The following is a 115,343-nucleotide window of genomic DNA, read 5'->3' as shown; positions in this document are numbered from 1 at the left end:
AAAGCCAGCAAATTTCGCCAAGGTCTCGAAGGTCTGGTCGCCGCGCACCCCGATATCTTTGAAAGCGTGCGCGGCACCGGCCTGATGCTGGGTCTTAAGTGTAAAGCCGTAAACGCGGATGTCCTTAATGCCGGCTATGACCAAAATCTGCTCACGGTCCCGGCTGCCGACAATGCCCTGCGACTGCTTCCGGCCCTCACCATCACCGACGATGAACTTACAGAAGCCGTCGCCCGACTGGATCGCGCTGCCACCGCACTGGAATCCGCCGCCAATAGCTGATCTTCTTTTTGACCGAAATACTCCGGGGGTCCGGGGGCTGGCCCCCGGCACTGCCAAGGAAAGCAAAACAACATGACGCATTTTCTCGACATCCACAAAACCGATCCAAATGAATTGCGCGCCATCATCGACAGTGCCGCCCGGATGAAATCCGCCCGGGCCGGGCGCCCCAAAGGCGCGCTGGATGATGATCGCCCGCTGGACGGTCGCATGGTCGCACTCATCTTTGAAAAACCTTCGACCCGAACCCGAGTGTCGTTTGATGTCGGCGTGCGGCAGATGGGCGGGCAAACGCTGGTTCTCTCAGGCAAGGAAATGCAGCTAGGCCACGGCGAAACCATCGCCGACACCGCCCGCGTGCTCAGCCGCTATGTCGATTTGATCATGATCCGGACGTTCGAAGAAGAAGCCCTGCTCGAGCTTGCCGAACACGCCACCGTGCCGGTGATCAACGGGCTGACCAATCGCACCCACCCCTGCCAGATCATGGCCGATATCCAGACGTTCGAAGAACACCGCGGACCGATCAAGGGCAAGAACGTAGTCTGGTCAGGTGACGGCAACAACGTGTGCGCGTCATTTCTGCACGCAGCCGGACAGTTCGGCTTCAACCTGACGTTCACCGGCCCGCCGACGCTGGACCCGGAAAAAGAATTCGTCGACCTTGCCCGCACAAAAGGCGTTGCCGTCACCATTGAACGCGACCCGGCAAAAGCTGTTCAGGATGCGGATCTGGTCGTCACCGATACCTGGGTATCCATGCACGACAGCCAGACCACGAAAGAGCGGCGTCACAACCAGCTGCGCGGCTATCAGGTGAATGACGCGCTGATGGCGCATGCCAAAGACGACAGCCTGTTCATGCATTGCCTGCCAGCCCACCGAGAAGAAGAGGCCACCAGCGCCGTCATGGACGGCCCGCACTCGGTCATCTTCGATGAAGCTGAAAACCGGCTGCATGCGCAAAAGGCCATCATGCGTTGGTGCCTCGGGGTGTGAGGGGCACGAAAATCCTGAACGATTTTCGATCCGAAGTCCGTCGCGGACTTCGCCGGCACATCAATGCAACCTAGCGTGCACCAGATAGGCTTCGATTGTCTCTTCACCCAAGGCCCTCAGGGCTTCCAGACGATGATAGCCCTCGATCAAAACAAAACGCTCGCCGTCTGCGCGCACCCTAATCGGCACCTGTTGACCGTTCTCCAGAATGTCATGGGCAAGTGCCTCAACTTTGTCCGGTTCAAGCGTTTTAGCACGCTTTACCGGCACGTGAATTGCGTCGATTGGAATGGCTTTTTTCTGCAACATGGGCAGAGCCTAGCACAGCTGTGCGGCTACCGCACCGCCTGACTGCGCCGGTGTCGAAACCTTGCATCGGCTTCCGGGCTGCCATCGTGAAAACTGCCGAACCACTTGTCCAGCGGCACTGCCGACTCCCCAAAATTTACCGTGTGATAGCGATGATGCAGATAATGCATCAGCTTTTCTTTCCGTACTGAAATCCTGCTCCCGAAGACCAGTTCATCAAAGCCAGAGTGACTGACGCCGGGTCCCAACGCTGTAGCAATACCGTTGAACATCATGTGCAGAGGATGCGAAGGCACCACCAGATGGATCAGCATGCAACTGAAATAAAGGACCTGTTCAACCGGATGCATTGCCATCCCCGACCAGGGTCCGACATTGACGTTCTTATGATGCAGATAATGCACCGTGCGATAGAGCGGCGGCCAATGGATCAACCGATGGATCCAATAGAAATGAAAGTTTCGCCAGAACGGCATCAGCAACATCCAGACGACGAACCAAACCGGGTTGTCACTGTATGGCAGAACCCCATTTGCATAGCCCCACCATAGCCCAATCTCGAACGTCGACCAAACGACAACACCAATTAAGCTCCAGAAAACATTATCATAAACCTGATCATTGAATAGAAAGCGCCGGTCATTCTTCGCCATCCAATGGCCGCTGTACTTTGTCTTTCGCCCCTGGCCACGCAGGCGATACAGCCAAATGTGTAAGGCGCCGGTGAACAGAAAAACCAGAGCCAGATTGCGTGCGAAAATCTCGAATGCCCATCCCGGTGCCAGCCGCTCCATCCGCGCCAGTTCGGGCGTGAAATAGAAAAACGCAATCAGCGTCAAACCCAGATACACCCCATACCACGGCACCAGAAATCCCGGCACTCCGAAGAACCATTTGACAATCGTCGACGGCTTCACCGGCCAGTCCAATAGCGGCATGAATCGCACCGGTTCAGCTGGTCGCCATTCGCCACGTCGGTCGCGGACTTGACCGTGTTCATCTGTCGTGTCGTCGGTTTGGCTCATCCCGTGGCATCTCCCTGAGGGGTGCCTCATACAGCCAAATCCAGCGACAAGAGGCAAGGCGCAGCTATTTGCGCCCGGTCTTGTCGCCGGGTCTGGTCGATCCTGCTTCAAATGACTATATTAACAGCGAAAATTCTGACAGCAGCGAGGACCGTCATGGCAGGGCCGGACGAAGAGAAATTTGAAGGCCGCATGCACGGCGAACAGGTCGAACCCGATTCCGGCGAGAATATTTTCATGCGGCTGATCTATATGATCCTGATCGCCATCATGATTTCAATTGCGCAGACTGTCCTGGGCGCAATTACTGTGGTTCAGTTCATCGTCATGTTGATCAACAACAAACAGCCGAACGAACGGATCGCTGAATTTGGCACTGACCTTGGGATATGGATCGCCAAGGCTGCCCGGTTCCAGACCGCAGCTAGCGAAGTCAAACCCTGGCCGTGGTCGGATCTGGATTGATAGCTTTGATCCCAAAGCTGACCAAAGCCTTACTGGCTTTTGCCGTTCTGGTCTTGCCGACCCAAATCCTGGCCGAACCAAGCGCGGATCTGATATTCTTTACCGAAGACGGGACAGAAACAGGCGCACCTCTGGTTCCGGGATTTCCCCTAAATTCGATTTGGTCAGGCATGGGCCAATCCAGCGACGGAACCACCTTCATTGCCGTCTCCAACCACGACGAAGTCAATGGAAACGTCGCCATATTCGCACTTGACCCAGGCGCGGATCGAATGCGGTTTGTCAACGACCTGAAATCGGTCTCGACTGCCGCTGGAAATTGGCACGATGGTGAGACTCAGTTCAAAGTCCACACCTTCCTGCAGCAGCATGCTGATGGCCTGATCTACTTCGCCACCATGACATCCAACGACCCCAAAGTTGACCGCGGGGCGCATGTCTACACGCTTGATCCCCAGACCGAAGTCATTACCGATCTCAGCGCTCAGGCAAGATATACGGTCGCGCGCGACGGCAAAATCCTGAATGGAACGGGCGTTGCTCTCGAGAAACTCGGGATCAAGGGGATGGGCCTCAACCCAAAAGTGCCGGGCCTCGTCTATTTCATGGCCTACGACAATGGGGCGCTTGTACAGTATAATCTGACGACCCAAACCTTTGCCGTTGTCGGACTGTCAGCACGTATATCTTACGTTTTCCACGTCGATGACGAAGGAGATGTGTATTATCTCGGCGGCGCACCTGGTCAAACCCAGTCGCTTTTGCGCTTCTCGCCCGCAACCGGGGAAACGACTCCGCTGGTCACTGGCTTCGATCCCAAAGACGAGATCGGAATGATCGCGCCAACAGCCAACCCTGATATTGTGCTTGTTCTGATGGCCCGTTCCAAAGAGGTTTTTCCGCTGCATACCAAAAACGAAAAACGTCTGCGCGGCGGCACCTCTTGCGGCAAGAATTGGTGGCACCTCTATAACATGACAGTCTCGCCCGACGGAAAACACGTCTACTTCGTGTCCAACAACAACAAACACAGCATGATCTGGCGTGCACCCGTAGGGGGCGGCAACTGTCAGCAGGTTCTGGACGTCAACATCCTGCTTGGCTCACGTGATCTGGGCTTTGGCGGGCAGAACATCTGGGACGGTAACAGCTTCCTGACGCCTGTCTGGACGCACAATGGCGACAATGACTTGGCGATACTCAGGGTGACCATAGAATAGGGCGCGCCGTTCGGCGCGATCGCCCTACGTCAAGTGAAAGGAAGATAAGGTGAGCACCGAACAGGCTCTCAAGATCATTCGCGAAAAATTATGCAATCCGACGCCTCAGATCGGGTTCATTCTGGGCTCTGGTCTGGGCCATCTCGCGGAACTGGTTGATGGCGCCGCCATTGATTACAGCGATCTGCCGGGGTTCCCGCATGCAGGCGTGTCAGGCCACAACCCCAAACTGGTGATTGGCAGGCTGGAAGGGGTCGATGTCGCGATCCTTGGCGGTCGCGAGCACTATTACGAAAACGGTCGCGCCGACGCGATGCGCATACCGCTCGAGGTGCTGTGCGAACTCGGGGTCAGCACCCTTTTCGCAACCAATGCCTGCGGGTCTTTCCGCCCGGATATCCCCCCCGGCAACCTGATGCTGATCAACGACCATATCAACTATTCCGGAAAAAGCCCCCTTATCGGAGAACCTACAGACAGGCGCTTCGTCAACCTGACCGATGCCTACGACGCAGATATCCGAAGCCAGTTATTGGCCATCGCCAAAACGGCTGACATCCCGCTGATCGAAGGCGTCTATTCCTGGTATTCCGGCCCCAATTTCGAAACCCCTGCCGAAATCAGGATGCTGAAAATCCTGGGCGCAGATGCGGTTGGCATGTCGACGGTTCCCGAAGTCATTCTGGGCCGGTTTCTGGGCATGAAATGCGCAGCGGTTTCCGTGGTTACAAACATGGCCGCCGGACTCGGCAACGAGCACATCAGCCATGAACACACCAAATCCAGTGCGCCTGTAGGTGCTGCGAAATTAGAGGTCATTATCCGGGCGTTTCTGGCAAAGATGTCGGGTTAGGTTGACCATCCATGAATTGAGTTGTTTCGATCATTCGTCCCAACTGAGCTTCGCTCACCGACTGGTCAGCGAGTTTATTTCATCGTGAGACGTGGGCGTGCGCAGATGGCCGTGCCGGGAACACACAATCTCGCCGTCGGTGGGCAGAGCAACACAATTCCCATGAATTTATTGGCCAAGAACACGGCGAATGTCCGCTTTGAGCCGATTTTGTTGAAAAACTCTTTCTTGATCGAAGTTGCAATCGTTGATTCAATCTCTGTATTGAACGGGAGATTTGGCGATGATGGGACCGAGGCAAGAAGCAGAGGCGGCCCTGTTTTATGAGTTCTCGCTGGATGACCATGTTCCACAAGACCATCTGCTGCGGTCAATAGATCGGCATCTCGATCTGAGCAGTATCCGGGGATATCTGGCTGATTTCTACAGTCACACGGGCCGACCATCGGTTGATCCCGAACTGATGATCCGCATGCTTTTGGTCGGCTACTGTTTCGGCATCCGATCAGAGCGACGGCTTTGTGAAGAGGTGCATCTGAACCTGGCATACCGCTGGTTTTGCCGCCTTGATCTGACGGACCGTATCCCGGATCACTCGACCTTTTCCAAGAACCGTCATGGTCGGTTCCGAGAAAGCGATCTGCTGCGCCACGTGTTCGAGATGACGGTCGAGCGCGGCATGGAAGAGGGTCTGGTTGGTGGCCAGGGCTTCGCAGTCGACGCCAGTTTAATCAGCGCCGATGTTCAGAAGCAGAACTCGAGCAATCCCGAGGACTGAGCGGCCCGCGAGATTGATCCGAATGATGCACCCCGCGCAGTGCGAGAGTATCTCGACACGCTGGACGACGAAGCTTTCGGTGCGGCAACCACGGCAAAGCCCAAGTTCACCGCACATGCTGATCCAGCCAGCCAATGGACTGCGGCGCGCAAAGGCCCTGCGTTCTTTGCTTATTCTGACAACTACCTGATCGACACGGACCACGGGATTATTGTCGATGTGGACGCCAGCCGGTCGAACAAGACCGCCGAGGTTGGTGCGATGCGAAAGATGCTCGACCGCACCGAAGACCGGTTTGGCGTGAAGCCTGATTGGATTGCTGCGGATACGGCATATGGATCGTCCGACAATCTGGTCTGGCTTGCCCTAAAGCGCCAAATCCTTCCCTTCATCCCAGTCTTCGACAAAGGTGAACGGACCGACGGAACGTTCTCGCGATCCGACTTCACATGGGATGATGAGAACGACGGCTACATCTGTCCGGGCGGCAAGGAAATGCGGCACACCTGGTGAACCTATTCCGACCCCGCCCGGAATGCACCGAGCTGGAAGGCTCGCAAGTATCGGGCGCTGAAGTCTGATTGCACAGGCTGCGAGCTGAAGGAAAAGTGCTGTCCCAACTCCGAGGCCCGCGCGGTCCATCGCGAGAAATACGAGATCGTCAGAGACTTCGCCCGGCAATGCACGGCCTCAGAGTTCAATCCCAAGGCTCAGGCGCGAAGGAAGAAAGTTGAGATGCTCTTCGCCCACCTCAAACGCATTCTCGGCCTTGGACGACTCCGATTACGCGGCCCATGCGGCGTTCAAGACGAGTTCACCCTCGCAGCAACCGCCCAAAACCTCCGGAAGCTGGCCAAGCTCAGGCCGCTAACGCCAGCCGCAGGGTGAAAGACGGCACCGCATCAAATCGCCCAACAAAGTAAGGGACACATTTGACATCAAAGCATGAAACCGAACGGCTTTTTCAACAAAATCAGCCCAAAGTGACATATTTCCGCAATGTAGCGAAGGTCAGCTATGAACAACTTGAATGACGTCCGATCCCGCAGCGATGGCTGCCGACACACTTTCAGCAGAATCTTCAAAGACCAAGGTTTTGGCCGGAGGAACCCCTAATCTTTGTGTCGCATAAGCAAAGATGTTGGGCGCGGGTTTTGCCGGAAGACCATGTGAGATTGAGGCGATTGTGGCGAAGTAATCTAACAAATTCACAGCCTGTAGTGAGGCAGTTGTGACTTCGATTTCAGCGTTGGTTCCGACTGCTAGTGGATAGGTGCCTGCCAAGGTGCGAACAAGACTAACTGTTTCGGCGATGGGCGATACTGCAGTCGTCCCTCGGATAAACACGTCAATGCTCCGTCTCGATGCCAAAGCGACGTCAAACGCGCCGGTACAGCTTGATGCGAAGTTAGCCAGTAGAGATTGACGATCAAGGCCTGTCCGCTGGGCATACCAATCGCGATCCAAATCATACCCTTGCTCGCGTACCGCTGCCCTAAAGGACTGGAAATGCGCCTCACTGCTATCGACCAGCGTGCCATCGCAGTCGAAAATCGCCGCACCGTATTCGCCTGCGATGATTTCGAAATACCAGTCTTGAGATGCGAGATGTCGCTTTGTGCCAGCCGAAAACAAGATGCTATCCATAGCGATGATCTGCCCCGGTCTATGCTGCTACGAGACGCGCAAGACCCGTGTCAAATTGAATTGCCACAGTATCGCCTTGGACAAAGGGCTTGTCCGTGACGCCACTGATCACAAAAAGCGACCCGATCGCGCTTTCTACCGTGTATTGGATTTCTTTACCCAAGTAGGCCGCATAGCTGACCTCGCCCTTAATCCCCGGCTGGTCGGGCGTTGCAAGGTGCAGGTTATGCGGGCGAAGCACCATTTTGGCATGACCTTTTTGCAACCCACCGTCGCGGACTACGTATTCTAGATCATCTAAAACCACTATGGCTTCGCCGTTCGTCACACTGACGATATCGCAGTCTGCAAGATTGGCGTCCCCGATGAAATCCGCGATGAATGCCGATTTTGGGGCCTCGTAAAGATCGCTGGGCGATCCCTTTTGCGCAATCTCTGCGTTTTTCATCACGATGATGCGGTCCGAGACGGCCATCGCCTCTTCTTGGTCGTGGGTCACGTAAACCGCCGTAAGGCCAAGGCGCTGTTGGATCTGGCGAATTTCCTCGCGCACATGTCGGCGCAGTTTCGCATCTAGGTTTGATAGCGGCTCATCTAACAGCAGTACTTCGGGTTCCAGCACGATAGCCCGTGCCACCGCGACGCGCTGTTGCTGGCCCCCTGACAGCTCACTCGGCAATCGATCTCCAAAGCTCGCGAGACCGACCAGTTCCAACCCATGATCTGCTTTTTCGGCGGCTTCCGCTTTGGGCATGGATTTGACCGTAAGGCCGTATGCAACATTCTGACGGACGGTCATATGTGGGAATAAGGCGTAGGATTGGAACACCATCGACACTTTGCGGTAGGTTGCTGTCAGGTGTGTGACGTCGATCCCGCCGATGTGGATTTTGCCGGCGCTGGCCATCTCAAGGCCCGCGATCAGACGCAGTGTTGTGGTCTTGCCGCATCCCGATGGACCAAGCAGAGTTACCAGCTTGCCGGGATCAATTGTCAGATCAAGGCATTTGAGGGCGGTGACGTCGCCGAATTTCTTGACGACGCTCTCAAAGCGGACGGAGCCAGGGGTGGATTGTGTCATAAGTTTCTCCGGGGTTTGGCCTGGTTTCAAGCCGCTGTTTGGACGCGTTCGGTGCGGCGCAGACGGCGCGAACCAACAAGAAGTTGAAGCAGTAGGATCACCGCCAGCATGGTGACAATCAGGACTGCGGAATAAGCAATCGCGAGACCAAATTCACCGTTCTCGACCCGTCCTACGATGAAGGATGTCGCCATGTTGTGCTTGGCGCTGACCAAGAAGATTACAGCGCTGACTGACGTGATCGCGCGCACAAAACTGTAGGTGAGTGCGGCAAGAATAGCAGGCCCCATCAAAGGCAGGATCACGCGCCGCACGGTTGTAAAGCTGTTTGCGCCCAGCGTGATCGAGGCTTCATCAAGGCTTTTGTCCAATTGCGACATGGCCGCAATACCGCCGCGCACGCCAACGGGCATATTGCGGAATACAAACACGATAATCAGGATGATGCCTGTGCCTGTCAGCTCAATTGGCGGGAAGTTAAACGCCATGATGTAGCTGACGCCAATAACTGTGCCGGGAATGGCAAAACTTAGCATGGTCGAGAACTCAAACACATCTTTGCCGGCAAATTTTTGACGTACCAGAAGATAGGCTGTCGATAGTCCAACAAGAGCCGTCAAAGGGGCCGCGATCGACGAGATTGTCAGCGTCGTGAAATAGCTGTCCCACGCCACTCCGGACAAGCGCCCGGTTGTGAAGTCGATCCCAAACGCACGGATGTAATGATCGAAGGTAAAGCTATGATCGTAGCCCCACAGTTTCACAAAGCTGCCAAATACAATCATCGAGTAGACAATGGCCGTGAGGGCCGCCCACGGCAAAGCGGTGGCATAGCAAAGACGTTTCACCATTGGGCTAAGCGAGGCATTCTGGCCAGAATCTGCCTTACCCGTAATCGTCGCATAGGATTTTTGCCCCAACCACATGCGTTGCAACAAGAACGCAGACAGTGTCAGCGTGAGCAAAGCAATCGCAAGGACTGCCGCCTTGGCGGGATCAGCCACAGAGCCGACGATGGCAAAGAAGATGTCAGTCGACAGCACCGAATAGCCGCTGCCCAAGACAAGAGGATTTCCAAAGTCGGCAAGGCTTTCAATGAACCCAAGCAAGAACGCATTTGCCAGACCAGGGCGCATCAGCGGCAGCGACACATAGCGGAATGTTTGCCAGCGGTCTGCATCAAGCGTCTGGGACGCTTCCTCCATTGACGGGCTGACGCCTTGCACGACGCCGATCAAAACCAGGAATGCAATCGGCGTGAAGGACAAAAGCTGCGCAATGTAGACGCCCCAAAATCCATAAAGCCAGCGTGTTTTCTCGATACCGAACAGGTCGGCTGCAAAAGCCGTGACCGAGCCGTTCCTCCCGAACAGAAGGATCAGAGCTAGGCCAATGACGAAGGGCGGCGTGATGATGGGAATGACCGTGAGGACGCGAAGCAACGTCTTGGCGCGAAAATCCGTGCGCGTGAAGATCAGTGCGAAAAACAGGCCAAGCAACGTCGTGCCAAGGCCCGTAAGGGTCGCAAGAAACACCGAATTCATTGCAACACCGCACGAGCGATCAGAGATAAAGCACTGCAACCCCCAGATATCACTGCTGAAAAAGCGCGGGAAAAAACTGGTCAGGCTGTAACCCCCATCCACTTCAAACGCGCGGACCAGAATGTGCATGACAGGGAAGAACACAAAGACCCCGACAAGCGCGATGATCAGACCGATCATGCTGACCACAAAGGCGTCGCCGCGTCCTTTGCCGGTTTGCGACATGGAGACCGTCAGCGCGAACAAAAGGCTCGCGATGCAAACTACCGCGCCAACCCCCATTCCGGGTTGGCCTGTGGTGATGGTTTCACCGGTCAGAAGGCCCTCGAACAGACGCGGACCTGCGCGCACAATAGTGAGACCCTGTAGGGCCGTCCAAAGGAGACCAAACGCAGCCAGCCCTACCGTCGTTTTGGCGCGTTGTACCGGACTTTTGATCGCGAAAACGACGGCAATAGCGGCAATAAACACCATCACGATCGGTGCCAGCCACCAATTGCCCGACATCACAAGCCAAAGCCCGCTTAAAGACGCCCCACTTGTCATCCAGTCATAGGAGAAAAAGCCAGCGTCCGTCATATGCCAAGGCAGCACAGCAAAGCCGACGAGCCCGATGACGAGCCAGAACAAAACCGTTCGTTTCATATCCAAATCCAGTGAAGTGAGAGAGAGGGTGCCCCTTAACTTGGGGCACCCAATGGCCGACGTTACGTATGATTAGTACGCCGACCGAGAGGCTTATTGCTGCGGGTTGGGATCACCCACATCAGAATCCCAGCGTGCCAGCAACCGCGCCCGTGTCTCGCTCGATCCATACGTCGCGAAGTCGTAATCGATCAGTTTGATCGACGCGAGATCAGGCGATTCTGGTGCAACTTCTGCATTGGAGTTTGATGGGACTTGGAACGATCCAGTTTCTGGAGCGCGCGACTGAATGTCTGCGCGAAGCGCAAATTCCACCCATGCCTTGGCACCGTCAAAGTTGCGCGCACCCTCGATGACGCTGACCGCGCCAACCTCATAGCCTGTGCCTTCACAGGGCGCGACAGCAACGAGTGGGAAGCCCTGAGCAGCGAGATTGACCATGTCATGCATAAATCCAATTGAGACCCCTGTTTCACCGCGCGCTGCTGCTTTGGAAGGGGCTGACCCTGACTTGGTATACGAATTCACGTTCTTGCCGATCGCGGCAAGCTTTGTGTATGCCTCGTCTTCGCCAAACAACTGCACAAATGTCGCAAGCTCTGTATAGGCCGTGCCGGAACTGTTTGGGTTCGCGACCTGAATTTCACCCGCAAATCGTGGGTCTTCTAGATCGGCCCAACACGCTGGCGGTGCGATGTCTTTTTCAGCCAAAATCTCGGAATTGTAAGCCATGGCCAAAGCACCGGCATAAATACCAATTGCCTTTCCTTGCGAAATTGTCGCCATGTTCTGCGCCCAACCAAGCAACTCTGACGTATCGACACCCGACGCTTGAGTCAGCCCCTCTTCGGCGGCAATCAAGTGTGGATCGCCCGTGCCACCCCACCAAACGTCAATCTTTGGATTGCCCGCTTCGGCGCGGATCTGCGCCAATGTCTCGCCTGTGGACTTGCGCACCATCAGGACGTCGGTGTCGGGGTTTTCTGCCTCAAAAGCGGCGACCATCAAGTCACACCAGTCTTGTTCCGCGCTACAGACAACGCTAATTTCGTCCGCTGATGCGGCCGTTGCACCTGCAATCATCAAGACGGCTGATGAGACCAAACCAAATTTTCTCATGTCTTCCTCCCAGAAGTGTTTCTTGCCGTCACGGATGTGTCTCCGTTCGGCTTGGACAGCTTATGAGGCAATCGCAACAACGCAGACCTAGCGTGCATTAACAATGCTACAGGGCCGCGGGTTTCTGGTTAACAGAATTACAGAACGCCGCAGTTTTGTAATATTTGAAACCAATAAATCTGAGACGGACGAATAGATTGCCAGTAGGTTTAAAATCAGACCGAAAGAAAGCAGGCGAATGCATCGTGCGAAAATTGGGATAGTGGACGACGAAGCCGGGATGCGCGACGCGCTCGTCGCTTTGCTGACCGAAAACCAATTTGATCCGATCCCCATGGAAAGCAGCGCGGATTTTTTGGTGCTCCGCGAGACTGTCGACTTTGATCTGGTCTTGATCGATTTGCAGCTCAAAGGCGAAAGCGGTCTCGCCTTGGCGATGGATATTCGACACAAGGGCGATCTGCCCATCGTGATGCTCACTGGCCGAGGCGATGAGACTGACAAGATTGTTGGACTGGAGGTCGGCGCGGATGACTATTTGCTGAAACCCTTCAATCCGCGCGAATTGATTGCGCGCATTCGTGCTGTGCTGCGCAGGTATGGAAAAGGGGTTGGTGCTTCGATGGCGCCAGAAAGAGACGACAAGAACATCGCCCTAGGCAATCTGGCCGTTGATCGCACCAACAAGATTGTCACTGCGCAGGATGGTAGCGAAGTGCCTTTGACCAATGCCGAATATCGGTTGCTTGATTTCTTTCTTGACCGGCCCAACAAAATCATTCCGCGTGTTGATCTGCTTGCTGAAATTGGCAGCGATCTAAACCGCTATATGGACCGCACGATTGACGTTTTGATTCTGCGGCTGCGTCGCAAGATCGAAGAAAACCCCTCCAAACCGGTTCACCTTCAGACGCGCCGAGGTCAGGGTTATATCTTTGTCACTGAGCATTCGGGGCAAAATCAATGAGTTTTTTCAGACTGCGGACCGTGCGCGGCAGGCTGTGGGCGGCGCTTGCGCTTTTGTCGGTCGCGGTGCTGTCCGCAAGTGCTGTGACGTGGGTTGCATTGCAGCGGGTTGATGCGCGCTTGCAGGATTTGCACCAGGAAACGCTTAGTCAGGTGGCCCAAGCGATCGATCTGTCAAAGCGATCCTCTGATCTTGCGACGTCCGCCCCGTATCTCTTGAACCAACGTTCAAATTTCCTGATCGAACAAGAGGGCGCGAAACTTCTGACCGTCCTGGATCGTGTCCGCACCGACTGGCCAGAGACCCGTTTTGACAACGCTCCAGAGCCTCAACAGCCGGTTTCGGATATTCTGGATAGTATGACGGCAGGCGTGTCCGACCTTGTGGCCGCGTCACGCAATCTTGACGCGCTACAGGCACAATTGCGCGAGCAGACAGCAGTCCTTGGCGTTCTGCGGAACATCGCAACAACGGCAACCGCATCGCCGGCAGGCGATGATGCTACACGCCTGATCTGGTGGTCGCTTCAAAGCATGAACGCGGATGCATTGAATGCAGCCTACGCTGGAAACCTGATCGGCGTTGGTGAAGAACAACGTCATTATCTGCGACAGCGTGAGACGCTCGATGGGGTCATACTTAACGCGCGTCACGAAGTCTTTCTTCAGCGTCTCGAAGGCACGGTCTGGGGTGTGACGGGCATTTTCGAACTGAGACGCTTTGAGCTTTCGAGCAACCTAGCCGCTCAAAATGCGCTGTTCCGCATTCGCCACGATGCGAACCGCATTAACGAACTTGCAGGCGAATACGCAGATCAGGCCGAAGCCTTTCTGGCAGGTGAGCGGGCCGCCTCGTCACGTACAATCTGGGGCGCACGCATGTCCGTTGCCGTCATTAGCGCGGTCAGTCTTGCCCTGGCCATGACCGCGGCCATCTATGTATCGCAATATGTCACGTTCAACATCACGCGGGTCTCGGCCGCGATGGTTCGGCTTGCAAAAGGAGATCGCGCCAGCGCTTTACCGCGCCGTCTTGATGGTAAGGACGAGATCGGAGATCTCTTTCGGTCCTTTCGCAGTTTTCGGGCAAACGCCTTGCGATTGGATCGATCTAACCGGCAATTGGATCAGCGCAACGCGCTTTTTGAAAAAGTATTCACGAATATCTCGGACGGCATCGCCATTGCGGATGCGGGAGGGCGTGTGACAGCGCGCAACCCTGCGTTCCTCAAAATCCTGCGGCTGCCAGATGAATCACCCGAGGCCGTTTCGCTCGTCGACTGGCTGCACCAAGGGCGTTTTGCCACAGCTGCACAGGAGGTTGGCCTTAAGCACGATCATCGCGGCCATTGTGAATTGGTATCGTCAGATGGGCAGGTGTTGGACATTCGTGCCAGCAAGTTGCCCGACGATGGTCGTGTCTGGCTTTTGGCCGACGTGACAGAACGGCGTAAGATGTCTGATCGGCTGCAACAAATCGACCGTATCGAAACGCTTGGCAAAGTCGCAGGCGACACCGCCCATGATTTCGCCAACATCCTGTCAACCATCCGAACCCAAGCGCACCTGGCTGAAACCCGCGGCCACGACGCAAGCGAGAGCCTTGATGCCATTGGAAATGCCGTTGATTTTGGAGCGTCTCTCACGGATCGCCTTTTGGCATTTGCTCGCAAACAAAGCCTTACGCCTGAGGTTGTAGATCTTAATGCCTTGGTAGAAGGAATGGCTGATCTGGTCGAGATTAGTCTCAAGCCAAATGTACAATTGGACATCGCGTTACATACGACGCCACTGCATGTACGCGTTGATCCGGGCCAACTGGAATCGGCGCTGTTGAACCTGCTGCTAAACGCCAACAACGCCGTCGCAGATGTTGGGAAGATCAAGGTCACCCTCGATCAAAATAGGACCGACCAAGCCCGCATTTTTATCGAAGATGACGGACATGGCATGCCCGTAGAGGTTCTTGATCGCGCGATTGAGCCCTTCTTCACAACACGAGAAGGCGAAGGCGGAACCGGCCTTGGCCTCTCCATTGTCTACGGCTTCATTCGGCAAACTGGCGGGCAGCTACATATCGAAAGCGAAGCCGGACATGGGACGCAAATTGAAGTGCTATTGCCACTTGCGACGGTTGATCAGACGGAAGAACAGCTTCCTTCTGCAAATGCATGCTTGCTTGTAGAGGACGATCCAAAAACGCGCGCGTCTGTCAGGACGCTTCTTGTTGAATTTGGATATGATGTGACAACAAGCGACACGGGCCCCGAGGCGATGAGCCTGCTTCAACAAAACCGATTTGATCTGCTGATTAGCGACCTTGATCTTGGCGGGGCTGTTGATGGTCTTGATTTTGTCAAAACAGCTTGGCATGGGCCGCACGAAGTGAAGACGATTATCATGTCGGGCAATTCGTCCGCGCAAAAGGTCGTGCCTGATCATACAGCGTTCATGGAAAAGCCAGTTACAGGCGACAAGCTTGCAGAAGTTCTTTGACGGAAAGTGAATGCCTGAACTTGCCAAATAGCAGACTTTGGTCCAACCGCAGAGTGTCTGAAGTCAGCGCCTATGGGTCCAATTAGGTTAATTTGATAAGAGAGTTTTGTTGGCTCATCGTAACCACTGAGGAGTGGGACATGAGACAGACAACTGGAACTCGCAGGAGCCCCGGCGAGAAGATCGTCAAAGAGATCAAGCGCGCGACGCGCAAACAGTATTCGTCAGAAGAGAAGATCCGGATCGTGCTGGATGGCTTGCGTGGCGAAGACAGCATTGCTGAGTTGTGCCGTCGTGAGGGAATATCTCAAGGTATCTACTACAAATGGTCCAAGGACTTCATGGAAGCTGGCAAACGGCGGCTTGCTGGAGATACGGCGCGTGCGGCTACGACCGACGAAGTCAAGGACCTGCGCCGCGAAGCCCGAGACCTGAAGGAGGTCGTTGCCGAGCAAACACTGGAACTGCGTCTTCTCAAAAAAAGCATGACCGGCGGTGGGGGCGACCAAGAATGAGGTATGCTGCATCTGAGAAGTTGGAGATCATCCGGCTTGTTGAGGGGTCGCATTTGTCTGCTCGTCGAACATTGGCAAAGCTGGGCATCCCCCGCACCACATTTTACCGTTGGTATGATCGGTATCGGCAGCGCGGCGACGCTGGCCTTGTGGATCAAGCGCCTAAGCCCAGACATGTCTGGAACCGCATCCCCGACGAAGTCCGGCGCAAGGTCGTCAAGCTGGCGCTGCAGGAGACGGAGCTGTCGCCGCGCGAACTGGCAGTGACGTTCACGGATCGGGAGCGCTACTTCGTCTCGGAATCTTCAGTCTATCGGGCCCTGAAGGCCCACGATCTGATCACCAGCCCGGCCTTTATCGTGCTCAAGGCGGCAAACGAGTTCAAAGACAAGACCACTGCGATCAACCAGCTTTGGCAAACCGACTTCACCTATCTCAAAGTGCTTGGCTGGGGCTGGTTCTATCTCAGCACAATCCTGGACGACTACAGCCGCTACATCATCTCGTGGAAACTCTGCACGAACATGCGGGCAGAGGACGTGACGGACACCCTGGATTTGGCGCTACAAGCATCAGGGTGCGATCAGGTTCACGTCATCCACAAACCCCGCCTCCTCAGCGACAACGGGTCCAGTTACGTCTCTGGCGATCTGGCTGAATGGCTGCAGGACAAAGGCATGAAGCATTCTCGGGGCGCACCATATCATCCCCAGACACAGGGCAAGATCGAGAGGTGGCATCAAACCCTGAAGAACCGCATCCTATTGGAGAACTACTTCCTTCCGGGAGACCTCGAAACCCAGATCGAAGCCTTCGTCGATCACTACAATCACAAGCGCTACCACGAGAGCCTGAACAACGTCACACCCGCCGACGTCTACTTCGGGCGTGACAAAGCCATTCTAAGACAACGGGAAAGGATCAAACGAAAGACGCTCGAAGCGCGGCGCTTGCATCACAGACAGCGCGCCGCATAATAACATCAACCAGACGAGCCAAACTCTTTACTTGTTTAAGCAACTCTTGGTTCCCAAAACCCTGACGACGGACAGACTTTCTAGCCCTCTATGCAAAGAAGTCCAATAATCTGCATTTAACTAATCAGTTCCGGGTTGCTTTCAACTTCGCAATACCTCCAAAATAATTCCAGAGTAGGATCGGAATCGTACAGATGATTATGGTTGGCCATAACAAGCCCCCAATCTCAACTATTTGCGAAGATCATTCACGATGGCGAACGGCAGGATAATTGCTGCCAAGACACCTGGGAAAAACATACGGTTGTCGGAAACCTCTTTGAACTGAAAAATCAGAGCGAGCAAAGTCATGATCCATACAACGAATGCTATGACTAGGTACGACTTAACCTTGATCTTCGAAATTATTTTTCCAACTGATCTTCTCCAAAAAGATCTTCATCCCATTTTTACCCCACTAACAGTTCCGTCACTCACTCGTCCGGAAACGCTCGTTCGACGCACGGTGTCAATGGCTGTGTCCGAGCACCCTATCTAGCCTCTAAGTTCTGGGCCATTTCTGGTCGGAGTATTAGGTGCCGGTGGCCGGATATTAAGCGCGCAGCGTCAGTCAATTTGGGCGCTAAGTGGATCTTTATCTGACAATAGATATCTCATGCCCTACCGGCCAAGCATTCGTAGAACCAGCCTACGGACGATCCGGCAACCCCACACCCATTCAACGCTCCGCCGAACCACCAAACCCGCAACATACCCCCGCATAAATCGCCGGTACCCGGCTTCAGTCACCGCCAGATGCTCCGCGGTCAATTCATGCAGTTCCGGCAGCTTGTAAAACGGCACCTGCGGATAGGCGTGATGCTCGGCGTGATAGGGCATATTCCATGCCAGAAACCACGCCGCACCAATATTCGACGCAGGGACAAGTGTATAACGCCAACCGTCCATTCGGTTACCGACCTTTGGATTAAGAGTCAGCCGATACGTCACGTATTCCTCAAGCGCTTCGCGCAGCGTCGGCAGTTCCTCCGTTTCTGGCTCTGGCTTTGGTGGCTGTTCGATCTCATGCGCCTTTGTCAGCGCTGCATCCCAAGCCATCGGAAGCGTGAAGTTGGGGGCGTGACGGCCTAGTTTGTGTTGTTCTGTAGTCTCTGTATTTGGGTTCCATTTCACGACGTAGAACGTCTTCGCCGTCTTCGATATGCAAAGGCGCAGACCGGGGTACCGGTTGTGCCCCGTCTTCGGTGCTCCGTCTGTGAACCAAGTCTGACGGTCACCGAGCTTTGCGCGAGCAATCTCAGAGTTAGTAATGTTCATCTTTGGCATCGTCGTCGCTCCAGCATGCAAGAATTATGCAAGGTCACATTACGGCGAACACCATATGGACACCAACCGGATATTTAGGTAAGTATCTGTTTTCATTGATAATTATGGATCTTCGTATGATCCTGATCTAACTAAAACATTGTTCGTATTGATGGGGTCGGAGGTTCGAGTCCTTTCAGCGGCACCACTTTCCAATAGATATTTGACCAGTCAGAACCGCCGCGGAACCAGTCCGCTTTGGAACCAACTTATAAAACTTAGCATTGAATAGACTGGAAGCCCGGTGGCAGTACGTATGTCGGCGGCGTAGGGAATCATGTTTGTGCATTCCAGCACGATCGCACCGACCTCGGGGTTATTGCGCACCAGTTTCAACGCTGCGTCGACGTTATCTTGGCGAGCTAGTTCGATATCTAGTTCGGCCTCGTCATTCAGGATCACACGGGTGAATTCGTCGCCGCCTTCGGTTGATGTGATGGGGGTAGATGAGGGTACGTTTGCGGCTTTCAAATGATCTGAAGTCAATGTGCTTCCCGAGATGGTGAGGATACCGACTTGGCGATTTTCGGGTAGCATTGCGTTGACGAGGGGAATTTGCATCAGCGATGACGTGGCGACAGGGACATCGACGCTTTCGGCGATTTCGGCCTGAAACAGAGACAGAAATCCGCAGTTTGTGGTGATACCATCGACGCCGTCTTTGACCAGTTCGCTTGCGGCATCGAGAAAGGGTTGTAGCAAGCCTTTGGCGGAATGCCGAACGACCTTGTCCGGAGATGCGCCGCGCACAACTTTGTAGTGAACAGGGAAATCCCAGGTTGTTGCATTGCCCATGTCGCCGGGAATGCGGGGGAACTGTGCTTCCAGCATGAGAATCCCAACGGACGCACCATAGATCGATTTTCCACCCGTGACTTTCAATTCGAGGACTCCCTTGCAATTAGGTGCATTATTGACGTTGCTGGGCGAGATTTCCAAGATGCCTTGCACCGGGGGTGATAAAATGGCTGGCCGAAACTATCTGACAGGCGCGGAAGCGATGGTGCAGATGCTGGAGCGAAATGGCGTGCGCCATATGTTCGGGCTTTGTGGAGACACAACGCTGCCGTTCTACGATGCACTTTCGCGAATGGATCATGGGATCACCCATTTTCTGACGCGGGATGAGCGGCACGCCGGTTACATGGCGGATGCCTACGCGCGTGTGACCGGAAAGCCGGGCGTTTGCGAAGGTCCATCCGGTGGCGGTGCGACGTATATTTTACCGGGCGTCGTTGAGGCGAACGAAAGTTCAGTGCCGATATTGGCGATTACTTCGGACGTTGCGACAACGTCCGCCGGGAAGTATCCGCTCACTGAGCTGGATCAGGAGGCGTTGTTCCGTCCGCTGACCAAGTGGAATGCGTCGCTGGATAACGCCAGTCGGTTACCCGCTATGATGCGACGGGCATTTCGTGAAATGACAACCGGGCGACCTGGTTCAGTCCATCTGGCATTGCCGTTTGACACGCAGAAAAACGAAGTCGACGAGGCCGAGATCTGGATTGATCCGAACCATCAGAGATTTCCGGCAACACCTTCAGGACCTGACATGGCGGAGATCAGGGCGGCAGCGGAAGCGTTGCGAAATGCGTCAGCGGCCGTTGTCGTTTGCGGTGGGGGTCCGGTAATTGCCGGAGCTTTTGATGCGCTGCAAGAACTTGCCGAACTTCTGGATTTACCGATTGCGACGACGGTTTCGGGGCAGGGTGCTATTGCCGAAACGCATCCACAGGCCATTGGAGTTGTGGGATCAAATGGCGGTGTGGCTTCGACACGTTCAGTCGTCGATAGCGCCGATCTGGTTATGTATGTCGGATGCCGAGCAGGGTCCGTTACGACCGAGCGGTGGCGCAGCCCACCGACGGGAACAACGATTGTTCATATCGATAGCGATCCCGGCGTGATTGGCGCGAATTATCCAACTGATGTTTCTGTCGTGGCCGATGCGCGGCTTGCGTTAGAGGCGCTGGTTACGGAATTGAAATCTGATCCCGGCACCGGTCATGACGGAGCTGCGAAAGCTGCAAGTGCCTGGGAAGGCAAGTTGCGGGATTTTGCCCCCCTGGCCGACAGTGCAGAACGACCCATTCGGCCTGAAGCAGTGATGGCAGCGATGATGGACACGTTAGGTGATGATGCCACGATTGTTGCAGACCCCGGAACGCCTTGCCCGTATTTTTCAGCTCATTACCGGTGGCGAAAACCCGGCCGGCATTTCATTACAAACCGGGCGCATGGGGCGCTGGGCTTTTCATTGGCGGCTTCGATGGGCGCGCATATTGGACGTCCGGAAGCGAAAACCGTCGCCGTGATGGGCGATGGATCGTTTGGGTTCAGCTGCGGCGAGTTCGAGACGTTTGCGCGCTACAATATCCCTGTCACTGCGATTGTGTTTTCGAATGCAACGTATGGATGGATAAAAGCCGGGCAGGATTCCGGCTTTGGCAAGCGATATTACAATGTTGATTTCAATCGAACAGATCATGCCGCGGTTGCGCGGGCGTTTGGCGTGAAGTCGTGGACGGTAGAGGACCCGGCGCAACTGCGTTCCGTGATGCGTGAGGCTTTTGCGCACGATGGGCCGACGCTGATTGATATCATATCGCAACCACTGCACGAAGCGGCAGCACCAGTTTCAGAGTGGGTTGCCTGACGTGCGGGACAGAGGCGCTGCCATCGACTGCATGCGCGGAACAATCTGATCAAGAAATTGTTGGCCGATCGTTGAGATCGGGCGGTCTTTGGCGGTTACCACGGACATATCGATGAGTATCGCCGGCGCAAAGCGGCGCACGATGTAGCCTTTTCCATCGTCAGCGGCGAGAGTGAATGGATCGATCAGCGCTGCGCCAAGTCCCTGTTTCACAAGACTTAGGGCGTTTCTGAACAAATCTGTGTGGCTGCGCACCCTAAAGTTGGTGCCGGTGGAATGGAACGCCTCGCGGGTGCGGCGGCTGACCATATGGTCGGGGCCCATCACGATAAAAGGCGTGTCGTCCAGAAGTTCTGGTGTGATTACGTCATGTTCAGAAAGGGGACTGTCATTTGGCAGCGTTAGCAAGGTTTCGAAATAGAGCTCTTTGCGGTTCAGACCGTCGTTGCGAATCGGGCGTTCGCAGATGCCGATTTCGAACAAGCCGGCAGTGACCCATTCCTGGATTTTCGCGGAGTACTGTGAAGTGAACGCGATGGTGAGGTTGGGACGGTCTTTTACGAAAGTCGCGATTTCCTGAGGCATAAAGCCGAACGCGAGTGCGTGGGTTGAAGCGACCTGAAGCTGGCCCGCCTTTTGGTTTTGTAAATCCACCACCGCCTGATTGACGTGGTCGAGGCCCCGTACGACGGTATCAATTTCGTCAAACAGAACACTGGCTTCGGGTGTGGGGACCAGGCGACCACGGGTGCGTTCGAAGAGGTGCAGTTTGGTTTTGCGCTCGAGCTGGGACAGAAGATTTGAGATCGCGGGCTGCGAAATTCCAAGATGCTCAGCGGCGGCGGTAACCGTGCCTTTTTCGATGATGGCGTGGAAGGCCTGGAACTGGCGGAAGGGTGTGGACATGCATAGAACATATCACAAAATCTTATCGCTTGGCAAAATCATTGTATTGGAAATGATGAGGCAGGACGGGCAATCTGTCGGAAGGTTGGGCCGAGGGGGATATGGGCGCGCTGGATCAGAATATTGTTGGATACGACCTTTGGCATCTCTCGGTGCCAGTGGTCTCTGTTCGCGATCACGGCATCGGCAAAGTTGGTGGTGCCTGTGAGATAGTCGTGCTGCGGCTGACTTCTGAGGGTGGCGAAGAGGGGTTTGGCGAAGCGTCTCCATGGTCGGTTTTCACCGGGTCTCCGGAAGCGGCATATGCGGCGCTGGATCGCTATATTCGTCCATTTGTTGTTGGTCGGTCAGTTGCGGACAGCGCGGCAATTATGGCTGATGCGGCTCGCGCGGTTGCGTTTTGCACAGATGCGAAAGCAGCGTTGGAGTCGGCGCTGTTAGATTTGGCTGGTCGGATATCTGGCGTTCCGGTTCACGCCCTTTTGGGAGGACGTTGCCGGCGCGAGATACCTTTGTCAGTGTCGTTGGCAAATCCGGACTGGGCGGCGGATCGAGAATTGTTGGCGCGTCTGGTTGATGACGGTGTGGGCATTGTGAAGCTGAAAACCGGTTTCAAAGACCACGCTTTTGATTTGCTGAGGTTGGAGGAACTCGCTCAGGATTTTCCGACGATGCGGGTTCGGGTCGATTTTAATCAGGGTTTGGAACCGGACGGTGCGACACGCCGGGTTCAGGATATTGCTGCGTTCGAGCCTGAGTTCATCGAACAACCTGTGCTGCATCATCATTATGATTTGATGGCGGAAATCCGGGCCTCGATTGATGTGCCGCTTTTGGCGGATGAAAGCGTTTTTGGTCCAGAAGACATGACCCGTGCGGTTCGCGAAGGGATTTGTGATGGCGTGTCGGTCAAGACCATGAAAGCCGGTGGGTTGGTTCGGGCGCAGACCGTAGCGAGGATGGCGGCGACGGCAGGAATGACTGCGTACGGCGGAGACATGTTCGAGACTGGATTGGCGCATTTGGCGGGTGTGCACATGATCGCGGCGACACCTGAGATTGGGTTGGGCTGCGAGTTTTACCAAGCGAAATACTATTTGGAGACGGATATTCTGGAGGAATCATTCCCGTGTGAGGGTGGTTCTGTGCAGGTGCCAAGTGGGCCGGGTTTGGGGATCAGGCCAGATATCGAAAAACTAGGGCATTTCCGAGTATGAGCGGGCGTAAGACCATAGCGATTATTGGCGCGGGGATCGTCGGTGTGTCGACAGCAATATGGCTGCAACGCGATGGTCATGATGTGATCCTGATCGACAAGGAGGGCCCGGCTGCTGGCACTAGCTATGGAAACGGTGGTGTTCTTGCGTCGTGTTCAATGGTGCCGGTTACAGGTCCGGGGCTGATCAGCAAAGCACCTCGGATGCTTTTTGATCCGAACCAACCGTTGTTCCTGAAATGGGGTTATCTACCCAAACTTGCACCTTGGTTGATGCGGTATCTGGGTAATGCGAACGCCGCAGACACTCGGCGGATTGCTTCGGCTGTGGCGGGAATTGTCGGGGATAGCGTGGCGGAGCACCAAGCATTGGCGGCTGGCACAGGTGCCGAGAAGTGGATCGTGCCATCGGATTATCTGTATATCTACAATGATCGCGCTCATTTCGAGGGCGATGCATTTGCCTGGGGTTTGCGGCGCGAAAACGGTGTTGTGTGGGACGAGTTGGAAGGAGCCGATTTCAAGGCATATGACCCGGTGTTTTCGGATGAGCTGGGCTTTGCAGTTCGTTTAGAAAATCACGGCCGGATTTCGGATCCGGGACAATATGTCAAAGACCTTGCTGCTGCGGTGGAGCGTAGTCGCGGACGGATCGTAATTGGAACCGTGAGCGAGGTGGTTCGAGAAAACGGCACTGTTAAAGGCATTCGTGTCGATGGTGAGGCGATTTCGTGTGATGCTGTAGTTCTGGCTACGGGCGCCTGGTCCGGTCCGTTGGCCAAGAATCTGGGTCTGAAAGTGCCCTTGGAAAGCGAACGGGGCTACCATCTGGAGCTTTGGGAGCCGTCGAGTATGCCGAAGTCGCCTGTCATGGTGGCCAGTGGGAAATTTGTTGCGACGCCGATGGGTGGGCGGCTCAGGCTGGCAGGTGTTGTCGAATTTGGTGGGCTGGATGCGCCACCATCGAAAGGGCCAATTGGACTGCTGAGAAAGAATGCAAAGGCTGCTTTCCCGGGGATCACTTGGAAGCACGAGACGGAATGGATGGGGCACCGACCTGCGCCAGCAGATTCCATTCCCATTATCGGAGAAGTTCCCGGTGTGGCAGGAGCCTATACCGGATTTGGGCATCACCACATTGGATTAACCGGCGGACCGGTAACGGGCCGTCTTTTGGCGCAACTGATTTCGGGCAAGACACCAAACCTTGACCTGAGCGCCTATTCGCCCGCACGCTTCGCAGCGTGAGGATAACAAAAAGAGAAATAACCTTACTTAACTTGGGAGAACTAAAATGAAGAAACTGACAAGCCTTATGACAGCGACTGCGTTGACCGCAGCTGTGGCGATGCCTGCAGCGGCAGAAGTTTGGGATATGCCGATGGCCTATTCCGGTTCGAACTTTCATTCGGTAACGGGTGCAGAGTTTGGCGATTGTGTAACAACCGGCACCGGCGGTGAAATCGAGATCGTGACCCACCCTTCCGGTTCGCTTTTTAAAGGCGGCGATATCAAACGCGCGATTCAGACCGGTCAGGTGAACATTGGTGAGCGCCTGTTGTCCGGCCACCAAAACGAAAGCGCGCTTTTTGGCTTTGATTCGATACCGTTCCTTGCAACGTCGTTTGACGATGCTGACAATCTTTGGAAAGCCGCCAAACCATCACTTGAGAAGCTGTTGGCAGAACAAAATCTAACTTTGCTTTATGCAGTTCCGTGGCCACCACAGGGGCTTTACTTCCGCGACGAGGTTAATTCGGTTGCCGATATGGCTGGGATCAAGTTCCGCAGCTACAACAATGCAACGAGCCGCCTCGCGGAGTTGACAGGTATGTTGCCGGTTACAATCGAAGCCGCAGAGATCAGTCAAGCTTTTGCAACGGGCGTTGCTGACTCAATGGTCTCATCCGGCGCGACTGGATACGATCGAAAGGTTTGGGAAAGTTTGAACTACTTCTACGAGGTAGATGCTTGGTTGCCGCGCAACTACGTTATGGTGAACTCAGATTCCTGGAATGGGGTTTCTGAAGCAAACCAAAATGTCATGCGTGGATGTGCGACTTTGGCTGAGTACGCCGGAACTTGGCGTGCCAAGGAATACACCGGTTTCACGCTGCAAGGTCTTCGTGATGGTGGGATGACTGTTGCGCCCGCAAATGATGGGCTTCAGGGTGAGTTAAAGGCGATTGGTGAAACTATGACGTCTGAGTGGCTGGAAGCGGCTGGTGCAGACGGTCAGGCGATCGTCGATGCATTTAAGGGGATGCAGTAAGTAACAATCGGGGCGGCCTTCGGGTCGCCCCTTTTTTACCAACGAACGGAGGGACCCATGCGTGCGGTAAGAACCGGATTGGATTTCCTATATAACTTAACTGGCGTGGCGGCAGCGCTGTGCCTGATCGCGATCCTAGCGTTAATTGTTATCCAAATGCTTGCCCGCTGGACGGGTGAAGTGTTTCCCGGAGCGCCTGACTATGCAGGCTATGCCATGGCCGCGGCCAGCTTTCTTGCCTTCGCGAATGCTTTGAACAAAGGCGCGCATATCAGGGTTTCAATTGTTGTAAATGCGGTTGGTCCCACGCTGCGGCGGTTCATTAATATCTGGTGCTTTGGCATCGGTGCATTGGTCGCTTGGTATTTCGTCTATTACGCGTATCGGTTTGTTTATTTTTCTTGGAAATTCAATGATATCAGCCAAGGTCAGGACCGAACTGCCCTTTGGATTCCGCAGTCTGTCATGCTGTTCGGGGCCGCCGTCCTGGCAATTGCCTTAACCGACCATTTGCTGAGTCTGATCTTCAAAGGAGATCATCGGATCCAGCGCGAAGGCGTCGAAGAAAGCCACGGGGAATAGATCATGGAAGACCTGAATATCATCATTCTGTTCCTGTTTGTTTTGTTCCTGCTGTTGGGCTCGGGTGTCTGGGTAGGATTGGCCCTGATGGGTGTTGCCTGGGTGGGCATGGAGCTGTTCACGACCCGACCCGTTGGCGACGTCATGCTGACGACGATCTGGTCGGCCTCTTCTTCGTGGACGTTGACGGCCTTGCCGCTGTTCATTTGGATGGGCGAGATCCTTTATCGAACGCGATTATCAGAGGACATGTTTCGTGGCCTCGCGCCTTGGATGTCTGGATTGCCGGGGTCGTTGGTGCATACCAACATTGTCGGGTGCACGGTGTTTGCCGCCGTTTCGGGCTCGTCTGCGGCGACATTGACGACAGTTGGCAAGATGTCGATCCCGGAGCTTCGCAAGCGCGAGTATCCTGAGAATATGATCATCGGAACATTGGCCGGTGCGGCGACGCTGGGGTTGATGATCCCGCCGTCGCTTACGCTGATCGTCTATGGCGTGACCATTAACGAGTCGATCTCGAAACTGTTCTTTGCCGGCATTCTTCCGGGTTTGTTTTTGGCATCAATGTTTATGGCCTACGTGGCTGTCATGTCGAAGGTGTCTTCAAAGTGGAATCCTAAACCCGAGGCGGACATGACATTCGGGCAGCGGATTGCGAATTCTCGATTCCTGATCCCTGTAATTTGTCTGATCATGGTCGTGATCGGGTCGATGTATCTTGGCTATGCGACGGCAACTGAGGCGGCTGCGTTTGGTGTCATTGGGTCGTTGCTGCTGGCTGCAAGTCAGGGGTCGCTGACGTGGAAGAGCTTTACGGCAAGTTTGATGGGAGCGACGCGAACAAGCGCGATGATTGCGCTGATCCTAGCAGGAGCTGCGTTTTTATCTCTGTCGATGGGTTTTACAGGACTGCCGCGCGGATTGGCCGACCTGATTGCGACTTGGGAATTGAGCCGCTTTGAGCTTCTGATGGTGCTTTTGGTCTTTTACATCATTTTGGGGATGTTCCTGGATGGCATCTCGTCTGTTGTGCTGACAATGGCAGTGGTTGAACCGATGGTTCGGCAGGCCGGGATTGATCTGATCTGGTTTGGCATATTCATCGTCGTCGTCGTTGAGATGGCGCAGATCACGCCGCCGATTGGGTTCAATCTGTTTGTGCTGCAAGGCATGACTGATCACGAGATGGGGTTCATAGCGAAGGCTGCATTCCCAATGTTCCTGATCATGGTGGTGATGGTTTTCGTTCTGATCCTTTTCCCAGAATTGGCGACATGGCTGCCGGATAACATTCGAAAAGGGCCGGGAGGCTGACGTGACGTGATCTTATCCGCGCTGGAATTTGCTGCGCGGCACGGGCGTTGGTGTCTGATGTTGGGGCTGTTGGCCGGGCTGACTTTGCCCGGTTTGACGCTTGTGCTGCGCCCTTGGCTTCCGCCATTGATCGCTGGTTTGCTGTTTATTGCCGCGCTTCGAATTGGGCCAAGGGCGGCCGTTGGCGGATTGAGCGATGTCGGACGCACCTTGAGGATGGCCCTGATCTACCAATTGGCTGCCCCGATCTTGGCGTTGCTTGTCTTATTGGCTTTGGGGTTAAGTGCAGCGCCCTGGGCGGTGGCGCTTGTATTGGTGCTTTCTGCGCCACCGGTAACTGGCAGTCCGAATTTTACGATCCTGATGAACCGAGACCCGGCTATTGCCATGCGTCTCTTGCTGGTTGGTACAGCCATTTTCCCGATAGCAGCAATGCCGATACTTTGGCTTTCTCCAGTAGTTGAGACGCTTAACGGAGTGTTGATAGGTGCTTTCTGGTTGATGAGCGTCATATTTGGAGCCGTCGGTTTGGCTTTTTCTGTGCGACGCTGGGTTTGGCCGGAGGTCAGCGATCGTCACAAGTCAGCATTGGACGGCGCTTCGGCGATACTGCTGGGAGTTGTTGTTGTCGGACTCATGTCGGCCATTGGACCGGCATTGAAGAACAGCCCGACGGACTTCGCACTTTGGTTGGCATTTGCCTTTGCGTTGAACTTTAGCGCGCAAGCCATTGCGGCGCGATTTATGCCATTAGCCGACAGGTCAAAGGAGCAGACTGGCGCAGCCTTGGTTGCTGGCAATCGCAATATTGCGCTTTTCCTTGTAGCCCTACCCGAAGCCACGATGGAACCGGTGCTTCTGTTCATTGGTTGCTATCAGCTACCAATGTATTTGACGCCGATATTGATGCGCCGAGTTTTGACGAAAGGCACCTGAGACTGTCCTCAGGTGCTGTAATCAATGATTGTCCCTTGGTGTGCCCTTTTTGAGCGCGATATCCTGGTATTCAGTCGCGCCGCGAAGCACCATTCCTTCAGAGAACGGTTGAACACGCTCGCGGAACATTTCCTGCCATGGTGACTGGCTGTCGGGAGCGAATGGGCGTTCAGCCAACTTGGCGCGACGTGCATCAAGTTCGCTGTCTTCGATCAGCATGTCAGCGGTGCAATTGCTTAAATCGATGCGCACCATGTCACCGGTCTGCACCAATGCAAGGCCACCGCCGGCGGCGGCTTCGGGAGATGCGTTCAGTATCGAAGGAGATCCAGAAGTGCCGGATTGCCGACCATCGCCGACGCATGGCAACGACTGAATGCCCTTTTTTAAGAGGTATGACGGTGCGCGCATGTTCACGACTTCTGCGCCGCCGGGATATCCGATTGGTCCAGCGCCGCGCATGATAAGGACGCAATGCTCGTCAATCGCTTCGCTCTCATCGTCGATCCGCTTGTGATAATCTTCGGGGCCGTCGAACACGACCGCGCGACCTTCAAAGGCGTTGGGGGACTCCGGGTTGCTCAGATAGCGATTGCGGAATTCTTCCGATATTACGCTGGTCTTCATGATGGCGCTGTCGAACAGATTGCCTTTCAGGTTAATGAACCCAGCATCTTGCAGCATCGGATCTGCGACGGATTTGATAACGTCGTTGTTTGCGCTCCGCTTGTCAGTGCAGTTGTCACTCATCGATTTGCCGTTGGCCGTAAGCGCATTTGGATGTGGTAGCAAACCTGCTTCCAGTAACTCGGCGACAACGGCGGGTACTCCGCCTGCGTGGTGGTAGTCTTCGCCCAAATACTCACCGGCGGGCTGCAAATTGACCAGTAGTGGAACTTTGTGTCCCAGTTGCTGCCAATCGTCGTTGTCAAGCTGAATGCCCAGGTGGCGTGCGACCGCATTCAGATGGATCGGTGCATTGGTGGATCCACCGATAGCAGAGTTGATGACGATGGCATTCTCAAACGCTTCGCGGGTCATGATGTCTGAGGGCCGACGATCATTGTTTACCATCTCAACGATTTGCTGACCGGTGTGATAGCTGATTTGACCGCGTTCACGGTAAGGGGCTGGAATGGCTGCGGATCCCGGAAGCTGCATACCCAGCGCTTCAGCTAGCGAATTCATCGTGGTCGCTGTTCCCATGGTATTGCAGTAGCCAACCGATGGCGTGGAAGAAGCGACAAGCTCCATAAAGCCGTCGTCGTCGATCTCGCCGGCAGCGTGAAGCTCACGGGCTTTCCAGACAATGGTGCCGGAACCTGTGCGTTTGCCTTTGAACCATCCATTCAGCATAGGCCCGACAGAAAGCGCGATCGCGGGAATGTTCACCGTAGCAGCCGCCATCAGAAGGGCGGGAGTTGTTTTATCGCAGCCGATGTTCAGGACGACACCGTCGAGCGGATATCCGTAGAGCGTTTCGACCAACGAAAGGTAGGCCAGGTTGCGATCAAGCATTGCCGTTGGCCGCTTGCCGGTTTCCTGAATTGGATGAACCGGAACTTCTATGACAGTGCCGCCGGCCGCGATGACACCGTCGCGCACTCGTTTCGAAAGTTCGATGTGGTGCCGATTGCAGGGTGAAAGGTCGCTTCCGGTCTGGGCAATTCCGATGATGGGCTTTCCAGACTGAAGTTCTTCGCGTGTCAGGCCGTAGTTCAGATAACGCTCGAGGTACAGCGCCGTCATTTCTTGGTTATCGGGATTGTTGAACCATTCTTGTGAGCGAAGTTTAGGTTTTGTCACGGTACGATCCTGAAATTGGAATAATTGAGCTTTGGATTGCCCTATTCCAATCTAGAAGAGTTTTCCAGACCATCCAAATTCAGTTGTTTCTCGAAAAAGCACTGTATGGACCCGTTTGGCTGTTTTAACCGCATATTCAGACCTGAATACTAGCACGCTCCTGGGGCAGGAAGGTGTCGAGGGATGAGCGCTGGTGCAAATGCGCCCATTATCATCAAGCGAAAGAAGGTAATTGAAGGTGGCCATCATGGCGGCGCCTGGAAAGTTGCCTATGCGGATTTCGTGACGGCGATGATGGCATTCTTCCTGTTGATGTGGTTGCTCGGAGCAACAAACGAGAAGCAGCGAAAAGGTATCGCAGATTACTTTAACCCGACCATCCCGGTTAACAAAGTTTCGGGTGGCGGGGACGGAGCATTCGGCGGCGACAGTATCTTTTCAGAGTCGTCGTTGGCCAATCAGGGAACCGGCGCCTCCATGCTGCGCGCAACCGATCGGGATTCCGCAAGCGGCAGTTCGCGCGTCGACGAAGGCGAAGACGTGGATGCCGAGGCTGAGGAAGCGGCAAAACTGGATGAAGTTGCAGCAGCGCTTATGGGAGTCGGCGGCGAAAGCCTTGTCAGTGAATTGTTGGCTCGGCACATAATCACGCGCCTAAGTGATGAAGGCTTAATCGTTGAAATCTTTGATCTTCCCGAGGACCCGTTGTTTACCAGTGATGCAGATGCAACGGATACGTTGGAAACGCTGATCCGATCCGTCAACGAAGTTTTCAGACGGGCGAAAAATAGCGTCGCTATTCACGCGCATACAGCATCGGTTCCGGTTGTCAGCCTTGAGAACACAGTTTGGGAACGTTCGGCGGGGCGCACAAATACAGTGCGCAAGTTGCTACTTGAGACTGGACTAGAGTTGTCGCGGATTGCCCGGATTACCGGATATGGGGACAGCCAACCTGTTACCCGAGATCCGCTTGCGGTTCGTAACAACAGGATCGAGATCATCCTGTTGCGCAGTAAACTTTAAAGCACATCCAATTTTATACGTTAGGTCGCCGTTAAGTCGTGTGCGTTAGATCGGCTGTTGACCGGGGGTCGATGCAGCAGAAAGGCGCAACTCTATGACCATATCCTCCTCGCTAAATGCCGGTGTTGCCGGACTTGCGGCAAACGCAAGCCGCTTGGCAACCATCGCAGACAACATCGCAAACTCCGCCACATATGGCTACAAGCGCGCGGAAGCCGATTTTTCTTCTCTCGTCATCGAAAGCGGCCAAGGTAGTTACTCTGCTGGCGGTGTTCGTGTCACCACACAAAGGTTAATTGACCAGCCAGGCGCGTTGGCGACGACGAATAATCCGACTGACCTTGCTGTGCGAGGTCGGGGATTTTTGCCAGTTACGACAGAAAGCTCGCTTTTGAACACAACTGGTGATTTTCCGTTGTTTTTAGCAACCACGGGGTCTTTTCGTACTGACGAAGATGGCTTTCTTCGCACGAGTTCTGGCGTAACGTTGATGGGTTGGCCGGCCGATCCGGATGGAACAATTCCAACGTTTCCTCGTGATACTGGCGATGGACTTGTTCCTGTGCAGATTAATGTGAACCAATTTACATCTGAGCCGACCACTCGGATCGCCTTAGGTGTGAACTTGCCGGCAACCGAGACCGAATTTGGTGCCTCGGGTGACCAATTGGAATTGTCTGTTGAGTACTTTGACAATCTCGGCACATCGCAGAGCATCAATGTTGAGTTCACGCCAACAATCCCTGGCATTCCCGGCGCATCGAACACTTGGACCATGGTACTGAGCGATTCCGCGACCGCCGGGGCAGTCGTCGGGGAGTACACGGTTGTCTTTGATGACACCCGCGGATCAGGGGGAACGATCGCGTCTGTCACGACAGTGTCGGGCGGTGCCTATGATCCTGCAACAGGTGAATTTGCCGTGACCGTGGCTGGTGGCCCGATTGATCTTAACATTGGCGCTGTGGAGGTGGAACAGGGCTTACTCAGCTTTCCGATAGTTTTGCGCCAACATCTATTTCCAAGGATGGCTCGCCAGTTGGTAACTTGATTTCGGTTGAAGTTGACGCAAATGGATTTGTTCGCGCCAACTTTGACATTGGGATTACGCGCACGATCTACCAAATACCGCTGATCGATCTACCGAACCCGAATGGACTGATCGCTGAAGACAACCAAATCTACAGAACCTCTAACGAGAGCGGGACATTTTTCCTTTGGGATGCCGCCGATGGCCCGACTGGCGATATCGTTGGCTATGCCCTTGAAGAAAGTGCAACCGACGTAGCGGGCGAGTTGACCCAGTTGATTCAGACACAAAGGGCATACTCGTCGAACGCAAAAGTCATCCAAACTGTTGAGTTGTCTTTTGCCGTGCTGATTTTTTTACCGGTCGAGATTTGGTTTTGTGTATCAACAAGGTTTTGGTTGATGGTGCGCAAGTTCTGTAATGCAACCATTGCACTGGTGTTTGTTAGAATACTGGCCATTTGGCAGCCTCCTTTTCATGGCGATTTCGCCGAGGTTTCGGACCGTCTTTCAGACGTTTTCAAAGCCATTCTGACCTATGCGCTGGGCGCCCCCGGCATTCGCGCGCCATCAATGAAGATGCCGAGACAGCCTCGGGGGATTGTATTAAGAGTGTCTCAACATCCACACGGGGACATGCTGAGAGCGCATCTGTTTCTGTTTAAATGTTTACAGGTTTTGCTTAAGAGTCGCTGTTCTACGCGCAAGGGCTTGTCTCTGACCGTCGTGGGCGTAGGTCGTGTGGTCTCTCAGCGACTTCGCATCTTCGACTTGTCGAATCGCAGACTTCAACCCGCGCCCGGCGGCTTCCAGTAATGCAGTGTTCCTTTGACCTACAGCGGCTAAATTTTCCAGCTGGCTGACGGAAACAGACTTAGACGACATAATGTGACCGATGAGCTTGTTCTTCGTATCCAGGATGCGCTCAAGATCAAGTAGTTCGCCCGACAGAATTATATTCCTCTCAACTTCCAATAAGTCGAGCATTTCGTTGATCACGCTCACTTCATCTCTCCATCTCGTTTCATGAGTGACTGATAGATGGACTCTGCGAGGCCAATCCCACCTTGACCGACGATCAACTTGGCTTGCTCATCTATCAAAAATCCTGCGAATTGGTCTTCCCCAGACCCGCCGCCAAACATGCTGGGAGTCTTCGCCAACCCGGCAGTTTTTAACATTTCTGCTATGAACCCAGCTTCCAAGTCTCTGGCCGCTTGCCACATCGCTTCGTGCCGATCTGTCACAGCTAGTTGGGCTGACTGCCCGGCAATAACGTGCTCAATCATCCACTTTCCAACTATTACAAATTTTCTGTACTATCTCTGAGGGAAGTAAACATCTGGTAACCGGCGTTGTTTAGAGAAAGCGCCAGTGAACTTGGGTCAGAAGGTCCGTTGATGTTTCTTGGTGTTGTTGGCAGCGATGTAACCCCAAAGGGTGATAAAGAAGCAAAGATCACTCTGGCTGGGACTTTGGGGGTGCAAAAATCGCATCCCGCTCATCATTCAGAAACTGGATTTGCCGAATATTTGAATCTGGCGCCTGGGGTCGTCGGTGAAGATATTCAGTCGGCAAGTACGGAACAACTGCAAGAACTGTCGCTCAGTCGAGCAAACCAACCGGAAATCGAAAATGCTTATGCCCCACGAAAACAATCGGTGCCTGACGGTGAGGTCAAAAATGTCCTTGGCGAACAGAATGGTCCACATATCGTAGTGCCGCAGGCACGCCGGCAACGAGTTGATTCCTTTCTGTTGGAAACACCCAGAGTCGCCCACTCTGGTCGTCATTTGGAAACTGCGAGATTCTTTGGTGCACAGAAAAATCCGGTATCGTCGACAGTTGCTGCGGCGGCTCTCAGCCAATCAGTCACAAACGCCAACCATTACAAATCTGGTCAAAGTCCAGCCGCTGTTCGGGACAAATTGACAGCGCCAAGAAGTGGTGGCGGGCAAGAATCAATTGAGATGATCCCGAAGCCCATTTCGAATGCTGGATCAATGGTTGTGGCAATTGATGCAGGAGTTTTATCGGATTCAGCGAGGCACCAGGTCCCGAGCCGCACCATGGCGTTTCAGGAACCGATTAAAAGTATTCCTGTATCTGCGCTTTTGAAGTCATCGGGATCACCTCTGGAAACTGAACGCGCACATAAAACCGCGATTAGCATCACTTCGAACCAGCCGCCGCGCACACTCACCGAGATGCCTGGTCAATCTTCACCTCAGCCCCCCGCGGGCACATCATTGGACGTCGCAGTTCGTCCTGCTGAAGCAAAACCTGATAATTTTGCGCTTCCGATCCGATCTGAAAGCCGACGAGGGCAGCCGCGCGACGCGCCCATCAAATTACTCCGGACCGCAACTATCAAGTGCAGAAAGAGTCGCAGAACCCGGACGCCAGAATGCTTTGGTTCCAGACAGCGACACGCCGCCCGCAAACCAACGTATTCCGCTGGCTGCGGAGCGTCTATCAATGCCAGTCAGCGATGCTCAGCACATTGGCGATAGCTTTAGGCCGGGGAACGACCGATCCAAAGAACATGTTCCAATCTCTCGGTCCACGAAAAACTCCTCAACTTTCCCGGATTTCGCCGTCCGATCGCGACCAATACACGCGCGCGGCCCAGAGGTTGCAAACCTTCCCACCATTGTTGCAACACGGTCGACCCCGTTTGGCCCCGATCCGATTGTTGTTCTAGGTCGCCATCACTTCGAACCGGCAAATTTTGGGAGTACGCAACAATCAAAAAATCACGGGGCATATGTAAATACTATTCCGACCGGCTCTCAAACAGCCGTCAGCCTGTCTTCATTTATTAGTGTTGAGAAAGGCGTTTCCAACGAAACTGCAGCACCACTGGCTGTTGACGCGGAAACAACTGAGTTCGTTCTGCAATCTACAAAAACTGAGTCAACGCATCGTGCCACGGATGTGCCGCGCCAGACCCCTTTTTCAGTATCACCTCGGGAATTGACCGGACAAGTTGCCGAGGCGATAAAAATCGTCGGCGACAAAGTCATTGACGTTCAACTTTCTCCGAAGGAACTCGGCCATATAAGGTTGTTGATGAGTCACGCCGAAGCCGGTTTGATGATTGCTATTCATGCCGAACGACCGGAGACGATGGAGTTGATCCGCCGACATATTGATTTGCTGACGCAGGATTTACGAATTCAGGGCCATCAAAATATTAACTACTCCTTTGCTGATGAAAAGACGGGCGACCAGAACCGTCCGTCACCTCGGGAAAACCAATCGTTAGAGCAGGGCGTCTATAGCGAGAAGATGAACCCCGTGCAAAATTCTCATCGCACAACGCATCAATCGGAAGGGTTGGATCTCCGACTTTAGGAAAAGAGTGTGAAATGGAAATACAAAATCAAGTAACGCAATCAACGCCAATTGGGGCGCCTCAGCGGCCTGAAACTGCAAGCAATGCGCTCAGTTCAGATTTCGAAACCTTTCTGAAGATGCTGACCACCCAAATGGAAAATCAGGACCCCCTCAACCCAATGGAATCCTCTGACTTTGCCGTTCAATTGGCAACATTCTCGGGCGTAGAACAACAGATCCAAACCAACGGTCTGCTGCGGGACATGGTCGCTGGCGCGGGGGCATCCGGATTGGCGCAACTGGCGGGTTGGGTTGGAATGGAAGCGAAAGTTGCCGGACCAGTGCAATTCGACGGGACACCATTGTCGCTGACACCTGAAACCGATCCGGCGTCCGATGCAGCCTACCTGATCGTCACCGACGAGTCGGGTCGCGTTGTTTCTCGCGAAGGTCTGCCGGTAAATTCCGGAGAAGTGCTTTGGGCAGGCGTAGGCGACGATGGGTCGCCGCTCCCGCCGGGCCAATATAATTTTGAAGTTGAAAGTGTGAACCAAAACACCATCACATCGACTCGCCCGGTCGAGCATTACGCTTTGGTTCGTGAGGCACGGCTGGGTGAGGCGGGCGTTGATATTATCCTAACGGGCGGTCACCGGGTTCCATCTGCGGACATCACAGCGCTGCGTGCACCTTCAGGTAATTTCGAGATCTAGAACAGAATAGAGCCTGCAAAATACACCAAAGCCGAAAGAACTGCTCCGGCTGAAAGCCAGATAATGCGACTCAGATTGCCGGACTTTTCCGGCTCAGGTTTTGCGCTGCTTTGCGAAATCAAAGCCGCCTCCACTAATTGCGGCAGCCTTGGGCCGAAACGACCGATGACTTGAATGGTGCGGCTCAGGTCCCGGAGCAGCGCCTTTGGCCCCACATTGTCAGATATGTATCCCTCAACGACTGGATGGGCTACCGTCCAGATATTGATGTGCGGATCAAGTGATCTTGCAACGCCTTCAACGACAACCATAGTTCGTTGAAGTAAAATTAGCTCAGTGCGCGTTTCCATTCCGAACCGTTCGGTCACCTCGAAAAGGTAACTGAGCAGGCGGCCCATCGAAATCTGACTGGCTTCCATCCCAAATATTGGTTCGCCCACAGCGCGCAGCGCTCGCGCAAACTCATCGACATCCCGATCCGCAGGCACATAACCAGCTTCAAAGTGAACCTCCGCGACCCGCTTATAATCACGACGAATGAAGCCAAACAAAATCTCTGCATAGACACGACGAGTATACTCGTCGATCCGCCCCATGATGCCAAAATCCAAAGCAATGAGCGTTCCGTCATCAGCGACTTTTAAATTTCCCTGATGCATGTCGGCATGGAAATACCCATCTCGCAGCGCCTGACTTAGGAATACCGTCAAAAGTCGCTTAGCGAGCGCTTCAAGATCATGCCCCGCAGCTTCTAATGCCGGAACATCGCCCAACGGCGTGCCTTCTGCCCAGCCTAATGTCATCACATTCCGGGACGACAGATGCCACATGGAATTGGGAACCCAAAACCCGGCATCTTCCGAGGTGTTGGCGGCGTATTCCGAAGCCGATGCCGTTTCCAGACGCAGATCCAACTCGCCCATGACCACGCCTTCGAAATGGGCGATCACGTCCATAGGGCGCAAGCGGCGAGCAGAAGGGGCGAGTATCTCGATGAAACGCGCCGCAAAATAGAAAGCATCGATATCTCTGCGGAACGCCTTTTCTATATTGGGCCGCAGGACTTTGACTGCCACGTCTTCGCCCGTGGCGATCAATTTGGCTTTGTGTACTTGTGCGATTGAAGCGGCAGCTACGGGTTCAGAAAAACCGGCAAACACATCCTCGATACGGATCGCAAGTTCGTCGGCCACAACCTGCTTTGCGACAGCAGTTGAAAATGGCGGCAACCGATCTTGCAAAACACGCAACTGCAACGCCAGTTCTTCACCAACAAAGTCCGGACGTGTTGAAAGAATTTGTCCGAACTTGATGTAGGCCGGTCCTAGCGCTGTCAGAGCCCTGGTTACTGGCGGCAACTCGGTATCGCCGCTGTAGCCCAACCACTTAAAGGGCCACCCCAACACACGCGCGGCTACGCGCAAAGAGCGCGGCGCATTCATTGCCTCCAACACAACCGACATTGCACCAGTTCGTTCGAATGTGGCGCCTGTGCGAACTAACCGCAGTATGTTGTGAGGACCGCGCATTCAGAGTTTCCAGCCAGAATGCAGTGCCGCTATACCCATCGAAAGGTTGCGATACTTAACGGCTTCAAATCCGGCTGTCTCAATCATCTTCGCAAAAGTTGACTGATCCGGAAAGTTTCGGATGGACTCGACCAGATACTGATAGCTGTCGGGATCGTTCGCAATCAGCTGGCCCATGGGTGGTATCACGTTAAATGAATAGACGTCGTAGAGCTTTTGCAAACCGGCGTCGGGCAATTGTGAGAACTCAAGGACCATAAGCCGTCCACCGGGCTTCAATACCCGAAACGCCTCGGTAAGAGCATCAGGTATTCGCGTCACGTTCCGTATGCCGAACGAGATCGTATACACGTCGAACGAATTGTTCTCGAATGGAAGCTGCATTGCATCGCCGGTTACCCAGTCCAGACGGTCGGCCAGCGCTTCTGCGTCGGCACGCTTACGTCCCTCCACGAGCATCGACTCGGTCATATCAAGGACCACGGCATTGGCATCGGGCGCGCGGCGTAAGAACCGGAATGCGATGTCGCCGGTGCCGCCTGCAACATCCAAAAGGCGTTGACCGGATCTTGGTGCCAGCCAATCCATCATGGCGTCTTTCCACAGACGGTGAATGCCCAATGACATGACGTCATTCATAACGTCGTAGTTCGAAGCGACGTTGGTAAAAACACCGTGGACCAAACCGGCCTTATCCTGTTCGGGAACATCACGTGCCCCGAAATGAGTCATCTTGTCTTTCAATTGGTCGCTCATCGAGTCGCCATTCAGTTTGATCCCATGTCGATATAGCCTGATCTTCGCAGACACAAACGCGTTGAATAGACGCGTGTGTTGAAATTGTTGAGTTTTGTCGATCTGTGGTTTCATCCAATTGGGGTTCGCCCTAAAACTTGCTTGGTCGCCGCAATGTGGATCAATGACCGGACTAGCCAAGGTAGTTGAATGCCAGAACTTCCCGAAGTTGAAACTGTCCGCCAGGGTTTGGTGCCCGTTGTGGAAGGATCAGTTATTTCCGCCGCAGAGATCCGGCGCCCTGATTTAAGATGGCCGTTTCCAATTGACATGAAAGAGCGTCTGGAAGGCCAGACGATCCAAAAACTGCGTCGCCGTGCAAAATATATTCTTGCCGACATGTCCGGCGGTGAGACGATGATTATTCACTTAGGTATGTCGGGACGGATATTGATCTCGGGTGTTATGGAAGGGGATTTTCATTATGAACCCTCGATGCCTCAAAAGCATGATCACTTCATACTGGACTTCGAAAACGGTGCCCGAATTGTTTTCAATGACCCTCGCCGCTTTGGTGCAATTGATCTTGTCGAAACCGAATACGCCGCTCAGCACAAATTACTGATCAATCTTGGACCCGAACCTTTGGGAAACAAATTTGATGACGTCCACCTTCAAGCGAAGTTCAAGAATAGAAAGATGCCGGTGAAATCAGCTTTGCTGGACCAAAAAATCGTTGCCGGATTGGGCAACATTTACGTTTGCGAAGCATTGCACCGATCCGGCATTTCACCACTTCGCAAAGCGGGGTCGATTTCTTCGGAAAGGATCGGAAAACTAGTTCCGGTAATCCGTAATGTATTGACTGATGCCATCGCGGCTGGCGGTTCCAGCCTGAAAGATTATAGGAAAGCGGATGGAGAACTTGGGTATTTCCAACACGCATTCACGGTCTATGACCGCGAAGGAAATGCTTGCCAAACCGCTGGGTGCAAAGGAAAAATTGCCAGAATTGTTCAATCTGGCCGTTCAACTTTCTATTGCCCGCAATGCCAAAGATAGCTTGATTGCCTGCGATTAGGTGCTAAGCATCTTTTCCACTTTGGGTCTAAGGGGCGGTATAGATGGCATACAATACTATCATTGTGAATGTTGAAGACCGCGTGGCGACGATTCGCCTAAATCGGCCGGATGCGCACAACGCCTTAAATTCTGAAATGCTGTCCGAGTTGAGCGGGGCCATTACCGGCTTTGACAGAGACGACAAAGTAAGATGCATCGTCCTTACAGGAAACGAAAAGGCATTCGCGGCAGGTGCTGACATTTCAGAGATGGCGGGCTTCTCTTTTGTCGATGTCTATACAAATGGGTATTTGGCCAAAGATGCGGAAGCGATACAAAGTTGCCGCAAACCGATCATTGCCGCCGTGGCGGGCTATGCATTGGGCGGTGGCTGCGAACTGGCAATGATGTGCGATTTCATCATTGCGGCGGATAATGCGAAATTTGGGCAGCCTGAAATTAATCTTGGTGTCATTGCGGGACTGGGTGGGTCGCAGCGGCTAACGCGTTTTGTAGGCAAGTCAAAGTCTATGGAGATGCATCTCACAGGTAGGTTTATGGATGCTGAAGAGGCCGAGCGCTCGGGTCTGGTCAGCCGGGTTGTTCCTGCAAAAACTCTGATGGACGACGCAACAGCAACGGCTGCCAAGATCGCCGAGAAATCTCTGATGGCGACAATTGCAGTCAAGTCGGCGGTGAATCAAAGCTATGAGACATCGCTGAAAGAGGGTCTGAACGTTGAGCGGCAATTGTTCTATTCCCTGTTTGCGACCGAAGATCAAAGCGAAGGCATGGCTGCGTTTCTGGAAAAACGCGAACCACAGTTTCGCGACAAATAGTGCCCAGTCACTTTTCCCCTTTCATTTACTGAGAGAATCTCGTAATCCCCGCGCTGAAATGCGTGAGAGGCCCGCTTTGGCCAGAATCGACCGGTTCTGAACCCGGTGTCGGGCTGTTGCGCTTTTGAAGATATGTAATGACCTGACCAAGGGAAAAAGATCATGGCGAATTCGCCTCAAGCAAAAAAACGCGCCCGCCAGAACGAAAAACGTTTTGCCATAAACAAGGCACGTCGCTCGCGTATCCGTACACAACTTCGCAAAGTCGAAGAAGCGATTGCATCCGGTGACAAAGATGCCGCTGCTGCTGCACTGCAGGCTGCCCAGCCTGAACTGATGCGTGGTGTTACAAAAGGCGTTTTCCACAAGAATACGGCGTCCAGAAAAATGTCGCGCCTGTCTTCGCGTGTAAAAGCACTCGGCTAATTCCGTCGAAAAAAGACCAAGGACGCGCCTCATTCGGGGCGCGTTTTTTTGTGCTTATGCTTGTGCCGATAATCGAAACAAGAGGGTAGCAATTTGGCGATTTTGCACAGCGTTTGGGATTCGTTTTCAACAAAGCCCGAGTCAAGCGCAAAGGTCTGTTGCGCCAAGCCGATGCAAGGGGCTAGCGTGAGGGTGCGATTCACATCGTCCTTGGGGGGACATGGTCAATGAGCACGGGTTCAGACCCGCGCATCGGGGAAGTAAATCCCGATGAAGCGTGGGAGCTGTTGGGGCGGAAGTCCGTCCGTATTATTGACGTCAGGACGCAAGCCGAATGGGGATATGTCGGTGTTCCTGATTTGATGGAGGTTGGCCACGACCTGTTGTTTGTCGAATGGGCCAGTTTTCCAAACATGTCCAGAAACCCGCGTTTTGTGCAGGAGGTGATGGAAGCGCTTGGGAATGAAGTTCCTGAGACGCTTATGTTCATCTGCCGCTCGGGCGTTCGGTCTCTTTGGGCTGCCAGTGCCTTCGCCGACCACCTCGATGAGATTGGGGTGACGGCTAAGTGTCTGAATGTAGCCGAAGGTTTCGAAGGCGACTTGGATCCACAGGGACACCGGGGAAACCTCAATGGCTGGAAAACCCGGGGGCTGGCATGGCGTCAGTCTTAAATAATAACATCGAGCGAAGCGGGTCGAAGGCACATGGACGAACTCAAATGGGGCACAATTAGAGAAGAGCTTCAAAAGACAGTTGGTAAGAACAACTACGTCAATTGGATCGAACCTTTAGAATTTTCCAGACAGGAATCCGGCGTTGTCACGTTTCTGGTTCCGACCCAGTTTATGGGAAACTGGGTGTCGAGAAACTTTGGTGACGAAATCCTGCATCAGATAAAGAACGCAGGTTCCAGAGTTAGTCGGATCGAATTTTCGGTGCCGAAGATCGGCTCGGGAAGGCCGAAGAAAGTCAAGAAATCGGTCTCTGAAAAGCCATCGAAGGCTGCGAGTTTGGGTGACATGCCTGGCGCGCCTTTGGACAAGAAATTCACCTTCGACACCTTCGTTGTTGGCAAGCCGAACGAATTGGCCCATGCCGCCGCGCGTCGTGTTGCGGAAGGGGGTCCGGTCACTTTCAACCCGTTGTTTTTGTATGGCGGTGTTGGGCTTGGTAAGACACACCTGATGCACGCCATTGCGCTGGAATTGCAAAAGCGCGATCCCGACTTGCGCGTGGTCTATTTGTCGGCCGAACAGTTCATGTATCGCTTCGTTCAGGCGCTGCGGGACAAGGACATGATTGCATTCAAGCAGTTGTTCCGCTCCGTAGACGTGTTGATGATTGACGACGTTCAGTTCATTGCGGGCAAAGACGCCACGCAAGAAGAATTCTTCCACACGTTCAATGCGCTGGTCGATCAAGGCAAACAGATAATCGTGTCATCTGACCGCGCCCCAACCGAAATCTCGGGCATCGAAGACCGCATTGTCAGCCGACTGCAGTCCGGTCTGGTGGTTGATCTGCACCCAACAAACTACGAGCTTCGTCTTGGCATTCTTCAGCAGAAGGTTGACCAATATTCCGAGCAATTTCCGAACCTTGAGATCGTTGATGGGGTGTTGGAATTTCTGGCGCATCGTATCTCGACTAACGTGCGGGTTCTTGAAGGTGCGATGATGCGGTTGTTTGCTTTTGGGGCGCTGGTGGGTCGCGAAGTGACGCTGGAACTGGCGCAAGATTGTCTGGCTGACATCCTTCGGGCGTCGGATCGCAAGATCACCGTCGAAGAGATCCAGCGGAAGGTTTCCGACCATTTCAACATTCGTCTGAGCGACATGATCGGTCCCAAAAGGGTGCGGACCTTTGCCCGGCCAAGACAGATCGCGATGTATCTGTCCAAGCAGCTAACCTCGCGCAGTTTGCCCGAGATTGGACGGCGGTTTGGCGGTCGGGACCACACCACGGTGATGCACGGTGTGCGCAAGATCGAAGAGCTGAAACAGAAGGACAGTCAGATCGCCGACGATCTGGAGCTTTTGCGGCGGTCTTTGGAAGCGTAAACGAAATCTTAAGGACGGGAACGGGCCGGAAAACTGTTTGGGCAGATTTCGGCTCTTTTTGCCAATAAAACAAGGCGAAATGCCTGTCTGTATCGCGTCGGTATTACGTCGGTGCCTCCGAACGGGCGCAAAATCATTGCTTAACCAATTGTCATCGGCTCTTTTGCGCCCTTGACGCCCAATAAAACAAAACCGAAAGTCCGCAAAACTATTGCGTGTCCGGTGGAAAACGATAGATTTCTCCCCCCGGCACCTGCCGCCGTTACAATGGGGAGCGTGGCTATGAAATTCTCGATCGAGCGCAGCGAATTGCTGAAGGCCGTTGGTCAGGCGCAATCGGTTGTCGAGCGTCGTAATACGATCCCGATCCTGGCCAATGTGCTGGTCGAGGCCGAAGGCGATCAGGTCAGTTTTCGGGCGACCGATCTGGACATCGAAGTTGTTGACCAGGCCCCGGCCAAGGTTGAGCGCGCAGGCGCGACGACGGTCAGCGCGGTGACGCTTCATGAGATTGTGCGCAAGCTGCCGGATGGCGCGCTGGTGACGCTGGTCGATGATGGCGCATCAGGCCGATTGTCGGTTGAGGCGGGGCGCTCGAATTTTTCTTTGGCGACTTTACCGCGCGAAGATTTCCCGGTGATGGCGTCTTCGGAATACGAGGCGAACTTTGTCGCCCCGGCCCCAGTGTTGCGCAGGTTGTTCGACAAATCGAAGTTCGCGATCTCGACGGAAGAGACGCGGTATTATCTGAACGGCGTCTATATGCATGTGGCGGATGCCAATGGCGGACAGGTTCTGCGGTGTGTGGCGACCGATGGTCACCGGTTGGCGCGGATCGATGCGGATTTACCCGACGGCGCAGGCGCGTTGCCGGGTGTGATTGTGCCACGCAAGACCGTGGGTGAGTTGCGCAAACTTCTGGATGATGACGAGACAGAGATCGCGGTGTCGGTGAGCGAGACCAAGATACGCTTCGCGGCCCCTGGCATCACGCTGACCTCGAAGGTTATCGACGGGACATTCCCCGACTACACCCGGGTCATTCCAAGCGGGAACACCAAACGGCTAGAAGTGGATGCCGCTGAGTTCGCGCAAGCCGTGGACCGTGTGGCGACGGTGTCATCCGAAAGGTCGCGCGCGGTGAAACTGTCGCTGGATGAAGACCGGCTGGTGCTGAGTGTGAATGCGCCGGATAGTGGCGCGGCGGAAGAAGAACTGGCCGTGGCCTATGGCGATGAGGCGTTGGATATTGGCTTTAATGCCAAATACTTGCTGGAGATCGCCAGCCAGGTGGATCGTGAAAACGCGGTGTTCCTGTTCAACTCGTCCGGAGATCCGACATTGATGCGCGAAGGCAATGACGAAACGGCGGTCTACGTCGTGATGCCGATGCGTGTTTAAAGCCGTCTGCCTCCGGCGGGAGTATTTTTGATCAGAAGAAGGGCAGGGCATGCCCGGCTGTTCCGTTACATCTTTGACGTTATCGCATTTCCGGTCACATCGGGTGACCCGGCTGTCTTTGGATGGCCGGCCGGTGGCGATGTTCGGCGCAAACGGCGCTGGAAAGACTAACGTTTTGGAGGCGGTTTCTTTGCTGTCGCCGGGGCGAGGGCTGCGTCGCGCTGGCATGGACGAGTTGATCCGGCGACCCGAGGCCTTGGGATGGAAGGTTTCCGCTTTGGTGCAAGCGGGCGGGCAGGTGCGCGAGGTTGAGACCAGCGCCGAGCCGGGGCAATCGCGAGGTGTTCGCATCGATGGCAAGGCACAGCCGCAGATTGCCCTGGGGCGGTTGGCGCGGGTGGTCTGGCTAGTGCCAGCGATGGATCGGTTGTGGATCGAAGGGGCCGAAGGACGGCGGCGGTCTCTGGACCGGATCGCGATGAGTTTTGAGCCAAAACACGGTGAGGCAGTTCTGGCTTATGAAAAAGCGATGCGCGAGCGGAACCGGTTGTTGAAAGACATGGTGCGCGATGGGCATTGGTATACCGCGTTGGAACGCCAGATGGCGGAAGCGGGTGCGGATGTGATGCGAAACCGGCGGGCAGCATTGGCGCGGTTGGCCGAGGCGCAGGACGGGGCCGAGACGGCGTTTCCGGCGGCGGATTTGGCGTTGAAGCATCCTGACGGGGATTTGCCGGAGGGGTCTGAGGAACTGGCGACGATGCTGGAAACGAACCGGGGCGGCGATTTGCGGGCTGGGCGGACTTTGGCGGGCGCGCATCGGGTGGATATGAGTGCGATCTATGCGGCCAAGGGTGTCGCGGCGGGGCAATGCTCGACCGGGGAGCAAAAGGCGCTTTTGATTTCGTTGGTGTTGAGCAATGCGCGGGCCTTGGCGGAAGATACCGGGGCGGCGCCTTTGATCCTGTTGGACGAGGTGGCGGCGCATCTGGACGGGGACCGGCGTGCGGCGCTGTATGATGAGATTTGCGCGTTGGGGGCGCAGGCCTGGATGACGGGGACCGGGGCGGAGTTGTTTGAGGATTTGGGCGAGCGGGCGCAGCGGTTCCGTGTCGTCGAAGTCGGCGGAGCTTCGGAGATTGAAGCGTGAGTGATCTGCGGGTTGCGTTATTGCGTGGGATCAACGTGGGCGGTCATGGGCGGTTGCCGATGACGGAGTTGCGGTCGCTGTTAGAAGGATTGGGCGCGCGGGATGTGCGGACCTATATCCAGAGCGGGAATGTGGTGTTCGAGGGCGATTTTGGGGCGGAGGCTTTGGCGCGGGCAATTGAAACGTCTTACGGGTTTCTGCCTAAGATATTGGTTTTGAAGGCTGATCAATTCATGGACGTGAGGGCAGGTAACCCGTTTCCATTAGCTGTGGGCGAACCAAAGACCCTGCATGTGTTCTTTCTGACCGAGGCTTCGGAGGCGTCTGAGGAAGACTTGCAGACGGCTGCAGCAGAAGATGAACGGGTGCATCTGACGGATGCGGCGCTCTATCTTTTTACGCCAAGTGGGTTGTCGAAGTCCAAATTGGCGGAGAGGGCGGAACGTCTGTTGGGTGTATCCGCCACGGCCCGGAATTGGCGGACGGTTGAGGCGATTGCCGGGATGATTGAGGCGGGCAAGTGACGATTACGATAACGCAGATGGCGCTGTATGCGGGCGCGCTGATGATCCTGTTTCTGACGCCGGGGCCGGTTTGGGTGGCGTTGATTGCACGCACTTTGGCGGGCGGGTTCCATGCGGCGTGGCCTCTGGCGGCGGGCGTGGCGATCGGGGATGTGCTTTGGCCACTGTTGGCGATCTTGGGGGTGACTTGGATCGTCTCGGTCTTCGACGGGTTCATGGAGGTTTTGCGCTGGGTCGCCTGCCTGATGTTCCTGACGATGGGGTATCTGCTGATCAAACACGCGGGCAAGACGATCGACAGTGACAGTCGGTTAACGCGGCCCGGCATGTGGGCGGGGTTTATCGCCGGATTGATTGTGATCCTGGGCAACCCGAAAGCGATTTTGTTCTACATGGGCGTGCTGCCGGGGTTCTTCGATGTCTCGGCGTTGACTTGGCCGGACATTGCGATGATCTGCCTGTTATCGCTGATCGTGCCGTTGATCGGGAACCTGATCCTGGCTTTGTTCGTGGGGCGGGTGCGGGCGTTTCTGAAATCGCCCGAGGCGTTGCGGCGCACGAACGTTGTGGCGGGGTGGTTGCTGATCGGGGTTGGGTTGATCATTCCGCTGACCTGACGGACAAATGCGCCATGGATCACAAGGAATTTCTGTCCAGCCTGTCGCAAGAGGCCAAAGCCGAGTTGACCGAGCGGTCGGATGCGCCGGGACTTTGGCATCTGGCTGGGCATGTCGGCGCGATTATTTTGGTTGGCGCGCTGATCGCTGTTGGTGTGCCGGGGTGGCAGGTGTTGTTGCCGGTGCAGGGCGTGTTGCTGGTTTTTTTGTTCACATTGGAGCATGAGGCAACCCATAAGACGCCCTTTGCGTCCGAGGCGTTGAACGAATGGGTGGGACGGCTGTGCGGCGTGGTCATCTTCCTGCCGTTTGAATGGTTCCGATACTTCCATCTGGCGCATCACCGCTGGACCAACATTCCGGGTAAAGACCCCGAATTGCATGACGGCGGTGAACCGGACGGTTGGTGGTCCTACATCAGCTATGTCTCGGGCCTGCCGTATTGGTTCAGCATGATCGCGCAGGTTTTTCGTGGTGCGCTGGGCCGGGCGGCGGCGAGTTACCTGCCATCGAAAGCCTTGCCGCGCATCGTGCGCGAGGGGCGGTCGATGCTGGTGACCTATGCCGTTGCTTTGGCTAGCCTTCTTGTGACGGATGTCTTGCTTTGGGTCTGGTTGGTGCCGCTGTTGCTGGGTCAGCCGTTCCTGCGGCTGTATCTGTTGGCCGAGCATGGCCGGTGCCCGAATGTGGTGAATATGTTTGAGAATACACGGACAACATTCACGACGGCTCTGGTGCGGTTTCTGGCGTGGAATATGCCGTATCACGCTGAACATCATGCATATCCTCAGGTGCCGTTTTATAAGCTGCCAGAATTGCATGAACGGACGGCGGAGCATCTGGCGGTGACGGAAGCCGGGTATGGGCGGTTTACGAGGGGGTATGTTGCGGGTTTGGGTGGTGCGGCGGAGAGTTACCTGTACAGGGGTTGATCGAGTCCATCGCAGGGCTGGGTCTGTGAGCGTTTCGCCGGGGACAACGTGAGATACCTGTCGTCAGATTAATGTCCGCTTCGAGCCCAAAGTGCTCAATACCGCAGCTTGCATGAATGTCAGCTTTCGGCGATCTGCACGCCGAAAGTAGGAGAAGTTTCTACGCTGTGGAGTTATTGGAGTGTAGGACAGAATGCTTCCGCAAAGTCACGATATCCATCTCGATTTCACCGTCTGTTCGTCGTCGGATCAAGCACATCGCGCAGCCAGTCGCCTACTATGCTCATCGAAAGCGTGGTCAGGAAAATCGTCATTCCAGGAATCCCGGCGATCCACCATGCGTTCAGTAAATAATCACGGCCATAGCTCAAGAGGTTACCAAGCGATGTGTTGGGGGGCTGGATACCGACACCGAGGAAGCTCATAGAAGTCTCCAGGATAACCGTCTCCGGGAAATTTATGGACACTTGGACGATTAATGCGGCCAAGATATTGGGCAGGATGTGCAGCAGATAGACGCGCATTGTGCCGCCGCCCAGCAATCGCACTGAGGCTGCGTAGCCATGGTTCACCGCCGACAATGTTAAGCCGCGGCTGATCCTTGCGTAGCGCTCCCAGCCCTGAAAGCCGACCAGCAGGACGAACAACAACAGGTTTCCGGTTCCCGTAACGGCAATGACGGACAGAGCGATGATCACGAAGGGCATCGAGGCCTGAAAATCAACGAGCACCATTATGATGTCGTCGACCCATCCGCGAAAACGTGCCGCGACAAATCCAATCGAGCTGCCGACGACGGCACCAAACAGCGTGCCGAAGACTGCAACGGACATCGTGAGTTGGATTGAGGAAAACAGTCGGCTGAGGACGTCGCGGCCAAGGTGGTCGGTGCCAAACATGTGGAAGTTTCCGTTGGTCGCTGTCGCTCCGGGAGGCAACAAGCGCGACAACAACGACGTAGCCTGAAAGTCATAGGGCATTATCCAACGCGCGAATGTAGCGATGAAAATAATCAGTGCCAGCCAGGACAGGGCGAGTTTGACCAGTCGAGGCGAAGCCGCAATTGTCGCCATTGTAGTTTTCAATTTGGAATGTGGCTCGAACTGTTCAGCAGTTTCAGTTTGCGACATGGTCATTCCCCCGATCCGCTACCAAAGCGTTGGCGCGGGTCTATGATTAGATACAGAATGTCGACTGTTAGATTTGCCACGACCATCGAAGCGGCGGTCATCATGACGATTGTCTGCACCACCGCCAGTTCACGCGACGACACTGAGTCGATCAGCAACCGACCGATGCCGGGCCAAGCAAAAACCGTCTCAGTCACGATTGATCCGCTGATCAAGGCGCCGACCATAAAACCAATAACGGTAATTGCCGGGATGGCTGCGTTCGGCAAGGCAACGCCCCAGATGATTTCTCGCTCTGTCATGCCACGGGCTCGGGCGGCCCTGATGTAGGGCGCGTTCAGCACTTCCAACATCGACGACCGGACATAGCGTGCGATGACCGCTCCGCCTGCAGTGCCCAAAGTGATGACTGGCATGATGAGATTGTACCAATGATCGTTGCCATATGCGGGCAGCCACCTGAGGTTTACTGACAAGAGCAAGATCAGCAGAATACCGAGGAAAAAGTTAGGAAGACTGAAACCAGTTACCGAAATCGTCATAATGGCGCGGTCAATGCTAGTTCCACGATTGACCGCCGCGAGAATTCCCAGTGGGAAGCCCGTCAATAGAATAAACGCAAATCCGGTCAGCGCTAATTTTAGCGTTGCCGGAATACGCTCCATCACGATGTCGATAGCCGGGCGTCCGTCGCGGTAAGCGCTACCAAAATCACCCTGGGCGATGTTGCGCCAATATTCGACGTATTGCACGTGCAGGGGTCTGTTGAGGCCCCATTGCTCGCGCAGTTGTTCCATGATCGCCGGATCGGTGTCATCGGGCATCATAGCGGACACTGGGTCACCGGTGATACGCAGTACAAAGAACACGAATGTAACGACGAGAAACAGAGTGAGCGCCGCGCGTAGAAATTTGCGGATAACTATGCGGGTCATTGGTCTGACAACTTTCGTTCGGGATTGTCCGGGAAGACATCAGGGATCGAGGCCAGAAGTTCCCGGGTGTAGGGATGGTTTGGAGCGGCAAACAGCGAATTTGTCTGGTTCAACTCAACGAGTTCGCCCGATCGCATAACCGCCACACGATTACAGAGAGACCGAACTAGACGCAGGTCATGGGTAATAAAGACCATCGTGAGATTGAGTTGCCGCTGCAAATCGCGCAGCAACTCGATAATCCGCGCCTGCACGGAGACATCCAGGGACGCAGTCGCTTCGTCACAGATCAGCAACTTCGGGTTTAAGCCAAGCGCCCGTGCAATCACCGCACGTTGGCACTGACCGCCGCTAATCTCATGCGGGTATCGGTCAGCATGAAGACGGGTCAGGCCGACCGCCTCCAGCAGTTCATTGCGCTTGACCTGGCGTTCCTGAGCCGTGCCGACCCCGTGGATTACCAGCGGTTCTTCGATCTGTTTGCCAATTTGCGCGCGCGGGTCGAGCGAAAGATACGGGTTTTGGGGAACTAGCTGAACCGAACGGGCAAAAGCTTTGTGAGTGTGTGTTCCCAAGAGAGGCACCGGGCGTCCGTCAAATATCGCCTCGCCTTCGGCGGTCGGTTCGACGCCTAGCATTAACTTGCCGACCGTCGACTTGCCGCTGCCGCTTTCTCCTATCACTGCAAGGCTTTCGCCTTCGTTCAATGCCAACGACACATCGGCCACAGCGCGGAAAACGCCATTTCGTGTCTTGTAATCGCAAGCAGCAGATTTCAGCGCCAGCAATTGATCGCCACTAATTTCATTGCTAGGGGCCGTAACGATGCCAGCCAAATCGGCTTGGGCCTTCGAGCTGAATTGGTCAATCGGATTAAAGCAGCTGACAGAATGGCCGTCGCTGCCAATGGCTTCGCCGGGCCGGTCTTGACTGCAACTTGCAACAGCCCTGGAACATCTGGGCGCAAATGCGCAGCCCATTGGCCGAGTGTCTGGCGAAGGCACCTGTCCGGCGATCCCGTTGGGAATGTGCCCGCCAAGCGTCGGCATCGAATCGATCAGACCTTCGGTATAGGGATGGCGCGGCGCATTCATGATCTGGGCAACTGTGCCAGTTTCGACGATGCGGCCCGAGTACATTACGGCGACACGGTCGCAGATCTCGCTGACAACCCCCAAATCGTGGGTAACAAAAACAACGCCCATACCAGTGTCATTGCGCAGTTTACGGATCAGGTCGAGGATCTGAGATTGCACTGTCACGTCAAGCGCGGTTGTCGGTTCGTCGGCGAATAGCAACGATGGTTGACCGGCGAGCGCCAAGGCAATCATGACACGCTGGTTTTGACCGCCGGACAGCTGGAACGGATAGGAATGGAACCGCACCTCTGGCTCGGGCAACTCAACTTTGTGCAGTAATTCTACCGCGATTGTCCGTGCTTCAGATCGCGAAACGTCACGCAACCGGGCAACTGTGGATGTAAGCTGCTTTCCTATTGTCTGGATTGGATTGAGGGAGGCGTTGGCATCCTGAAAAATCATTGCCGCTTCGCGCCCGCGTAACTCTTTTAGTGATTTGGGCTCTGTATCGCGCCCGATCTTTGTCGATCCAATCTGGATATCGCCCTTTAGCGACCAACCGGATCCCAATAAGCCCATGGATGCAAGGCAAGTAACCGACTTTCCACTGCCGCTTTCGCCGACAAGCCCGACAATCTCACCAATTTCAACTGTCAGCGAAATATTGTCGATCACGTGAACTGCATCAGCGCCGGGTCCCAACAAGACCGACAGTTCGTTGACTTCAAGTGGCGGAGCGTTTGAACGCACTGGATTTGTGATGGAACTTGTCATGTGCTCTCACATCAATAGGATCGGCAACCTGCTGGCGCCGAGGAATCGTTCTGCCGGATGGCTCGATTAGTTAATGCCGCACCTCCTCGTCGCGGGCGTCGAACCTACAGTTGTCATCCGTCGATCGGACATGAGCTTTCGCCTTTCACCAATGTCGGGTCGTCAAGAATCAGGCCCGCAGGCTCACTCGGATTGGCAAGCCGCCAATTAACAATGTCGACAATTCCGTTCGCAACATGGTCGGCCCGCCTCCCGACAGTGGTCAAGCTTGGGCCCTTACCAGACCGGGCGTCATGGTTTCGCAGATGAACGATGCTAACATCATTCGGAATCGCCAATCCCGCTGCGGAAAATCCGGCGCGGATTTCCTCGGCTTCGAACCTACCGGACACAATGTATGCACTGGGATTGTTGGCACGGTCGGCTAATTCTTCCCTAACTACTGCCTCGATTTCTTCGGCGTCTGAGTTTTTGCCAGAGTTGCCGTTTACTCGTAAAATTAGCGGTTCAGTCTGATTGAGTAGTGATGCGAGTGATTGCGCATAGAGGTTCTCGATCTCTCCATATCCAGCTGCGGCGTCGAGCTGCTCGGTCACGAGGCCAATGCGATCATGTCCAAGCTCTCGCAGGTGCCGGAGCGCCATAGCGACGCTTTTTGCTCGGTTGCGAACAATCACGTCGACGTCCAGCAACTCCAGCTGACGCCCCTCGACGATCATCTGGCGCGCCTTGGACTTTAGCAATGCCAATACTTCGACAGGAAGGATCGAACGGCGCGGTTGCAGAACGCAAACATCAAATCCGCCCTTGCCAAGTAGATCGTGCAAATCGGAGACGTAAGTGTAGCTTACACAGATTGGCTTGTGCCCGGCATCGAGCAGGGCGGCCTCCAGATGCGATGTGATATCGGTGCCTCGCGCACTTGGCGTCGAGTGACTAACGATCAACACGCGCGCGCCCTTAGTTGTCCCATTGGCTTCGTGCGATTGATCACCACCGGCGATGAATGAACCACGCCCTACGAAGCTTTGGATCAACCCGGCTTCCTTCAGTGCCTCAAATGCGCGCTGCACAGAAAACTGACTGACCGAGTACCGCGCGGCAACATCGCGAATGGTTGGCACCCGCGAGCCGGCAGGTAGTCCTGAGAACTCCGCGCGCAGGGTATCGATGAAGTTCGTTCCGTTCGAGCGATCCGCCATCTTCGTCCTCCCATTGGTTGATATTTACCTAACAATGTGATTGTTTGTCAAACAAATTGTATTGCAGGAAGTCTTGTATGGCACCCTTTGTAATGGACGAATTGTCTCGTCACTACACAAATGTTGAATATGTCCCCGTGGACATTTCGAAGTATGCCGACGGCAATTGCGGACCGTCATTTGTCTGGAGCTTCGACAGCGGTCGGTCCGGACCACACGCCATGATATGTGGGATAATGCACGGCAATGAGATTGCCGGAGCAGCTATCCTTGACAGGTTGATCGAAGGCAATGTGCGCCCAACGCGTGGCAAGTTGACTTACTGCTTCGGCAACCCGACCGCGTACGGTCAGTTTGACAGCTCCGCTCCATACAATAATCGCTCTGTGGATGCGGATATGAATCGGGTTTGGGGGGCGGAGATCGACGATGACAGTAACCAACTTGCGGAAGTGCGTCGCGTACGAGCGTTGCGCCCGATCGTGGATACGGTCGACTACCTGTTGGACATTCATACAATGCAGGGGCGCGGCCGTCCTGTAGCACTTTTGCAGGGCAAACCGGCGGCACTCGACTTTGCCAAAAGCATTACCGGCATCCCGCTTGTCCTGACCGGTACGATGCATCAGGCCGAACGACTGCGGTTGCGCGACTATGCTCAATTCGGAGATCCCAAGAGCAAATCCGTCGCGATACAACTCGAAGCAGGACAGCACTGGCAGGCCTCAGCAATTGATGAGGGCGAACAAGTAGCGCTGGAATTCCTTGAGTGTGCTGGCGTTCTCCCCAAACGGCCAAGAATCCAGGAGTCGGACCAAAAACGCTTGAAGGTCGTTGAGATTATTTTGCCTGAGGGCGGTATCTTCGAATACGCAAAGGACTTCGAGAACGGCGCATACTTTCCACAGCACGGTACGTTGCTTGGTTTCGCAGGCCCTGATCGTAGGGAAGTGCGCACTCCGGTTGACGAATGCTACTTCATAATGCCCGTACATTTCCGGCTGGACGGTGGCAGCTGTGGCCGGTTTGCAAAAGAAATAGTCGATTAAGTCAGAGCAAATTTGTTAGTTGTACATACAATTTGCGAACGCCCCCAACATTCAAACAATCAGCTAGGCAAAGGAAAAGGGCCGGTGACGCGCCGACCCTGAACTAGTTGTACTTGTAGGCCGTTCAAACGTTGGCCGGGCCGAAGTCTAGATACGGCAAAGCATACGGCTGCCAATCCAGATCCTTTTTCTTTCCATAGAGCCAAGTTTCCTGGAACAGAATGATACCCATGGGATCGTTGGTTTCCCATTCGTGCATCATGGTCTGGAAGGCCGCTTGCCGTGCTGCTGGGTCGGGGTCAGTCTCCAGCACCCTGCCGCCTGCATTGAACGCCTCGTTAACCCAGCCCCAGCCGCGGCCTTTCATCACCTTTGGCCTGAATAGTCGCCAAAGGATAGTGGCCGGGTCCTGCCACACCATCGTTGCCGACATGTTGCGGATCGAATGATGCGCCTTGGTTATCTGCTTCCAGTTCTCGCGTATCTGCAGCTCGACGTTGATCCCGGCGCCGCGCCACATCTCGGCCAGAACTTCGGCGACAGCGACCTCGGTGTCGATTACGTTTGGAAGAAGCGGATAGTCGATGACTTCGCCATTGTAGCCAGACAATGCCAGCTCTTCTTTGGCGCGTTCGATGTCGTAGACTGGCTTGGGATAGTTCGCATCATAGATGTCCCCGAAACTGGGTAGCTGCAGTCCGTTTGGTACTGACGCGCGCCCCGCGAACAGCGCGTCTGCGATAAGCTGACGATCCACCGATAGACTGAGCGCGCGGCGGAAATGCACGTTTTTCATCATCGGATGCGCAAAGTCACCCTGATTAAAAATCAGAATGCGCATCTTAGCGCCGGGCCCGCCAACAACTTCGATGTCGTCGTAATTTTCGACGGTACTAATCTGATCGGCCGGAAGCACTGTGAACATGTCGAAGTCCCCAGATGCTAGCCCGGCAATTCGCCCGGCAACTTCGGGAACCTCGACAAACTTGAGCGACGCCAAATTCGGCTGACCGCGCCAGTGATCATCGAAGGCTTCGAGATTGAAAGCATCGGTGTTTAGGCTCGAGACTTTGAAGGGCCCGGTGCCGACGGGATTCAACGCCCAGGCAGTGTAACTCGCTGCCGCCTGATATGCCCGCTTGTTGACAACCTCTCCGCTCCACATTGCAAAGCGTTGCTCAAGGATAGGGTCGACACCATCCATTACGATCCGTAAGGTCAACGGATCGACCACATGAACTTCCGCGATATTGGAGAAGAATTGCGAAAGCCGTACGGGTCCATCGCTTTCGCGCCTCTCTTTCGAATAGGTGAAGGCCACGTCTTCGGCGGTCATTGTGTCGCCATTGTGGAACTTCACACCTTCACGAAGATGAAACGTAATTTCCTTGTGATCTTTGATCTCCCAGGATGTGGCCAGACCTGGCCCCGGGTCCATCTGGTTTTGGAAGTCCAGTTCAATCAGTTTATCGAACACATTGTATGAAATCGGCACGGTAAAGTCCGAGGTGTCGCGGCCTGGACTGATGTTCTCGGGCAACCTTTGCACGCCAACAACAACATTGCGCCTGTCTTGCGCGTATGCAAATTGCGGGACAATCGCGGCTCCGGCTGCAACGCCAAGCCCCTGCATGAATCCCCGCCTAGCAAGTGTGATCATTTCTCTCTCCCTGATTTCTCGAATCGGTGCAGGCACCGCAAGCGAATGCGATGATTGTGTCATATCATACATTACAAATCAATATGAATTGAATGTATGTTTGTTTGGCGGCGGGGATCGCCTCGTGAATGAGCCCAACTACGGCACAGATTTGGAAGCAGTCGTTTGAAAAAACTTTGGCTTTGTCGGTTTCGTCCGCGTTGCCGCCATCCGCCCGGGCCAAAATGCTGCACCTTGCACCAACGGCCGCTTACGGGAAGGCGATTGATCCAGACTTCCGGAAGTCGAATGTCGGCTTAGGGCCGTCAGTGCCTGAACGGGCTTTGCCGAAACGCGGATGCTGCGCCGCCTCCGAGGTCGGCTCCGAGCCGTTAGTGTCACTTGCTGTATAGGAAACGAATGTTCGACAGGCGCGATGAGCGGACATAGGCAGCTGGACTGCTGGTCCAAACTAGCCATTCGAGATGGGATTGAACGCCCCATTGCAGTAAACGCGTTTCCGCCCGTCATTCAGTCATAGAGACGTTTTCGTCGGCATTGGCCGGGTCTCGGGAAAAACCGAGCGTTGTCTGGTGGCAGAAAGGCGAGCTGAACTTGCGGACGATTATTCCGCCGCCAAAGCCTTCTGTCGGCAGTAACACGACGCCTTGATTGGCACCTCGGCCCTGGCCACGGCCTTGTCCAGCTGCAGCTTGATGTGAGCTGCTTCGACCTTTTCGCCGCGCCGGGTGAGGCATTCGTGCAGACCGTGCAGGCTCCATACGTTGCCCGGGTGCTGGCACGCCCGGCTGAGTGTAGCGTCCAGGCCAAGATCCGCACGGTAGACCGCTTCCGCTTCCTCCATCTCCCCCTGTTCAAGCAGCAGGGCTCCCAGCGCGTGGCGCGTGGGTTGCATCCAGCCCCAGGGTTCGTCGTAGGGAAGGTTGTCATCGATCTCGACAGATCTGCGCAAATGATTGAATGCGACCTCGTGCTCCCCTTTATGATACGCGAGTTCGCCAAGCATCATTTGTTCAGCGACTCTCAGTATGTCACGGCAGGTGTTGTTGAACAGCATGCGGCTTTCGGGAACACTCGCCAAGGCATCATAGAACTCGGCTTTTTCATTTTCTGCGTCCGTGATCCTGTGCAAGTTGGCCAAGGCGACTGTTCGGGCGTACCTCATCATGGCGATGGTTACGCTGTATAGGTCTTCATCGGCGGGCAGAACCTGATCGAGAATATCCTGCCATCGCCCAAACCTGATCAGGACATGCTGTTTCATCGGGATGAACCCTTCAAACCAGTCCGCCATGGGCTGAAGAGTGTCCGAAGGCAAAGTGGCCATCAATTCTTCTGCTGCTTCCAGCGCAGCGGTGGGCTGCCCCAGGAACATCGCGCCGTAGATTTTGAAGTGATAGTTGTGACAACGATAGACGGAATAGAAGTTGTCCGGTCCCTCGCGCTCAAGGAACTTCCGGTCCGCCACGATGGCCGAATGGTTGCGCAGCACAACATTCATGTAGTCCCCGCACAAAACGTCGATATGGGTCGGCATATGAAGTAGGTGCCCAGCCTCAGGCACCAATGCGCTGAGGACATCGCCGTGGCGGAGCGCCCGCTCGGGATGCGGCGACATTTCCATCAGGTGGATGTACATGTGCAAAAGCCCCGCGTGCTGCCACGCTCCGGGAAGAGATTCGAATGCCTTGTCGAGTACGGCGATGGCTTCAAGCGTGTCGGCCCCATCCGCAGGCTTACCGGTTGGAAGGTCCCAGAGCTGCCAAGGGGTCCGGTTCATGATCGACTCGGCGAAAACAGCGCACACGTCCAGATCCTGACTGAAGTCAGCATGCACCTTGCGCATCGCTTCGGCGAATGCATCGTTCCAGGGGCTGAAATCCTCGATATCCGATGAGGCCGGATAACGCGCCGGGATTGCTTCAATAAGGGCACGCTCAACGGGTGTCAGTTCGCTCAGCAGTGCGGTCGCCGCCTCGATTGAAGATTTCGCCAAGGCAATACAATCGGGCTTTTCTTCCTCTTCGAATGTCTCCCAAGGTTTGTTGTAGTTCGGCCCGATGCAGTAGGCGATGCCCCAGTGTGCCATTGCGCAGGCGGGATCGGCTGTCACGGCTTTTTGAAAGCAAACGATCGCTTCTTCGTGGTTGTAGGCATAGGTCCAGGCCAATCCCCGATCGAACCAAAGCTGGGCCTCATCGGACGATGTTGACACCTTCCAAGTGTAATTCCCGAGATCGTAGTATTCCATCGCCGCATCCCCCCTCTGCTTGCCTGAAGGCTACAACACGGGAACCCATGTCGAAAGGGGATTTGTGCCGAAGTTGCTATCTGCAACTACCAGTCGTTCAATCGCAGCGGCCGGACGGCAGCTGCGTCCGCATAGCCGACTCAGAAACTAGAAAAACGGAATCTTAATCTAGCGATGGCCTGAACTGTGTCTATCAAAAAGACAGTGTAAAATGCCTCTGTCCGAAGCCAACCAACCCTTGCAAGACGACCACGGTCGTGGGGCAGACCGACCCCCTCGACAAACGTCAATTCCTGCACCATATCCCACCCTCATGACCGACCTCGACCATATCCGCAATTTCTCCATCGTCGCCCATATCGACCACGGGAAATCCACGCTTGCTGACCGGCTGATCCAGCTGACCGGCACCGTTGCTCAACGCGACATGAAAGAGCAGATCCTGGATTCGATGGACATCGAACGCGAACGCGGGATTACTATCAAAGCCAACACCGTGCGGATCGAATACCCGGCAAAAGATGGCGAGACCTATATCCTCAACCTGATCGACACACCGGGCCACGTTGACTTCGCCTACGAAGTCAGCCGCTCGATGCAGGCCGTCGAAGGCTCGCTTCTGGTCGTGGACGCCAGCCAAGGCGTCGAGGCACAAACCCTCGCCAACGTCTATCAGGCCATCGAAGCCGATCACGAGATTGTTCCGGTCCTGAACAAGATCGACCTTCCGGCGGCCGACATCGACCGTGTTGCGGAACAGATCGAAGATGTCATCGGCATCGACGCCACAGACGCCGTGCAGATCAGCGCCAAAACCGGCATCGGCATCCCCGAGGTGCTGGAAGCCATCGTTACACGCTTGCCATCCCCCAAAGGCGACCGCGACGCGCCCTTAAAGGCGATGCTGGTCGACAGTTGGTATGACCCCTACCTCGGCGTCGTCGTCATGATCCGCGTCATCGACGGCACGGTCAAAAAGGGCGACCAGATCAAGATGATGCAGACCGGTGCCAAATACGGCATCGACAAGCTTTCGGTCCTGAAACCCGAGATGGTCGACATCAAAGAGCTTGGCCCCGGCGAAATCGGCGTCCTGACCGCATCCATCAAACAGGTCCGCGACACCCGCGTCGGAGACACCATCACGCACGAGAAAAAGGGCACGCCCAACGCGCTCCCGGGCTTTAAACCCGCACAACCCGTCGTCTTCTGCGGCCTCTTCCCCGTCGACAACGCCGAGTTCGAAGACCTGCGCGACGCCATCGAAAAACTCGCCCTGAACGACGCCAGCTTCACCAACGAAATGGAAACCTCTGCCGCCCTCGGCTTCGGCTTCCGCTGCGGTTTCCTCGGCCTGCTCCACCTCGAAGTCATCCGCGACCGCATCGAACGTGAATACGGCATCGACCTGATCACCACCGCGCCCAGCGTGATCTACCACGTCTACATGCGCGACGGCACCATGACCGAACTGCACAACCCCGCCGACATGCCCGACATGACCCTGGTCGACCACCTGGAAGAACCCCGCATCAAGGCCACTATCCTTGTGCCCGACGAATACCTGGGCGACGTCCTGAAACTCTGCCAGGACCGCCGCGGCATCCAACAAGACCTGACCTATGCCGGATCGCGCGCCATGGTCGTCTATGACCTGCCATTGAACGAGGTCGTCTTCGACTTCTACGACCGCCTGAAATCCGTCACCAAAGGCTATGCCAGCTTTGACTATCAGATGACCGGCTACCGGACCGACAACCTGGTGAAAATGTCGATCCTGGTGAATGACGAGCCTGTGGACGCCCTGTCCATGATGGTCCACCGCGACCGCGCCGAGATGCGGGGCCGCGCCATGGTCGAAAAACTAAAAGACCTGATCCCCCGCCACATGTTCAAAATCCCGATCCAGGCGGCGATTGGCGGCAAAGTGATCGCGCGCGAGACCTTGTCGGCATTGAGGAAAGACGTGACCGCGAAGTGTTATGGTGGGGATGCCACGCGTAAGCGGAAGCTGCTGGATAAGCAGAAGGCCGGGAAGAAGAAGATGCGGCAGTTTGGGAAAGTGGAGATTCCGCAGGAGGCGTTTATAAACGCACTTAAAATGGACAGCTGAAAGCTGACCATTTTTTGTGCGGGTGGCCGGCAGCTATTCACGCAGTGAATCGCGTGGCCACACCCGGAAGTTGGGGTGCGTCAACTGTTCGACTACAGCTAGGGGAATAGGTCTTGCTGTTTTGTGCTCTTAACTGGAAATATGCCCAGTAGTTGCCAAGTCTTAGGACGCTTCTTCATGTTACCAATCGCGAAGTATAAGCCGCTTTCTACATAATCATGACAATAGGTTTTTTCTAAATGCCTTAATGTCGCCTCTTCGCCGTACTTCCGACGATGATTGAAAAATGTCGCGGACGTCTCCCAGTCTGAACAAGTCTTTCTGTGTGGTCCGTCCTCATCAAAATAGTGCATTGTAAACTCGTAAGGACAAGGTTCGTATGCGGCGATTTCCTCTTCGATTAGAGAGAGCTGCGCTGATTGCGCCGCAAATCGTTCGCGCATCTTATTGAGTTCAACATCGGTGCGCTTTTTTGATGCAAATCTAACGTTTTTTGGTCGGATTAAGGCCAGAGACATATCTTCGGCCGAGGCGTATTTCTCTGACGGAGTCAGTGCCCTGGCGACCAAAGAAGCCTTTTCAGCGGACTTCTTTGTCCTTCCGACAATATGAATCGACTCCTCGTGCACGCGGCAACTTTCTGGTCTGTGGTCACTGGCGTGTTTGCGGTAATCGAATTCGACGATATCCCAACGCTTGAAGGATTGGTCGCCTTGCAGTCGACGAAATCGAATTGGGAAAAGGCGTTTCCAGTTTCCGTCTGCTGTCAATCCGGCGCAGCACACGGTTTCAGCGTATGTCTTACTCGGCTGCGGTGAGGCCTTTACGAGAATTGTAACGCGGGATTGAGATACCATCTTCCAAATACTGCTCAGGGTGATCCGCAACCAAATTTAATACTTCAAATCCACGCTCAACAGCCTCGTCTGCAATATACGATCTGTGGCAGATGGATGCGCATCGTTCGAAACATAGCATGCAGGTTTTACGCCCAACTGCAACTGAAAGTAGATTTGTTAACGCTTCTTGCGCGCTAGGGGAGGCAAGATGATTAAGAAAAACACGCTCAAACTCTAGAATATTCCCAGATTTCGCCGCGTCACGGCCCGGCTTTGGATCACCGAGTTCTTTAAAGTGTAAATACTCAATGCCTTCTCTTGCCAATCGATCGCGTAAGGAGTTCTTTGATAGCCCTTTTTTCCGAGACAACGGGAGTTCTCGAACATCGGCGAGAACCTGAACGCCGATGTTCTTTAGCGTCGCAACCAAGCGATCAATATCGCTGCCCTCGTAGCCAATTGTATAGAGTGGTGTCATCGTCGCCTCCTTTTCTGCTTAGAGTTCAGTTGAACAATCTAATCAAGAAATCACTAACCGATTGGAGTCTGGGGTGGGTTTTTTGCCACTCGCCAATAGATTGTTGAGAATTTTTTGGCAAACCGTTGCTTGTTTTGACGCCGGATTCTCCAATAACCGACCACAACCCAACCACCTGCCGCCGCAAAACCCCGGCCCGCGCACCCGATCCAACGTCTCCCCGGCGCTCCGCGCGTTCAATCCCCGAAACGTCCACTGGACGTTTCGCCCTTCGGGTTTGGGATTGAACCCCCCGCCCGATTTACGTCCAAATCACCCAATTCCCACTACACCTTCATCATAATCCGGGGCTAAAAACCCCCATCTATTGACGAAGGAAGAGATGAAAACATGGAATTTTTGTCGAATATCTTTGGTGGCAGCCCGGCAATTGGCATCGCCGCAGTTCTCTGCGGTATCGCTCTTTTGTATCTTGTTGTCGCCCGCACGATGAAGAAACGTAGCGACGAGCAATAGTCGATAGGCGCGTGGCGGGTTTTCCCTGTCACGCGCCAATTATCCCGTAGGCCGGGGTTTCACCCCGGCACCACCTAACCAGTATCAGAACAGATCGGTGCCCCGGCTTTCAGCGGCAGAATCCACCGCCACAGCGCCAACTGCACCAACCGCCACCGGCACACATCCGGAAATGGCGCTCACGCCAAAAACCATCACCGCAATCAAAGCAAATTTCGAAGACATCAGAGTTCCTCCTGTTGGCGCGATTTATGCCGCGCTTTCGTCACTGCCCACAAGCCACCGGCGCGGAAACGGTCAATTCCGGGCATTCGTGTTACACCTTGCGCACATCCGGGGCCAAACCCGGGGGTAAAGAAGGGACAGAACTCGACACCAGAACTACGCGTTGAAATGTTGATCGGTTGCACCTCGCACTACACGAGCATTATGCGGACCACGTTATTTACCATGCTTGGCATTGCGGCCGTTCTTGAACTTGGTGGGGGTGGATATTCGTCGGATCTGATCATGCTGACGATTGCCATCACTGCCTATGGTGTTCTGGCGGGCGGTGCTGCTTTGGATGACATTACCGCGCTGCGCGTTGATATGGACGATGCCACGGCGGCCAGGAACTATGGCAAGCTGATCCAGGCCCGCAATATTCCCGCGTTGAAGATGACCTCTTCCGTGCTGTTGGGATTGGTTGGGCTTGCGCTTCTGATCTCGGCCCTTACCTGAGCGAACTCTTAAACGGGGCGTAAACGCCCCGTTCGGGTCCACCGACGTAATACCGACGCGATACAGACAGTGATTTCCTGGGGCCGATTCGCTCTGATTCGCCCTATGTGACGCAGGATTCGGGCCGAAACCACGCAACGCACGCCTTTGCAGGCGCAGAAAACGGTCTTTTTCCGGTATTTCAACAAATTTTTAGTTATCCCGTGACAGGTTGTTCAGAAGGTTCAGATTTCCAAAACTGTCCACAGAAATACCCCCCGGATACCAACAGGTTATCCCCATCTAATTTTTATGCTGCACTGCTATTGTCTTGCCCGAAGCCTCGGGATTTGTGACTTTGTTTCTACCGCAACGGAGCTTCGGCAAAAGGGCGGGCCGCGAGACCTCTCAAGGTGGAAGCGATACGGAACGGCACATCAGTACCGGGAAGGATCGGGGAAAGTTTGAGGGAAGCCGGAAAAGAACGGACGACCTTCGGGTTGAAAGGGAAAGTCAGGTGGATCAAGGGTTTAGCGGGTTATGGAGGATCGCAAGATCAGACATAACAGCGGAGGGTCTTCGGATCCAATGCACGGGCCAATCGCCCCTTGGGGGGAAAGGTTCATTGAAGGCGTCAGGGTGTGTTGGCAACAGCACGATGCGAAGACCGCGTCTGAGCACCTGGCGCCTTCATCTATTAAAAACCCCGGAAATTTTAATGACTTCTCAACGAAAAACGGGATCCGACCGCTTCCGCTATCGAACCCCGCCCTGCGTCAGTGATGCAGTACCGCGTCTACGCACCTGTAAGGTGACCGATACACGCGTGACTCGCACAAATCAACCAGATGTCGCGTTTTTGTTGAGCGGATCCACAACATTCTCTTATGCGACCCAGATATAGTGTTATCTGGGCTAACCCGCAGCTTTCTCTTGCACCTCATCGACTTCGTAAGGTGCGACTCGCTTCCAAGGCTCTAAGTTGGTAATCTGCCTTTGTTATTTAGTGTTGGGGGTACTATGGGACGATTGTTTATTATCGCCGTCGCGGTGGGTGCTGCGTCATTTGCATACTATGAATACACCGGTCACAGCATTCTTAAAGGTGTTCAATCAATCTCGTTCGGTGGCAGCGGCCCGGCGGTAGGCGCCGGAGCTTTTGCTGGTGGTTACGGCATGGCTGCAGGGTCAAGCCGGTCTACGGGAGGGTCCATGCGATCCATGGGCAGCGGAATTGGCGCTAGCTTCGGGGCGGCCAAGTAGAACTTTTGAATCGCAAGAACTGATCCAACTGGCGCACCACGGTTCGCCGGAACTAAAGTTTATTCGGCGTAATACGATGAAAATAACCAAAAAATAGAATACTCTGACGTCCACGAATTGCCACATTCAATCACTAATTTAGCAGACAACCGTTAACCGGAGGTAAAATTGGGTCGCCTGCTGTTGATATTCGCCATTGCGCTTGGAGCTTACCACTTGCTGTCGGGGCCGGGTGGAATTCGCGTAAGCACTGGCAACGGAGGAGGCGCAATTGGCGGCTACAGCAGTTCTTCGTCAAGTGCCATTCAAGGCGTCAAAAATGCGGCCGGTGGTATCGTCAACTAAGATAATCTGACCTCTCTGATCCCGCCTCAAATACACCCCAGATTATCCCGGATTCGGAAACGAACTGTTTTTGTGTTACGCTTCTGGCATTTAGATCAAGTTCTTGGGGGTTGAGTTATGAATCTTCGTTTGATGACTGCTGCTGTTGTTCTGCTTGCCGGCTATCTTGCATTTGGCGATGCGCTGCACGCCAGCATGATTAGTACACCGGAATCATTTGCGTCGGATGTCGGCCATAGTATCGGTTCCGTGATGTCCGGAATTGTCACAAGTGTGAGCGGCTTGCTCGGAAGTTAAAGCGGTATCAAGTTCGGAACACCTTAAGCACTTAAGAAGGCGTCAACCGCTGCCTCAAACGCGCGCGGGCGGTCGGCATGAAGCCAGTGTCCTGCCCCAGGAATTTTTGCGAACTTTGCCTTTGGAAAAAGGTTGCGGATGGTTTCGCGGTGTTCAGAGAGGACATAATCGCTCTCCGCCCCTGATAGAAAAAGAGATGGCCCTTCAAATTGACCCGAAATCTCGGGAAAACCAATGATACTATCCATTTCCGCCGCGAGCACATCTAAGTTCAGGCGCCATTTTTTGGCTTTTACGTCCAGCGATTGAAGCAAAAATGCCCTCACTCCAGGGGCGTCAACGTGGTCCCGCAATTGGCGATCAGCATCACCCCTTGTTTGAATAGCGCTTAGGTCGATTGAGCGCATCGCGTCGATCATGTGCATCTGCGTATGCCGATAAGTCACAGGAGAAATATCTGCGACAATCAGTTTGCGAACTTTACCGGGATACTTTAGCGCAAGCGCCATCGCTGCCTTACCGCCCATCGAGTGGCCCAGTGCATCGGTGCCTGCGGAAATTTCATTTGCTAAATCAGTTGCCAGGTCCTGATATGTATGTGTTTCAAACCAAGGACTTGCACCGTGGTTTCTCATATCAACAGCCGACACATGTCGCCCTGCGGAAAGGCGCTTGGCAACCACCCCCCAGTTGCGCGCCGAGCCGAACAGGCCATGCGCGATCAGCAACGGTGTGGCGTCTGAATTGCTTTCATGGACAAGTTTATTCAACATGACTTCTCTTAGCGCGACAGTCGCGGTATCGCCAGTGATATGGAAACCGCTGACCGTATCCAAATCATGGCCGACAGAATTGCGACCCAGCTGCGCGTAAAATCTGGCGGCATGCAGGATGTCGTCGAAAGGGCAGGACGAAAGTTGCCCAATCGGTTGTCAAATGAACTGCAAACTTTACTAGAGGCAGAAGTTATTTCATCCAATCCAAAACTTCATTGGCAGATTGATGAGAAAAAGCTGAAACGTGCCGAACGTCGGGTGAACGCATTCTTGGATACTCAAAATCCAATGCTTGCGCGCTGGGGAGACGTTCTTGATTTCGTCGCCAAGGTTGCATTCGTCTTTGTTTTGGTTGTTCTGTCAGTATTCTTTTACTTGCTGAACACCGGTTACTTTGATTAGGGCCGGGCAACGGCAGATGATGACCTTGTCACCATCTGTCGAGAACCAAATGTCTTAAAGGTTTGGATAAAGTGGGAACTTCTTACAAAGTTCGATGACTTCATTGCGCACGCGTGCTTCTACATCGCCGTTTCCGTCCTCGCCATTCTCTGCAAGCCCGTCCACAACCTCAACAATCCAACGTGCAATCTGGCGAAACTCCTCTTCGCCAAATCCACGGGTGGTGCCGGCTGGCGTACCCACGCGGATACCTGAGGTAACGAACGGTTTCTCGGGGTCGAATGGCACGCCGTTTTTATTGCATGTGATGTTGGCGCGTCCCAGGGCAGCTTCGGTTGCTTTGCCGGTTACGCCTTTGGGCCGCAAGTCAGCAAGCATCAGGTGATTGTCGGTGCCACCAGACACGATATCAATGCCGCCTTTCATCAGTTCGTCGGCAGTTGCTCGGGCATTGGATACCACTTGTGCGGTGTAGGATTTAAACTCAGGACGCAACGCCTCGCCAAAAGCCACAGCTTTTGCCGCGATTACGTGCATCAACGGACCACCTTGCAATCCCGGGAAGACTGCAGAATTCACTTTCTTTGCAATAGCTTCATCATTGGTCAAGATCAGGCCGCCGCGAGGACCGCGCAGAGATTTATGCGTAGTCGAAGTGACAACATGGGCATGTGGCAATGGCGAAGGATGTTGACCGCCTGCCACTAGTCCGGCGATGTGTGCCATATCCACCATGAGGACCGCGCCGATTTCGTCGGCGATCTCGCGGAATGCAGCCCAGTCCCAGGTGCGCGAATAGGCGGTTCCACCTGCAAGGATCAGTTTTGGTTTGTGCTCGCGTGCTTTTTCACGAACTTCCTCCATATCCAAGCGCTCGTCCTGGGGACGCACACCATAGGACACTACGTTAAACCATTTGCCGGACATGTTGACAGGCGAGCCATGTGTTAGGTGCCCGCCAGAGTTCAGGTCCAATCCCATAAACGTGTCGCCAGGTTTCAGGAGTGCGAGAAACACAGCCTGGTTCATTTGGCTGCCTGAGTTTGGTTGGACGTTCGCGTAAAGCGCGCCAAAGAGTTCTTTGGCGCGTTCTATTGCCAATGTTTCGGCAACGTCGACATATTGACAGCCGCCGTAGTATCGCCGCCCGGGATAGCCCTCGGCATACTTGTTGGTCATGACTGACCCTTGCGCTTCCATTACAGCGGCGCTGACGATGTTTTCGGAAGCGATCAACTCGATTTCTTCGCGCTGACGGCCAAGTTCGGATCTAATTGAGCCAAAAATTTCGGGGTCGCGGGTTTCTAGGGCTTCGGTGAAAAAACCGCTGTCGCGGACAGTGTCGTACATATCGGGCCTCCCAGAAGGGCACGGTTGGATTTGGCGCGTGCATAAACGGAAATTGAAGCAGGGCAAAGCGGCGATTCCGGCACTTTGCCGTGCAATCTCGTCACAGTGTTTCGTCAGCAGGACTTGTGTTTCTGATCGGCACGCGCAATCGTTCCAGACAAACCTAGACGGCGAGGGCCAAATGGGCACCAAAATTTCGTTCCGAGCAAGCGAGGTGCCCGTCGCGCAAGAGGCGCTTTTGACACTGATAGATCGCTACGGACAACACGACGCCGAAAATGCGGATGTGATTGTTGCACTTGGCGGTGATGGCTTCATGCTTCAGACGCTGAACGAGGTTCGACCACTGGCCAAGCCAGTATATGGGATGAACCGCGGGACTGTCGGCTTTCTCATGAACACATACAGCGAGGATGACTTGCCAGAACGTCTGTCAGAGGCGGAGGAGGCAGCTATCAACCCATTGGCCATGCGGGCTGAAAACGAAGATGGAGAGATCACAGAAGCTCTTGCAATTAATGAGGTTTCATTGCTGCGCGCGGGGCCGCAAGCAGCGCGGTTGAAGATTTCGGTCGATGGCCGTCCGAGAATGGAAGAGCTTGTCTGCGATGGTGCTCTGGTCGCGACGCCAGCAGGTTCCACGGCCTACAATTATTCAGCACATGGACCTATTTTGCCGATTGGCGCCGAAGTTTTGGCGCTGACGGCGGTGGCCGCATTTCGTCCCCGACGATGGCGCGGGGCTTTGCTGCCTAAATCGGCAACTGTGCGGTTTGACGTCCTGAACCCGTCGAAAAGGCCGGTGATGGCGGATGCTGACAGTCGGCCGGTGCGCAATGTGTTGTGGGTTGAAGTGCGGAGCGACAGCACTCAGAGCCACCGATTGCTGTTTGATCCAGGCCACGGATTGGATGAACGCCTGATCCGAGAGCAATTTTTCTGACGGAACCAAAGGGGACACTATGCCTTTGAAAACAACGTGTATTGGCGCCTACCCAAAGCCCAACTACGTCCCGGTTACAGACTGGTTTCAGGTTGGGCACGATACAACGGACTACAACGATCGAGTTCTTAGGGTCTGGGAAGAGGCGCAAACGCCTGAAGCGCAGGAACTTATGGATCTGGCAACCGCAGAAGTGGTTCGTGATCAGATTGAGTGCGGCGTTGACGTACCAACCGATGGCGAAGTTCGGCGCGAAAACTATGTTCATTATCAGTGCCGTCACTTTGATGGGTTCGATTTCCAATCCCTGACCAAGCGGGTATTGCGGAATGGAGCATATGTTTCGGAATTGCCGACTATACGCGGGCCGGTGCGGGCGCGTGGGGAAAGCGTGTTGGTACGCGATTGGCAAATTGCCCAAGCCGCTTCGGACCGACCGGTAAAGATCACACTACCGGGGCCGATGACGATCTCGGATACGACGGCTGATGTTTTCTATAACGATGCCGAGCGGCAGGCAGAAGATCTTGCGGCCGCTCTGAATACAGAGGTGCGGGCGCTTGTGGAGGCCGGTTGCAAGAATATTCAGATCGACGAACCGATATTCGCGCGAAAGCCGGAGCAGGCGCTGGAATATGGTATGCGAACGTTAACAAAATGCTTTGAAGGCGTTCCCAGTGATGTGACGCGAGTTGTTCACATGTGCTGCGGTTATCCTAACAGACTGGATGACATGGATTACCCCAAAGCCGAGCAAGACAGCTATGTCCGTATTGCCGAAGCGGTTGACGGGTTGGTGGATCAAATCAGCATCGAAGACGCGCATCGGCATAACCCGGCAGAGCTGTTCCCGCTTTTCGAAGTCTCCACGCTGATTGTGGGATTTGTAACCGTCGCTTCAAGCCGGGTTGAGGCCGTCGACGAGATTCGGGCGCGTATGGAGGAGGTTTTGCAGCATATGCCGGCGGATCGCGTGATGGCCGCGCCTGATTGTGGATTGGGGTTTCTGGGCCGTGATCTGGCAATGACAAAACTCAGAAACCTGTCCGAGGCCGCCAAGTCTTTCTGAAACCGTTGCGTCTGCGCCGCGCCTGATATTGCTTGGATACTCGGCTATTGAGCCGCAGTTCTTCTGGTGGCAATCTGACCAGAACAAAAACAGGTGTGGCAACGATCCACATCAGGGGCAACGAGCGAGGCCTATCCATGAATGAAGCAGCGGTTTTGGCCGATGATTTGCGTGCGCGTATTCTGAACGAACCTGACGTGATCCTAAGCGATCCAGACGTGATGCGAGCTTTGATCGCAGCCAATGAGCGTGCCATGGGTGGAAATATCGTGGATTTGCGAGGTGTTGCGATGGAGCGGTTGGAAGATCGTTTATCGCGGCTTGAGGACACTCATAAATCGGTCATCGCAGCGGCCTACGAGAATTTGGCCGGAACAAACCAAATTCACCGCGCGATTTTAGCTTTTCTTGAGCCGCATGAATTTGACGAATTCCTTCGCCGTCTGGGCGACGACGTTGCTGATATCCTGCGGGTAGGGCGAGCACGATTGATCTTGGAAAGTCATGAAAATGCAATGGACCCAGCTTTGGCCAGTGTAAGCGACGTTTTGTCAATTGCGGCACCAGGCTTTTGCGAAGACTACATCGGTCGCGGAAAGGCCGCGCGCCAGGTAACATTGCGATCTGTGGAGCCCGGGCAGGGAACAATCTACGGCAAGAACAACGACTGGGTAAAATCGGAAGCCTGTCTGCATTTGGATTTTGGCGAAAACAGATTGCACGGTATGTTGGCTTTTGGCTCGGATGACCCGCACCAGTTCACACAACATCAGGGAACGGATTTGCTGAGTTTCATGGGCGGTGTCTTCGAACGCGCGATGCGCCGCTGGTTGGGGTGATCAGTGCTGGTCTGAGCGATGCGGTAGACCGCTGGCTGGCCGAGATGGGTGCGATTGGTGATCGTTCACCCAATACGATTACAGCTTATCAGGCTGACGTTCATGGGTTCCTAAGTTTTGTGCAAAGTCACCATGGCGAGAGAGCCGGAGCCGCGAAACTTGGAAACTTGTCGACCCGCGATATGCGATCATGGATGGCCCACGAAAGAGCGCGCGGTGTTGGGGCGCGATCATTGGCGCGGGCGCTTTCGGCGGTCAAAAACTTTGTTGGGTGGATGGCGGAACGCGAGGGATTTGATCCGTCTGCGGTCTTGATGACGCGATCGCCCAGGTTTCAGAAAAAACTGCCAAGGCCACTGGAGATCGATGCTGCGAAGGCTGTTATCGACGCGGTTGAATTTCAATCGGTGGAAGATTGGGTTGCGTTGCGTGATGCGGCGGTGCTGACTCTTCTTTACGGTTGTGGATTGCGGATTTCTGAAGCTCTGGCCTTGCGCGGAAAGGATGTGCCGTTGGGCAAGGCACTTCGCATTATTGGTAAGGGACAAAAAGAACGTATTGTGCCAGTTATTCCCGCAGCGGAAGCAGCCCTGGACGCCTATTTTGGAGTTTGCCCGTTTGAAATTGAGTCTGATGCGCCGTTGTTTCGCGGTGTTCGTGGCGGGGCGTTAAGCGCGCGGATTGTCCAAAAGGCAATGGCTGGTGCACGGGCGCAGCTGGGTTTGCCGGCAACTGCGACGCCGCACGCCATGCGGCACAGCTTTGCCACCCACTTGTTGAATGCAGGTGGTGATTTGCGGTCAATACAAGAGTTGTTGGGGCATGCCTCGTTATCAACTACTCAGGCCTATACGGCGGTGGATACTGCGCGTTTGATGGAAGTTTATGATGCGACGCATCCTCGGGCGCGGTGAGATGTTCAACATCTGCTGGCGCTTACATGCAAATTCCGGCATGAGGTTGGGATGAATATCAAGACCCAAGCCTATCTGGTCCATCTCTTCACGGCGACAGGTGCCGTTTTGGCAATGCTCGCTATGTTGGAGGCCGTCGATGGCGATTGGTCGATGATGTTCTTTTGGCTAATCGTTGCTTTTGCAGTTGATGGTGTTGACGGGCCTTTGGCGCGAAAAACTAACGTCAAAATCAACGCTCCACGCATAGATGGCAACCTGTTGGATATGATCATTGACTATCTGACGTATATTTTCATTCCGGCGTTTGCCTTGTTTGCTTCGGGTCTATTGCCCGGATGGACGGGATGGTTTGCGATCATTGTGATTACGTTTGCTTCCGCCTTGTATCTGGCTGACACGCGAATGAAGACCAGAGATTACAGCTTTTCGGGGTTTCCGGGGTGTTGGAATATGGTGGTGATCGTGTTGTTTGCGGTTGAACCCAATTTTTGGATCAGCCTGCTTATCGTGACGGTTCTGGCGGTTGCGATGTTCCTGCCGATCAAATTTGTGCACCCGGTCAGGACGGAACGCTGGCGGTCTATTACGTTACCTGTGGCCCTGGCGTGGACGTTCTTTGCGGGCTGGGCGGCCTGGGCGAATTTTCATCCCGATAGCTGGGCGTATTGGGGGCTGATCGTGACCTCGCTATGGTTGATCGGGGCCGGAGCCGCGCAACAATATTTCTATAAAGAACAACTTTAAAGGCGCGTCGCGGCAACGCCTGCCACGATTAGAGCTGCGGCAGCAATCTTCACACGATCCATTGGTTCTTTGAAAACCAGCCAGCCGATGAGAACAGCAAATAAGATTGAGGTTTCTCGAAGTGCGGCGACAAGAGCGATCGGTGCAACGGTCATCGCCCAAATTGCAATTGTGTAGGCACCGAAAGAAGCAGTGGCTGCGATGCTTCCTAGTGCCCAAGCCCTCGGCGGTGCCTTGACAATTCCCGGCCCTCGCAGCGCGATCATCACAGGTGTTAGCAACACTGCATCGACAACAAATAGCCAGGCAACAAACTGGATCGGATCCCCGGCAACGCGCGCGCCCATACCGTCAACAATTGTGTAACCAGCGGTGGCCATTGCCGAGAACAATGCAAAAGGAACCAATTTGCGGGTTTCGCCCGAAAGGAAAGCTCCCCGCCCCATCAAGCCAATGCCAAATCCCAGGATCAAGATGCCGACCACTTCTGGCAAGCGTATGATATCGTTTAAGAACAGTCCGCTGACTAGCAGCACCATAAGTGGAGCAGCTCCGCGCGCTATTGGATAGACGCGACTAAGGTCACCTTGTTCATAGGCGTAGGTAAGGAAAACTTTGTAGGCAGCATGAAAAACGCCAGATACTGCCAGCCATGCCCAGACTTCCAGAGTGGGCCAGTCGCGAGTCATCGCAAGAACCAACCCGGCAACCCCTTGAACAAAGGTCAGGATCATCATGATCGCAACCTTTGACTGCACGAGCCTGATCAACGCGTTCCAGGACGCATGCAGCAGGGCGGCACCAAGCACCGCGAAGAAAACCGTTGCCGACATAGTGGGACCCGCCTCTTGTCTTAGGGCATAGGCTCCGAGAGGATTATCGGCAAGGGGTCGGAGTTTTAGCTGCGTCGGGTGGCCGGATGGCGTGCCCTTGCGAGAATGTGGTCTGAGGCATGAACGACGTGACTTGCTTCGCCGACGATCTTCGAATCCGGGGCTCTGGCGATTGCGAGATCTTTGTCCGGGTAATCAAACAAGGAAAGGAAATGAAGCATGCAGTTCAGCCGCGCGCGTTTTTTGTCGTCGGATTTCACAACGGTCCAAGGCGCGTCAGCGGTGTCGGTGTAAAAGAACATGGCTTCTTTCGCCTCGGTGTATTCGTCCCACTTGTCCAGACTTGCGCGGTCGACCGGCGACAGTTTCCAACGCTTCAGAGGGTCAGTCTCGCGGGCCTTGAAGCGACTGTGTTGTTCGCCCTGGGTAACCGAGAACCAGTATTTTATCAGCTTGATGCCGCTGCGTGTCAGCATCCGTTCCAACTCGGGTGTTTCGCGCATGAATTCAAGATATTAGCCCGGTTGGCAAAAACCCATTACACGCTCTACGCCGGCGCGATTATACCAGGATCGGTCGAATAGGACGATTTCGCCGGAAGTCGGTAAGTGGTTGATATAACGCTGGTAAAACCATTGGCCACGCTCTTTGTCGGTTGGCTTGTTCAGGGCGACAACACGTGCGGTTCGTGGGTTCAAATGCTCGGTAAAGCGCTTGATTGTGCCGCCTTTTCCAGCAGCATCTCGACCCTCAAAAAGCATGACGACCTTCTGCCCGGTGTCTTGAAGCCAGAGTTGAACTTTCAGAAGCTCTGATTGAAGCGCAGCTTTCTCGGCCTCGTATTCTTTGCGACTTAAGCGCTCGGCATAGGGGTAGGCCCCGGCTTCGAATGCCAAGATAGCGTTTTTCTGTGAGCTATCCTTTTTGGTTTCGGTCGCGGTGTCATTCTTTTTGGTCATCCAAGTCTCCTTCAACGTGTCGCACACGATTCTGAAGGAAAAGCCTAATGATAGCAGTGATCTGAATCAAATAGGACGCCCCAAACGGAGCGCCCTACAGGCCAAGGGCCGAGGGGACGAGCCCTAGCCTTGATCGAGCGACAATGCCACAAACCGCGGATCACCATCGCGACGAACGAGCAGAAGTAACGATTTGCGTCCAGCATCTCGGGCGGCTTCGAGGCGTTCTTCTAGGTCACCGATCTCTGCGACCTTTTCCTGACCTGCCTCGATAATCAGATCTCCGGACCGTAATCCTTTTTCAAAGGCTTCGCTGTCTTCTGCCACATCGGCGACCACCAGACCTTCGGCGTCTGCGTCCAGGCCAAGTTGCTCGCGCAATTCGTCGGTCATCGTCGATACAGTCAATCCCAGAAAGTCAGTCGTAGATGGTGCTTCGTCGCGGTTGATCGAAGCAGGAACAGCCGTTTCGGCTTCTTCGCGACGCCCAAGAGTGACGCGCAATGATTGTGTTCCACCGTCGCGCCAGACGAGAACACGCACCTCTTTGCCAACTTCGGTGTTGCCGACCTGACTTACCAGGCCGCGGGTGTCGTTAACATCCACACCGTCAAAACTGAGGATTACATCGCCTGATTCCACACCTGCCTCCATGGCAGGGCCTTCGGGCACATCGGTGACAAGAGCACCGCGCGCCTCTTCCAATCCGAGACCCTCGGCTAGGTCAGCTGTTACGTCCTGGATGCGCACGCCTAACCAGCCACGCCGCGTTTCACCAAATTCCTGCAGCTGATTGATCACGTTTTCCGCAACCCGTGATGACATGGCAAATCCAATTCCGATTGAACCACCGTTGGGGCTGAGGATCGCGGTGTTTACGCCAATAACCTCTCCGTTGAGATTGAAGAGCGGTCCGCCAGAGTTGCCTCGGTTAATGGCAGCGTCGGTTTGAATAAAGTCATCATAGCTGCCTTGCAGAGCGCGACCACGGGCCGAGACGATACCAGCAGACACAGAGAATCCCTGACCAAGCGGGTTACCCATGGCCATAACCCAATCGCCAACGCGGGACTGTTCGCTATCGCCCCAGGGCACAAATGCCAGTGGCTCGTCGCTTTCGACTTTCAGAAGGGCGAGGTCGGTGTTCGGGTCAGTTCCGATGATGGTTGCTTCCAGTTCGAAGCCCTCAAAAAACTCAATCTGAATTTCGTCGGCACCTTCAATGACGTGGTTGTTGGTGACGATGAACCCGTCTTCCGAGATAACAAACCCAGAACCCAGCGCCTGCGAACGACGCGGAGAGCGGCCGTTCGGCCCGTTGCGGTCCATAAAGTCTTCGAAGAACTCTTCAAACGGAGAACCTTCGGGAACGACTGGACCAGGCTGTGTGCTGGCCGCGACGGACGTCGAAGTTGTTATGTTGACTACTGACGGGCTGACCTGTTCTGCGAGATCGGCGAATGTCGATGGCCGCGACTGGGCAGCGGCTGTCAGCGATTGTGCAATCAAAAGGGCCATTGCAAGAAGCGACAGCCATATTGCACGAAGCGGCATGTCTGTTTGGTGTATTGCGCGAACCTTTGCGGTCACCATGGGTTTTCTCCATCTGCTCAATTGGGCGTCAGGTGGGCGACGCCTTACAGTTCATTTGTGCTAGATAGGTGCGTTCCAACACAAGCCAACAGGCGGTCGCGCAAAATCACCTGCACGTGAACTCATCTTGAGCGATCATAGCACGTGCCGCGAGGGTGTTGCACAGATCGACCGCATGTCGTTCCGTATACGCAACAGGCGCTAAGTTGGATTTAATCGAGTGCCGCGGCGCTTTGGGTTAAAGGATGGACTGTCCAGTCTTTTCCCAATCCTTCAAAAAGCCTTCCAGGCCTTTATCAGTTAGCGGATGCAGTGCCATTTTGCGAATGACATCAGGCGGAGCTGTCGCCACATCTGCGCCGATTTTCGCGGCGTCGCTCATGTGGTTGGCCGAGCGAATGGAGGCAGCGAGAATTTCGGTTTCGAAGCCGTAGTTGTCATAGATTTCGCGGATATCGGCGATCAACTCCATCCCATCGAGGTTGAGGTCATCAAGTCGGCCGATGAAAGGCGAAATGAATGTTGCGCCAGCTTTTGCAGCCAAAAGTGCCTGATTCGCGGAAAAACACAGGGTGACATTCACCATCCGACCTTCTCCGGAGAGAACCTTACAGGCTTTCAGGCCGTCCCATGTCAGGGGAACCTTGACGGCGATGTTGTCGGCGGTCTTGGCCAGCTCGCGGCCTTCGGCGATCATGGTTTCGGCGTCCAGGGCGACGGTCTCGGCACTGACGGGGCCGTCGATCATATCGCAGATCTCTTTGGTGACCTCTTTGATATCACGGCCTGACTTGAAGATCAGTGATGGGTTTGTGGTCACGCCATCGACCATGCCAAGATCGTTCAGTTCACGAATGGCGTCGGTGTCGGCAGTATCTACGAAGAATTTCATGAGTGTCCCTCTGGCGCATGGGTTCGATTTCGTGGCACTGATAGCGCAAGCAGCGCCGGGGCTGAACCCCCCTTCGGTGTCTGAGGATTGCGAAAGGGTTGGTTCGGGATGAAATCGCTGCTTTGGGATAGGGGAATGGCTGTTTTTGCGGTGGTTTTACTCTGTCCGGTGGTGATGGCGTGATCGAGCATTTCAACGAAGGTGATCTGATATCGGTGCTGACAACGCAGCCGATTGATCGGGCGTTGGACTATAAGGCGCCCGAGGGCGGATGTCTGACCGGTGCATTAGTCGAAGTGCCGTTAGGACCGCGTAAAGTGATCGGGGTTGTCTGGGGGCCTGGCGAGGGTGGATATGATCTGTCCAAAGTCCGTTCGGTTATTCGGGCGTTGGATGCCGCGCCCATGCGCGAGGACATGCGGGAGTTTCTGACGCGGGCAGGTCTTTATACGCTGACGCCTTTGTCGTCGATGCTGCGACTTGGGACACGGTCACCGGGGTTGGGTGATCCGCCTTCTATGCGGACCATCTATCGGCGCGGCACCGGGGAACCGGACCGTTGGACCGACGCTCGGCGGCGCGTGATCGAGGCCTTGGATACCTACGGCGGATTGGCGTTTACGTTGAAAGAGTTGGCCGAGACGGCTGGTGTTTCTTCAAGCGTCGTCAAAGGTTTGGTGAAACAGGGTGCGGTTGCTGACGAGGCCAGCCCGAGGGATTTGCCTTATCCGAGATTGGACCCGGGAGTGAGCCCTTATGATCTGACCGAGGAACAGGCGGCGGCAGCTGAGAAGTTGACCGCCGGTGTGGCGGCGCGGAAGTATGGAACCACCTTGCTGAAAGGTGTGACCGGGTCGGGGAAGACTGAGATCTATCTTGAGGCGGTCGGGGCCTGTCTGGCTGAGGGGCGGCAGGCGCTTGTTTTGCTGCCGGAAATTGCGCTGACAGCAGAGTTCTTGACCCGAGTTGAAGCCCGGTTTGGAGCGCGGCCTGCGGAGTGGCATTCAGGCGTAACGATGACCGAGCGACGGCGGGCCTGGAAAATGGTTGGCGAGGGGGGTGCTCAGTTGATCGTGGGGGCGCGGTCGGCGTTGTTTTTACCGTTTCGCGACTTAGGATTGATCGTTGTCGATGAAGAGCATGACACGTCTTACAAACAGGAAGATGGGGTGCTGTACAACGCGCGGGACATGGCGGTTTTGCGGGCCTCGATCACGGGGGCGCAGGTGGTTCTGGCATCGGCCACGCCGTCGTTGGAAAGCTGGGCGAATGCGGAAGCCGGGAAGTATGCGCGGGTAACGCTGACCTCGCGCTTTGGCGTTGCGGTGATGCCGGAAATGCGCGCGATTGATATGCGCGACGAGATGTTGCCCGCAAATCGATGGGTGTCGCAAACGCTTGTGAATGCGGTGAAAAAACGGATTGATGCCGGCGAACAGTCGTTATTGTTCCTGAACCGGCGGGGGTTTGCTCCGGTTACTATCTGCCGGGCGTGCGGGCATCAGATTGGCTGCGATCACTGCGATGCGCGGATGGTGGAGCACCGGTTTTTGAAGCGATTAGTGTGCCATCAATGCGGTGAGTCCAAGCCAGTGCCAGAGGTTTGTCCGTCCTGTGAAGCTGAAGGGCGTTTGGCACCTGTGGGGCCGGGTGTGGAGCGTCTGGCGGAAGAGGTGGCAGAGTTATTTCCAGACGCAAAAGTTGCGGTGTTGTCGTCGGATTTGTTTGGGTCGGCTCGGGCTTTGAAGGCCGCGATTGAAGAGATCGCGGCGGGCGATGTCGACATTATTATCGGCACTCAGATTGTCGCAAAAGGGCATAATTTTCCACAGCTTACATTGGTCGGTGTGATTGATGCGGACTTAGGGTTGCAGGGGTCAGACCTGAGGGCAGCGGAGCGGACATTTCAGCTGATGCGGCAAGTTGCGGGTCGTGCGGGCCGTGCGGAAAAGGCGGGGGCGGCTTTGTTGCAGACATACCAACCGGGGCATCCTGTGATTGGGGCGATCCTTGGCGGCGATGAGGAAGAGTTCTGGAAGGCAGAAGCGGCTGAGCGTAAGGCCGCTGGCGTGCCGCCTTACGGGCGCATGGCGGGCATTGTTCTTTCCTCGCCGGATGTTCAGCAAGTCTTTGATATCGGGAAGATTTTGGCCGGCAGGACAGAGCCATTGCGTCGGATCGGGGCGCAGGTTTATGGGCCTGCTGCGGCACCGATCGCGCGGATCAGGGGACGGCATCGGGTGCGATTATTGGTCAAGGCCGAAAAAGGTGCGCCCTTGCAGGAAGCGCTGGCGGCCTGGGTGGCACAGGTGCGTATGCCCAACACTATAAGGATATCCATCGATATCGATCCGCAGTCATTTTACTGATCTTTCAAAACGTTAACGCAACGGTCGTTGGTGGGCTGTGGCGTGTTTTTCTGCCCTTTGCCGAAAACGTCGTATTTGTTGAGAAAACGAGAATTTCAAGCTGTCTGTATTACGTCGGTATCGCGTCGGTGCGGGAGATCCGGGCGGTATGTTAACCCCGCAAATCGGGGGTGTTTCTTAACAGTGTCTTAAGTGTCGCCGCGCCTGTCGGCGCGTCGATCCGCCGGGGGTTTCACCCCCGGACCCCGGAGAGTATTTTCGCCAGAAAGAAGCAGCTGATTGCTATGCAGTATGAATATTTTGAGAATTTCTTTGTTGGACGCATTCTCCAAGATTTACCGCCCGGATCGCTGATTTTGCCAATTGAATCACTCAGTGCAAAAATTGCGCCTTTCTTCAATCCATCGAGCGACATCAGAGACGATCCTGTCTTGCTTGTTTTTTTTACGGGAATCAGGGCGCGGACGCGGAAATCGAGAATGGTAGGGTTGTTGGTCTGAAGCGAAAGAATGCGGAGACGGATTGATTGGGGCGTTCGTTGACGAAGGATTTGCAGTGGTCGTTGGATGCCAAGTTTAGGTGTTGGAACGGTTTGCATTCCGCGCCGTTAGGCGTAAGGCGGTTTCATGCGGATCGTTCAACTGGAAGACGCGCGGGAGTTTCCTTTTTGGCGCAGACCAACGACGTTGCTGTTTTTGATGGCGGTGGCGATGCCGTTGGCTTTTGCGACGTGGTCGGCCCTGTTGAACAACTTTGTTATCGAAAGGGCCGGGTTCACTGGTGTTGAGATTGGTTGGCTGCACACGGTGCGTGAGATCCCAGGGTTTTTCGCAGTAGGTGTGATTGCGATCATCATCTTTATGCGGGAACAGGTGCTTGGGCTGATCTCGCTCTTGATGTTGGGTGTGGCCAGTGCGGTGACGGCCTGGTTCCCAAGTTTTGGTGGGTTGCTGGCTGTGACGATGATTTCGTCCATCGGGTTTCATTACTATGAGACGGTCAATCAGTCGTTGCAATTGCAATGGTTGCCCAAGGATCGTGCGCCGCAGATTCTGGGATGGATCGTGGCGATCGGCTCGGGGGCGTCATTGATAAGTTATGGTTTGCTGGTGGCGACCTGGGATTTCTTTAACCTGAGCTACAACACGGTTTACATGATTTCGGGCGGGGCCTGCGCCGCAATAGCGATATATTGCATGATCGCCTTCCCCCAGATTGAATCGCCTGAGCCGCAGTTGAAGAAGATGATCCTGCGGCGGCGCTATTGGCTGTATTATGCGTTGCAATTCATGGCTGGTGCACGACGCCAGGTGTTCATCGTCTTCGCCGCTTTCATGATGGTCGAACGGTTTGGATTTGAGGTGCATGAAGTAACGGCGCTGTTCCTGATCAACTTTGTCGCCAATATGATCTTTGCGCCGTTGATGGGCCGTGCGGTGGGGTATTTTGGTGAGCGGAACGCGCTGGTATTTGAATATATTGGGCTGATCTCGGTCTTTCTGGCCTATGGCGGGATATACTTTTTCGGCTGGGGCGTGGTCCTGGCGGCGGCGCTGTATGTGTTGGACCACTTGTTCTTTTCGCTGGCGTTTGCACTGAAGACCTATTTCCAGAAGATCGCCGATCCGAAGGACATTGCGCCGACGGCGGCGGTGGCCTTTACGATCAACCATATCGCGGCGGTCTTTCTGCCTGCGTTGTTGGGATATCTGTGGATTGTGTCGCCAGGGGGTGTGTTTGTGTTGGCCTCGGGCATGGCGTTTGGATCGCTGGTTTTGGCCTTGATGATCCCGCGGCATCCGGCACCGGGTAACGAGACTGTGTTTTCACGATCAGTTGCAGCGGCCGCGGAGTAGCGCAAGCGGGCGTGCGACCCTATATTGTCTTCGACGCCAAAGAGGAGGCAAGCGATGTTTTTGTTCAAGAAAAAGGCCGAGATGGTGGCAGCGGATGAGGCTGTAGCGGGGCGCGAGGGTGCGATCCCGACAGCGGAAGCTCATTTCATCAGCGGGCGTCCGTTGTCGATGGATGTGCCGGAGGGCCACGAGGTAGCGATGTTCGGCATGGGCTGTTTCTGGGGTGTTGAGCGGATGTTCTGGAAGCTGGACGGGGTTTACCTGACGATGGTGGGCTATGCTGGAGGTTTTACGCCGAATGCAACCTATCAGGAGGTGTGCACGGGTCAGACGGGGCACAACGAGGTTGTGCGCGTGGTTTATGATCCGGCGGTGATTTCCTACGACGATCTGTTGAAGGTGTTCTGGGAAGGACATGACCCGACCCAAGGGATGCGGCAGGGCAATGATGTGGGGACGCAGTATCGGTCCGGCATCTATGTTTATGGCGAGGTGCAGAAGGCGGCGGCTGAGGCGGCGAAAGTTATGTTTGCCGAGGCGCTGGGCGATGCAGGCTATGGGGCCGTGACGACCGAGATTGTGGATGCGCCGGTGTTTTACTTTGCCGAGGACTATCACCAGCAGTATCTGGCGAAGAACCCAAGCGGCTATTGCGGGATTGGCGGCACCGGGGTGACCTGCCCGATTGGCACGGGTGTGTCGGCGTGAACTGTTAAACGGGCTCGGGGCCTGATCGGCCCCGAGACGCGACTGTTTGGGTGCTTCGCCCCGTTCGGGCATTCTGCCCGACCTCCCCAGAGTATTTTCCTTTCGGCGATTGCGTGCAGTCGCCTGTCGTCAGTGCATTGCATTGGCAATGCACTAGTGATCAGAAGAAGATGCGTTGACCTTTGTGCTTGGGATGGCATAGGCGCGGCGTATGAGCACATGGACCGCATTGACCACTTTGGCCGGGAAGGCCGCCGCTGAAACCCTTGGTGAGGCGTTGGAGGCTTTGGAGCCTGCCCCCACTGGCGTTGGCGTCTTCGAGATTGAAGATGGTCAGGACCGCTGGGAAGTGGGGGGCTATTTTTTGGAAAGCCCGGATGAAGTTGCCTTGGCTTTGCTTGCGGCGGTTCATGGCGCGGCAAGTTTTGCCGTCAGCGAGGTGCCGGATCGCGATTGGGTGGCCCATGTGCGCCGCGAGTTGCAGCCCGTAGAGGCAGGGCGGTTTTTTGTCTATGGCGCGCATGACGCGGACAAGGTGCCGGGGGATCGCCACGCCCTGCTTATTGAGGCGGCGATGGCATTTGGCACGGGGCATCACGGAACAACGCTTGGGTGTTTGATGGCGCTGAACCGGCTGTTGGATCAAGGTGTGCACGCCAGGTCTGTGGTTGATGTTGGCTGCGGCACTGCCGTTTTGGCCATGGCGGCAGCATCTGTGTGGCCGGAAAAGGTTTTGGCGTCGGATATTGATCCGGTGGCTGTCGAGGTTGCCGAAACGAATTTACGGGCAAATGGGCTTGAAGATCGGGTGCGCTGCGTTGAAGCGACGGGCTTTGATCATCCGGATCTGTCTGGCGCGGGTGCATTTGATCTGATTTTTGCAAATATTCTCAAGGGGCCACTGCTTGCTATGGCCGAGGATTTGGCTGAGTCGCTGGCAGTTGGTGGTCACGCCATTCTTAGCGGAATTCTGAATGAGCAGGCGGCTGAAGTGGTGTCAGAATATGCACGATTCGGCCTCAATGCCGTCCATTCGGAAGAGATTGTTGACTGGACGACCCTGACTCTTCGCAAATCAGCGTAAATTTAAGCGAAAGCGCGTCACAGAAGCTGTTTGCGCCTTAATGAAGCCATATTCCCGTTGAATCTTGCGATAACCGGTTGGGCGCCGGTCAATTGGAGACGGACAGATGTCAGCTTATCAGTTTGAGGAATTCGAACGGCGCATGCGTCGGATCAATCGACGACACACAAAACTGAGTCAGGGCTATGTGACACAGGTAAATGGCGACGGTCTGGTGGTTGCGCGACCTAAACGGCGCACGAGCGGCTCGACCATTCGTGGTGTCGCACTGATGTTGGCTGTCATTCTTGTTTTCAAAGGGTTTCTTTACGCTCAGCTGGGCCCACAGGGCTATGCAGATCGCGTAAACGCATTGGCAGGTGGCAATACAATAGAGCAGGCTGGCGCCTGGGTGATGACCGCAGATCCGGTCACACTCTGGCTGTCAGAACAGATTATTTCCCTCGTGCGATGAAGGAGCACCGCGGCTAGCGGTTTCCGACACGGCACAAAGAAAACGGCCGCGGTTCATAATGAAACCGCGGCCGTTTTGCATGTCCTCAGGGAGGGGAGGAATGCTTAGAAAGTGCCCTTGCGGCCCAATGCGTCGACGTCGCCCGGGATCAGGCCGATATCTTCCAGCTCGTGTGCGCTGAGGCGCGACAGAGTGTTGTGGGTTTTGCGTGCGTCGTTCCAAGTGGCGAAAGACGCCATTGTGTTCGAAACTGCAGCGTGGACGCGGTGAAACGCGAACGAACGGCCTGGAACGTGGTTGAAATCAAGAGATGCCATTGCAGTCTTCCTTATAAGTTGTCGGGCCAATTGCCCGGTTGCTGTTAATGCGCAGGTAGACCTGAAAAGTGATTCCGACAAGCGCTGAAATTGCATGTCACCTATGCAATTTCTGCATGAGTCCAAGTTGGGCGTAAACTGTTGCCAGCAAAGGTAAAATTCGGATCAGAAATGCACGAAAACGACGGGGATATGGCGGTTTTAGGCGATGGTGTTGCTGGGTTGTGAACGGTGGGTTTTTGGGGGGGGGCGGAAGTTTGGGTGGTAGTTGGGTGTGGGCAGGCGGCACAAGTGGATTCGGAGCAGTAGGGGTGACTTTTGGGCAGCTTGGGGACATGATGATTGGGATTGAATTTAGGAATTGCGAATTTTTTAGTGAGCAGATTTGATGCCGCGTTTCTTCTGCAATGTCTGACCATCATTGGCGCAACGGACTTGCCACCGGTCTAACGATAGGGATCATCGGCATCCTCGCTGTTGGCGTGGTCGTTGGGCAGGTTCCAGACGGCATGCCCAGTGACGCTGCCGGTGGCGACAAAAGCGGCATCAATTCCCCAGCCGATCATCGCTGGTGGCTGATTCCCAGAGTTCTGTACATGGAGGACACGGCGGCTCAGTGGGTCATGATGATAGCGACCATTGTTGCAGCATACTTGCTGCTTAGGACACTGTGGGCCACTCAGGAAATGGCCAAAGAAGCCAAACGCATTGGCGAGGCGCAGACGCGCGCCTATGTCGATGTGATCAAAGTTGTTCTATATTTGGATCAAACAGTGCCGGATATCATAATTACGGTCAAAAATTCCGGCGTAGGACCCGCAAAATGGTTTGAATTGAGCGTTGAGACTGATGTTCAAGAAACTCTCAATGACGGCAGTCTAGCGGAAATTGTTTCTAAGTCTCCAGAAAAGATGCCGGCACGCTGGCCTGGCCTTGGTGGCGGCGAAGAAGTCACCTGCCGCGGAGGCTTCGGCGGAGATTCTGCAGCGCAGATCACTTTAGTATCTCAGTTTCCCAATGTAATTGAACACGCCCTAATTTGTCGTGGTGTTTTGCGCTACAGAACTTTCTTCAACGAGACGTTTGAATCCGAGTTCATCTTCGTTTTGCGTCCCATCCCTAAGCCAAGTTACGAGCCCGTCGTTTCGATCAACGAACCGAATGTTGCGGGTCTCGCTCGGCGCGTAGAAAACCGCATAGAAATTCCGGCAATATTCTCGAAAAGTAGAGCAAAGGTCAGGACATACGAGCGCGTGGATCGCAACGACTAGCGAAATGGCCACTCCTTTCACTCGATCGGTAGAATTTGCCCCATCCGCGCAAACTTCTTGGAAGATGTTCGCGTTTCGTGCTACTCGTGATTTCAAAGCAAAAAAGAGCAGGTCAGGTGATGCGTGTGATGGGGTTGGACCCGGGGCTACGGGCTCTTGGATGGGGTGTCATCGACGTGTCGGGGTCGAAACTTGTGCACATTGGCAATGGCGTCTGCCGCACCGGAACGGGTGATCTGGGCGGGCGGTTGGTGTCTCTGTTCGATCAATTGTCCGAGGTTTGGGAGCGTTTTTGCCCGGACGAGGCGGCGGTGGAGCAGACGTTTGTGAACAAGGATGGGGCCGGGACGCTGAAGCTGGGTCAGGCGCGCGGGATTGCGATGTTGGTGCCGGCGCGGGCCGGGATCACGGTGGGTGAATATGCGTCGAATGCGGTGAAGAAAGCTGTGGTGGGGGTTGGCCATGCCGATAAGCGGCAGGTCGAGCATATGGTGAAGATGCAGTTATCGGGCGTCGAGATTGCCGGGCCGGATGCGGCGGATGCGCTGGCGATAGCGATCTGCCACGCCCATCTGGCGCAAAGTGCGGCACGGGTCGCGAAGGCCATCGCATGATTGGCAAGATTGCAGGGCGGATCGATTATCGCGGCACGGATCATGTGATGATCGACGTGCGCGGGATCGGGTATGTGGTTTACGTGAACGAGCGGACGTTGGCGGCTTTGCCGGGAGTCGGTGAGGCGGTTGCGCTGTATACAGACCTGCTGGTGCGGGAGGATTTGCTGCAGCTGTTTGGGTTCACGTCGCTGGCTGAAAAGGAATGGCATCGGCTGCTAATGGGCGTTCAGGGGATCGGGGCCAAGGCTTCGATGGCTGTGTTGGGCACGCTTGGGCCGGACGGTGTGGCGCGAGCGATTGCGCTTGGCGACTGGGCGTCGGTTAAGGCGGCCCCCGGTGTGGGGCCGAAGATTGCGCAGCGGGTCGTGAACGAGCTGAAGGGCAAGGCGCCTGCGATGATGGCCATGGGCGGTGGGCCTGCGGCAGCGAATATAGTGGGCGAAGACGAGGTTATCGAGACGATTGCGCCTGTTGCCCCGATTGCCACCCCAAATACCTCGGCGCAGGCCGAGGCTTTGTCGGCGCTGGGCAATCTCGGTTATGGGCCGGGTGAAGCGGCAAGCGCGGTTGCGGAAGCGGCTGGGGCCAATGATGGAGCAGACGTGGCAACATTGATCCGCGAAGCGTTGAAACGTCTGGCACCGAAGGAATAAATGTGTGCAGGCCAGAAACTTCTTCTGTTCAGAAATACTCCGGGGGGAATTGGCCATGGGCCAAGGGGGGCAGCGCCCCCGGCACCGCGACGCACATAAGTGCGGCGCAAATAAAGGCTGGGCGCAATGACTGAACCTGATCCCACCTTGCGCCCCGAGTCGCGCCCCGAAGATGTGGACCGCGCGATGCGGCCACAGATGCTGGACGATTTCGTCGGGCAGGCGGATGCGCGCGCAAACTTGCGGGTGTTCATCGAAAGCGCGCGGCGTCGCGGCGAGGCGATGGATCATACGTTATTCCACGGGCCTCCGGGTTTGGGCAAAACCACGCTGGCGCAGATCGTCGCGCGCGAGTTGGGGGTGAATTTCCGCATGACCTCGGGGCCGGTGTTGGCCAAGGCGGGGGATTTGGCGGCAATCCTGACCAATCTGGAAGCGCGGGATGTGCTGTTCATCGACGAAATTCATCGGCTGAACCCGGTGGTGGAAGAAGTGCTGTATCCGGCACTAGAGGATTTCGAGCTTGATCTTGTGATTGGTGAGGGGCCTGCGGCGCGGACGGTTCGGATTGAGTTGCAGCCGTTTACACTTGTCGGGGCAACGACCCGGTTGGGGTTGTTGACGACGCCATTGCGCGACCGGTTCGGAATACCGACGCGGTTGAATTTTTACACCGAAGATGAGTTGTTTCAGATCGTCAGCCGGGGGGCCAGATTGATGAGTGTGCCCGCAGAAGAAGGTGGCATTCGCGAGATTGCGCGACGGGCGCGCGGCACACCTCGGATCGCGGGGCGCTTGTTACGGCGCGTGGTGGATTTTGCGTTGGTCGAGGGCGACGGGCGGTTGACTCAAAGTTTGGCGGACGGGGCTTTGACGCGGCTTGGTGTGGATGGATTGGGACTTGATGGCGCGGATCGGCGGTATTTGACGTTGATCGCTGAAAACTATCAGGGCGGGCCAGTTGGTGTTGAGACCTTGTCGGCGGCTTTGTCGGAAAGTCGGGACGCGATTGAGGAAGTTATCGAGCCCTACCTTTTGCAGCAGGGGTTGATCCAGAGGACGCCACGGGGACGGATGTTGGCGGCCAAGGCCTGGGCGCATTTGGGGATGGCGGCGCCAAAGAGTTCGAATCAGGGCAAGTTGATTTAAGCCTTGATCGACGCCTGACGGCGCCGATCCGTTGGGGCGCTGCCCCAGACCCCGGAGTATTTCCAATCAGAAGAAGGGGCTGGTGGTTTTTTCGCTTCGGCGGTAGCTCAGGTTTTATGGAACAAGACACAGTTGCTCAATTCTTTAAAGGTTCAGGCGGAGCCTACCGATTTGCGCGGTGGGGGCGGCCAATTGTGCCTATTGTCTTTGGTGTGGACGATGCGACCTTGGAAGTCGTGAAGGGGGCGATTGAGGCGGTTGTTGTCCTGGCTGACCACAAGATGGCGGATCATGACCCGGAGTTGGGCGCGAATTTTCTGTTGTTCTTCTTTCGGGATTGGGACGAATTGACCGAGGTTCCAAACATGGATCAGCTGGTGCCGGAGTTGGTCTCGCGGGTGGAACGCTTGAAAGCCGAGGGAACGAACCAGTATCGGTTGTTCCGGTTCGATGACGCGGGCGCGATTCAAGCAGTGTTTTCCTTTGTGCGGATGGATGAGGCCCTGGCGGACGTGCCGGCGGAGGATCTGGCGTTGGCGCAGGCGGCGCAGGCCATGCTGACGTGGTCAAATTCAGCGTTTCAGGGGGGCGGGCCTTTGGGTCGGGCTGAGGACAACGTCATTCTGCGCCCCGATGTTTCAGCCATTATTCAGGCGGCTTATGATCCGGTTATGCCTGCTGCCGCGAAAGATGCGAGTCACGCCTTGCGGTTGGCGGCGCGGATGGGAGTAGCCTCGTGAGCGTGCATAAATTCGAATTGCGGGTCTATTATGAGGACACCGATCTGGCGGGCATCGTTTACTACGCCAATTACCTGAAATTCATCGAGCGCGGGCGGACGGAGTATGTGCGCAGCATTGGGATTGATCAGGTTGAGCTGAAAGAGAGCGAGGGGATCGTGTTTGCAGTGCGCCATCTGGAGGCGGACTATCTGGCCCCGGCGATGTTTGACGATGAGCTTGTGGTCGAAACCGAGGTGGTGTCGATGTCCGGCGTTTGGCTGGTTTTGCAGCAGGATGTTGTACGCGATGGAGCGCGGCTGTTTTCAGCGCGTGTGACCCTGGTGGCCTTGGGGGAAAATGGCCAGCCCGCGCGGCTTCCGGCGGACATCCGCCGCAAAATGCACTGAACGTCACGTTCGAAGACGCCGTTCTGCGGCTTCTTGTTGGCATTTCCCCTTTGTTTCCTGTAAATCTGCTGCAAACGAGGGACCCAATAAAAACAATACGGGTCGGCAGAAAGAGCAGGACGAATGGAAACGGAAACCCTTGCGCTGGCGCAGGAGATTGATTTCTCTATGTGGGCGCTTTTTGCACGCGCGACGATCACAGTGAAACTGGTGATGGTCGTGTTGATTGTGGCCTCATTCTGGGCCTGGGCGATTATCTTCACGAAGCTTGGACAATATAGGCGCTCGTCGGCAGAGGCGCGAGTCTTTGACGAGGCATTTTGGTCGGGTGAGCCTTTGGACAAGCTGTATGATCAGATCGGGGCGTCCCCGGGGGGACGGTCCGAGCGGATTTTTGCGGCCGGTATGAGCGAGTGGCGGCGGTCGCATAAACAGGACGGGGCGTTGATTGCCGGGGCGCAATCGCGGATTGACCGGTCAATGGACGTGGCCATCCAGAAAGAAGCGGGCGATTTGCAGTCCGGTTTGACCGTGCTGGCGACGGTTGGGTCGACCGCGCCGTTTATCGGGCTGTTTGGCACCGTGTTCGGGATCATGAATGCCTTTATTGAGATCGCCGAGCAGCAGAGTACGAACCTGGCGGTGGTTGCTCCGGGGATTGCGGAGGCGTTGTTGGCCACGGGTTTGGGTCTGTTGGCAGCGATCCCGGCGGTGATCTTCTATAACAAGCTGTCGTCGGATGCTGACGGGATCATTGGCGGTTACGAGAGTTTTGCGGATGAGTTTGCGACCATTCTGTCGCGCCAGTTGGACGGGTCCTAGGCCATGGGTGCCGGGGTCGTTCAGGCCGAACCAAGTGGCACACGGCGGGGTCGTCGGCGTCGACGGGCGCGGCCGATGTCCGAGATCAATGTCACGCCGTTTGTAGACGTCATGTTGGTGTTGCTGATCATCTTTATGGTTGCGGCCCCGTTGTTGACGGTTGGTGTGCCGGTGGAATTGCCGAAGACAGCGGCGCAATCCTTGCCGACCGAGCAGGAAGAACCGTTGACGGTGACCCTGACTGCGGATGGGGTAACGGCGATCCAGACAACCGAAGTGACGGACGAGCAGATTGTGCCACGCTTGGTTGCGATCCTGTCGGAGCGCGCCACAGACAAGGTTTTCTTGCGGGCTGACGGGTCGATCCCTTATTCGCGGGTTGTCCAGGTGATGGGGGCGCTGAATGCTGCCGGGATTACGAACATCGGCTTAGTGACTGACACAGGCGGTCCTCGCCTGGACGGTCAGGACGGTTGAGGTCGCATTGGGCTGGGGTTGGTATATCTCGGGGGCGATGCACGTTGCCCTTTTACTGGCGCTGCTGTTTGGCGGGTTGTTCATGCGTGATCGGGTGGCAGAGGTGGCTGTGGCAGAGGTTTCGGTGATTTCGGAAGCGGAGTATGCGGCATTGACGCCGCCGACCACTGCGCCGGAGTTGGAGTCTGAGGCTCCGTCAGCGGTCGCCCCGCCCGAGGACAATGCGCCGGAAGCGCCAAGTGAGGATGCTGCGCCGGAACTGCCCGAGCCGGAAGAAATTGAGGAACCAGATGCGCCGGATGCCGCTGATTTGGAGGTGCCGCAGCCGGTGCCGGATGCGGTGGTTGTGGATGATGCGCCGGTGATTGAGGTGCCGGATACGGATGTGGATGGCACGTCGTTGGAACGCGATCAGGTGGCGGCACCCGCGCCACGGGTTGCGCCAACGCCGTCGATTGCGCCACCACCGGATGCAGAAGTTGCGCCGGAGCGGATTGAGGATACGGCACCTGCGCCTGAGGCCGATCCGGTTGAAGAAGTTGAGCCTGAAGAGCCAGCAGCGCCGGAAGAGGCGAGCGATCGGATCGTGACCGAGGCGGAAGAGGTGAAGGAGCTGGCCCCGGCCAGTTCGATGCGTCCGCGTGCGCGTCCTGCGCGCCCGGTGCGCCAGGCTGAGGCACCGGTAGAGCCCAAAACGGATAGCACCGCAGATGCGGCGGCGGTAGCGGAAGCGAACGAGACGCCGGTGCGATCTGCGCCCAGTGGTCCGCCGCTGACAGGTGGCGAGAAGGACGCGTTGCGGGTGGCGGTTAGCCAGTGCTGGAATGTGGGCAGTTTGTCGACCGATGCACTGGGCACCACCGTGGTTGTGTCGGTTGAGATGCAGCAATCGGGCAAGCCAATTAACGAATCAATTAAGATGGTGTCATCATCCGGGGGAAGCTCGGGCGGGGCACGACAGGCGTTTGAGGCGGCACGACGGGCAATAATCCGCTGTGGTGTGCGCGGATTTTCGTTACCGGTGGAAAAATACGATCACTGGCGCGATATCGAGTTAACATTCAACCCGGAAGGGATGCAGTTCCGATGAAGGTTTTGGCAATTCTGTCTATGGTTGCGGTGCTGGCTATGCCGGGGTTCGCGGTCGCGCAGGACCGGACGGGTCCGCTTCGGATTGAGATTACCCAAGGTGTGATCGAGCCGGTGCCCATCGCGGTCGCGCCGTTTCTGGCTGAGAATGCAGCGGCGACGGATTTTGCGCGTCAGATCACCGCGGTGGTTGCCGCTGATCTGACTGGAACCGGGTTGTTCCGGGATGTGCCGCAGTCGGCGTATATCTCTCAGGTGTCCGGGTTTGACGCGGCTGTTGCCTATCCCGACTGGAAGGCGATCAATGTTGAGGCGCTGATTGTGGGCGCAGTGACGATGACCAGTGACAACAAGCTGGTGGTGAAGTTCCGGTTGTTTGACATCTTTACTGGTGCGCCGCTGGGCGATGGCTTGCAGTTTGCCGGTGGCACCGACAGTTGGCGACGCGTGGCCCATAAAGTGGCGGATCAGGTTTATAGCCGGATAACAGGCGAGACCGGGTATTTCGACAGTCGGGTGGTCTATGTTGAAGAGACAGGGCCGAAGAACAATCGCGCCAAACGCCTTGCAATTATGGATTATGACGGCGCGAATATTCAGTATCTGACGGATAATGCGTCGATTGTTCTGGCGCCGCGGTTCTCGCCCACGGGCGACCGGGTGCTGTTCACCAGCTATGAATCGGGCTTTCCGCAGATTTATGAATTGGCTGTTGGGTCGGTTTCGAAGCGTCCCTTGGACGTGGACGCCGCGGCAATGACCTTTGCGCCGCGCTATGCGCCGAATGGGCAGACAGTTGTATATTCGCGAGCCGAGGGCGGAAACACCGACATTTACCGTCTGGATATTGGCGGTGGGCAACGGGCGCGTCTGACGAACGCCCCTTCGATTGAGACGGCACCGTCATTTTCGCCGGACGGCAACCGAATTGTGTTTGAGTCGGATCGTTCAGGGTCGCAGCAGCTTTATGTGATGTCGGCCAACGGGGGCGAAGCAACGCGGATCAGTTTCGGGCAGGGGCGTTACGGCACGCCAGTTTGGTCGCCGCGTGGTGATTTCATCGCCTTTACCAAGCAGAATGCCGGGCGTTTTCATATTGGGGTCATGCGCACGGATGGCTCGCAAGAGCGGCTATTAACTGCGTCATTCCTGGATGAAGGACCGACGTGGGCCCCGAATGGTCGGGTGCTGATGTTTACCCGCGAAAGCGCGGGTTCTGACGGGCAACCAGCACTGTTTTCCGTAGACATATCTGGGCGAAATCTGAAGCGGTTGGCGATGCCGACAGCGGCGTCGGACCCGGCGTGGTCGCCCTTGTTACCATGACGCGTTTCAAATCCTTTCGACGGGTGGTATCTTGCCGCCAACAACAAGAACAAACTTGAGCAGACAACAAAACATACAGGTGACACCATGAGTATTTCGAAGATTGCAGTGGCCTTCGTGGCTTTGACCGCCCTTGGGGCCTGCACCAGTGCGGACCGTTTCGGTGCTGGTAGCGGCGGCGCAGGTGGATTTGGCGCTGATGGAGGAGTGTTAGGTAGCGCGAGCGATCCGACCTCGCCTGCATATTTCAATGAAACGGTTGGCGATCGGGTTCTTTTTGCGGTCGATCAGTCGACACTAAGCCTTGAAGCGCAGTCTGTGCTGGATGGTCAGGCAGCATGGCTAGGCCAGAACGGTGCCTACAGCGTATTGGTCGAAGGTCACGCGGATGAGCAGGGCACGCGGGAATATAACCTGGCACTGGGTGCACGGCGCGCGAGTGCGGTTCAGAACTATCTGATTTCGCGCGGGGTGGCACCGGGCCGGATGCAGACAATCAGTTACGGTAAAGAGCGCCCGCTGGAAATTTGTTCCGACGAGACCTGTTACAGCCAGAACCGTCGGTCGGTTTCGGTGATTACGGTTGGCGCCGGTATCTAAACGAGGGTTGACCTGATGCGTGCGTTTCTACTTGCCGCTTTTTTGGTTGCCGGTCCTGTGTATGCGCAGGACCGCGATCAGACGCTTGCCGATATTCGGCAGGAGTTGACCGTGCTCTATGTTGAGATCCAAAAGTTGCGGCGGGAACTTTCGACCACGGGTGGTGTGAACACCAACCTGGCGGGGACGAATACGCTGGAGCGTGTGGACGGGTTGGAAGCGCAGGTGACCGGGCTGACGGCGCGAACCGAGGCCTTGACCAACCGCATTGATCGGATTGTGGCGGACGGAACAAACCGGATAGGCGATTTGGAGTTTCGACTTTGCGAATTGGAAAGCGGTTGCGATATTGGCCAGCTGGGCGAGACCACCACTCTGGGCGGCGGCGCAGTGCCGGTTGTTGCGCAACCGGCACCCGCTTCGACTGGCGCGGGATCGGCAACGGCGGGGGTCGAGTTGGCGGTCGCCGAACGCGAGGATTTCGATCGTGCAAAGGCCTCGTTCGATGGCGGGCAGTATGAGACTGCAGCAGAGCAGTTTCAGCGGTTTACCGAGACCTATCAGGGCGGCCCATTGACCGGGTTGGCGCATTTATTGCGCGGTGAGGCGCTGCAAAACCTTGGTCTGACATCCTCGGCCGCGCGGGCGTATCTGGAAAGTTATTCGGGCACGCCGAACGGGGCGACATCACCCACGGCGTTGCTGAAACTGGGTCTGGCGCTGGATGGGTTGGGGCAAACCTCGGAAGCGTGCATTACGCTGGGTGAGGTGACCTTGCGGTTCCCGGCCAGCGATGCGTCCATCGAAGCGCAGGCGGCGCGCGCCAATATGGGATGTGCGTGAGATTTTATTGCGCTGGCTTCGCCATCGCGGCGGGCGAAGGGGCGCTGCCCCCTCGCGCTCCCCCGGGATATTTATGGGCCAATAATGAGCTGAACCAGTGAGTCGGGGAGATCCGGGGGCGCTTTTGGATCGGTGTGGTCTGCCGTTTGTTGTGCGGCGACCGGAGCGGTTAGGCGTTGCGGTGTCCGGCGGCAGCGATTCCATGGCCTTGTTGGATCTGATGGTACGCAAGGGGGCGGAGCTTGGCTTTCCGGTATCGGCGGTTTCCGTGAACCATGGGTTGCGGGCTGAAGCGGTCGACGAAGTGGCGCATGTGGCCACATTCTGTGCGGCGCGCGGGATTGATCACAGTGTCTTGGAGTGGAGCGGCTGGGATGGGCACGGCAACTTGCAGGCAGAAGCGCGTCGTGCGCGATATCAGTTGATTGCGGACTGGGCTGATGGGTCCGGCGTGGATTGTGTGGCCTTGGGGCATACCGAGGACGATCAGGCCGAAACGGTGTTGATGAGCATTGCGCGCAAGTCGGGTGTGGATGGATTGGCCGGGATGGCATCGCGGTTTGAGCGGCATGGGGTGGAGTGGATCCGGCCCTTGTTGGAACAGCCGCGCGAGGTTTTGCGGGACTATCTGCGCAGCAAAAACATTCGCTGGTGTGATGATCCTAGCAATGAGGATGTGCGGTTTGAGCGAGTGGAAGTTCGTCGCGCGCTGAAGGTGCTTTCTAGTTTGGGAATCGATGCGAAATCGCTGGCGCGAGTGGCGAGTAACGCCGGGGTCGCGAAGTCGGCTTTGGATCATTATGCGCATTCCGAGGTGGCTGAGCACGAACTTGTGACCGAAGACCGAGGCGATCTGGTTTTTCCGGAGGGATTCACGACGCAGGAGCGTCAGGTACCCGGAGAGGTGGCGCGGCGTCTACAGCTTTTGGCGTTTCAATGGGTTTCGGGCAGTTTATATCCGCCGCGCATGAGTGCGGTTGTCGATATGAATGCCGAAATGACTGATGCGGACCGCCACACATTGGGGGGATGTGTGGTTTTGCGCCAAAAAGGTAAGGGTTGGGTAGGCAATACGATCCGAATCACCCGTGAATTCAATGCGGTAAAAGACGTGGTATCGTCCACGAATGGCGTGTGGGACGGGCGGTGGGTCTTGGCTGGGCCGCATGAGCCGGATCTGCGGGTTCGTGCCCTGGGAGAGGCCTTGAAAGACTGCCCGAATTGGCGTGAAACAGGCCTTGCGCGCCAATCTTTGCTGGCCTCTCCGGCAATCTGGAGGGGGGAGGAACTGATCGCAGCGCCGCTGGCTGGTTTCGCTAACAGTTGGACAGCATCGGCAACAGGTCGCGGTAGTTTCGCCAAATTCCTGTTATCCCGTTGAAGATCTGCCCTTAGTGGCTATTTAATGTGCCAGTCGGGCGGGTGGCCGAATCCACCCATGTAATTTCCAAAGGAGCCTCCTTTGAACAACGCGCGTAGTCTTGCCTTTTGGGCCGTACTTTTCTTGCTGGTTCTGGCGCTTTTTAACCTTATTTTCGGGGGTCAGACCAATTCTGCCAATAACACGGTCAGTTACTCTGATTTTGTCGGGCAGGTTGAAGGCGGAAATGTTTCCAGTGCGACCATCGATGGCGAACGGATCGTGTTCCGGGGCAGCGATGGCCGGGATCTGATAACCATCCAGCCGGAAGGGGCCGATACGACCAATCTATTGGTTGAGCACAGCGTCAGCTTCCGGGCCGAGCCGCAGCAGCAATCAGGTTTTGTCACCATCTTGATGACATTCCTGCCGTTTCTGCTGCTGATCGGCGTCTGGATTTACTTTATGAACCGAATGCAGGGCGGCGGCCGTGGCGGTGCGATGGGCTTTGGTAAGTCGCGCGCAAAGTTGCTGACCGAGAAGCATGGACGTGTGACGTTTGATGACGTCGCGGGCATTGATGAGGCCAAGGAAGAGCTGGAAGAGATCGTTGAGTTCTTGCGCACGCCGCAGAAATTCAGCCGATTGGGCGGCAAGATTCCGAAGGGCGCTTTGCTGGTAGGCCCTCCGGGCACAGGTAAGACGCTGCTGGCGCGCGCGATTGCGGGTGAAGCGGGTGTGCCCTTCTTCACCATTTCGGGTTCTGATTTCGTTGAGATGTTTGTCGGTGTCGGTGCGAGCCGGGTGCGTGACATGTTCGAGCAGGCCAAGAAGAATGCGCCCTGTATCGTCTTTATCGATGAGATTGATGCTGTTGGCCGTTCGCGCGGCGTTGGTTACGGCGGCGGTAACGATGAGCGTGAGCAGACTTTGAACCAGTTGCTGGTTGAGATGGATGGTTTTGAAGCCAACGAAGGCATCATTATCGTAGCGGCCACCAACCGTCCTGATGTTCTGGACCCGGCGTTGTTGCGGCCCGGTCGCTTTGATCGTCAGGTTCAGGTTCCAAACCCTGATATCAAGGGCCGTGAGAAAATTCTGGGCGTTCATGCCCGCAAGGTGCCATTGGGACCGGATGTTGATCTGCGCATTATCGCGCGCGGCACGCCGGGGTTTTCGGGTGCTGATCTGGCGAACCTAGTGAATGAGTCTGCGTTGATGGCGGCGCGCTATGGGCGCCGGTTTGTCACGATGGAAGATTTCGAGAACGCCAAGGACAAGGTCATGATGGGCGCTGAGCGTCGGTCCATGGTCATGACCGAAGACGAAAAGAAACTGACGGCTTATCACGAGGCCGGTCATGCGATTGTTGGTCTGAATGTGCCGCAGCATGATCCAATCCATAAGGCGACGATCATTCCGCGTGGGCGAGCTTTGGGGTTGGTGTTGTCCCTGCCTGAACGCGATCAACTTTCCGTTAGCTACACTAAATACACGTCGAAAATCGCTATGGCGATGGGCGGTCGTGTGGCTGAGGAACTGGTGTTCGGAAAAGAGAATGTCACTTCGGGTGCGGCTTCGGATATTCAGCAAGTCACGCGGATTGCCCGTGCAATGGTGACGCAGTTCGGGTTTGCGGAAGAGCTTGGGTATATCGATTATGCCAACGAGCAGCAGTCGCATCTGGGAACTTATGGTGCCGGGACGAACCACTCTGGCATTACTCAGAAAACCATCGATGACAAAGTGAAAGCGCTTGTTGACGAAGGGTATGAGACCGCGAAGCGGGTTCTGACGGAGAAATCGGATGATCTGGAGCGGTTGGCGCAAGGATTGCTGGAATATGAGACGCTGACGGGTGATGAGATCACACGCGTGATCGCCGGTGAACCATTGAAGCGTGGCGACGACGATGAAGACACGCCGTCGGATACCGGCGGAACCGCATCGATTACGGCCATTCCAAAGACCAAGCCAAAACCCAAATCGTCCGAAGGCGATGGCGATCTGGAACCGGAACCGACGTCCTGAATTTCGCCCCCTGTCGAGGTCGAGGTGGGGCCGCGCCAATGGCGCGGCCCTTTTTCGTCTGAATGGGGCGCTGCCCCAAACCCCGAAGTATTTCGAGACAGAAGAAGTGCAATTGAGAATCGTTGCGGGCTTGGCGGAAGCTCTTGCACGGGGTCCGCTGGCATCGAATTTGCGTCAAAGTTTCCGATTGGCGGCATACCATCGTGTGCCTAGACGCTGGCGGACGCGGAAGTGTCGAAAATTGGCTGTTTCGGTGGGAGCTGTGGGCTTATAGCAAAGCAGTCGCGAGACGCGATACGCCAACAGGAGGGTCGGCCCAGTGGAATACAAGACGGATATCGAGATCGCACGCGCGGCTAATAAGAAGCCTATTCAGGAAATTGGAGCGAAGCTTGGTATCGGGTCCGATGACCTGGTTCCGTTCGGGCATGATAAGGCGAAGGTCAACCAGGGCTTTATCAGCGGCCTGAAAGGTCGCGAAAATGGTAAGCTGATCCTTGTGACCGCGATTAACCCGACCCCTGCGGGCGAAGGCAAAACTACGACCACCGTTGGTCTGGGCGACGGTCTTAACCGCATCGGTAAGAACGCAGCGGTTTGTATCCGCGAAGCCTCTCTTGGGCCGAACTTTGGTATGAAGGGTGGCGCCGCCGGCGGTGGGTACGCGCAGATCGTGCCGATGGAAGACATGAACCTTCACTTCACCGGTGACTTTCACGCCATTACTGCCGCGCACAACCTGCTGAGCGCGATGATCGACAACCATATCTACTGGGGCAATACCCTGGAAATTGATGAGCGTCGGGTAACTTGGCGTCGGGTTCTGGATATGAACGACCGTGCGCTGCGCGACACTGTGACCTCGCTGGGTGGTGTGGCCAACGGTTTCCCACGTCAGACTGGGTTTGACATTACGGTTGCGTCTGAAGTGATGGCGATCCTTTGCCTGTCGAACGACCTGAAGGATCTGGAAAAGCGCCTTGGTGACATGATCGTGGCCTATCGCCGGGATCGCACGCCGATTTACGCGCGCGACATTCAGGCGGATGGCGCGATGACCGTTCTGTTGAAAGACGCGATGCAGCCGAACCTGGTGCAGACACTGGAAAACAACCCGGCGTTTGTGCATGGCGGACCGTTTGCGAACATCGCGCATGGCTGTAACTCGGTCATTGCGACGACAACTGCGCTGAAACTGGCGGACTTTGTTGTGACCGAGGCTGGCTTTGGGGCCGACTTGGGCGCTGAGAAGTTCATGAACATTAAGTGCCGCAAGGCGGGTCTGGCACCTGACTGTGTTGTACTGGTGGCGACGATCCGGGCGATGAAAATGAACGGCGGTGTTGCGAAGGCTGATCTTGGGCCGGAGAACGTGGCTGCGGTGAAGGAAGGCTGTGCCAACCTTGGGCGTCACATTGGCAACCTGAAGTCGTTCGGCGTGCCGGTTGTTGTGGCCGTGAACCACTTTGTAACGGACACCGACGCGGAAGTAGCGGCTGTTAAGGAATACGTTGAGACACAAGGGTCGGAAGCGATTGTATCGCGTCATTGGGAATTGGGGTCGGAAGGCTCAGAGGCTTTGGCAACCCGTGTGGCCGAGATTGCAGACAGTGGCGTCAGCCAGTTTGCGCCGCTTTACAAGGACGAGCTTTCGCTGTTTGAGAAAATGGAGACAGTGGCCAAGCGGATTTACCGCGCTGATGAAGTTCTGGCGGACAAAAAAATTCGCGATCAACTGAAAACTTGGGAAGACGCCGGTTATGGCAACTTGCCGGTCTGCATGGCGAAGACGCAGTATAGCTTCTCAACCGATCCAAGCCTGCGCGGTGCGCCAACCGGGCATTCGGTGCCTATTCGTGAAGTGCGTTTGTCGGCTGGTGCCGGGTTCGTTGTTGCGATCTGCGGTGAGATCATGACGATGCCGGGTCTGCCATCTAAACCAGCAGCCATGAACATTCGCCTGAACGACGAGGGCGAGATCGAGGGTTTGTTCTAAGCAAGATGCACTTTGCCGAAGTCATATGGTCGTGCGACGGGGATTTTGCCGAAGGGCAGTATTCCCGCGCGCACCATTGGCGGTTTGACGGGGGTGTTGAAGTTCCAGCAGCCGCGTCGCCGTCCATCGTGCCACCACCGTTAGGGATGGCCGAGGCGGTGGACCCTGAAGAGGCTTACGTGGCTTCGGTTGCTTCGTGCCATATGCTTTGGTTTTTGGACATCGCCCAAAGGGCAGGGTTCGTGGTGAAGGCTTACCGCGATCAGGCTGAAGGGGCGTTGAAGAACACCGGTGGGGTCGTTTGGATTCCGCGCATTGATCTAAATATCGACGTGACGTTCGAAGGCGAGGGGCCGGACCTGGACGCCCATCGCGCGTTACATGACAAGGCGCATCACGCCTGTTTCATTGCTAATTCGGTGAAGACCGAAATTGTTGCCAATCTAGTTTAAGGACATCGACATGAGTGCGACGATCATCGACGGTAAGGCTTTTGCAGCAACGGTTCGCGAGAAGGTGGCGGGGCATGTGACCTCGTTGAAGGCGGACCATGGCATTACGCCTGGACTGGCGGTTGTGCTGGTGGGTGAAGACCCGGCTAGTCAGGTTTATGTCCGCTCGAAGGGCAAGCAAACCGTCGAAGTTGGCATGAAATCGGTTGAGCACAAGTTGGACGTCGATACAGCCGAAGCCGACTTGCTGAAGCTGGTCAATGATCTGAACAACGCCCCCGAGATCCACGGTATTTTGGTGCAGTTGCCTCTGCCTGGACACATTAACGAGGATCTGGTGATCAACTCGATTGATCCCACGAAGGATGTGGATGGGTTCCATATCTCGAACGTGGGTCTGTTGGGGACGGGTCAGAAAAGCATGGTGCCGTGCACGCCGCTTGGCTGTCTGATGATGCTGCGCGACCATCATGGGTCGATCTCGGGGATGGATGCGGTTGTTGTTGGTCGTTCAAACATCGTTGGCAAGCCGATGGCGCAATTGCTGTTGGGCGATAGTTGCACCGTGACGATTGCCCATAGTCGCACGAAGGATTTGCCGGATGTAGTTCGGAGGGCGGATATCGTGGTGGCAGCCGTTGGTCGGCCCGAAATGGTGCCGGGTGACTGGATCAAGCCGGGTGCAACCGTGATTGACGTGGGCATCAACCGGATTGATGCGCCTGAAAAAGGCGAAGGCAAGACCCGTCTGGTCGGCGATGTTCATTTCGAGAGCGCGGCGGCGGTTGCCGGAGCGATCACTCCGGTGCCGGGTGGCGTTGGGCCGATGACCATTGCTTGCCTTTTGGCCAATACGGTTACGGCCTGTTGTCGCGCCAATGGGTTGGCCGAGCCTGAAGGGCTGACCGCCTAACACTGAAGATCTGAATGGGTCGGCGGCTGGACTAGTATTCCAGCGCGTCGAGCCTGTCATATGTTTGCGCCATGCCGTCAGCCATACCTGTAGATAGCGCGCCTTCGCGTGCATCGGCGTTTTCGTAGCGGATTGTGAGCGTCAGTTTGGTTCCGTCGCCATCGGGTTGAAACTCGGTCGTGACGTGGGTGTCGGCCATGACGTCCATGTCGACGAAGCGTTCGAGGTGGATGATCTTATTTGGCGGATCAAGGCTGACGTATTTGCCAGCGAGGGAAAAACTTTCGCCGTCGTCATTGGCCCATGTGAAGCGAATTGCGCCTTCTGGTACGGGTTCGCTTACGCATTCGGGCATTGACCATCCGTCGGGGTCAAGCATCCATTTTTGCAACAGAACCGGGTCTGTGTGGGCCGCGTAGACTCGTTCGGGCGGGGCGGCGAAACGGCGGATTACGACAAGATCGGTTTCGCCGACTTTGGTCATTTGCATTGCGGTCATTCTGGGAATTCCTTTTCTTCTAATAAATCGTCCAGGCGCGCATAGTTCGCGGCCAACATTTCACGCAATCGACCTGTCCAGACGTGGATTTCGTCCAGCTTCACCGGGTTCAGACGAACAGGGCGGCGATTTCCGACGCGGCGACGGGTAACCCAGCCAGTGCTTTCCAGAACTTTGATGTGGCGTGAAACGGCGGGCTGGCTGATGTCGAAGGGCACGGCAAGCTCTGTGGCATCAACTTCACCAGTTTCGGCAAGGCGCATCACGATGTGAAGGCGCGTTGGGTCGGCAAGGGCGGAGAATGTGGTGTCTATGTGCATAATGAATTCTCTATATAGTATGTTAGTTATATAGGCAACGGCGAATTCGGAGCGCACAAGGGCTGTTGGTCTTTTCAGGATTTGAATGCCGACCGGTGCGGGTTAGGGTCAATTATGGTCCGTATGGAGATGCGTTGTGGCAAAGACTTACACCGGAAAAGACATTGAAATCGGCTTTGAGATGAAGCGATGCATCCACGCGCGCAATTGTTTCTTGAAACTGCCGAATGTTTTCGATCCCGAGCAGAGGCCTTGGGTCAATCCCGACGCAGCGCCCGCTGAAGAGATTGCGGCGATGGTTCGGACATGTCCGTCAGGTGCGCTGACATTTCGTCGCTTGGATGCGGATGCTGCAAAAGCCGCGCCAGGGATCAACCGAATGTCGGTTTTGGAGAATGGGCCAAACGCACTTCATGGGAATCTTGTCGTTGCCGGTGAAGAGATGACGCGGGCCACGATTTGCCGCTGTGGACAGACCAAGAATCCGCCGTTTTGCGACTATTCTCACGTTGATGCCGGGTTTACCGCGACCGGAGAGCCAGCAGAAACCGGGAAAGATGCACCGGGTGAGGATGCGGGCGAAACATTGACCGTAAAGGGCTATGAGAATGGGCCTGTTGAGGTTCGGGGTGCCTTGGAGGTTACGTCTGGTACCGGAGTGCGTCTGCATCGTGGAACTCGGGCATTCCTGTGCCGCTGCGGTCAATCAAAGAAAAAACCGTTTTGTGACGGGAGCCATAAATCGTCAGGCTTTGAGGTGCCGGAAAGCTAAGCGTCAGGCAGCTGTTGGCACTGGAACGGGGAGCACTTTGCGACCAGTCAAATAGGCCGTCGCCTTGGATGCAAATAGCTGACGTAAGTCTGGTGTCGTCCAATTCAGTCCGCCGGTATAGCAACCATAGGCTGGCATCATAAGGCGGGTCTGATCGACCAGGAAACACGGGCGCGATGTGCCTTTGACGCGCGCTTTCGGGTGGTAGTGACCCGAGATTTCGCCGTGATCCGACGGCGTTTTCGCCATATGGCGGAAGGTCAGGGGACCTTGCTTGTGTTCGGCCAGGTAGGTGCCGCCGATGTCCAATGGGCCAGGGTCGTGATTGCCTTCAACCCAGAGCCAGTTGCGGCCTGCCTGCAGGATGTTCAGCGTGTCGCGATGGCTGTCGCTCAGGGCGGTTGCGGAGTGAGTGTCGTCAAAACTATCGCCGAGACAAAGGATGGTCCGTGGTTTGCAATGCTGGATGTCTTTGGCAAGCCGAGTAAGAGTTTCGGTAATTTCGTAAGGTGGCAGAAGGCTGCCGCTGCGTCGGGCAATGCGCTCGGATTTGCCAAGGTGCAGATCTGACACAGCCAAAAGATCGACGTTGGCCCATAAGAGCGCGCCGGAGGGGAGCAGCGTCAGAGTTTCACCAGCAAAGGCTATGGGTAGAGCGTTCATGCTTCGTTCTTGGCTGGTTGGAAGCATATTGGCAAGAGGTTTCGCCTTCTTCGAAGTCGAGGTAGGGCCGCGTGCTTTGCGCGCGGCCTGGTATCATATGGGGCTCTGCCCCAAGCCCCGGAGTATTTTCGCCAGAAAGATGGGATTAGGGCCCGATTTTATCGAGGCCTGATGCAGTCATAAGGCGTTCGGTTTCTTCTTCTAGTAACCGTTCGCGGCCTTCGCCACGGATTGGCACACGACCATGTTCCAAAAGGAGTGGCGCGGCCAACGGTGTGACGCGGTCAGGTTTGATATGATCGATGCGACCCTTGGTGCGGTCCAGCATTTCTTCGATGCGGCCAAAGTCGACAAGGCCTTTCAGGGCCTCGGCACGGGTGATGTCGAGCATCACGTGGCCGGGATCATATTTTACCAGCGTGTCATAAAGGATGTCAGACGAAAAACTGGCCTGACGGCCGGTGCGCCGCTGAGGGCCGAAGTTGCGTTCCAGCAAGCCGGCGACTGTCGCAGAGGCCCGGAAGGTGCGCTTCATGACAGCGTTTCCGTCGAGCCAGCTTTCGAAGTCGGCAAAGAGGGTTTCAACATCGAACAAGGCGCCCGGATCGGTGACCTCGGTCAGTCCCCAGATCAACACGGCGTAGTCAGTGGCGACGAAGCCGAGGGGTTCCAGACCGTTCGCTTCCATACGCTCGGTCAGCAAAAGCCCCAGCGTTTGCATGGCATTGCGGCCCGCAAAGCCATAGACACACATGTGATGTCGATCGTCGTGCGTGAAGGTTTCGATCATGAGACGATCGGCGGACGGCAATTTTGAGACCTCGCGCTGGAGCGACAGCCACTGGGCGGTGTGGTCTGGCAGTTCGGACCAGTCTTGATCTTGAAAGAGGTTTAGTATGCGGGCCGAAAGTTGCGTTGATGTCGCGAACTTGGTGCCTGAGAAAACCGCGATCTTTGGGGCTTTGGTGGCGTTTCGCGAGACCTCGACCGTCAGTTCGCGCAGGCTTTCATAGCGTACAACTTGTCCGCCGATCAAAAAGGTGTCACCCGGAGTCAGTGTGGCTGCGAAGGCTTCCTCGACCTCGCCGAGGGGTTTGCCCGCCATGCGGCCTTTCATGCGCACCTTCAACAGATCTGTGTCCTGAATGGTGCCAATATTCATGCGAATGTGCTGCGCCGCGCGTGGATCGCGCAACTGCCATTTGCCGTCTTCGCGACGCTTCAGCCGTTGCCAGCGGTCGTAGGCACGCAAGGCATATCCGCCGGTGGCGACCATATCGAAGCAGGCATCAAACTGTTCGCGGGTCAGGTCGGCATAGGCACCGGCTGAACTGAGAATGGTAAAAAGAGTATTCTGGTCAAAAGGGCCGCGGCAGGCGTGAATCAAAATGTGCTGGCAGAGAACGTCCAAGGGGCCGGGACCGCGAGGGTCGCCGTCTAGTTCTGCATCGCGCACGGCACCTAGGGCAGCAACACATTCCACCACCTCAAAGCGATTGGCAGGCAGGACCAGAGCCTTTGATGGTGCATTATAGGTATGGTTTGCGCGGCCAATGCGTTGGACCAACCGTTTGACGTTCTTGGGCGCACCGATCTGGATCACCAGATCAACGTCGCCCCAGTCTATTCCAAGATCCAGTGATCCGGTGGCGACAATGGCTCGCAGTTCGCCGTTCACCATCGCAGCTTCGACACGTTCGCGCTGCTCGCGCGCAAGGCTGCCGTGGTGGATGCCGATGGGTAGGCTGTCGTCATTGGCCAGCCAGAGCTGATGGAAGAATATTTCGGCCTGGGCACGGGTGTTGTGAAAGATGAGCGTCGTATTGTGTTTGCGGATCTCTTCCAAAACCCGGGGGATGGCGTATTTTCCGCCACCGCCGGACCAGGGCGGCAGTTCGCGGGTTTTCAGCATCTGGATGTCAGGTGCCGGTCCGGGGTCGGCGTGAAGGATAAGGCAAGGATCAGGGTGGCGCGCCAGATAGTGGGCGATGGCGTCCGGGTCTTCTACGGTGGCTGACAGCCCTACGCGGCGCATGTTCGGGGCAAGTAATTGAAGCTCGGCCAAGCACAGCATGAGTTGATCGCCGCGTTTGGAGTCCGCCAAGGCATGAATTTCATCAACGATCACACGCGAAAGGCCCGCGAAAACACGCGAAGCATCTTCGTAGGTTAAAAGGAGCGCCAGACTTTCTGGTGTGGTCAGCAATATATGCGGTGGATCGGCGCGCTGACGTTTTTTGGTTGTCTGAGAAGTGTCGCCGGTGCGGTCTTCAACCCGAATGGGCAGGTTCATTTCGGCGATTGGCATTTCAAGATTACGCCGGATGTCTGCAGCAAGTGCTTTCAAAGGGGAAACGTAGAGTGTGTGCAATCCATGGTGATCCTGCTCGGCCAACTCCGCCAGCGTCGGCAGGAACCCGGCGAGCGTTTTCCCGCCGCCGGTAGGTGCGATCAGTAAACGAGCGGCAGCGTCTTTTTGCGCAAACAAGTCCAACTGGTGGCTGTGCGCGCACCATCCGCGACTTTCAAGCCACGTTTCGAACTTTTCAGGCAAGGATGTCATCGCAATCCGGTCAAGTGAAACTCCAGGGCTTTTCGCATACAACGTGCGGGCTATAAAAACAGCAAGTTGGAAATTCCCGATCCCATTACTGACGAAGGTTCAAACCACGTGCGTCTGGATTCATTGATAACCCTCGTCTTCCTTGGGCTGGTAGCCGTGACTTTCTACAAATTGGTTGGCTTCATCCATGACGATGCGTTCATTACTCTGAAATACGCTCGAAATCTTGGGGAACACGGCCAACTGGCTTGGAATCTTGGCGAACCGGGGATCGAAGGGTATACCAGCCCTCTGCATGTTGTACTGAACGCTGGCCTAATTCGGATTGGTATTGATCCGATGACAGGTGCGCGGCTGATTGGGTTTATTGGCTTTGGTTTGATGTTAGTGGCCGGGGCGCTTGCGCTTCGTGGCCTTAACGCACCGGCAATTGGAAGAGTTGCGATTCTCGCAGGACTGGCTGCGCCAGCGACCATCGCCTGGGTTTGGGGTGGGCTTGAGGCCCCCTTGGTCGGCGGCCTTATTGCTCTTGGAATGGTCGGTGGAATTCTGTCGGCGCGGGGAAACGGGTCGATCAGGCATGCAGTTCTTGGGTCCATTGCCTTTGGCATTGCCTATCTGGCGCGCCCTGAAGCAGCTGTTGCCAATTTTGCTATGGGATTGGGAATATTGCTGTTTGCCGAGCTACCCATCAGGGATCGGCTGTTGCGGTTCGTTGCGTTTGGTACGATCTCATTTGCAGTTTTGTGCGGGCATTTGCTGTTTCGGTATCAGGCGTATGGAGACGTGGTTCCATTGACGTTCCACGCGAAGGTCGGCTTGGAAACCTCCGTGCGTTTGCAGAATGGAGTTAGCTATGTGTTGAATTCCTCGGCAGTGGCGCCAGTCATTATGTGTGCGACCATGGCTTGTGTGTTGATGATCATACTGCGCAAAAGACTGGGGCCGCTTTCGCGGATCATGGGAATCACGCTGTTGGTTCAGGCAATGCTGCTTATTTGGTTGGGCGGCGATCATATGCCCTGGGGGCGGATGATGTTGCCGTTATTGCCTGCGGCGAGTTTCCTGTTTCTGGCAATATTGGCGGACGTGAATGCGCGCTGGCAGCAGGTGATGGCCTATGGAATTGCGGGTATTTCCGCGTTGGCATTGCTTTCCGCACCTTATGGCAGACCGGACGCGGCGGCGCGCGTGGGAAGCTTGGTTGGAGCTTATCTGGAGCAAAATTTGCCGGAGCCGTCCACAATCGCGGTTGCAACCGCTGGCTCAACGCCGTTCTTTGCGCCCCGTCACATGTTCATAGACACGCTGGGTTTGAATGATCCACATATTGCAAAACGTGAGAATGTGCCGATCAGGACCCGTTGGCAAACCGAACCCGGGCACGGGAAGGGTGACGGCCAATATGTAATGTCGAGATCACCCGACATTATTATTATTGGTCCTGCGGAAGGGACCACATCAGACCAAGCGACACACTGGTTTCTAACGGGTTTGGAATTGTCCGAAATGCCGCAGTTTCAGCAGTGCTACGAAGAAGTGCGCGCCTCCGTTAAGCCAAGCGAGTTGACTGTATGGAGCGCACGCACGTTCTCGAAGCCTTTGGAACTGGTGTATTACCAGCGCACCTGCGACTAGAGAGTTTGCCGCGACTAGTGGACGATCTTTTCTTCCTTGACGAACATGTTCGCCCAGGCACGGTCGATCAGTTCCGGTGACATCTGATAGGGGATGCCCTCGAATTCGCAGATGGAAATCATCTGATCGACCAAGAAGATAGGCTGATAGTTCGCGTAGATGTTGTCGATCGTCGGATACTTGTGCTTGATCAGGTAGACCAGCGTGTCCTCGTCGAGCGGCATTTTGCGTTTACGGGCGACCATGGCGAAGATCTTCAGGTAATCTTCCTGATCCGGGCCATCGATTTTGATCTTGAAGAAGATACGACGAAGAGCCGCTTTATCGAAAATCTCATTTGGGTGGAAGTTGGTTGAGAAGATCACGAGAGTGTCGAAGGGCACTTCGAATTTCTCACCTGACTGAAGCGAAAGGATATCCTTGTTCTCTTCCAGCGGAACAATCCAGCGGTTAACCAGCGCCTGCGGTGGTTCTTCCTGACGGCCAAGGTCGTCCACAATAAAGACGCCACCAGATGATTTCAGCTGCAATGGCGCCTGATAGGTGCGTGCGGTTGGGTTATAAACAAGGTCCAGCATCGAAAGCGACAATTCACCACCGGTGATCACTGTGGGGCGGTCGCACAAAACATAGCGTGTGTCGAAACGGTTCGACGTCCGGCGCAAACTGTTAGGATCGTCTTCCTGCTCTTCAGCAGCCGTGTGAACAATTGGGTCATAGACTGTGATGACCTGACCCGAGTATTCGATGGCGCGCGGAATATAGATCTTGTCGCCCAGGGCGTCGCGAATACCGTTAGAAATTGACGACTTACCGTTGCCGGGCGGACCATACATCAGAATTGAGCGACCAGCAGAAACAGCAGGACCAAGATGGTCTACAAGTTCATCGGGAAGGATGAGGTGTCCCATGGCCCCAAGAAGCTGGTCACGAGTTACCTGAATGTTTCGGATCGATTGGCGTTTCACCTGCTCGGAATAAATATCAAGAGGCACTGGCATAGCGCCATAATACTCTGACTGAGCCAGAGCATCCAAAGCGCGCTGTTTGCCGCCTTCGGTCAGCTGAAACCCCATTTCACCGCCAGAGTTGGCATGCAGGGTGCCGGTCGCCTCAATCAGTCGCTGTTCGCGCGACATGTCGATCAATTCCTGAGTAACGGGGATTGGCAGGCACATGGCTTTCGACAGTTCTGTCACACCATCCAAATTCATGCGGAACATGGTCTTCAGCAGAATGTCACGCATCATCACGGTCGGAAGTTTCATGCCTGAAAGTGATCGTGGCGCTGGCGGCGCCATGACATTCGACGTTTGCATATTCATTTCGTGGTCCCCTGCCTCGTCCAGTTGCAAGCCAGACCCGGTGTTGCCCAAATTTGAACAATAAGCCGTGCCAAGCCATTTCTTGAGGCAACATGACCGGCTATTGTGGCCAAAAAATGGAAAAAGAATGAGAATGAGCAGACCGAACACCTTTGTTTTTACGGGTATTCTTGCCTTGCTGGGCGGGGTGATGGCCTTTATGGCTTTGTCCAAAGGTGTGCTTCTTATTACTGCTCACGAAGGTGATATTTACCACCTGCTGGACATTCTTTTCCGATTGGACGCTGGTCAGGTTCAGCACAAGGATTTCATGACGCCACTCGGCATTCTGGCATTTCTGCCCGCCGCAGAGTTTATGGAGCGTGGCTATGGAGTTGGATACTCGCTTTTGGCCGGTCAGGTTGTCGTTGCGGCAGTGCTGCTTCCTGTCATCATTTATGCGGCCCTGACGCGGCTGCCCTCCTTGGCGGCGTATATATTCGGCGTTTACCTTCTGGTTTTGATATTCGCGATGATCTACGGGGGTGCCGGGGTCGAAACGTCGGTATCTATGCAATATAATCGCTGGGCTTGGGCAATTGCGTTTCCCTTGGTGGTGTTGGCAGTTTTGGATCCCATCGGCCGCGACCGCCCATGGCTGGATGGCCTGATTATCGGTGCCTGCCTGTCGGCTTTGGTGCTTTTGAAGATTACCTTCTTCCTGGCCCTGTTGCCCGGCGTTGTCTTTGCTTTGGCTGCTCGGCGCGATTGGCCACGATTGATTTATATGACTGCAGCCGGGGCGGTAACGTTTTTGGCGATGTCCGCCTGGCTGGGGTATGGATTTTGGATAGGCTATCTCAGCGATTTGCTGACGGTGGCCGGGTCAACGGCACGGCCTTATCCCGGTGTGTCACTGCCCGAGCTGATCTCATCTCCGTCGCATATGGTTCCCATTCTGCTTGGCTTGTTTGCCTATATGTATCTGGGCAAGTCGGACCGACGGATTGAGGCGCTTGCGATTTTGATATTCCTGCCGGGCCTTGTTTACATAACCTACCAGAATTTCGGCAATGATCCCAAATGGTTGATGTTATTCGCTATATTGCTTTTGGCTCTTTATCAGCAATTGCGCGGGTCAAGTTCGCTTGGTTCTGAAACCGGAATTGAAATTCCGATTCTTGCCAGCGTGGCAATAGCTTTGGCCCTGCCGTCAGCGGCAACGCTGGGCTTGTCTCAACTGCGCCACTTTGCGCGATCTGATGAAATTTACGTGCCGATGCTGCCGCAGCAGATTGGGCACCAAGACATCCTTGTTCAGGCCAACCGCGCCTTTACGATGAATGCCGAGATCGAGTTGGATCGCCGGGAGCCTTATTGGCACAAATATTCGGAACTTGCCGGACGGGGCGAGCCGATTTCATTGGCGGGTACTGAATTTCCGAGATGCGAGCTGGCGGCGGCGTCACTGGCGTTTTTGGAAGGGATTAGCGCGGACCTAGAGACAGCCAATTTACCCGAGAACAGCCAGATCTTTACAACCGATATTCTGACCGTTTTCTGGCTGTTCACCTCGGATCAGCCATTAGAGGGCGGCGCGCCTTGGTATTATGGTGGGCTGTCTGGGCTTGAGAATGCGGACTTTGTGTTAGTGCCCAAGTGCAGCTTCTATGGGTTGATGCACAGCGTCATGATTGACGAGCTGAACGCTGCCCCTGTAACGCTATATCCCGTCCGGGAAAACGAACTTTATGTATTGTTCCAAGTTGGTTAGCCGCTAACTAGCGGTATCAGTAAATAGACTGCCAGCGCCGGTGCCAGTGCAAATCCCATTGGAAACTCTTTTCGTGTCCAACTTTCCCAATCTGGAAAACGTTCGCGAAGTGGGCTTGCGCGGACGGCGCGGTGCACGATGAAGGCAGCGATGATCATTCCTGCCAGCAAGAACATGAAAGTGAACCAGTCAGCCAGCGCGATAAACGGTGCCATGGCCGCCGCAAACTTTGCATCTCCGGCCCCGATAAGACGCAGAGCATTCAAGACAAACGTGATCGCCAGAACGACGGCGAAATGTGCATAGCGCCAGAGGTATTCAGTAAAAGGTAGGGCGACCAATCCGACAACGGCAAAGATAGCCAATGTCGCCAGCACGGCTTTGTTCGGGATCTTCATGAAAGCCATATCGCTCCAGGAAACCCAGATTGCGATAGGCAGGATGAAGGGGAAAAACCACGCCGCTGTGGTCCATTCGATGGCCATTATCGGTGGCTCCGCTACTTATTGACGTTGTTTTCGAGCGCTTCGAGGCTTCTCACGGCAGCTTCGAAGAATTGCGGATGCGTGTCGATGGCTTCGCGCAGCAGACTTTTCCCGGTGTTCAGGTCGCCTTGCTTGATCGCCGAAAGCGCTGCGGTATGTAGCAATTGAGCGCGTTCGACTTGGGTCATCTGGACGACGGGCATATCGTATTTTCGTTGCGCAGCGCGGGCCAGAACCAGGTTGTTTTTTGCCGTAAACAGCGATGCATCATAGACCAGTGCTTCGCCAAACAATTGCTCGGCGCTGGCGTAGTCGCCGCGTGTCATTTTGGAAAAGCCCCAGTTGTTCAGCGTGCCAGAAGGGCGGGTCGTCAAGCCAACCGCGGTTTCATAAAAGGAATCTGCTTTGGTCCATTCCTTGTTGCTATCGGCAATCATTGCCTCCAGACGATAACGCTTGAATGTTTCATGGGTGGGTGGGATTCTATCAAGCTCGCTTTCGGCCTTGTCCCACTGGTTCGACCGGATCAGCGCGTCTGCATATTCAACCCGATCTTCATTCGACGACTTAGGATCTTCCAGGACTGTAGCCCAGGCCTGTGCAGCTGCTGTTGGTTTACCGGCCCGCACGAGGGAAATGGCAAGCCCGCGCTTCAAGTCGATGCGTTCAGGGTTGGCGGCAAGGGTGCGCTGGAAATAGATCACCGCTTCATCGGGGTCTGCGACGGTCAACATGACGTCGTTTAAATTGGTTTCGTCGATGACGTTAACGTCTTTTAGCGCTTCGGCCAGTTCCTCGTCCGATTGACCGCCTTGCTCACATGCTGCCAAGGCAAATAGCCCAAGCCCTACAACTATAATCCAACCACTCTGGCGCATGGGGTCCTGTCCCTTTTACTGCTCGCGCCCGCCTATTCTTGCCCACTTTCCGGGGTCTCGGGTGTGGACAGGATCCGATAAAGTCCGGGCCCCCGCCGCACCAGGCGGAATTCACTTTGAGGCGCAGAATAAGCTGGATTTTCAAGTTTAGCGAGCGCTTTGCGCAGGTTGTCGCGGATTTCCGCGCTTTGACCGCTGTCCAGAGCAAAAGCCAGTCGGAATACGCGGCTGGCCTCACCATATCGGCCCTTTTCCATCAGTACAACGCCAAGATTGTTCCATGCTGGTGGGAAAGTCTCATCAACCTCTGTGGCGCGGCGCAATATCTGCTCGGCTTGATTGAGGCGGCCAAGTTGTAGGTTGGCAGATCCGATAGCGCTGAGGACATCTACGTTGACCCCTTGCTGGGCGGCGGCGCGCAAATAGGCCTTCAAGGCAAGCTCGTATTCGCCAGAAGCCATTAGGCGGTGACCGACGATCAGACCATCAACATATTCGACCTGTTCCGCAGCACCTGCCGGAGCAAATGGGCTGTCATCAGCCTGCTGAAGGCCGCCCACTTCGTCGCAGGCGGCCAGAGCCGCAAGGGCGGCAATACCAAAAGTCAGATGTTTCAAAGGCGTCTGGCCCCTTAGAAATTAGCCTCACTCAGCGTGACCGCAATTCCGTAAACCGACGGGCCGATCAAGATGATCAGTAGCGGTGGAACGGTCAGCATCATTGTGGCAAGGGTCATCTTTGTGGGCAAGGTGTTTGCCTTTTCTTCTGCGCGCATGACGCGTTTATCACGCATTTCAGAAGCATATACCCGCAAAGCCTCAGCGATCGAGGTGCCGAACGCCGTCGACTGGATCAACACCGTCACAAAGCTGGCGACGTCTGGAACACCGGCGCGCTCGGACATATCGCGCAGCACGCTGGTTTTGTCCTTACCGGCCTTCATCTCGTGCGACACGATTTCAAGTTCGTCAGCCAGCGCCGGGAAACCGGCCCTGATTTCTTTGCTGACGCGAATAATTGACTGGTCCAGAGATTGGCCAGCCTCGACGCAAACCAGCATCATGTCCAAAGAGTCAGGGAAGCCATTGATGATCTCTTCCTGACGCGCGGCCTGACGACGGGTCACCCAGTATTTGGGCAGCATGTATCCGGCAGCACCGGGAATAACAACTGACAGGATCAGAGACTGCGTGGTCGGTTCACCAGTTGCACTGCTGTAGATCGCGTAGGCGATGCCGAAGAGCAGGAACAGGATACCAAGGGCAAACTGCAAAAAGTGATATGTGCGAACGGCATCTTTGGAGCGATAGCCAGCCTGCAATAGTTTAAGTTGAACCGCAGAATATTCTTCTTCGTTCTGTGGCTCCAGAAAGTTGGAGTATTTTTCCAGCTTGTCGCCTTTGCCACCAGCACGGCGCAGACGTTTTTTGCCTTTGACGTCGCCCGAGTCCTGCGCGGCACTGGCACGTGCAGCTTCGCGCAACTTGTCCAGCGGATCGGAGCGGCGCTTGAGCAGGATTGGCAATGTCAGCAGCACAAGGAACATTCCCAGCACACCAACGATTAGCAAAGGTCCAAGGTCGCCGAAGTTCTCGATCAGAAAGACGTTGGCCTGTTCATAAAGGGCAAAGACTTGTTCCATGGAATTATACCTTGATGTTCACAAGGGCCTTCATCACGAAGATGTTGACCACAAGGAATGCCGCAACAACCAGACAGGCGGGAATAAAGACCGAAGTCTCTTTCACTTCGTCATAGTAGTTGGGCTGAATGACGTTGATCATGACCAGCGCCACGATCGGGAAAAGCGACAGGAACATGCCGGACCATTTAGCCTCGGCCGTGATCGCACGAACACGACGGAAGAGCTTGAAACGCGCACGGATAACTTTTGCCAATCCATCAAGGATTTCGGCCAAGTTACCGCCCGATGTTTGCTGAATGGTCACGGCAACCGCGAGGAACCGCAAATCCTGCATATCCATGCGCTCGGCCATGTGCTTCAAGGCTTCGCCAACGTCGCGCCCGTAGGCGGATTCGTCAGAGATAACGCCCATTTCCGAACCGAGTGGGTCGGGTACCTCCTTGGCAACAATCTGAAGGGCCGAAGTGAATGGATGCCCAACGCGAAGCGAGCGAACCATTAGTTCTACGGCTTCGGGCAGTTGCTCTTCGATCATGCCCATGCGCTTCTTTGCAGTGTTGTTGACCCATACGAAGACGGCGCCCACGCCCATGATGATGGCAACGACAATACGGATCGGAAAAGATGCGCTGGTTGCAAAGCTGAGGCCAACAAAGGCGACGACTGATAGAATTCCCATCACCATGACCAATTGGCTTGGCGTGAAGGCAATGTTGGCTTTCTGCGCCTTCTCCGCCAAAACAGCATAAAGCGGAATGCTCTTTGACTTCATGTGTTGGGACATTTCCTTGCAGAGCTGTTCCAGCACTTGTTCGCGGCCCGCGCCCTTTTCGAGCATTTCCAAGCGGCGATTGACGCGGTTGTTCAGGCTGATCGATTTGCCGAAAACCGTCAGGTAGATGCCCTGGACCAATGCCAGGACAGCTACGAAAATCATACCATAAATGAGCGGTTCTGCACTGATAACCATGTCTGCTTACTCCGCCGCAAAAGGTTCAAAGATGTTCGGTGGAAGATCGTAACCCCACATGCGGAATCTTTCAGAGAAGTGGCTGCGCACGCCGGTCGCTGTAAAGTGACCGATGATCTTGTTGTCGGGTGTTAGGCCAACACGCTGATATCTAAAGATTTCTTGCATCGATATCACTTCGCCTTCCATGCCGGTCACTTCGGTAATCGACACCATCCGGCGCGAACCATCCTGTAGACGGCTTGCCTGGACAATCAGGTTAACGGCTGAAGCGATCTGCGAGCGTACGGCCTTCAGAGGCATTTCGATACCTGCCATGGCGACCATGTTTTCCAGTCGGCTGACACCATCGCGCGCCGAGTTGGCGTGGATCGTTGTCATTGAACCGTCGTGGCCGGTGTTCATGGCTTGGAGCATATCGATGACCTCCTCGCCGCGTGTCTCACCGACGATAATGCGGTCAGGACGCATCCGCAGAGCGTTCCTGAGACAGTCACGTTGCGAAACCGCGCCTTTGCCCTCGACGTTTGGCGGACGGCTTTCCATCCGGCCCACGTGTGTTTGCTGAAGCTGAAGTTCCGCTGTGTCCTCGATCGTCAGAATGCGTTCGGCATCGTCGATGAACGATGAAAGCGCGTTTAGCGTTGTCGTTTTACCCGAGCCGGTTCCGCCGGAAACGATAATGTTCAATCGGGTCGCAACCGCGGCTTGAAGATAGGCGGCCATTTCTTCGGTGAAGGCACCGAAGTTGACCAGATCATCAACCGCCAGTTTTTCTTTCTTAAACTTACGAATAGAGACCAGCGAACCATCCACAGCGATTGGTGGCACCATGGCATTGAAACGGGAACCATCGGCAAGACGGGCATCGACGTAAGGGTTTGATTCATCGACGCGACGACCAACTGCGGAGACGATTTTGTCGATGATCCGCAGCAGGTGCTTTTCATCTTTGAATGTAGTGTCGGTCAGTTCCAACTTACCCGAACGTTCCACAAATACCTGCTGAGGACCGTTCACAAGAATATCGTTGATCGTGTCGTCTTTTAGAAGTGGCTCAAGCGGCCCAAGGCCAGTCACCTCGTCATAGAGATCCTGGTTCAGAAGTTGACGTTCCTCACGGTTTAGGACAACGCCCATTTCATCCAGCGCCTCGCCCGAGATCGCGACAATCTCGGCACGCAGATCGCTTTCGGTCGCGCTTTCAAGTGCGCTGAGGTTCAGGTTTTCTAGCAAGCGCTTGTGGAGTTCCAGTTTGATCTCGCCAAGGCGCTCTTTGCGTTTCTTTTCCTTATCAACCGGTGACGGTTGAGACGGAACACGGCTCATCGTACGACGTTTTGCAACGTTGTCTGGTGCCTTTTCCCTTGAAACGCTCGGTGCGTTCGTTTCGACCGGCGTCACAGCCTGGCCACCTGGGATACTTTTAAGCTCTGGCGTGCCGGGTGCCCCACCCTGGCCGCCGCTCTTTTTATATTTTGAAAACAACGGCTTGCTCCTTTGTCACTTAAGCGCCTTCGACGGCCTCAAGATTGGTCTCGTGAATTGATTCGGCGAGTTTCTGAACTTCTTTGCGAAGCGGATTCTTGGTTGCGACTTCGCTCAATGGGACGCCATGATCGTTCGCCTGAACAACCTGCTTGCCTCCATCGGGCATCATCACTTCGATTTTGATGTCCAGACTTTCAGCCATGCGCTTGACCCGGCTCTTGCCTGTCAGATCGGTGAACTTCGGCGCACGGTTCAGAACATAACGAAGTTTATTCACTGGCAGTTCCTCGCCTTTAAGCGCGCGGATCATGCGAAGTGTATTTTGCGCAGACCGCATATCCAATTCGGTCATTGCGAAGTAAACATGTGCGGCATGCAGAACGGTTTCGGTCCACATCACCACGTTGTGCGGCATGTCGATGACAACATAGTCAAAGTTTGTTCGTGCCACTTCGACGATCTTTTCAATATCTTCCTGATTGATCATGTCGAACGGAATAAGCTCGCTGGGTGCCGTCAGAACATGAAGCTGTTCATTGAAGGTCAAAAGCGCCTGCATAAAACTGTCGCTGTCCATCGAGGCTGTATCTTGGAGAAGCTCAAAAACGGCTTCGCGGCGCGGCAGGTCCAAATACGTTGAGACCGATCCAAACTGAAGATCCAGGTCCAGCAAACAAACCCGAACCGGTTCACCATCGTCCTCGATGTTTGAAAGTTCCCAGGCCAGATTTACGGCAAATGTCGTTGTGCCGGAACCGCCTGCAAGACCCTGAACCGGCAGAACCACACCGTCGCGGTCGCCCGTTGCTTTGATCTTGGTGCGCATTTCGTCCGGTACTTCTTGGGATGCCATATTGGCAGCCCGGCGCATCCGTTCGATGGCATCGTGCAATGCCCCATCCGGAAGCGGGTAGGGGACAAATTCTTCGGCGCCAAGTTTCAGTAACTGGTGCAGCGCAATCGGGCTGACCTCCTCTGCTATGACTATGGCTTTGATATTGTTCTCTTTGGCGGTTTTAACCAGATCGGCAACCAGATCGATGTTTGCTTCATCTTCCTGATCAATGGCGATCGCCACAAATTCCAGTGATGCAGCATCCGGTTGCTTCAGGAAAACTTCGGCGTCCTGAAATGACAAATCGCCCCAGCTTTCACCACACTCGGCTTCCATGTCTTCGATCAAAAGATCGAAGTTTTGGACTTCCCGACTGATGGTGCAAGCCAGGATTGGCGCTGGTTCTTCCTGAACTGCCGCGTTGCTCGTCATACCCCTACGTCCTTCTTTCCAGCCCGGGCCCGAACCACACGGTACCCACCAAACCGAACGGGAGATCGACGCACACGAATCTATGCAGAAAGGTCTCCCCTTGGATGGAACCTGAAGGTCAATCTCGGCGACATTGTGGCCAAAAAACCGTAATTATTCGGTATTAAGAGACGGTAGACGCAAAAAGGGCGGCCATTGGCCGCCCTTGGAAACGCTTATGTGGAAGCGATTAGTTGCCAGCTTGGC

The 115,343-nt window shown here is 55.2% G+C and carries 108 protein-coding genes and 3 pseudogenes (2 of these 111 running past the window's edge); 69 read left to right on the top strand and 42 right to left on the bottom strand.

Annotated elements, in window-relative coordinates; all coding sequences use genetic code 11:
- On the top strand, window positions 1–282 hold the 3' portion of the coding sequence (locus GKR98_07010) for an acetylornithine/succinylornithine family transaminase (protein ID QMU57968.1). The gene continues 900 nt to the left of window position 1, outside the view; only the last 282 of its 1,182 coding nucleotides appear in the window; its start codon lies off the left edge, out of view; its stop codon occupies window positions 280–282.
- 72 nt (window positions 283–354) lie between these two features.
- Window positions 355–1,281, top strand: a complete 927-nt coding sequence (argF, locus tag GKR98_07005) for an ornithine carbamoyltransferase (GenBank protein ID QMU57967.1) — start codon at window positions 355–357, stop codon at window positions 1,279–1,281.
- A 60-nt stretch (window positions 1,282–1,341) separates the two neighbouring features.
- Here argF and GKR98_07000 read toward each other — a convergent pair whose 3' ends face one another.
- Both GKR98_07000 and GKR98_06995 read right to left on the bottom strand, forming a co-directional pair.
- Window positions 1,342–1,590, bottom strand: a complete 249-nt coding sequence (locus GKR98_07000) for a chromosome partitioning protein ParB (GenBank protein ID QMU57966.1) — start codon at window positions 1,588–1,590, stop codon at window positions 1,342–1,344.
- Window positions 1,591–1,616: 26 nt separating this feature from the next.
- On the bottom strand, window positions 1,617–2,615 hold the full coding sequence (locus GKR98_06995) for a sterol desaturase family protein (protein QMU57965.1): 999 nt from the start codon (window positions 2,613–2,615) through the stop codon (window positions 1,617–1,619).
- 156 nt (window positions 2,616–2,771) lie between these two features.
- Here GKR98_06995 and GKR98_06990 point away from each other — a divergent pair, with 156 nt between their 5' ends.
- The 4 genes and pseudogenes from GKR98_06990 (at window position 2,772) to GKR98_06975 (ending at window position 6,819) form a co-directional block, all read left to right on the top strand.
- Complete coding sequence (locus GKR98_06990) at window positions 2,772–3,080, top strand: DUF4389 domain-containing protein (protein ID QMU60002.1); 309 nt, start codon at window positions 2,772–2,774, stop codon at window positions 3,078–3,080.
- Window positions 3,077–4,300 (top strand): hypothetical protein, encoded by a 1,224-nt coding sequence (locus GKR98_06985; GenBank protein QMU57964.1) that lies wholly within the window; start codon window positions 3,077–3,079, stop codon window positions 4,298–4,300. Before GKR98_06990 ends, GKR98_06985 begins: the two co-directional genes overlap by 4 nt.
- A 49-nt stretch (window positions 4,301–4,349) precedes the next feature.
- Window positions 4,350–5,153: a purine-nucleoside phosphorylase gene (locus GKR98_06980; protein QMU57963.1), complete on the top strand. Its 804-nt coding sequence runs from the start codon at window positions 4,350–4,352 to the stop codon at window positions 5,151–5,153.
- 283 nt (window positions 5,154–5,436) lie between these two features.
- A pseudogene (locus tag GKR98_06975) lies at window positions 5,437–6,819 on the top strand (IS1182 family transposase).
- 123 nt (window positions 6,820–6,942) lie between these two features.
- On the opposite strand, the gene GKR98_06970 reads toward GKR98_06975, so the two are convergent.
- The 4 genes from GKR98_06970 to GKR98_06955 form a co-directional block, all read right to left on the bottom strand.
- Entirely contained in the window at window positions 6,943–7,578 is a 636-nt protein-coding gene (locus GKR98_06970; protein ID QMU57962.1) for an HAD-IA family hydrolase, read from the bottom strand.
- A 19-nt stretch (window positions 7,579–7,597) separates the two neighbouring features.
- Window positions 7,598–8,659 carry an ATP-binding cassette domain-containing protein gene (locus GKR98_06965; GenBank protein ID QMU57961.1) on the bottom strand — a complete coding sequence of 354 codons (1,062 nt, stop codon included), beginning with the start codon at window positions 8,657–8,659 and terminating at the stop codon, window positions 7,598–7,600.
- A gap of 26 nt (window positions 8,660–8,685) precedes the next feature.
- The gene (locus tag GKR98_06960) at window positions 8,686–10,848 is read right to left on the bottom strand and encodes an ABC transporter permease subunit (GenBank protein ID QMU57960.1); all 2,163 of its coding nucleotides are present in this window, start codon (window positions 10,846–10,848) and stop codon (window positions 8,686–8,688) included.
- Window positions 10,849–10,941: 93 nt separating this feature from the next.
- A complete protein-coding gene (locus GKR98_06955; protein QMU57959.1) occupies window positions 10,942–11,967 on the bottom strand; it encodes an extracellular solute-binding protein in 1,026 nt (341 codons plus the stop codon).
- Window positions 11,968–12,205: 238 nt separating this feature from the next.
- On the opposite strand from GKR98_06955, the gene GKR98_06950 reads away from it, so the two are divergent.
- The 3 genes from GKR98_06950 (at window position 12,206) to GKR98_06940 (ending at window position 16,921) form a co-directional block, all read left to right on the top strand.
- Window positions 12,206–12,934, top strand: coding sequence for a response regulator (locus GKR98_06950; GenBank protein ID QMU57958.1), 729 nt, complete (start codon window positions 12,206–12,208; stop codon window positions 12,932–12,934).
- Between the two features lie 236 nt (window positions 12,935–13,170).
- Window positions 13,171–15,429, top strand: coding sequence for a response regulator (locus tag GKR98_06945; protein ID QMU60001.1), 2,259 nt, complete (start codon window positions 13,171–13,173; stop codon window positions 15,427–15,429).
- 140 nt (window positions 15,430–15,569) lie between these two features.
- A protein-coding gene (locus GKR98_06940; GenBank protein ID QMU57957.1) for an IS3 family transposase occupies window positions 15,570–16,921 on the top strand; the annotation gives its coding sequence in 2 pieces (ribosomal slippage) (window positions 15,570–15,905 and window positions 15,908–16,921; 1,350 coding nt in all).
- 660 nt (window positions 16,922–17,581) lie between these two features.
- Here the strand turns inward: GKR98_06940 and GKR98_06935 are convergent.
- Together GKR98_06935 and GKR98_06930 are read right to left on the bottom strand one after the other, a co-directional pair.
- Window positions 17,582–18,247: a hypothetical protein gene (locus GKR98_06935; GenBank protein QMU57956.1), complete on the bottom strand. Its 666-nt coding sequence runs from the start codon at window positions 18,245–18,247 to the stop codon at window positions 17,582–17,584.
- A 210-nt stretch (window positions 18,248–18,457) separates the two neighbouring features.
- The gene (locus GKR98_06930) at window positions 18,458–19,168 is read right to left on the bottom strand and encodes an aspartate/glutamate racemase family protein (protein QMU57955.1); all 711 of its coding nucleotides are present in this window, start codon (window positions 19,166–19,168) and stop codon (window positions 18,458–18,460) included.
- A gap of 82 nt (window positions 19,169–19,250) precedes the next feature.
- On the opposite strand from GKR98_06930, the gene GKR98_06925 reads away from it, so the two are divergent.
- On the top strand, window positions 19,251–20,942 hold the full coding sequence (locus tag GKR98_06925; protein QMU57954.1) for a thiamine pyrophosphate-binding protein: 1,692 nt from the start codon (window positions 19,251–19,253) through the stop codon (window positions 20,940–20,942).
- Here GKR98_06925 and GKR98_06920 read toward each other — a convergent pair.
- Window positions 20,925–21,848 (bottom strand): LysR family transcriptional regulator, encoded by a 924-nt coding sequence (locus GKR98_06920; GenBank protein QMU57953.1) that lies wholly within the window; start codon window positions 21,846–21,848, stop codon window positions 20,925–20,927. The genes GKR98_06925 and GKR98_06920 overlap by 18 nt on opposite strands.
- A gap of 101 nt (window positions 21,849–21,949) precedes the next feature.
- Between GKR98_06920 and GKR98_06915 the strand changes: the two genes are divergently transcribed.
- Genes GKR98_06915 through GKR98_06890 form a run of 6 tightly spaced genes read left to right on the top strand, consistent with a single transcriptional unit; the run spans window position 21,950 to window position 28,171 of the window.
- On the top strand, window positions 21,950–23,065 hold the full coding sequence (locus GKR98_06915; protein ID QMU57952.1) for a muconate cycloisomerase: 1,116 nt from the start codon (window positions 21,950–21,952) through the stop codon (window positions 23,063–23,065).
- The gene (locus GKR98_06910) at window positions 23,062–24,312 is read left to right on the top strand and encodes an FAD-dependent oxidoreductase (protein QMU57951.1); all 1,251 of its coding nucleotides are present in this window, start codon (window positions 23,062–23,064) and stop codon (window positions 24,310–24,312) included. Before GKR98_06915 ends, GKR98_06910 begins: the two co-directional genes overlap by 4 nt.
- A 46-nt stretch (window positions 24,313–24,358) precedes the next feature.
- Window positions 24,359–25,336, top strand: coding sequence for a C4-dicarboxylate ABC transporter substrate-binding protein (locus GKR98_06905; protein QMU57950.1), 978 nt, complete (start codon window positions 24,359–24,361; stop codon window positions 25,334–25,336).
- A gap of 57 nt (window positions 25,337–25,393) precedes the next feature.
- Window positions 25,394–25,918: a TRAP transporter small permease subunit gene (locus tag GKR98_06900; GenBank protein ID QMU57949.1), complete on the top strand. Its 525-nt coding sequence runs from the start codon at window positions 25,394–25,396 to the stop codon at window positions 25,916–25,918.
- Between the two features lie 3 nt (window positions 25,919–25,921).
- Window positions 25,922–27,235 carry a TRAP transporter large permease subunit gene (locus GKR98_06895; GenBank protein QMU57948.1) on the top strand — a complete coding sequence of 438 codons (1,314 nt, stop codon included), beginning with the start codon at window positions 25,922–25,924 and terminating at the stop codon, window positions 27,233–27,235.
- A 9-nt stretch (window positions 27,236–27,244) separates the two neighbouring features.
- On the top strand, window positions 27,245–28,171 hold the full coding sequence (locus GKR98_06890; protein QMU60000.1) for a hypothetical protein: 927 nt from the start codon (window positions 27,245–27,247) through the stop codon (window positions 28,169–28,171).
- Window positions 28,172–28,192: 21 nt separating this feature from the next.
- On the opposite strand, the gene GKR98_06885 is transcribed toward GKR98_06890, so the two are convergent.
- Window positions 28,193–29,977, bottom strand: coding sequence for a dihydroxy-acid dehydratase (locus tag GKR98_06885; GenBank protein QMU57947.1), 1,785 nt, complete (start codon window positions 29,975–29,977; stop codon window positions 28,193–28,195).
- A gap of 183 nt (window positions 29,978–30,160) precedes the next feature.
- Here GKR98_06885 and GKR98_06880 point away from each other — a divergent pair, with 183 nt between their 5' ends.
- Together GKR98_06880 and GKR98_06875 are read left to right on the top strand one after the other, a co-directional pair.
- The gene (locus tag GKR98_06880) at window positions 30,161–31,003 is read left to right on the top strand and encodes an OmpA family protein (protein QMU57946.1); all 843 of its coding nucleotides are present in this window, start codon (window positions 30,161–30,163) and stop codon (window positions 31,001–31,003) included.
- A 94-nt stretch (window positions 31,004–31,097) separates the two neighbouring features.
- Window positions 31,098–32,848, top strand: a pseudogene (locus GKR98_06875) (flagellar hook-basal body complex protein).
- A gap of 185 nt (window positions 32,849–33,033) precedes the next feature.
- Here the strand turns inward: GKR98_06875 and GKR98_06870 are convergent.
- The gene (locus GKR98_06870; protein QMU57945.1) at window positions 33,034–33,321 is read right to left on the bottom strand and encodes a hypothetical protein; all 288 of its coding nucleotides are present in this window, start codon (window positions 33,319–33,321) and stop codon (window positions 33,034–33,036) included.
- Window positions 33,322–34,510: 1,189 nt separating this feature from the next.
- Between GKR98_06870 and GKR98_06865 the strand changes: the two genes are divergently transcribed.
- A complete protein-coding gene (locus tag GKR98_06865) occupies window positions 34,511–35,389 on the top strand; it encodes a hypothetical protein (protein QMU57944.1) in 879 nt (292 codons plus the stop codon).
- Between the two features lie 14 nt (window positions 35,390–35,403).
- Window positions 35,404–36,084 carry a flagellar basal body rod modification protein gene (flgD, locus tag GKR98_06860; protein QMU57943.1) on the top strand — a complete coding sequence of 227 codons (681 nt, stop codon included), beginning with the start codon at window positions 35,404–35,406 and terminating at the stop codon, window positions 36,082–36,084.
- On the opposite strand, the gene ubiB is transcribed toward flgD, so the two are convergent.
- A complete protein-coding gene (gene ubiB, locus GKR98_06855) occupies window positions 36,081–37,613 on the bottom strand; it encodes a 2-polyprenylphenol 6-hydroxylase (GenBank protein ID QMU57942.1) in 1,533 nt (510 codons plus the stop codon). The two genes, flgD and ubiB, sit on opposite strands and share 4 nt — an antisense overlap.
- The gene (gene ubiE, locus GKR98_06850; GenBank protein ID QMU57941.1) at window positions 37,614–38,369 is read right to left on the bottom strand and encodes a bifunctional demethylmenaquinone methyltransferase/2-methoxy-6-polyprenyl-1,4-benzoquinol methylase UbiE; all 756 of its coding nucleotides are present in this window, start codon (window positions 38,367–38,369) and stop codon (window positions 37,614–37,616) included.
- Window positions 38,370–38,558: 189 nt separating this feature from the next.
- Between ubiE and mutM the strand changes: the two genes are divergently transcribed.
- The 10 genes from mutM (at window position 38,559) to GKR98_06800 (ending at window position 47,362) form a co-directional block, all read left to right on the top strand.
- A complete protein-coding gene (gene mutM, locus GKR98_06845; GenBank protein ID QMU57940.1) occupies window positions 38,559–39,410 on the top strand; it encodes a bifunctional DNA-formamidopyrimidine glycosylase/DNA-(apurinic or apyrimidinic site) lyase in 852 nt (283 codons plus the stop codon).
- A gap of 62 nt (window positions 39,411–39,472) precedes the next feature.
- Window positions 39,473–40,249, top strand: coding sequence for an enoyl-CoA hydratase (locus GKR98_06840; GenBank protein QMU57939.1), 777 nt, complete (start codon window positions 39,473–39,475; stop codon window positions 40,247–40,249).
- Window positions 40,250–40,411: 162 nt separating this feature from the next.
- Window positions 40,412–40,675, top strand: a complete 264-nt coding sequence (gene rpsT, locus GKR98_06835; protein QMU57938.1) for a 30S ribosomal protein S20 — start codon at window positions 40,412–40,414, stop codon at window positions 40,673–40,675.
- Between the two features lie 227 nt (window positions 40,676–40,902).
- On the top strand, window positions 40,903–41,349 hold the full coding sequence (locus GKR98_06830; protein QMU57937.1) for a rhodanese-like domain-containing protein: 447 nt from the start codon (window positions 40,903–40,905) through the stop codon (window positions 41,347–41,349).
- 33 nt (window positions 41,350–41,382) lie between these two features.
- Window positions 41,383–42,738, top strand: coding sequence for a chromosomal replication initiator protein DnaA (gene dnaA, locus GKR98_06825; GenBank protein QMU57936.1), 1,356 nt, complete (start codon window positions 41,383–41,385; stop codon window positions 42,736–42,738).
- 282 nt (window positions 42,739–43,020) lie between these two features.
- Complete coding sequence (locus GKR98_06820) at window positions 43,021–44,139, top strand: DNA polymerase III subunit beta (GenBank protein ID QMU57935.1); 1,119 nt, start codon at window positions 43,021–43,023, stop codon at window positions 44,137–44,139.
- A 49-nt stretch (window positions 44,140–44,188) separates the two neighbouring features.
- Window positions 44,189–45,289, top strand: coding sequence for a DNA replication/repair protein RecF (gene recF, locus GKR98_06815; GenBank protein QMU57934.1), 1,101 nt, complete (start codon window positions 44,189–44,191; stop codon window positions 45,287–45,289).
- Window positions 45,290–45,294: 5 nt separating this feature from the next.
- Window positions 45,295–45,813 (top strand): DUF1697 domain-containing protein, encoded by a 519-nt coding sequence (locus tag GKR98_06810; GenBank protein ID QMU59999.1) that lies wholly within the window; start codon window positions 45,295–45,297, stop codon window positions 45,811–45,813.
- A complete protein-coding gene (locus GKR98_06805) occupies window positions 45,810–46,430 on the top strand; it encodes a LysE family translocator (GenBank protein QMU57933.1) in 621 nt (206 codons plus the stop codon). The genes GKR98_06810 and GKR98_06805 overlap by 4 nt, the downstream gene beginning before the upstream one ends.
- A 14-nt stretch (window positions 46,431–46,444) precedes the next feature.
- The gene (locus tag GKR98_06800; GenBank protein ID QMU57932.1) at window positions 46,445–47,362 is read left to right on the top strand and encodes a fatty acid desaturase; all 918 of its coding nucleotides are present in this window, start codon (window positions 46,445–46,447) and stop codon (window positions 47,360–47,362) included.
- A 227-nt stretch (window positions 47,363–47,589) separates the two neighbouring features.
- Here GKR98_06800 and GKR98_06795 read toward each other — a convergent pair whose 3' ends face one another.
- From GKR98_06795 to GKR98_06780, 4 genes are all read right to left on the bottom strand, one after another.
- Complete coding sequence (locus GKR98_06795) at window positions 47,590–48,492, bottom strand: ABC transporter permease subunit (GenBank protein QMU57931.1); 903 nt, start codon at window positions 48,490–48,492, stop codon at window positions 47,590–47,592.
- A gap of 2 nt (window positions 48,493–48,494) precedes the next feature.
- The gene (locus GKR98_06790) at window positions 48,495–49,427 is read right to left on the bottom strand and encodes an ABC transporter permease subunit (protein QMU57930.1); all 933 of its coding nucleotides are present in this window, start codon (window positions 49,425–49,427) and stop codon (window positions 48,495–48,497) included.
- Window positions 49,424–51,280 (bottom strand): dipeptide ABC transporter ATP-binding protein, encoded by a 1,857-nt coding sequence (locus GKR98_06785; protein QMU57929.1) that lies wholly within the window; start codon window positions 51,278–51,280, stop codon window positions 49,424–49,426. Before GKR98_06785 ends, GKR98_06790 begins: the two co-directional genes overlap by 4 nt.
- 113 nt (window positions 51,281–51,393) lie before the next feature.
- Entirely contained in the window at window positions 51,394–52,482 is a 1,089-nt protein-coding gene (locus GKR98_06780; protein ID QMU57928.1) for a GntR family transcriptional regulator, read from the bottom strand.
- Between the two features lie 77 nt (window positions 52,483–52,559).
- On the opposite strand from GKR98_06780, the gene GKR98_06775 reads away from it, so the two are divergent.
- The gene (locus GKR98_06775) at window positions 52,560–53,531 is read left to right on the top strand and encodes a succinylglutamate desuccinylase (protein ID QMU57927.1); all 972 of its coding nucleotides are present in this window, start codon (window positions 52,560–52,562) and stop codon (window positions 53,529–53,531) included.
- 124 nt (window positions 53,532–53,655) lie between these two features.
- Here the strand turns inward: GKR98_06775 and GKR98_06770 are convergent, their stop codons facing one another.
- Entirely contained in the window at window positions 53,656–55,263 is a 1,608-nt protein-coding gene (locus GKR98_06770; protein ID QMU57926.1) for a hypothetical protein, read from the bottom strand.
- 56 nt (window positions 55,264–55,319) lie between these two features.
- Between GKR98_06770 and GKR98_06765 the strand changes: the two genes are divergently transcribed.
- A complete protein-coding gene (locus GKR98_06765) occupies window positions 55,320–55,583 on the top strand; it encodes a hypothetical protein (protein QMU57925.1) in 264 nt (87 codons plus the stop codon).
- Window positions 55,584–55,795: 212 nt separating this feature from the next.
- On the opposite strand, the gene GKR98_06760 is transcribed toward GKR98_06765, so the two are convergent.
- Window positions 55,796–57,442, bottom strand: a complete 1,647-nt coding sequence (locus tag GKR98_06760; protein QMU57924.1) for a hypothetical protein — start codon at window positions 57,440–57,442, stop codon at window positions 55,796–55,798.
- Window positions 57,443–57,755: 313 nt separating this feature from the next.
- Between GKR98_06760 and lepA the strand changes: the two genes are divergently transcribed.
- Window positions 57,756–59,555, top strand: coding sequence for an elongation factor 4 (gene lepA, locus GKR98_06755; protein ID QMU57923.1), 1,800 nt, complete (start codon window positions 57,756–57,758; stop codon window positions 59,553–59,555).
- Between the two features lie 98 nt (window positions 59,556–59,653).
- On the opposite strand, the gene GKR98_06750 is transcribed toward lepA, so the two are convergent.
- The 3 genes from GKR98_06750 to GKR98_06740 all read right to left on the bottom strand — a co-directional run bounded on the left by GKR98_06750 (window position 59,654) and on the right by GKR98_06740 (window position 61,613).
- Window positions 59,654–60,325 carry a hypothetical protein gene (locus tag GKR98_06750; protein ID QMU57922.1) on the bottom strand — a complete coding sequence of 224 codons (672 nt, stop codon included), beginning with the start codon at window positions 60,323–60,325 and terminating at the stop codon, window positions 59,654–59,656.
- Window positions 60,326–60,356: 31 nt separating this feature from the next.
- A complete protein-coding gene (locus GKR98_06745; GenBank protein QMU57921.1) occupies window positions 60,357–60,872 on the bottom strand; it encodes a DUF488 family protein in 516 nt (171 codons plus the stop codon).
- Window positions 60,873–61,472: 600 nt separating this feature from the next.
- Complete coding sequence (locus GKR98_06740; GenBank protein ID QMU57920.1) at window positions 61,473–61,613, bottom strand: hypothetical protein; 141 nt, start codon at window positions 61,611–61,613, stop codon at window positions 61,473–61,475.
- A gap of 225 nt (window positions 61,614–61,838) precedes the next feature.
- Between GKR98_06740 and GKR98_06735 the strand changes: the two genes are divergently transcribed.
- From GKR98_06735 to GKR98_06720, 4 genes are all read left to right on the top strand, one after another.
- On the top strand, window positions 61,839–62,111 hold the full coding sequence (locus GKR98_06735) for a hypothetical protein (protein QMU57919.1): 273 nt from the start codon (window positions 61,839–61,841) through the stop codon (window positions 62,109–62,111).
- Window positions 62,112–63,110: 999 nt separating this feature from the next.
- Entirely contained in the window at window positions 63,111–63,353 is a 243-nt protein-coding gene (locus GKR98_06730) for a hypothetical protein (GenBank protein ID QMU57918.1), read from the top strand.
- 168 nt (window positions 63,354–63,521) lie between these two features.
- The gene (locus GKR98_06725; protein QMU57917.1) at window positions 63,522–63,698 is read left to right on the top strand and encodes a hypothetical protein; all 177 of its coding nucleotides are present in this window, start codon (window positions 63,522–63,524) and stop codon (window positions 63,696–63,698) included.
- Between the two features lie 117 nt (window positions 63,699–63,815).
- Window positions 63,816–63,995: a hypothetical protein gene (locus GKR98_06720; protein QMU57916.1), complete on the top strand. Its 180-nt coding sequence runs from the start codon at window positions 63,816–63,818 to the stop codon at window positions 63,993–63,995.
- A gap of 23 nt (window positions 63,996–64,018) precedes the next feature.
- Here the strand turns inward: GKR98_06720 and GKR98_06715 are convergent, their stop codons facing one another.
- Window positions 64,019–64,768 carry an alpha/beta fold hydrolase gene (locus GKR98_06715; GenBank protein ID QMU57915.1) on the bottom strand — a complete coding sequence of 250 codons (750 nt, stop codon included), beginning with the start codon at window positions 64,766–64,768 and terminating at the stop codon, window positions 64,019–64,021.
- A gap of 39 nt (window positions 64,769–64,807) precedes the next feature.
- Here GKR98_06715 and GKR98_06710 point away from each other — a divergent pair, with 39 nt between their 5' ends.
- A complete protein-coding gene (locus tag GKR98_06710) occupies window positions 64,808–65,173 on the top strand; it encodes a hypothetical protein (GenBank protein ID QMU57914.1) in 366 nt (121 codons plus the stop codon).
- A 54-nt stretch (window positions 65,174–65,227) separates the two neighbouring features.
- On the opposite strand, the gene GKR98_06705 is transcribed toward GKR98_06710, so the two are convergent.
- Window positions 65,228–66,523, bottom strand: coding sequence for an aminotransferase class I/II-fold pyridoxal phosphate-dependent enzyme (locus GKR98_06705; GenBank protein QMU57913.1), 1,296 nt, complete (start codon window positions 66,521–66,523; stop codon window positions 65,228–65,230).
- A gap of 181 nt (window positions 66,524–66,704) precedes the next feature.
- Here GKR98_06705 and GKR98_06700 point away from each other — a divergent pair, with 181 nt between their 5' ends.
- The 5 genes from GKR98_06700 (at window position 66,705) to GKR98_06680 (ending at window position 71,035) form a co-directional block, all read left to right on the top strand.
- Window positions 66,705–67,466 carry an NAD kinase gene (locus GKR98_06700; protein ID QMU57912.1) on the top strand — a complete coding sequence of 254 codons (762 nt, stop codon included), beginning with the start codon at window positions 66,705–66,707 and terminating at the stop codon, window positions 67,464–67,466.
- Between the two features lie 19 nt (window positions 67,467–67,485).
- On the top strand, window positions 67,486–68,535 hold the full coding sequence (locus GKR98_06695; GenBank protein QMU57911.1) for a 5-methyltetrahydropteroyltriglutamate--homocysteine methyltransferase: 1,050 nt from the start codon (window positions 67,486–67,488) through the stop codon (window positions 68,533–68,535).
- Window positions 68,536–68,672: 137 nt separating this feature from the next.
- Window positions 68,673–69,374 carry a DUF484 family protein gene (locus GKR98_06690; GenBank protein QMU57910.1) on the top strand — a complete coding sequence of 234 codons (702 nt, stop codon included), beginning with the start codon at window positions 68,673–68,675 and terminating at the stop codon, window positions 69,372–69,374.
- Window positions 69,375–69,418: 44 nt separating this feature from the next.
- Entirely contained in the window at window positions 69,419–70,288 is an 870-nt protein-coding gene (locus tag GKR98_06685) for a tyrosine-type recombinase/integrase (protein ID QMU59998.1), read from the top strand.
- 51 nt (window positions 70,289–70,339) lie between these two features.
- Window positions 70,340–71,035, top strand: coding sequence for a phosphatidylcholine synthase (locus tag GKR98_06680; GenBank protein QMU57909.1), 696 nt, complete (start codon window positions 70,340–70,342; stop codon window positions 71,033–71,035).
- Here the strand turns inward: GKR98_06680 and GKR98_06675 are convergent.
- The 4 genes and pseudogenes from GKR98_06675 to fsa all read right to left on the bottom strand — a co-directional run bounded on the left by GKR98_06675 (window position 71,032) and on the right by fsa (window position 75,312).
- A complete protein-coding gene (locus GKR98_06675; GenBank protein QMU57908.1) occupies window positions 71,032–71,868 on the bottom strand; it encodes an EamA family transporter in 837 nt (278 codons plus the stop codon). The genes GKR98_06680 and GKR98_06675 overlap by 4 nt on opposite strands.
- A gap of 65 nt (window positions 71,869–71,933) precedes the next feature.
- Window positions 71,934–72,827, bottom strand: a pseudogene (gene ppk2 / locus GKR98_06670) (polyphosphate kinase 2).
- A gap of 123 nt (window positions 72,828–72,950) precedes the next feature.
- Window positions 72,951–74,420 carry a Do family serine endopeptidase gene (locus GKR98_06665; protein QMU57907.1) on the bottom strand — a complete coding sequence of 490 codons (1,470 nt, stop codon included), beginning with the start codon at window positions 74,418–74,420 and terminating at the stop codon, window positions 72,951–72,953.
- A gap of 238 nt (window positions 74,421–74,658) precedes the next feature.
- Complete coding sequence (fsa, locus tag GKR98_06660) at window positions 74,659–75,312, bottom strand: fructose-6-phosphate aldolase (GenBank protein QMU57906.1); 654 nt, start codon at window positions 75,310–75,312, stop codon at window positions 74,659–74,661.
- A 206-nt stretch (window positions 75,313–75,518) separates the two neighbouring features.
- Here fsa and GKR98_06655 point away from each other — a divergent pair, with 206 nt between their 5' ends.
- The 6 genes from GKR98_06655 to GKR98_06630 all read left to right on the top strand — a co-directional run bounded on the left by GKR98_06655 (window position 75,519) and on the right by GKR98_06630 (window position 81,783).
- Window positions 75,519–77,681, top strand: a complete 2,163-nt coding sequence (locus GKR98_06655) for a primosomal protein N' (protein ID QMU59997.1) — start codon at window positions 75,519–75,521, stop codon at window positions 77,679–77,681.
- Between the two features lie 284 nt (window positions 77,682–77,965).
- Window positions 77,966–78,181 carry a hypothetical protein gene (locus tag GKR98_06650; GenBank protein ID QMU57905.1) on the top strand — a complete coding sequence of 72 codons (216 nt, stop codon included), beginning with the start codon at window positions 77,966–77,968 and terminating at the stop codon, window positions 78,179–78,181.
- Window positions 78,182–78,307: 126 nt separating this feature from the next.
- Window positions 78,308–79,537: an MFS transporter gene (locus GKR98_06645; GenBank protein ID QMU57904.1), complete on the top strand. Its 1,230-nt coding sequence runs from the start codon at window positions 78,308–78,310 to the stop codon at window positions 79,535–79,537.
- 54 nt (window positions 79,538–79,591) lie between these two features.
- A complete protein-coding gene (msrA, locus tag GKR98_06640; GenBank protein QMU57903.1) occupies window positions 79,592–80,245 on the top strand; it encodes a peptide-methionine (S)-S-oxide reductase MsrA in 654 nt (217 codons plus the stop codon).
- A 211-nt stretch (window positions 80,246–80,456) separates the two neighbouring features.
- Window positions 80,457–81,329, top strand: coding sequence for a methyltransferase (locus tag GKR98_06635; protein ID QMU57902.1), 873 nt, complete (start codon window positions 80,457–80,459; stop codon window positions 81,327–81,329).
- Window positions 81,330–81,435: 106 nt separating this feature from the next.
- Window positions 81,436–81,783, top strand: a complete 348-nt coding sequence (locus tag GKR98_06630; protein QMU57901.1) for a hypothetical protein — start codon at window positions 81,436–81,438, stop codon at window positions 81,781–81,783.
- Between the two features lie 104 nt (window positions 81,784–81,887).
- Here GKR98_06630 and GKR98_06625 read toward each other — a convergent pair whose 3' ends face one another.
- Window positions 81,888–82,100, bottom strand: a complete 213-nt coding sequence (locus GKR98_06625) for a DUF1127 domain-containing protein (GenBank protein QMU57900.1) — start codon at window positions 82,098–82,100, stop codon at window positions 81,888–81,890.
- Between the two features lie 407 nt (window positions 82,101–82,507).
- Here GKR98_06625 and GKR98_06620 point away from each other — a divergent pair, with 407 nt between their 5' ends.
- From GKR98_06620 to folD, 17 genes are all read left to right on the top strand, one after another.
- Window positions 82,508–83,371 carry a hypothetical protein gene (locus GKR98_06620; protein QMU57899.1) on the top strand — a complete coding sequence of 288 codons (864 nt, stop codon included), beginning with the start codon at window positions 82,508–82,510 and terminating at the stop codon, window positions 83,369–83,371.
- Window positions 83,372–83,490: 119 nt separating this feature from the next.
- Window positions 83,491–83,985 carry a crossover junction endodeoxyribonuclease RuvC gene (gene ruvC, locus GKR98_06615; protein ID QMU59996.1) on the top strand — a complete coding sequence of 165 codons (495 nt, stop codon included), beginning with the start codon at window positions 83,491–83,493 and terminating at the stop codon, window positions 83,983–83,985.
- Window positions 83,982–84,641 carry a Holliday junction branch migration protein RuvA gene (ruvA, locus tag GKR98_06610; GenBank protein QMU57898.1) on the top strand — a complete coding sequence of 220 codons (660 nt, stop codon included), beginning with the start codon at window positions 83,982–83,984 and terminating at the stop codon, window positions 84,639–84,641. The genes ruvC and ruvA overlap by 4 nt, the downstream gene beginning before the upstream one ends.
- A gap of 126 nt (window positions 84,642–84,767) precedes the next feature.
- Window positions 84,768–85,790, top strand: a complete 1,023-nt coding sequence (gene ruvB, locus GKR98_06605; GenBank protein ID QMU57897.1) for a Holliday junction branch migration DNA helicase RuvB — start codon at window positions 84,768–84,770, stop codon at window positions 85,788–85,790.
- A 116-nt stretch (window positions 85,791–85,906) separates the two neighbouring features.
- Entirely contained in the window at window positions 85,907–86,530 is a 624-nt protein-coding gene (locus GKR98_06600; protein QMU57896.1) for a hypothetical protein, read from the top strand.
- 2 nt (window positions 86,531–86,532) lie between these two features.
- Window positions 86,533–86,919, top strand: a complete 387-nt coding sequence (gene ybgC, locus GKR98_06595) for a tol-pal system-associated acyl-CoA thioesterase (protein ID QMU59995.1) — start codon at window positions 86,533–86,535, stop codon at window positions 86,917–86,919.
- Between the two features lie 123 nt (window positions 86,920–87,042).
- A complete protein-coding gene (gene tolQ, locus GKR98_06590) occupies window positions 87,043–87,741 on the top strand; it encodes a protein TolQ (GenBank protein ID QMU57895.1) in 699 nt (232 codons plus the stop codon).
- A 3-nt stretch (window positions 87,742–87,744) separates the two neighbouring features.
- Window positions 87,745–88,218 (top strand): protein TolR, encoded by a 474-nt coding sequence (gene tolR / locus GKR98_06585; GenBank protein ID QMU57894.1) that lies wholly within the window; start codon window positions 87,745–87,747, stop codon window positions 88,216–88,218.
- 37 nt (window positions 88,219–88,255) lie between these two features.
- The gene (locus GKR98_06580; GenBank protein ID QMU57893.1) at window positions 88,256–89,308 is read left to right on the top strand and encodes an energy transducer TonB; all 1,053 of its coding nucleotides are present in this window, start codon (window positions 88,256–88,258) and stop codon (window positions 89,306–89,308) included.
- Window positions 89,305–90,633, top strand: coding sequence for a Tol-Pal system protein TolB (gene tolB / locus GKR98_06575; protein ID QMU57892.1), 1,329 nt, complete (start codon window positions 89,305–89,307; stop codon window positions 90,631–90,633). The genes GKR98_06580 and tolB overlap by 4 nt, the downstream gene beginning before the upstream one ends.
- Before the next feature lie 87 nt (window positions 90,634–90,720).
- A complete protein-coding gene (gene pal / locus GKR98_06570; protein ID QMU57891.1) occupies window positions 90,721–91,233 on the top strand; it encodes a peptidoglycan-associated lipoprotein Pal in 513 nt (170 codons plus the stop codon).
- A 15-nt stretch (window positions 91,234–91,248) separates the two neighbouring features.
- Window positions 91,249–92,076, top strand: a complete 828-nt coding sequence (gene ybgF / locus GKR98_06565) for a tol-pal system protein YbgF (protein QMU57890.1) — start codon at window positions 91,249–91,251, stop codon at window positions 92,074–92,076.
- Window positions 92,077–92,173: 97 nt separating this feature from the next.
- The gene (gene tilS, locus GKR98_06560) at window positions 92,174–93,457 is read left to right on the top strand and encodes a tRNA lysidine(34) synthetase TilS (GenBank protein QMU57889.1); all 1,284 of its coding nucleotides are present in this window, start codon (window positions 92,174–92,176) and stop codon (window positions 93,455–93,457) included.
- Between the two features lie 81 nt (window positions 93,458–93,538).
- Window positions 93,539–95,467 (top strand): ATP-dependent zinc metalloprotease FtsH, encoded by a 1,929-nt coding sequence (gene hflB, locus GKR98_06555; GenBank protein ID QMU57888.1) that lies wholly within the window; start codon window positions 93,539–93,541, stop codon window positions 95,465–95,467.
- A gap of 319 nt (window positions 95,468–95,786) precedes the next feature.
- Complete coding sequence (locus tag GKR98_06550) at window positions 95,787–97,463, top strand: formate--tetrahydrofolate ligase (protein QMU57887.1); 1,677 nt, start codon at window positions 95,787–95,789, stop codon at window positions 97,461–97,463.
- 5 nt (window positions 97,464–97,468) lie between these two features.
- Entirely contained in the window at window positions 97,469–97,915 is a 447-nt protein-coding gene (locus GKR98_06545; protein ID QMU57886.1) for an OsmC family peroxiredoxin, read from the top strand.
- Between the two features lie 10 nt (window positions 97,916–97,925).
- Window positions 97,926–98,828, top strand: a complete 903-nt coding sequence (gene folD, locus GKR98_06540) for a bifunctional methylenetetrahydrofolate dehydrogenase/methenyltetrahydrofolate cyclohydrolase FolD (protein QMU57885.1) — start codon at window positions 97,926–97,928, stop codon at window positions 98,826–98,828.
- Window positions 98,829–98,859: 31 nt separating this feature from the next.
- Here the strand turns inward: folD and GKR98_06535 are convergent, their stop codons facing one another.
- Both GKR98_06535 and GKR98_06530 read right to left on the bottom strand, forming a co-directional pair.
- Window positions 98,860–99,327: a hypothetical protein gene (locus GKR98_06535; GenBank protein QMU57884.1), complete on the bottom strand. Its 468-nt coding sequence runs from the start codon at window positions 99,325–99,327 to the stop codon at window positions 98,860–98,862.
- Window positions 99,324–99,647 (bottom strand): metalloregulator ArsR/SmtB family transcription factor, encoded by a 324-nt coding sequence (locus GKR98_06530; protein ID QMU57883.1) that lies wholly within the window; start codon window positions 99,645–99,647, stop codon window positions 99,324–99,326. Before GKR98_06530 ends, GKR98_06535 begins: the two co-directional genes overlap by 4 nt.
- A 136-nt stretch (window positions 99,648–99,783) precedes the next feature.
- Between GKR98_06530 and GKR98_06525 the strand changes: the two genes are divergently transcribed.
- Complete coding sequence (locus tag GKR98_06525; GenBank protein QMU57882.1) at window positions 99,784–100,419, top strand: iron-binding protein; 636 nt, start codon at window positions 99,784–99,786, stop codon at window positions 100,417–100,419.
- A 3-nt stretch (window positions 100,420–100,422) separates the two neighbouring features.
- Here GKR98_06525 and pdeM read toward each other — a convergent pair whose 3' ends face one another.
- Window positions 100,423–101,082, bottom strand: a complete 660-nt coding sequence (gene pdeM / locus GKR98_06520) for a ligase-associated DNA damage response endonuclease PdeM (protein ID QMU57881.1) — start codon at window positions 101,080–101,082, stop codon at window positions 100,423–100,425.
- A 145-nt stretch (window positions 101,083–101,227) separates the two neighbouring features.
- The gene (locus GKR98_06515) at window positions 101,228–103,645 is read right to left on the bottom strand and encodes a ligase-associated DNA damage response DEXH box helicase (GenBank protein QMU57880.1); all 2,418 of its coding nucleotides are present in this window, start codon (window positions 103,643–103,645) and stop codon (window positions 101,228–101,230) included.
- Window positions 103,646–103,711: 66 nt separating this feature from the next.
- On the opposite strand from GKR98_06515, the gene GKR98_06510 reads away from it, so the two are divergent.
- The gene (locus tag GKR98_06510; GenBank protein QMU57879.1) at window positions 103,712–105,283 is read left to right on the top strand and encodes a hypothetical protein; all 1,572 of its coding nucleotides are present in this window, start codon (window positions 103,712–103,714) and stop codon (window positions 105,281–105,283) included.
- A gap of 14 nt (window positions 105,284–105,297) precedes the next feature.
- On the opposite strand, the gene GKR98_06505 is transcribed toward GKR98_06510, so the two are convergent.
- The gene (locus tag GKR98_06505) at window positions 105,298–106,608 is read right to left on the bottom strand and encodes an ATPase (protein ID QMU57878.1); all 1,311 of its coding nucleotides are present in this window, start codon (window positions 106,606–106,608) and stop codon (window positions 105,298–105,300) included.
- Between the two features lie 133 nt (window positions 106,609–106,741).
- Here GKR98_06505 and GKR98_06500 point away from each other — a divergent pair, with 133 nt between their 5' ends.
- Window positions 106,742–108,361 carry a hypothetical protein gene (locus GKR98_06500; GenBank protein QMU57877.1) on the top strand — a complete coding sequence of 540 codons (1,620 nt, stop codon included), beginning with the start codon at window positions 106,742–106,744 and terminating at the stop codon, window positions 108,359–108,361.
- On the opposite strand, the gene GKR98_06495 is transcribed toward GKR98_06500, so the two are convergent.
- The 8 genes from GKR98_06495 to GKR98_06460 all read right to left on the bottom strand — a co-directional run.
- Window positions 108,358–108,846: a hypothetical protein gene (locus GKR98_06495; protein QMU57876.1), complete on the bottom strand. Its 489-nt coding sequence runs from the start codon at window positions 108,844–108,846 to the stop codon at window positions 108,358–108,360. The two genes, GKR98_06500 and GKR98_06495, sit on opposite strands and share 4 nt — an antisense overlap.
- 14 nt (window positions 108,847–108,860) lie before the next feature.
- Window positions 108,861–109,724: a tetratricopeptide repeat protein gene (locus tag GKR98_06490; GenBank protein ID QMU57875.1), complete on the bottom strand. Its 864-nt coding sequence runs from the start codon at window positions 109,722–109,724 to the stop codon at window positions 108,861–108,863.
- 32 nt (window positions 109,725–109,756) lie between these two features.
- Window positions 109,757–110,332, bottom strand: a complete 576-nt coding sequence (locus tag GKR98_06485; protein ID QMU59994.1) for a tetratricopeptide repeat protein — start codon at window positions 110,330–110,332, stop codon at window positions 109,757–109,759.
- Between the two features lie 23 nt (window positions 110,333–110,355).
- A complete protein-coding gene (locus GKR98_06480) occupies window positions 110,356–111,366 on the bottom strand; it encodes a type II secretion system F family protein (GenBank protein QMU57874.1) in 1,011 nt (336 codons plus the stop codon).
- A gap of 4 nt (window positions 111,367–111,370) precedes the next feature.
- A complete protein-coding gene (locus tag GKR98_06475; protein ID QMU59993.1) occupies window positions 111,371–112,333 on the bottom strand; it encodes a pilus assembly protein TadB in 963 nt (320 codons plus the stop codon).
- 12 nt (window positions 112,334–112,345) lie between these two features.
- Entirely contained in the window at window positions 112,346–113,668 is a 1,323-nt protein-coding gene (locus GKR98_06470) for a CpaF family protein (GenBank protein QMU57873.1), read from the bottom strand.
- A 178-nt stretch (window positions 113,669–113,846) separates the two neighbouring features.
- Window positions 113,847–115,097, bottom strand: a complete 1,251-nt coding sequence (locus GKR98_06465; GenBank protein QMU57872.1) for an AAA family ATPase — start codon at window positions 115,095–115,097, stop codon at window positions 113,847–113,849.
- Window positions 115,098–115,326: 229 nt separating this feature from the next.
- Window positions 115,327–115,343 carry the 3' end of an OmpA family protein gene (locus GKR98_06460; GenBank protein ID QMU57871.1) on the bottom strand. The gene runs 655 nt beyond the window's last position, so 17 of the gene's 672 nt are visible here — the last part of the coding sequence; its start codon lies beyond the right edge, outside the window; it ends in the stop codon at window positions 115,327–115,329.

The organism is Boseongicola sp., from assembly GCA_014075275.1.
Taxonomy (GTDB): Bacteria; Pseudomonadota; Alphaproteobacteria; order Rhodobacterales; family Rhodobacteraceae.
The sequence above is the reverse complement of the archived record's forward strand: the minus strand, read 5'-3'. Positions and strand labels throughout refer to the sequence as shown.

What these genes read in the sequence shown, in the direction of transcription:
- argF (QMU57967.1), top strand. Translation starts at nt 355, where the DNA reads ATGACGCATTTTCTCGACATCCACAAAACCGATCCAAATGAATTGCGC.
- GKR98_07000 (QMU57966.1), bottom strand. Translation starts at nt 1,590, where the DNA reads ATGTTGCAGAAAAAAGCCATTCCAATCGACGCAATTCACGTGCCGGTA.
- GKR98_06995 (QMU57965.1), bottom strand. Translation starts at nt 2,615, where the DNA reads ATGAGCCAAACCGACGACACGACAGATGAACACGGTCAAGTCCGCGAC.
- GKR98_06990 (QMU60002.1), top strand. Translation starts at nt 2,772, where the DNA reads ATGGCAGGGCCGGACGAAGAGAAATTTGAAGGCCGCATGCACGGCGAA.
- GKR98_06970 (QMU57962.1), bottom strand. Translation starts at nt 7,578, where the DNA reads ATGGATAGCATCTTGTTTTCGGCTGGCACAAAGCGACATCTCGCATCT.
- GKR98_06965 (QMU57961.1), bottom strand. Translation starts at nt 8,659, where the DNA reads ATGACACAATCCACCCCTGGCTCCGTCCGCTTTGAGAGCGTCGTCAAG.
- GKR98_06960 (QMU57960.1), bottom strand. Translation starts at nt 10,848, where the DNA reads ATGAAACGAACGGTTTTGTTCTGGCTCGTCATCGGGCTCGTCGGCTTT.
- GKR98_06955 (QMU57959.1), bottom strand. Translation starts at nt 11,967, where the DNA reads ATGAGAAAATTTGGTTTGGTCTCATCAGCCGTCTTGATGATTGCAGGT.
- GKR98_06950 (QMU57958.1), top strand. Translation starts at nt 12,206, where the DNA reads ATGCATCGTGCGAAAATTGGGATAGTGGACGACGAAGCCGGGATGCGC.
- GKR98_06935 (QMU57956.1), bottom strand. Translation starts at nt 18,247, where the DNA reads ATGCCAAAGATGAACATTACTAACTCTGAGATTGCTCGCGCAAAGCTC.
- GKR98_06925 (QMU57954.1), top strand. Translation starts at nt 19,251, where the DNA reads ATGGCTGGCCGAAACTATCTGACAGGCGCGGAAGCGATGGTGCAGATG.
- GKR98_06920 (QMU57953.1), bottom strand. Translation starts at nt 21,848, where the DNA reads ATGTCCACACCCTTCCGCCAGTTCCAGGCCTTCCACGCCATCATCGAA.
- GKR98_06915 (QMU57952.1), top strand. Translation starts at nt 21,950, where the DNA reads ATGGGCGCGCTGGATCAGAATATTGTTGGATACGACCTTTGGCATCTC.
- GKR98_06910 (QMU57951.1), top strand. Translation starts at nt 23,062, where the DNA reads ATGAGCGGGCGTAAGACCATAGCGATTATTGGCGCGGGGATCGTCGGT.
- GKR98_06905 (QMU57950.1), top strand. Translation starts at nt 24,359, where the DNA reads ATGAAGAAACTGACAAGCCTTATGACAGCGACTGCGTTGACCGCAGCT.
- GKR98_06900 (QMU57949.1), top strand. Translation starts at nt 25,394, where the DNA reads ATGCGTGCGGTAAGAACCGGATTGGATTTCCTATATAACTTAACTGGC.
- GKR98_06895 (QMU57948.1), top strand. Translation starts at nt 25,922, where the DNA reads ATGGAAGACCTGAATATCATCATTCTGTTCCTGTTTGTTTTGTTCCTG.
- GKR98_06880 (QMU57946.1), top strand. Translation starts at nt 30,161, where the DNA reads ATGAGCGCTGGTGCAAATGCGCCCATTATCATCAAGCGAAAGAAGGTA.
- GKR98_06870 (QMU57945.1), bottom strand. Translation starts at nt 33,321, where the DNA reads ATGATTGAGCACGTTATTGCCGGGCAGTCAGCCCAACTAGCTGTGACA.
- GKR98_06865 (QMU57944.1), top strand. Translation starts at nt 34,511, where the DNA reads ATGCCAGTCAGCGATGCTCAGCACATTGGCGATAGCTTTAGGCCGGGG.
- flgD (QMU57943.1), top strand. Translation starts at nt 35,404, where the DNA reads ATGGAAATACAAAATCAAGTAACGCAATCAACGCCAATTGGGGCGCCT.
- ubiB (QMU57942.1), bottom strand. Translation starts at nt 37,613, where the DNA reads ATGCGCGGTCCTCACAACATACTGCGGTTAGTTCGCACAGGCGCCACA.
- ubiE (QMU57941.1), bottom strand. Translation starts at nt 38,369, where the DNA reads ATGAGCGACCAATTGAAAGACAAGATGACTCATTTCGGGGCACGTGAT.
- mutM (QMU57940.1), top strand. Translation starts at nt 38,559, where the DNA reads ATGCCAGAACTTCCCGAAGTTGAAACTGTCCGCCAGGGTTTGGTGCCC.
- GKR98_06840 (QMU57939.1), top strand. Translation starts at nt 39,473, where the DNA reads ATGGCATACAATACTATCATTGTGAATGTTGAAGACCGCGTGGCGACG.
- rpsT (QMU57938.1), top strand. Translation starts at nt 40,412, where the DNA reads ATGGCGAATTCGCCTCAAGCAAAAAAACGCGCCCGCCAGAACGAAAAA.
- GKR98_06830 (QMU57937.1), top strand. Translation starts at nt 40,903, where the DNA reads ATGAGCACGGGTTCAGACCCGCGCATCGGGGAAGTAAATCCCGATGAA.
- dnaA (QMU57936.1), top strand. Translation starts at nt 41,383, where the DNA reads ATGGACGAACTCAAATGGGGCACAATTAGAGAAGAGCTTCAAAAGACA.
- GKR98_06820 (QMU57935.1), top strand. Translation starts at nt 43,021, where the DNA reads ATGAAATTCTCGATCGAGCGCAGCGAATTGCTGAAGGCCGTTGGTCAG.
- recF (QMU57934.1), top strand. Translation starts at nt 44,189, where the DNA reads ATGCCCGGCTGTTCCGTTACATCTTTGACGTTATCGCATTTCCGGTCA.
- GKR98_06800 (QMU57932.1), top strand. Translation starts at nt 46,445, where the DNA reads ATGGATCACAAGGAATTTCTGTCCAGCCTGTCGCAAGAGGCCAAAGCC.
- GKR98_06795 (QMU57931.1), bottom strand. Translation starts at nt 48,492, where the DNA reads ATGTCGCAAACTGAAACTGCTGAACAGTTCGAGCCACATTCCAAATTG.
- GKR98_06790 (QMU57930.1), bottom strand. Translation starts at nt 49,427, where the DNA reads ATGACCCGCATAGTTATCCGCAAATTTCTACGCGCGGCGCTCACTCTG.
- GKR98_06785 (QMU57929.1), bottom strand. Translation starts at nt 51,280, where the DNA reads ATGACAAGTTCCATCACAAATCCAGTGCGTTCAAACGCTCCGCCACTT.
- GKR98_06780 (QMU57928.1), bottom strand. Translation starts at nt 52,482, where the DNA reads ATGGCGGATCGCTCGAACGGAACGAACTTCATCGATACCCTGCGCGCG.
- GKR98_06775 (QMU57927.1), top strand. Translation starts at nt 52,560, where the DNA reads ATGGCACCCTTTGTAATGGACGAATTGTCTCGTCACTACACAAATGTT.
- GKR98_06770 (QMU57926.1), bottom strand. Translation starts at nt 55,263, where the DNA reads ATGTATGATATGACACAATCATCGCATTCGCTTGCGGTGCCTGCACCG.
- GKR98_06765 (QMU57925.1), top strand. Translation starts at nt 55,320, where the DNA reads ATGAGCCCAACTACGGCACAGATTTGGAAGCAGTCGTTTGAAAAAACT.
- GKR98_06760 (QMU57924.1), bottom strand. Translation starts at nt 57,442, where the DNA reads ATGGAATACTACGATCTCGGGAATTACACTTGGAAGGTGTCAACATCG.
- lepA (QMU57923.1), top strand. Translation starts at nt 57,756, where the DNA reads ATGACCGACCTCGACCATATCCGCAATTTCTCCATCGTCGCCCATATC.
- GKR98_06745 (QMU57921.1), bottom strand. Translation starts at nt 60,872, where the DNA reads ATGACACCACTCTATACAATTGGCTACGAGGGCAGCGATATTGATCGC.
- GKR98_06740 (QMU57920.1), bottom strand. Translation starts at nt 61,613, where the DNA reads ATGTCTTCGAAATTTGCTTTGATTGCGGTGATGGTTTTTGGCGTGAGC.
- GKR98_06735 (QMU57919.1), top strand. Translation starts at nt 61,839, where the DNA reads ATGCTTGGCATTGCGGCCGTTCTTGAACTTGGTGGGGGTGGATATTCG.
- GKR98_06730 (QMU57918.1), top strand. Translation starts at nt 63,111, where the DNA reads ATGGGACGATTGTTTATTATCGCCGTCGCGGTGGGTGCTGCGTCATTT.
- GKR98_06720 (QMU57916.1), top strand. Translation starts at nt 63,816, where the DNA reads ATGAATCTTCGTTTGATGACTGCTGCTGTTGTTCTGCTTGCCGGCTAT.
- GKR98_06715 (QMU57915.1), bottom strand. Translation starts at nt 64,768, where the DNA reads ATGTTGAATAAACTTGTCCATGAAAGCAATTCAGACGCCACACCGTTG.
- GKR98_06710 (QMU57914.1), top strand. Translation starts at nt 64,808, where the DNA reads ATGGAAACCGCTGACCGTATCCAAATCATGGCCGACAGAATTGCGACC.
- GKR98_06705 (QMU57913.1), bottom strand. Translation starts at nt 66,523, where the DNA reads ATGTACGACACTGTCCGCGACAGCGGTTTTTTCACCGAAGCCCTAGAA.
- GKR98_06700 (QMU57912.1), top strand. Translation starts at nt 66,705, where the DNA reads ATGGGCACCAAAATTTCGTTCCGAGCAAGCGAGGTGCCCGTCGCGCAA.
- GKR98_06695 (QMU57911.1), top strand. Translation starts at nt 67,486, where the DNA reads ATGCCTTTGAAAACAACGTGTATTGGCGCCTACCCAAAGCCCAACTAC.
- GKR98_06690 (QMU57910.1), top strand. Translation starts at nt 68,673, where the DNA reads ATGAATGAAGCAGCGGTTTTGGCCGATGATTTGCGTGCGCGTATTCTG.
- GKR98_06685 (QMU59998.1), top strand. Translation starts at nt 69,419, where the DNA reads ATGGGTGCGATTGGTGATCGTTCACCCAATACGATTACAGCTTATCAG.
- GKR98_06680 (QMU57909.1), top strand. Translation starts at nt 70,340, where the DNA reads ATGAATATCAAGACCCAAGCCTATCTGGTCCATCTCTTCACGGCGACA.
- GKR98_06675 (QMU57908.1), bottom strand. Translation starts at nt 71,868, where the DNA reads ATGTCGGCAACGGTTTTCTTCGCGGTGCTTGGTGCCGCCCTGCTGCAT.
- GKR98_06665 (QMU57907.1), bottom strand. Translation starts at nt 74,420, where the DNA reads ATGGTGACCGCAAAGGTTCGCGCAATACACCAAACAGACATGCCGCTT.
- fsa (QMU57906.1), bottom strand. Translation starts at nt 75,312, where the DNA reads ATGAAATTCTTCGTAGATACTGCCGACACCGACGCCATTCGTGAACTG.
- GKR98_06650 (QMU57905.1), top strand. Translation starts at nt 77,966, where the DNA reads ATGCAGTATGAATATTTTGAGAATTTCTTTGTTGGACGCATTCTCCAA.
- GKR98_06645 (QMU57904.1), top strand. Translation starts at nt 78,308, where the DNA reads ATGCGGATCGTTCAACTGGAAGACGCGCGGGAGTTTCCTTTTTGGCGC.
- msrA (QMU57903.1), top strand. Translation starts at nt 79,592, where the DNA reads ATGTTTTTGTTCAAGAAAAAGGCCGAGATGGTGGCAGCGGATGAGGCT.
- GKR98_06635 (QMU57902.1), top strand. Translation starts at nt 80,457, where the DNA reads ATGAGCACATGGACCGCATTGACCACTTTGGCCGGGAAGGCCGCCGCT.
- GKR98_06630 (QMU57901.1), top strand. Translation starts at nt 81,436, where the DNA reads ATGTCAGCTTATCAGTTTGAGGAATTCGAACGGCGCATGCGTCGGATC.
- GKR98_06625 (QMU57900.1), bottom strand. Translation starts at nt 82,100, where the DNA reads ATGGCATCTCTTGATTTCAACCACGTTCCAGGCCGTTCGTTCGCGTTT.
- GKR98_06620 (QMU57899.1), top strand. Translation starts at nt 82,508, where the DNA reads ATGTCTGACCATCATTGGCGCAACGGACTTGCCACCGGTCTAACGATA.
- ruvC (QMU59996.1), top strand. Translation starts at nt 83,491, where the DNA reads ATGCGTGTGATGGGGTTGGACCCGGGGCTACGGGCTCTTGGATGGGGT.
- ruvA (QMU57898.1), top strand. Translation starts at nt 83,982, where the DNA reads ATGATTGGCAAGATTGCAGGGCGGATCGATTATCGCGGCACGGATCAT.
- ruvB (QMU57897.1), top strand. Translation starts at nt 84,768, where the DNA reads ATGACTGAACCTGATCCCACCTTGCGCCCCGAGTCGCGCCCCGAAGAT.
- GKR98_06600 (QMU57896.1), top strand. Translation starts at nt 85,907, where the DNA reads ATGGAACAAGACACAGTTGCTCAATTCTTTAAAGGTTCAGGCGGAGCC.
- tolQ (QMU57895.1), top strand. Translation starts at nt 87,043, where the DNA reads ATGGAAACGGAAACCCTTGCGCTGGCGCAGGAGATTGATTTCTCTATG.
- tolR (QMU57894.1), top strand. Translation starts at nt 87,745, where the DNA reads ATGGGTGCCGGGGTCGTTCAGGCCGAACCAAGTGGCACACGGCGGGGT.
- GKR98_06580 (QMU57893.1), top strand. Translation starts at nt 88,256, where the DNA reads ATGCACGTTGCCCTTTTACTGGCGCTGCTGTTTGGCGGGTTGTTCATG.
- tolB (QMU57892.1), top strand. Translation starts at nt 89,305, where the DNA reads ATGAAGGTTTTGGCAATTCTGTCTATGGTTGCGGTGCTGGCTATGCCG.
- pal (QMU57891.1), top strand. Translation starts at nt 90,721, where the DNA reads ATGAGTATTTCGAAGATTGCAGTGGCCTTCGTGGCTTTGACCGCCCTT.
- ybgF (QMU57890.1), top strand. Translation starts at nt 91,249, where the DNA reads ATGCGTGCGTTTCTACTTGCCGCTTTTTTGGTTGCCGGTCCTGTGTAT.
- GKR98_06545 (QMU57886.1), top strand. Translation starts at nt 97,469, where the DNA reads ATGCACTTTGCCGAAGTCATATGGTCGTGCGACGGGGATTTTGCCGAA.
- folD (QMU57885.1), top strand. Translation starts at nt 97,926, where the DNA reads ATGAGTGCGACGATCATCGACGGTAAGGCTTTTGCAGCAACGGTTCGC.
- GKR98_06535 (QMU57884.1), bottom strand. Translation starts at nt 99,327, where the DNA reads ATGACCGCAATGCAAATGACCAAAGTCGGCGAAACCGATCTTGTCGTA.
- GKR98_06530 (QMU57883.1), bottom strand. Translation starts at nt 99,647, where the DNA reads ATGCACATAGACACCACATTCTCCGCCCTTGCCGACCCAACGCGCCTT.
- pdeM (QMU57881.1), bottom strand. Translation starts at nt 101,082, where the DNA reads ATGAACGCTCTACCCATAGCCTTTGCTGGTGAAACTCTGACGCTGCTC.
- GKR98_06515 (QMU57880.1), bottom strand. Translation starts at nt 103,645, where the DNA reads ATGACATCCTTGCCTGAAAAGTTCGAAACGTGGCTTGAAAGTCGCGGA.
- GKR98_06505 (QMU57878.1), bottom strand. Translation starts at nt 106,608, where the DNA reads ATGAATATGCAAACGTCGAATGTCATGGCGCCGCCAGCGCCACGATCA.
- GKR98_06500 (QMU57877.1), top strand. Translation starts at nt 106,742, where the DNA reads ATGAGCAGACCGAACACCTTTGTTTTTACGGGTATTCTTGCCTTGCTG.
- GKR98_06495 (QMU57876.1), bottom strand. Translation starts at nt 108,846, where the DNA reads ATGGCCATCGAATGGACCACAGCGGCGTGGTTTTTCCCCTTCATCCTG.
- GKR98_06490 (QMU57875.1), bottom strand. Translation starts at nt 109,724, where the DNA reads ATGCGCCAGAGTGGTTGGATTATAGTTGTAGGGCTTGGGCTATTTGCC.
- GKR98_06480 (QMU57874.1), bottom strand. Translation starts at nt 111,366, where the DNA reads ATGGAACAAGTCTTTGCCCTTTATGAACAGGCCAACGTCTTTCTGATC.
- GKR98_06470 (QMU57873.1), bottom strand. Translation starts at nt 113,668, where the DNA reads ATGAGCCGTGTTCCGTCTCAACCGTCACCGGTTGATAAGGAAAAGAAA.
- GKR98_06465 (QMU57872.1), bottom strand. Translation starts at nt 115,097, where the DNA reads ATGACGAGCAACGCGGCAGTTCAGGAAGAACCAGCGCCAATCCTGGCT.